The sequence below is a fragment of the Leifsonia poae genome, assembly GCF_050632195.1.
Lineage (GTDB): Bacteria > Actinomycetota > Actinomycetes > Actinomycetales > Microbacteriaceae > Leifsonia > Leifsonia poae_C.
Window position 1 is genome coordinate 673,230 of record NZ_CP192580.1, and the last position, 110,914, is coordinate 784,143.

Below are 110,914 nucleotides of genomic sequence, written 5' to 3' on the forward strand. Positions count from 1 at the left end.
TCTCGGTGCCCCGGCTCACCGCGGTGTGCAGCGTCCGCACGAGAACGTCCCCGTCGCCGAGCGGCTGAAGGGGCTGTGAGCGGAGAGCGCCGACGCCCGGCTCCTCGGTCCAGAATGCAGTGGCTTCGAGCACATCCCCTCCCTCTTGTGAACTATTGGTACACGTTCGGCGTGTTAACGAATAGCCGCCGCAAACAGAAACACGAGACGCATGTGAAAAGAGTTCAACTCGTAGCCGTCGGATGGGCCTTCGCGGGTCTCGCACTCGTGCTGCTCATCGGAGTGCTCGCCATTCAGTGGCGGCTGGCCCTGCTACCGCTCTCCGGATGGCTGGCCGTGCTCGCCTACCTGCTCGTCTCGAACGCGCTCGTCATCCGAGGACTGCAGCGACGGCGCTCCGAACTCTTCGGCCCCGCGAACATCGTCACAGGGATGCGGTCGACCCTTGTCGGACTCATCACCGGCATGGTCGTGGCATCGTTCACCGACGAGATCTCGGTCGCGCTTCTCGTCGCCCTGGTCGTGCCGGCACTCGCGCTCGACGCGGTCGACGGCTGGGTCGCCCGCCGAACAGCCACTTCGAGCGAGTTGGGCGCCCGCTTCGACATGGAGGTGGATGCGTTCCTCCTGCTCGTGCTGAGCGTCTACGTCGCGCAGAGCCTGGGGATCTGGGTGCTCGCCCTCGGACTGATGCGCTACGCCTTCGTGATGATCGGCTGGGCGGTCCCGTGGTTCAACCGCAAACTCCCACCGCGCTACTGGCGCAAGGTGGTAACGGCCGTCGCCGGCATCGCACTCGCGCTCGCCGCATCCGGACTCCTCCCGGGTGTCGCCGTGGCGCTCGTCGCGTTCGCGCTCCTGCTACTCGTCGAGTCCTTCGGCCGCGACGTCATCTGGCTCGTGCGCCGACGCCACGCAGACGTGGAAGCACCTGTCGCGTGAACGGCTTTCAGTCAACGCCTTGCTGGAACGCGAATCGGTCCTGGGCGGAGAAACGGTACTCGTCGTCGCAGCGATAGCCCCGCAGCCACTGCTGGTTGTCGACGACGCGCAGATAGAAGCCCTTCGGGAAGTCCACGTCGTCACTCAGCGGCGCCGACGCCACTTTGAGTGCGCCGCTGGGCGACCGACCGGCCGACAGCACCGAGTCGGGTGCATTCGCCTGCGACGTCATCACGAGGCGGAGGTATGGGCCGGTGTCAGGAGGGCACAGCGCCAATCCATGCTCCCGAGCCGCAGCGAAGACCTCAGACAGTGTCGCGCCGTTGCTCAGATTGAAATCGCCGACAGCGCGCTCGACGATGTTGATCTCCTCACGGTCCCGCCGCTCGAAGGCGGCGTGATCGAGCAGCGTCTCGGCGTGCGCGTTGAGTTGGACGCCGCGCGAGTCCAGCGCAGACCGCAGTTCGCTGCGGGTAGAACCGCCGACCTGTAGGCGCAGGGCCCCGGTCACATGCCCGTCGGTCTGTTCCACAGAGCAAGGCTACGCTGATGCGGTGCTGGTCGCGTTGATCCTGTAGACAGTCGCTCGGCCACCGGATGGGTCGGATCGTTCTAAGTTCGGCGCATACTCGATCGCCCTCGAAAAGGTGGGCCACAGAGCGCTCCTCGTCAACGGGCAATACCTGCTGAATGTGGCGGACGGGGCACTCGCGCCTGCGGCGCGCTAGGACGGAGGCCCGAATGCCTGCCATAGGCTGATCGAACTAAACCGGGAGGTCAGCGATCGTTTTGATTCCTCCCATGCGCCGTGGCTGCACGCTAGGGTGTGGCCAAGGGGGGTGTGGGCTCATGAGCGCACTGATGGCAGGTCTCGAGCAGGACGAGCGCCGGCGTCGGCGTGTGGTGCTGTTGGTGGTGCTCAGTTGCGTGACCGGGCTCTGCACCTGGCTGGCCGCGCCGTTCGGCATCGTGCTCCTCACACGCGGCGAACCGACGGGATGGGCGCTCCTCGCCGGCGGAACGATCATGCTCGCCCTGACGGTTGTCGAGATCCTCGCGGCAAGGCGAGCTCACCACCCACCGGTAAGCGCAGCGGGCCGTCCCAATCCGCGCTTCGACGAGCCACAACCGTCGCCCGATCCGCACGGCGGTCTCAGCATGGCCGGCACACAGCTGGGGTCGTTTTAGGCGTCGTTCGTCTCGACGGGTCTGGAGGCGATGGCAGCCTCGGGCATAGTGTGGCGCCATGATCGGAACCCTGGAATCCCTCGTCATCGATTGCCCAGACCCGCGCGAGCTGGCCCGCTTCTACTCGAAACTCCTCGGACTGGAGATCGTCCAGTACGACGATGACTGGGCCGAGATCGTGGAGGCCACCGGCAACCGTCCCATCATCGCGTTCCAGCAAGTCGCGGCGTACAACCCGCCTCAGTGGCCGTCTCAGGATGTGCCGCAGCAGATGCATCTCGACGTCAAAGTCGACGACCTCGACGCGGGGAGGCGGCCGTGCTGGAGATCGGGGCGACCACGACCGGTGCGGGAACGGCCACGTTCCGGGTCTACCGCGACCCGGCCGGACATCCCTTCTGCCTCGTCAACCCCGCCGACTGAGCCGCGGGGAATCTGATGAAGGTTGTCGTCATCGGAGCCACCGGGCACGTCGGTGGCTACCTGGTTCCCCGCCTCGTCCGCGCCGGCCATGAGGTGGTTGCGATCAGTCGTGGGCAGTCAGCGCCCTACCGCGACGATCTTGCGTGGGAGCGGGTCGAACGCCTAGTGGTGGACAGGGATGCGGAAGACGCGGCCGGCACGTTCGGCGCGCGCATCGCATCCCTCGACGCAGACGTGGTGGTGGACATGATCTGCTTCACGGAGTGGTCAGCGCGCCAGCTGGTCGACGCCATCCGGGGCCGCTCGAGGCTCGTGATGTGCTCGACGATCTGGGTGTACGGCACTCTCACGGCCGTCCCGGCGACCGAAGATGAGGCCACCCACCCCGCCAGTCCGCCCTGGGGTTCGTACGGAACGAACAAGGCGGCGATCGAGGCGCTGCTGCGTGAGGAGGGGAGAAGGGATACGCCAGCCGCGTCCTGCGCCCCGGCCACATCAGCGGCCCGGGCTGGAATATCATCAACCCCCAGGCGAATCTGGACCTCGGCGTGTGGGAGACGCTCGCCCGCGGCGAGACCCTGCTGCTCCCGAACTTCGGCTTGGAGACCGTGCACCACGTTCACGCCGACGATGTCGCGCAGGCGTTCGCGCTCGCCGTCGAGGCGGAGTGGGCGGGACGGCACGGCAGACCGGGCCGACCGGAGCGCACCGAGTTCTACAACATCGTCTCCGAGCGGGCGCTCACGCTTCGCGGCTTCGCCGAGGCTGCAGCGGGGTGGTTCGGTCGCGACGCATCCCTCGAGTACCTTCCGTTCGACGACTTTCGCGAACGCGTGTCGGCGACGGATGCGGACACCACCTGGGAGCACGTGGCGCGCAGTCACTCGATGAGCATCCGGAAGGCCCGCGACGAGCTCGGCTACGCACCCGCGTACACGAGCCTGGAGGCTGTGCGCGAGGCCGTCGACTGGCTGCGCGCCGACGGCCAGCTCGACGTTCCTTAGCTCGCTGGCGTCTCGTCCTGGAGGCTCGACAGGTGCTCGGTGAGCACCTCGACAACCAGGTCGTGGTCGGCTTCATCCGTGAGGCCCGAGACACCGACGACTCCGACGAGTGCGCTGCGGACGCGCAGCGGGAACGCTCCGCCACTGAACGTGTGGCGGCTGTGGTCGAGGCCGAGCCGCGGCTCGACGACGTCGATGCCCTTCGCGCGGAACTGATCGCGGATGAGGAGGGAACTGGCGTTGAAGCGCCGAACGACCCCGACCTTGCGGTCGAGCCAGTCGTCGTTGTCCGCGGTCGACCCCGCCAGGCCGACGTGGAAGACGCGCTGATCGCCGAGGAAGATGGTCGCGGCGATGGGAGCGTTGCGCTCGGTGCCGAGTTCGACGATCCGGGACCCGACTGCCCAGGCGTCGGCATGGGTGAAATCGGGGAATCGCAGGAACTCTTCGTGCTCGGCCAGGCGGGCGAGAGTCGACGGGTCGACGGGTTCGGTCATGGGGGTCTCCTCGGGTGGGCTCGAGGCAATCTTGCCAGCCGAAGTGGGGACATCCGGAGCTTTGCACCATGAGTCAGATCGTGCAAGACTGCACTTCATGGAAGAAAGTGCAACGGGCACGCTCGAGCGCAGGATGGCGGACACCGCCGAGCGCATGAAGAGCACCGCCCGTCGCCTGACCGCCGAGCACGGTCTCACCGGCTTCACCGTGGACGAACTGTGCGCAGAAGTCGGAGTCTCGCGGCGCACCTTCTTCAACTACTTCGCGTCGAAGGAGAACGCCGTTCTCGGCCTGCCGGCGAGGCTCGACGTCTCCGGCCTGGTGGAGCAGTTCGTCGAGGCCGGAGAGCCGCACCGGGCTGGCCTTTCTCCCCGACTGCTGGACGATTTCGCCTCGCTGATCATCGCCCGGTGGGAGCTACTCGATCTGACGGCCGACGACGTGCCCCTGCTGATGGCGGCGGTCGACCGTGAGCCGCGGCTGCTCGCCCACCTGCTGGCGCTCTCGGAGCAGAGCGAGCGTGAGGACATCCTGCTCATCGAGCGACGCGAGAGACTCGACGCCGGCGACCTGCGCGCCGAGACGGTCGTGCAGCTTCTCGGCACGATCCTCCGCGGCAGCGCCGGCGAGTTCTTCCACCACGCCACGACCGACACCTTTCACGACATCTTCGTTCGCAGACTCGCCGCCGCCCGCGGCGTGTTCGCGAGCTGAGCATCCGTCACCCCGTCTGCCCGTCAGACCTCTGCCACCCCTTTTGCCACCCTCTGATCCTGGAGCCCCATGACCACGACCACCACCACCAGCGCGCCGCTGCTTCTGACGAAGCGCCGCATCTGGATCATCTTCAGCGCCCTCATCGCAGGGATGCTGCTCTCGAGCCTCGACCAGACGATCGTCTCGACCGCCATGCCCACGATCGTGGGCGACCTCGGGGGAGTCGAGAACCAGGTCTGGATCACCACCGCGTATCTGCTCGCCACCACCATCGTCATGCCGGTGTACGGCAAGTTCGGTGACGTGCTCGGGCGACGCAGGCTCTTCCTCATAGCGATCGCGCTGTTCACGCTGGCGTCGGTCGGCTGCGCGTTCGCCACCGACTTCTGGGGCTTCGTCGTGTTCCGCGCCCTCCAGGGCCTCGGCGGCGGTGGGCTCATGATCCTCTCGCAGGCGATCATTGCTGACATCGTGCCCGCCAACGAGCGCGGCAAGTATCTCGGCCCGCTCGGCGCCATCTTCGGGCTCTCGGCGGTCGGCGGCCCGCTCCTCGGCGGATTCTTCGTCGACCACCTCACCTGGCAGTGGGCGTTCTACATCAACATCCCTGTCGGCATCGTGGCGTTCGTCATCGCGCTGGTCGCACTCACCCTGCCCAACAAGAAGGCCACGCAACCGATCGACGTCCTGGGCGTGCTGTTCCTGTCGATCGCCACGACGTGCCTGATCTTCTTCACCGACTTCGGCGGGGACAAGGCGCACGGCTGGGGCGCGCTCGAGACCTGGGCGTGGGGTGTCGGCCTGCTGCTCGCGGCGGCCGCCTTCGTCTTCACGGAGTCGCGCGCGAAGGATCCGATCATCCCCCTGGCGCTGTTCCGCAACCCGATCTTCGTCAACGCGACCGCGATCGGCCTCACGCTCGGGCTCGGGATGTTCGCGGCGATCGGCTTCATCCCCACCTTCCTGCAGATGTCGTCGGGAACGTCGGCGGCGGCATCCGGACTCCTCATGCTGCCGATGATGGTCGGCCTGATCGGCACCTCGATCGTGTCGGGAATCCTGATCACGAAGACCGGCAAGTACAAGCTGTTCCCGATTCTCGGCACGCTCATCACGGGCGCGGCGATGGGCGCCATGACGACGCTCGCCGCCGACACCCCGATCTGGCTGATCTGCGTGTACCTGTTCGTGTTCGGCGCCGGGCTCGGCCTGATCATGCAGGTCGTCGTGCTCGTCGTGCAGAACGCGGTCCCCTCCGCGCAGATCGGAACCGCCACCAGCACGAACAACTACTTCCGCGAGGTCGGTGCGGCGCTCGGAACAGCAGTGTTCGGAACGATCTTCACGACGCGTCTCACGCAGAACCTCACGGACGTTTTCGCGGGTGCCGGGGCGAATGCTTCCGATGCTGCCAACGCCACGGCGACGATCAACCCGCAGACGATGGGCCAGCTGCCCGACGCGGTACGGGACGGAATTGTCACCGCCTACGCGGACGCGCTGGCGCCGGTGTTCTGGTACCTCATCCCGTTCATCGCGCTCGCCTTCGTGCTGTCGCTCTTCCTCAAGCAGATCCCGCTGTCGGATGTGGCCGGTCTGGTCGCCCGCGGTGAGGCGATCGGCGGCGACGAGGCCGAGCGCCTCGAGGCGGAGCGGCACGAGAGCGAGCGCGTCGGCGCAGGTGGCCCCGGTGCAGAGTCGAGCGGTGCCGAGAAGCGGGACGCTACTTCTTCGACTTCTCAGCCGTAAACGCGGCCGCGAACGCTCGTCGGGGGTGCCTCAGCGCACTCAGTGAGGTCACCTCCGGCAGCGAGAGCGCGTCCACGACCCACCCGCTCAAGACCCGGAACTTTCGATTCACCGTCGGGATGACCAGGCCGTGGTACGCGCGGTGCGCCAGCCACGCGGGCAGTCGCCTCAACCGCACGCCCAGGATGAGCGCCGCCCCGTCTCCGACGCCGTAGCTGGCGATGGTGCCGAGGGATGCGTGACGGTACTCTTCGAGATCCTCCCCGCGGATGTCGTGCACGATGTTCCGCGCCGCCACCGCGCCCTGACGCAACGCGTTCTGCGCGTTGGGCGTGTAATACGCGGGTTGTTGGGCAGCGGTCAGGTCGGGGACCTGCGCGTTGTCGCCGAGAGCCCACGCCCCGGGGATGACGGTGCCGTTGTCGTCGGTGACCTGCAGCCGCGTGTTGGCGATCACGTGTCCTTTGGGGCCGCGTGGCGCATCCGTCGCGTCGAGGGTCGGGCTGGGTCTGACCCCGGCGGTCCAGATGAGTGTCGCGGCGTCGAACGTCTCACCGGTGGAGAGCTCGATGTGGCCGTCGACGCATGATGCGATCGTCGTCTCGAGCCGCACGTCGATGTCGTGCCGGCCGAGTTCGCCGAGGGACCATTTCGAGAGCTCTGGTCCCACCTCGGGCGCTACTCGGTCGAGCGCTTCCACGAGCATCCAGTGCACATCTGATCTGTTGAGCGATGCGTAGCTGTCGACTGCCCGCATGCACACGTCACGGAGCTCACTGATGGCTTCGACACCGGTGTATCCGGCGCCGACGAAGACGAATGTGAGCAGCCTGCGGCGCTCGTCGGCGTCGGTGCTGGCGGCGGCTTTCGCCACGCAGTCCAGCACGTTGTCCCGCGCGAAAACGGCTTCTTCAACGGTTTTGAAGCCGACCCCGAACTCCTTGAGCCCGGGTGTCGGGAAGGTGCGGGTGACCGCGCCGAGTGTGAAGACGACGTGATCGAAATCGAGCGTCCGGATGCTGCCGTCGATGGATCTGATCGTCGCGGAATGCTCCGCGAGGCTCAGCGACTCGACGGTCGCGCAGACGACCCGCGACTTCTTGAGCGTGCGGTGAAGCGGAATCGTCACATCCTGAGGCGCAACGTGGCCGCCGGCCAGCTCGGGCAGCAGCGGCTGGTAGGTCATGTACGGGTTCTGGTCGACGACCGTGATCTGAATCGGCGTCGTCCCTCGATGCCTCTCCAGGCCGAGAGCCGTGTACAGGCCGGCGTATCCGCCGCCGAGGATCAACACGCGCTGCACGCCGTTGCCCGACATCAGGACCTCCCTCCGGCCCGCACGACGAGGGCCGTTGACGCGGATCGTACGCCGAAATCGGCTCAGGATGCGCGCCGCCGCCGGGTTCCGGATGCGCGACCGCCGCGGCGCCTACGCCCGGTACGCGAACGCCGAGCGGAAGATCGCCCGCCCGCGCGCTGCCGTGGCCGAGCGGTCTGCGGCGTCGGACTTCGAGAGCATCAGCGCGAGCATCGAGATGGCCAGCATCACGTCCTCCGCGTCCACCGTCGAGGCGATCCTGCCGACGGCCTTGTCGCGGGCAAGGATCGCCTCGATCACCGCGATCACGCGGGTCCCGAGGTGCACGGTACGGGGATCGTGCCGGTCGGAGATGAGCATGTCGACCAACGCCGTCGACCCCATCGCCTGGGCGGTGATGAGGTCGAAGAGGTCGCTCAGCGTGGAATCGTCGCGGTCGAGGATCGCCTCGAGTTCGGCGATGTTGTCGTCGAAGACGGCCACGGCCAGAGCAATGCGGTCGGGGAAGTGCCGGTAGAGGCTGCCCTGGCCGACGCCCGCTCGACGTGCGACAGCGCTGAGCGGCGCCTGAAACCCGCTCTCCTCGAAGACCTCGCGTGCGGCGACGATGAGCGCGCGCCGGTTCGCCGGGCCGGCAGTCGGCCCGAGATTCGCTTTCGCGTTCGTCGGCACCGGTGTAGCGTACTACCGGACAGTGTTGTCCGGTAGCCCTGACCGTTTCCCACAGCCAGAGCCGCTCAGAGACCCACAGATAAATCAGAGACGGCGCCGTGCAGGCGCAGCCGCAGTGAAAGGAACATGCAATGACAGACCCGAAGCCCCTGGCCGCCAACAGCACGATCGCCACCTGGCTGCAGCACCCGGAGGGCGGCCCGATGATCCGGCAACTGCTCGGCGGGTCGGGCATGGACGAGTCGGTGCTCGCACCCGTGCTCGGACTGCCGCTCCAGCAGCTCGTCGCGATGAGCCAGGGCGCGATGCCCCAGTCCGTCGTCGATGACCTGGTGCTGCGGGTCAACGGCGGCGTCGCGCCGGCCGAGGACTCCGAGCCGACCGGCTGGCGGGAGCGGATCACGCCGGGCCGGTTCGAGGGACGCACGGTGATCGTCACCGGCGCCGCATCCGGAATCGGTCGCGCTACCGCATCGCGAATCGCTCGCGAGGGCGGCCGCGTGATCGCCGTCGACATCTCGGGCGACAAGCTCAACGACCTCGCGGCTTCCGTCGCCGGTGGCACCGTCGTGCCCGTCGTCGGCGACATCACCAAGCAGGAGGACATCGACCGGATCGTCGCCGAGGCGGGAGACAGCATCCACGGACTCGCGAACGTCGCCGGCGTCAACGACGACTTCTCGCCCGCCCATGAGACGACGGATGCGGTCTGGGACCGCGTGATCGCGATCAACCTCACCGGCGGGTTCAAGCTCAGCCGTGCGGTGCTCCCTGCGATGCTCGCAGCCGGCAACGGCTCGATCGTGAACATCGCCTCGGAGGCGGGGCTCCGCGGCGACGCCTCGGGCAACGCGTACACGGTCTCCAAGCACGGCGTCATCGGTCTGACCCGCAGCGCCGCGTTCATGTACGGACCGCAGGGCGTACGCGTCAACGCGGTCGCTCCCGGCGGCGTCGCGACGGGCATCCCTATGCCCGCGCACGTGTCGGAGACCGGCAGCGCCCGCCTCGGCCCGTTCCAGGCCGCGATCCCGACACTCGCCACGGCCGAGCAGCTCGCCGCGTCGATCACGTTCTTGTTGAGCGACGACGGGGTCAACATCAACGGCGCCATCCTGCCGTCGGATGGGGGCTGGTCCGTCCAGTAGGACGTTCTGCGGCGCCGCTGTAGCGGCATTCCCGCGCCGGGTCTCCCGATGTTGTTGACGTCGGTCAACTAATTGTATATAGTTGACCGTCATCAACTATTCGGGAGACCCGTGACTACAGAGATCAGCGCGCCGCAACAGGCCGGCGCAGCCACCACGAGCAAGCGCCAGGTGCTGGTGCCGCTCTCCGGACTCCTGCTCGGGATGTTCGTCGCCCTCCTCGCGAGCACGGTCGTGTCGAGCTCGCTGCCGAAGATCATCGCCGACCTCGGCGGCAGCCAGTCCGGCTACACCTGGGTCGTCACCGCAACACTTCTGGCCACCACGGTCAGCACGCCCATCTGGGGCAAGCTGGCCGACCTCACGAACCGCAAGCTGCTCATCCAGCTCTCGCTCATCATCTTCGTGGTCGGCTCCGGACTCGCCGGACTCTCGCAGAGCACCGAGATGCTCATCTTCTTCCGCGTGCTGCAGGGCCTCGGCGCCGGTGGTCTGACGGCCCTCGTTCAGGTCGTCATGGCCGACATCATCCCGCCGCGCGAACGCGGGCGCTACATGGGCCTGCTCGGCGCGATCATGGCGGTCGCGACCGTGGGCGGCCCGCTGCTCGGTGGCGTCATCACGGACTCGGCCGGCTGGCGCTGGAACTTCTACATCGCGGTTCCGTTCGCGGTTGCGGCGATCATCGTGCTGCAGAAGACGCTCCACATCCCGACGCACAAGCGCAAGGTGACCATCGACTACCTCGGCGCTGTGCTGATCGCCGCAGGGGTCTCCCTTCTGCTCGTCTGGGTGTCGCTCGCGGGTAACAGCTTCGACTGGGGCTCCGTGCAAAGCATCCTGATGGTCGTCGGAGCGGTTCTGCTGCTCGCCGCCGCGGTGTTCGTCGAGTTCAAGGCGAAAGAGCCGATCATCCCGATGACGCTCTTCAAGAACCGCACCTTCTGGCTCGCGATCATCGCCAGCATCTCGGTGGGCGTCGCGATGTTCGGAACGTCGGTCTTCCTCAGCCAGTACATGCAGCTCGCCCGCGGCAAGACGCCGACGGAGTCGGGACTGCTCACGATCCCGATGATCGCCGGCGTGCTCGTCTCGTCGGTCGTCATCGGCCAGGTGATCAGCCGCACCGGCAAGTGGAAGCGGTACATGGTCATCGGCTCTGTGCTGCTGACCATCGGCCTCGCGCTCATGGGCACGATCCGCTACGACACGAGCTTCTGGCTGGTCTTCCTCTACATGTTCATCATGGGATCCGGGGTCGGCATGGTGATGCAGAACCTCGTGCTCATCGTGCAGAACGCGGTGAACCCGCGACAGATCGGAACTGCCAGCGCCTCGGTCGCCTTCTTCCGCAGCCTCGGCGGCACGATCGGCGTCTCGGTCATGGGTGCCGTTCTCGGCTCACGTATCACGACTCTGGTGACGGATGGGCTGACCAAGCTCGGCATCGATCCCTCGGCCACCGGCGGCAGCGGATCGATCCCCGACCTCAGCAAGCTGCCGCTCCCCATCCGGACCGTCATCGAGTCGGCATATGGTGAGGCCGTCGCCGACGTCTTCCTGCTGGCGGTGCCGCTCGCGATCATCTCGATCATCGCGATCTCCTTCCTCCCGAACCTCAAGCTCGGAACGAAGACCTCGGTCGAGCAGATCGCCGAGGAGTCGGCCGCCGGAACGCTCGTCTCCGCCAGCGCCGCAGAGATCGCCGGCGACCCGGCGGGCGAGGCGCTCCTGGAGGAGGAGGGTCGCGTCGATGACGAGGCCCGGCTCGCGCGTGAGGGTTCTGGAGGCGACCGTGGTCCGGGTGGTAGCGGGCACGGCGACCCGGTGGACAGTCCTCAGCGCGGCTGACGATGGGCGGGCTTACGCTGGTCTCCGTGGATCCGGATGCGCGTCGTGAGGCTGTCGAAACGATCGAGCAGGCCATCGGGCGGTTCATCAAGACGATCCGCACGAACCTGCACGAGAGCGCTGCGGCGTTCGCGCCCGACCTGCAGCCATCGGCGTACGCCGTCATGAACGTCGTGGCGGTGAAGCATCCAGTCGCTCCGGCGGTCATCATCGCGGTGACCGGGATGGACAAGAGCTCGGTCAGCCGCCAGCTGCGCATCCTGAAGGACTCCGGCTACGTCACGTCGGAGCCGGATTCGGAAGACCGGCGGGCCGACCTCTACTCGCCGACGCCCGAGGCAGGCGCGCGGTTCGAGGCCATCCGCGCCGCCAACCGCGTGCGCTTCGGCGAAGTCTTCACCGGGTGGGACGAGGATGAGGTCATCACCTTCGCCACGCTGCTGGACAAGTTCGCCGGGCCGGCCAAGGAGCGCTGAGGTCGAGCCCGGTCCGCGGGCGCGGTCCGCGGGCGCGGTCCGTGTGTTTCGGAGCATCGCGGGTTAGGGTCGCTGCGTGACGGACGAGGCGGGCGAACACGGCGCGGGCGAACACGGGGCGGGGGAGGCTCCCCGCCACGGTGAGTCGCGGCGCGTGCTCTCCCGGCGTGCCCTCATCGGAGGCGCGGCCGGGGTGCTCGTCATCGCCGCTGCCGGTATCGCGACCCCGTTCGTCGTCACCCAGCTCACCAAGTCGCACGGCAAACTCGTCAAGCCGCTGCTCGAGTCGGAACTGTTCACGGTGGCGCATCGCGGCGGCTCCAAGGACTGGCCCGAGATGTCCCTGTTCGCGTACCGCAACTCCGTCGACCGCGGCGTAGACGCCCTGGAGATCTCACTGGCGCGCACGAGCGACGGTGTGTGGTTCGGGCTGCACGATGCCACGCTCGACCGCACATCCGGAACCCAGGGCTTCGTCGTGGCCGATCACACCTGGGCCGAAGTCTCGGAGCACCGGATCACGGCGGCAGAGACCACCGACCCGAAGCAGCCGTCCCGGCCGTACCTGCGGTTCGAGACCCTCGTCGCCGAGTTCGGTTCGACGCACGCGATCTTCGTCGACCCGAAGGTCGTTCCGGCCACGTATTTTCCCGAGCTGCTCCGACTGATGGACCGGATGAAGAATCCCGGCCAGACCTTCATCGCGAAGGGATACTGCACGAGCAGGACCTGGGCACAGTTCGCGCGCGACAACGGCCTGAAATCCTGGGGCTACTACTACGGCTCGGAGCTGGATGCGTCGCCGACACTGCTCTCCTCGACGCAGGGATACTGGAACCTGCTCGGGATCGACTACGAGGCGTCGGATGCGGCGTGGGCGAGTATCCGGTCGCCGGGCAAGCCTGTGGTCGGCCACATCATCCCGACTCGCGCCGCCGCCGACATCGCCCGCTCCCACGGCGCCGCCGGCCTCGTCATCTCAGGCATCACCGAAGTCCTCGGCTAACCCCGCCCCCATCCCCCATCCCCACCCCTCCCCACTCCCACCCCCACCCCATCCCGTCGCTCGAAAGTGGAGTATTTACCGTTCTGAAACGCTTCAAACGGTAAATACTCCACACTCGACGCCAGGAAAGAGGAGGGGAGGGGAGGAGGGGAGGAGGGAGGGAGAAGAGGGCAGGGGCGGGTTAGAAGTCGTGGGGGCGGGCGAAGCCGGCGTCGATCGTGACCTCGTCGGGGTCCAGGTGCGAGCGGATGAGCGGAAGCGAGCGCTTCAGCGACGACTGGATGCGCCCCTCCAGGTCATCCGACACGATGCGGTAGTCCTCGAAGTCGCGTTCGCCCGCGAAGATGCCGAGCGGGAGCGTCAGCGACTGGAAGAAGCCGAACAGCGGCCGCATCTGGTGTTCCACCAGCAGCGCGTGCCGGTCGCTGCCGCCGGTCGCGGTCAGCACGATCGGCTTGCCCACCAGCGCGTACTGGCCGATGTGGTCGAAGAACAGCTTGAAGAGCCCGGTGTATGTGGCGCGGTACGCGGGCGATCCGACGACGACCACATCCGCCGCCTCAACCTTCTCGAGGGCCTCGACCGCGTTCGGCCCGAGCTGGCCGCGGAACGGCCCCGCGCCGAGTTCCCCCAGCAGCGGCGCGAGTTCGACCACCGTGGCCGTGCCGCCGAGCTCGGTAGCGAACGCCGATGTCACCTCTGCCACCAGCGCGGTGGTCCGCGACGGATGCGTCGGGCTGCCGCTGACCCCGACGACCGAGATGGTCTTCTGGTCGGTCATCAGAACGAGGCTGCGTTCGCCGTATCGAACCGGAGCGGCTCGACGGGGTTGTCGAGGTTCGCGCCGCCGCGGTAGCGCGCGCCGATGTGGCGGTCGGGGAGCCGGCTGTTGCCCGCGCCGAACAGCCGCTCGCGCAGGGTGTCCGACCGCTCGCTCTCGTCGGGCAGGCGGCCGCGCTTGCGCAGCTCCGGCACGACGAGCTCGGCGAAATCGCGCGCCGTGTCGAACGAGTGGTACTGACGCAGGTTGATGCCGTCGAGGCCGTCTTCGTCGAGCCACTTCTCGATCTCGTCAGCGACCGTCTTCGCGGTGCCGACCACGAGGAAGCGGTCGTCGCGGGAGCCGCCGACGAAGTCGAGCGCCTGGCCGACCGTGCGCTCCAGCGGCAGGAACGGCACCTTCGAGGGAGACACATCCGCACGGCGCAGGGCCTCGGCGACGGTGATGTCGCGCGGGAACGCGGTCAGATCCACGGGCAGGCTGCTGTGGGCCAGGATGCCGTCGAGACTCGAGTTCTCTCGGTACAGCTTCCACTTGTCTGCCGCTTCCTCCTCCGTGCGGCCGACGATGATCCCGGCCATCGCGATGAACTTGACGTCCTCGCGCTCGCGACCGTGCCGCACAGCAGCGTCGCGCATCCCGTCGGCGTTGCGTCGGAACTCCTCGGTCGTGCGGCCGCCCGTGAAGACCACCTCGGCGTGACGGCCGGCGAACTCGATGCCCGCTGGCGATCCTGTCGCCTGGAAGAGGACAGGTGTGCGCTGGCGCGACGGATGCACGATGTGCGGCCCCGAGACGCGGTGGCGCTCGCCGACGTGGTTGATGTACCGCACCTTGGACGGGTCGGTGAAGATCTTGTTCGCGCGATCGGCGACGACCGCGTCATCGTCCCACGAGCCCTCCCACAGCTTGTAGAGCACGTCGAGGTACTCGTCGGCGTACTGGTAGCGCAGGTCGTGCGGTACTTCGCCGTCGAGGCCGAAGTTGTGGGCCGCATTGGGGAGGTACGAGGTGACGACGTTCCAGCCGACGCGACCCTTGGTCAGGTGGTCGAGTGTCGACATCCGTCGCGCGAACGCGAAGGGTGGCTCATACGTGGTCGAGAAGGTGACCCCGAAGCCGAGGCGCTCGGTCACGGCGGCCATGGCCGGGATGACGAGGAGCGGGTCGATGTTCGGGCTCTGGAGACCTTCGCGCAGGGCCGTCTCGGGCCCTCCGCGGAAGACGTCGTACGCACCGATCACGTCGGCGAGGAAGATGCCGTCGAATCCGCCGTGTTCGAGGATCTGGGCCAGCTCGGTCCAGTAGTCGATGTCGGCGAAGCGCTCGCGATTGTTGCCCGGCAGCGGCCAGAGACCGTGGGTGATGTGGCTTGCCGTGGCCATCTCGAAGAGGTTGAGGAAGAGTTGCTTGCGTTCTGCCATGGTGCGGGTCAGTCCTTGTCGATGGGGGTGTCGGCGAACGAGGCCGGGTCGAACTCCGGAATCGACGCTATCAAGCTGCGGGTGTATGGATGCGTCGGGTGACGGAAGATGTCGTCGGGCCGGCCCTCCTCGACCACGACACCGTCTTTCATGACGAGTACGCGATCGCTGAGGTGACTGATGACACCGAGATCGTGCGAGATGAAGAGGTAGCTCACACCTGTCTCCCGCTGCAGGTCGACGAGCAGGTCGAGGATCTGCGCCTGGATGGTCACATCCAGTGCCGAGACGGCCTCATCGAGCACGATCACCGACGGGCGGGGCGCGAGTGCGCGCGCGATGGCGACGCGCTGGCGCTGGCCGCCCGAGAGCCGCAGCGGAAAACGGTTCAGGACCTCTGCGGGCAGCCCGACGAGGTCGAGGAGCTCGAGCACTCGCTCCTTGCGGGCAGCCGCCGACTTGAAGTGCTCCCCGCGCAGGGCGTCGTTCAGGATGCGCTCCACATTCCAGCGCGGATCGAACGAGCTGAGCGGGTCCTGGTAGACGACCGAGATGCGGGGACGCAAAGAGCGGCGCTTCCGTTCGGGCAGAACAGACCACGCTCGGCCGAGCAGCCGCACCTCGCCGCCGTCGAGCGATTCCAGTCCGAGTGCGAGCCGGGCGGTCGTGCTCTTGCCCGAGCCCGATTCGCCGACGATGCCGAGCGTCTCACCGGCCGCGAGGGTGAACGAGACTCCGTCGACCGCGCGGGTGATCGAGCCGTCGCGCGTGTGGAAGCGCTTGACGAGGCCGGTCGCCTCGAGAACCGGGCCGGTCGGGTCAGCCGCGCGGGGCGCATCCGGAACGGCAGGAGTCGCTTCAACACCCTCGCCCGTCGCCGGGCTCAGCGCTTTGCCGCGGGTGGCCTCGCTCGGTACCGCAGCGATCAGCGCCTTCGTGTACTCGTGCGTCGGCGACCCGAGCACCTGCGCGGCAGATCCCTGTTCCAGCACCGCGCCGCCCTGCATCACCAGGATCTGATCGGCGAGTTGTGCGACCACCGAGAGGTCGTGGCTGATCAGGATGATCGACGCCCCGCGCTTCTTCATCTCCTCCAGCTGCGCGAGAACCTGCGCCTGCACCGTCACATCCAGGGCGGTCGTCGGCTCGTCCGCGATCACGATGTCGGGGTCGAGCGCGATCGCGGAGGCGATCAGGGCACGTTGCCGCAGGCCGCCCGAGAGCTGATCGGGCCGCTGCCGTGCGCGCAGTTGCGGCAGGGGCACGCCGACCCGGGTCAGGAGGTCGAACACGCGCTGCTTGCGTGCGGCACGGTCTCCCCACTTGTGCAGGCGCAGGGCCTCCGCGATCTCGGCGCCCACCGGACGCAGTGGGTCGAGCGAGACCAGCGCATCCTGAAGCACGAAGCCGATGTCGCGGCCCCGGATGCGCCGCCACTGCCGCGGGGTGAACGAGCGCACGTCCTCGTGGTGGATCTCGAGTGCGTCCGCTTGCACGATCGCGTTCGCGCCTGCGAGACCGACGAGCGACCGGGCGGTGACGCTCTTGCCCGAGCCCGATTCGCCGACGATGGCGACGCACTCGCCCGGAAGAAGGTCGAACGAGACACCGGAGACGACCTCGCGCGGACGCCCGTCGATCAGGAAGCCGGTGCGCAGGTTCTCCACCCGCAGACGCGTGGCCGGCCAGTCGAGTTCGTCGACCAGTTTCTCCGTGGTTCCTTCTACGACGCTCGTGAGCGCTCACCCTTCTCCAGTGAGGTCTGCAGGTGGCGGCCGATGGTCGTCGCGGCCAGGGCCACGGCCACGATCACGAGTCCGGGGATCACGACGAGCCACCAGGCCTGCGTGATGTATGCGCGTCCCGCGTCGAGCAGGGCGCCCCACTCGGATGAGGGCGGAGCGACGCCGAGACCGAGGAACGACAGGCTCGACGCCCAGACGATCGACTGGCCGATCGAGAGGGCGAAGACGGCCACGAGCGGGCGCAGTGCATTGGGCAGGATGTGCGCGCGCACGATCCGCCACCGCGAATGTCCGAGGGCGGTCGCCGCCTCCACGTAGCCGGAGTTCTTCGCACCGAGGATCTGGCCGCGGACCATTCGCGCGTATCCCGGAGCCGTTCCCAGCCCGACCGCGAAGATCTCGGTCGTGGCCGACGGCCCCGCGATCGCGATCAGGAGCAGCGCGAGCAGCAGTGCAGGAAAAGCGAACATGACCTCGACGAACCGGTCGACGATCACCGCAGCGGGCTTGACCGCGAGTGCTGCGATCGAGCCCAGGATGAGGGCGGCGATGACGCCGACCGCTGCAGCGCCGAGCCCGATCATCAGGGATTCGCGTGCGCCCCAGACGACGCGGGTGTAGAGATCCCTGCCCGACTCGTCGGTGCCGAACCAGTGCGCGGTCGACGGAGGCTGCAGCGCGGCGCCGTAGTCGATGTCCGTCGGCGCGTGAACGGTGAGCACCTGCGGGGCGATCGCGGCGACCGCGAGTAGCACGGCGAAGGCGATCGCCGCGTACAGACCCCACGGGCGTCGGCCGAGGGATGCGCCGACGCCTTGTGAGCGCGGTGGTGCGGTGAGCGCGGTCATGAGACCTCCATCCGGGGATCGACGATGGTGTAGACGATGTCGACGAGCAGGTTGGCGACGACGTAGACGACCGCGACGAGCGTCACGATGCCGACCACTACCGGCAGATCCTGCGAGTTCACCGCGCCAACCAGCACCGAGCCGATTCCAGGTCGATTGAAGATGGACTCCACGATGACCGCACCCGAAAGCGTGGCGCCGAGGGCCCAGCCCGACAGCGTGACCGCGGGAATGATCGCGTGGCGAAGCACATGGCGGAGGCGGATGCCCCAGTCGCCCATGCCGCGCATCCGGGCCGAGAGCACGAACGGTTGATCCAGCGCCCGTTCGAATTCGGCTCGGGTGCTCTGGGACATGAAGCCCGCGAGCGGGATGGCCAGCGTGAGCGCCGGAAGGATCAGCCCGTTCACGCCGTTCCCGCTGAGCACCGGAAACCAGCGAAGGCCCAACCCGAACACCAGCAGCAGGATGATCCCGAGCCAGTAAGCGGGAAGCCCCGCGGCGAACACGTCGACCGTCGAGCCCACGCCGCCGATCCGTGGCCCGCGCCCGGCGGTGAGGGTGACCCACACCACCATCAGGATCCAGGCGAACAGGATCGCCGTGAGCGACAGGATGACCGTGGCGCCCAGCTGCTCGCCGATGATCGCGGTGACCGGGCGGAACTGCTGGTACGACGTGCCGAAGTCGCCGCGCACGAGGCCGCCGAGGTAGTCGAAGTACTGCACGATCAGCGGGCGCTGCAGCCCGTACTGCGCGTTGATCTGCGCGAGTTCCGCCGGTGTGCGCACCTGGGCCTGACCGGCGCGGATGTTCAGGATGACGGTCGCGCGGTCCCCCGGGAGCGCCGTCTGCGCGAAGAACGCGACCGTGGCCGCGCCCCAGAGCACGACGACCGCGGCGACGATCTTGCGGCCGATCTGCAGCAGAACCCGCCTGCTGACGGAGGGGCGCCGCGGAGCGGGAACCGTGTCCCGCTCCGCGACGGCCGCGCTACTTGACGAAGTACGCGTCATAGAACGTCGGTCCTCCCTGTGCGTGCTCCTGCCAGACGTCCTTGAGCTTCGGCGACACGGCCAGCGTGCTCAGCCGGTCGTAGACGCCGATCGAGAGGGCGTGCTCGGCGATGTAGTCCTGGGCCTTCTGGTATGCCGCGTTCTGCGCATCCAGGTCGGCCGCCGAGTTTCCTTCGAGGATGTAGCCCTCGAGCGTCGGGTCGTTGTAGAAGGCCGAGTTGGAGTAGTTCGGGTTGTCGGGCGTAGAGGGACGCCAGTTGATGTACAGGATGCCCGCGGTCACGGCTGTCCAGTAGCCGGCAGCCAGGTCGTACGACTGCGGGGTCGAGTACTTGCCGGAGAAGAACTCGGCCTGGGGAACCGGGACGAGCTTCACATCGAAGCCGACCTTGGAGGCTTGCTCCTTCACGCCCTGCAGGATGGCGGCGCCGTCGGCGTTGATGATCGAGCCTGCGCCGTACGGCAGCGTCACGGTCAGTGTCTTGCCATCCTTCTCGCGGATGCCCTTGTCGTTCTTCTCGGACCATCCGGCCGAGTCGAGCAGCTCGTTAGCCTTCGAGGTGTCGAGGCTGTACCAGGAAGCAGCCTTCTTGCTGTACCCGGGCGTCGCCTGGCTGACCCCGCCGTTCCCTTCGACCGGGATGACGCCGCGGCCGATGGTGTTGACGATCTCCTTGCGGTTCAGGCTGTACGCGAACGCCTGCCGTACCTTCTCATCGGTGAACGGGCCGACCTGCGTGTTGAACGAGATCTGCTGCGGACGCCCGGGCGTCACGTACTTGTCGAGGGTGTACCCGCCGCTCTTGAGCGTGTTCCACTGCACGGCAGGCACGTCATAGATCGCGTTGACCTGTCCGCTCTGCAGGGCAGCCACGCGCGTCGTGGGATCGGCGACGAACTTCCAATCCACCTCGTCGACGAGCGCCGGGCCCGTGTGCAGCGCGTTGGCGGGCCACGAGGTGTAGTTCTTGTTCCGCTTCAGGATGATGTCCTGGCCGCGGTTCCACTTGTCGACCACGAAGGCGCCCGAGCCGATCGGAGCCTCGCAGTTCTGTTCTTTGGTGCGGTTCTCGAGCGCCTTCTGCGACTGGATGCCGAAGTAGCCCTGGGTGAGGTTGTCGGCGAGCCGCGGGTACGGCTTCGACAGGTTCACCTGCAGCGTCTGCGCGTCGACGGCCTCGGCCGACTTGTAGTAACCGCCGAGCCAGACCTTCGCCGTGCTGTTTCCGCCGTTCACCCAGTAGTCGAAGTTGTACGCGACGGCCGCTGCGTCGACGGGCGATCCGTCGGTGAACTTCACGCCCTTCTTGAGGGTGAAGGTCCAGGTCAAGCCGTCGTCGGACTGCTTCCAGGCGGTCGCGAGCCAGGGGACGACCTTGTGGTTCTCATCCAGCGACACGAGGCTGTCGAGCACCTGGTACGAGAGGTAAGCCTGCTCGATCCAGCCGCCGAACACGCAGGCGGGCTCCTGCTGATGGGCGTACACGATCGTGCCGCCGGTGACTTTCTCGCCGGAGCCCGAGCCGGCAGCATCGGCGGAACCGCTCGCGCACGAGGTCAGAACCAGTGCGGCGGTCAGGGCGAGCGCTGTAGCGGCGGCGGCCGTACGAAGGGGGCGCAGAGGCATGCTGTGACTCCAGGATTCAGGGATTTTGGTGAGTGCCCAGAACCGTACGGGGGAGTCAGCAAGCGAGACCAGACCTGCGTGTCCGATAGAGAAACGGAACGTCACCTTGCGACATGTGCTTGTCGCGGTGCGTTCCGTCTGTTAAGAAATGCAGGCGGCGGCCGGAGGCACCGGACCGCCGCCCGCGGCTCACTCCCAGACCATGAAGGGCCGGATCTCCAACTGCCCGTTGCGGGCCATGGGGTGCTTCGAGGCGATGGCGATCGCCTCGTCGAGGTTCTCGCATTCGAGGATGTCGAACCCGGCGATCCACTCCTTGGTCTCCGCGAACGGGCCATCGGTGACGTGCAGCTTGCCGTCGCGCACGCGCACCACCGTGGACTTGGCGGGCGGTTCGAGCACCTCGCCGATGAGCCGCTTGCCGGACGAGTCGAGCTCGTCAACCCAGAGCTCGACATCGGAGTCGTCGGGGGTCGTGTCGGGCTCGAGATCGGTGACGACGAACATCATGTACTTCATCGTTCTTCCTTTCGGTCGTTGAACGCTTCACTGTGACGTCGAAGCAACGTGACGGTCTTCGACATTCTTGTGGAAAAAATCTTCGAAGGGCCGTGGCATGCCATGATCGGGGGTGTGACCGGGCGATTGATGCTCCTCGATACGGCTTCGTTGTACTTCCGCGCGTTCTATGGCGTTCCGGATACTGTGCGCAGCCCCGACGGAACCCCCGTCAACGCGGTGCGCGGCCTGCTCGACATCATCGCCCGCCTCGTCTCCGAGTTCGAGCCGACGGCGATCGTGGCGTGCTGGGACGACGCGTGGCGACCGCAGTGGCGGGTGGACCTCATCCCGAGCTACAAGGCCCACCGCGTCGCGCGGGAGGTTCCGGGAGGCACGGACGTCGAGGAGGTTCCGGAGAACCTCGTCGTGCAGATCCCGGTGATCCGGGAGGTTCTCGATGCGTTCGGGATCGCCATCGTCGGCGCCCCCGACCATGAGGCCGACGACGTGATCGGCACCCTGGCCACGAAGGCGAAGGGTCCGGTCGACGTCGTCACGGGGGATCGCGACCTGTTCCAGCTGGCGGACGACGCATCCGACGTGCGGGTGATCTATACCGCACGGGGGATGAGCAATCTCGAGATCGTCACCGACCGCATCCTGACCGCGAAGTACGGGATCGTGCCCGCTCAATACGCCGACTTCGCTGTGATGCGCGGAGACTCGTCCGACGGGCTCCCCGGCGTCGCCGGCATCGGCGAGAAGACGGCGGCCAATCTGCTGAACGAGTACGGCGACCTCGACCGGATCATCGCCGTCGCCGCCGACAAAGAGGAGCCGCTGTCGCCCACAGTGCGCAACCGTATCCTCGCCGCCGCGGACTACCTCCTCGTCGCGCCGAAAGTGGTCGAGGTGGTGCGGGATCTCGACCTCGGCGAAGTGGATGCGCGCATCCGCCCCTGACAGCAGAACAGCGAGCGGAGATCGACAGCCTCGCCGAACGCTGGGGGCTGGGCGGTTCGGCCGACCGTGCGCTCCGCGCGCTCGGCAACGAGTAGGTAGGAGCAGGCCATGACCCAACATCCGCTGCGCTGGGGGTTCCTCGTCACGCTTGGCGCGCTGGGTGCCCTCGCTCTCGGCGCCGCCATCTTCAACCTCAGCAGCATCGTGTTCTCGATCTTCCTGGCCGCCTTCATCACGGTCGGGCTCGACCCGCTCGTTCGCTGGTTCCAGCGGCACGGGATGAGCCGCACCTGGGCGATCGTCACGGTCATCCTGCTGATCGTCGCCCTGCTCGTCGGGATCATCTGGGTGGTCGTCCCGCTGATCGTGTCGCAGATCACGACGCTCGTGCAGGCGATCCCGCAAGAGGTGGCCACCATGCGGGAGCAGGGCTGGTTCGATGCCGGCAATGAGGCGAGCAACGGTGTGCTTGGCACAGTGGTCAACTGGATCGCCACGGAGATCAAGAAGCCCGAGGTGATCGCCACGATCGGCAGTGGCGCGGTCGGGTTCGGCATCTCGGTCGCGAACGCCATCACATCCGGATTCTTCATCGCGGTGCTGACGATCTATTTTGTCGGAACCTACGACGCCACCAAGGCCGCCGCATACCGACTGGTCAAGGCGTCGCACCGCGCGACATTCATCAACTACGCCGAGCGCATCCTGCAAAACGTCGGCAAGTACCTGAGCGGGATGGTGATCCTCGCGTTCATCAACTCCGTCTACAGCACGATCCTGCTGCTCGTGACAGGCGTTCCCGGGGCCTTCCTCATCGGTCTTCTGGCGTTCTTCATCACGCTCATCCCGCTGATCGGCACTATCTTGACCACTGTCGTGATGACGGTTCTTGCGTTCATCCACTCGCCGGTGTCCGGCTTGATCGTGCTCATCTTCATGCTCATCTACATGCAGGTGGAGGCGTACATCCTGACCCCGAGGGTCATGAGCAAGGCCGTGAAGATCCCCGGGTCGGTGGTGCTGATCTCGGCACTTGCCGGTGGCACCCTCTTCGGCCTGCCGGGCGCTCTCGTGGCGATCCCGATCTCGGCGGGCATCATGCTGATCATCACCGAGGTCGTCATGCCATCGAAAGAGCGGGTCTGACCTCGTAGCGGCACCGGGCTCGCGGCCGACGGAGGCGTTTGCTACCCTCGAACGGGTATGCAGCCCCAGTACCCGACCCCCACACACGGCCGCCGCTCCGCGGGCCGTCGGGTGACGGCACCTCCTCTGGTGGTTCGACGGTCGATCATCGACCGCGTCGGAGTGGGCGTGACGGCCTTGGCGCTCGTGGCCGGGCTGTCCATCTCGCCGGCCGGACCGGCCCAAGCCAGCCCCGCACAGGTGCTCGCGACTGCGCAACAGCAGCAGCAGCGCCCGGCCGGTCAGATCTACGTCGTCGACGCCGACGTGGTCGCCCCGGCGATCGTCCGCGACGGCATGGCGGCCAGCGACGGCGTGCAGACCCTCACGAACAACGGGACGAACGCCGACTGGGCACGCTTGGTGCTCATGGACGGCGCATGGCCCACCACCGACGAGAACATCACCGTTCTCCTGCGCTGGATGCGTCAGGAGAACGGACCCCCGGATTGGTGGAACCGCAACAATCCCCTGAACAACGGTTACGGCTCGGGCGGTGGCGCGGGCCTCGGCAGTTACGACAATCTGCAGGATGCGGCCCAGTACGCCGCCGCGAACCTGCACCGCGGCTATCCGGGGATCTCTGCGGCCCTCGCGGCCTCCTCGTCCGCCGACGTCACCGCGGCCGCGATCTGGGCATCTCCCTGGGCGACGAGCCACTATGCGAACGGCGCGCACTGGAGCACCGCTCCGGTGAAGATCGTCAAGGCGCCCGCCTCCGCCTGGGGCGGCTGAGCGCCCAAGCGGCCCGACTGATACCGTTCTTGCGTGGCCGTACGCATTGAAAAGGTGGATCTTCCGGGGATCGGCGTGCGCCATGACCTGCTGACCGACGCGGGACGCCGGCTGTCCGTCGTCTCTCACCGGAACGGCGACCGAGACCTCGCGCTCTTCAGCCTCGACGATCCCGACGCGAGCAGTGAGTCCATCCCGCTGAACGATGACGAAGCCGCGGCGCTGGCAGACCTGCTCGGAAGTTCCGTCACCCTCAGCCGGCTCACGAGCCTGACCGACGACACGGCCGGATTGTTCACCGAGCAGCTGCAGTTGCCGGTCGACTCGCCGTACCTGAACCGGCCCCTCGGCGACACCAAGGCGCGCACCCGCACCCGGGTCTCGATCGTGGCGCTCGTCCGCGGCAACGACGTGATCCCCTCCCCGACGCCCGCCGAGGTCATGCGCCCGGGCGATGTGCTCATCGCCGTCGGAACCCGCGAAGGCCTCGACACGCTCGGACGGCTCATCGCCGGCACCGGCTGAGAGTAGCGCGCCATGCCCGAGACCACGCTGATCTTGATCGAAGTCGGCGCGCTGCTGCTCGGGATGAGCCTGCTGGGTCGGCTGGCGATCAGGATCGGCATCTCGCCCATCCCCTTCTACCTCGTCGTCGGCCTCTTCTTCGGTGAGGGCGGTCTCGTGCCGTTCGACGCCAGTCAGAGCTTCTTCGAGCTCGGCGCCCAGATCGGCGTCATCCTGCTGCTCGCCCTGCTCGGCCTCGAGTACACGGCGAGCGAGCTGCTCGAGAACCTGCGCAAACGGCCGACCGCCGGGCTTCTGGATGTGCTGCTCAACGCCCTGCCCGGAGCCATCCTGGCCCTGCTCCTCGGCTGGGGCCCGATCGCAGCGGTCGCGCTGGCTGGTATCACCTGGGTGTCGTCGTCCGGTGTGGTCGCCAAGATGCTGCGGGATCTCGGCCGCCTCGGAAACCGGGAGACTCCGATCGTGCTCGCCATCCTCGTGATGGAGGATCTGGCGATGGCCTTCTACCTGCCGGTGCTCGCCGCGCTCGTCGTCGGGGTGAGTCTCCTGCAAGGGGCGGTCACGGTGGCGATCGCGGTCGGCGTCGTGTCCCTCATCCTCTTCGTGGCGCTGCGCTACGGCGCGCTCGTCTCGCGGATCTTCACGCCCGAGCATCCTGAACCTTTGCTCCTCGGCGTTCTCGGTCTGACCATGCTCGTCGCCGGTCTCGCGGCGCAGGTCAACGTGTCGTCGGCGGTCGGCGCCTTCCTCGTCGGCATCGCCCTCTCGGGTCGGGTCGCGCAGCAGGCCAGCCAAGTGCTCACGCCGCTGAGGGATCTCTTTGCCGCCGTGTTCTTCGTGTTCTTCGGGCTGGCGACGGATGCGAGCGAGCTGCTGGTCATGCTGCTCCCCGCCGTCGTGCTTGCGGTCGTGACCCTCGGCACAAAGGTCGCCACGGGATACCTCGCGGCGCGCAATGCGGGCATCGGGATCCCGGGTCGCTGGCGCGCCGGTCTGGCGCTCACTCCGCGTGGCGAGTTCTCCATCGTGATCGCAGGGCTCGCGGTGACCGCGGGCATCGAGCCGCGGCTGGCGCCGCTCGCCACGGCCTATGTGCTCATCACTGTGGTCGCCGGGCCGCTGCTGGCGCGCATCCCCGACTCCGCCTGGTTCAAGACGGCGACCAGGAGGCGCAAACCGGCCGCTGCGTGACTACACTGACACGCACACGAGGAGGCCGAAGATGGTCGACGTATCGCCCCAGGACGGTCGATCCGGGGACCCGCGCTACGATCGCCCGCTGGGCACGACCGCCGAGCGAAACCTGAACGCCGACGAGGTGCGAGCGCTCTGGAACTTCATCCACGGCGACATCATGGAGGTGCGCACCCGCAACCGGCTGCGCGAGCATTGGGGGATGTGCACCAGGCACGCCTGGGCGTACGCCGTCGTCGAGATCGAGCTCTGGGAGGCGGGCGCCGGGCGACGCGGCGGCCATCAGCCGTTCGACGTCAGCATCCTGTACCAGGATCTGCTGGCGACCATGCGCGACGGGCTCGGCCGGGTTCGGGGTCGCCGTTTCACGCGCACACTGCTGCCTCGGGGCGGCTGCGTCATCTGCGACAAGCTGCGTACGCCGGCTCCCGGCGGCATCGTCAGCACGCACGCCGGCTTCGCGCTCGCGCCGCTGGTCGGGGAGGCGAACGAGATGATCCACACCCGTGTCTGGCTGGACGAGACCCTGCTCGAATGGCAGGGGAGCGTCTGCCCCGAGTGCAGCGACGAGCTCGGGATCCCCGCGCGCGAGGGCATCCTGCCGTGCCGAAGTCACCTCGCCGCGGCGGGCAGTCTGAGCGATGCGGGGGTCGAGCTCACCCGCACCACGCTCGCGGAGCTGCAGCGCGACATCCGCGAGCTCACCGACTCGATGACGCAGAACGGTGCGCCGAGCACACGCCGGATCGACGCATCCTGGGTGCGCACGCTCGGCTGGTTCCACGGCTGGCGGTTCCCGCTCGAGCTGCGGATGGGCTGAAGCAGGGTCGCGGTGCGCCGTTGGGCCAGTCACCGCCTCTTTGTCGTGCACTAACGATCCTCTGGCCGCCGAAGTTGATCAGGCGTACAGTCCTGACATGGGCGACAGTGCTGATTTTGCCCGGGCGCGACGAGGCGTCGGGTGGGGTGTCACGCTTGCTGTGTTCGCATTCGTGGCGACGGTCGCGGTCGCCGTGGCGATTCCGACGCAGGGCGAGAATCCGCGGGCCTGGGGCGTCGTCGGATGCGGTCTCGTGACGGTCTGGTTGTGCGCGCAACTGGCCAGACGCAACTGGATGCGCATCCGTCACTACCGCGGAGACGATCTCCCGAGAGTCCGCTGAATGAAAAATACTGAACGTCCGGTTGTGTTAGCATCCATCTCGCGAGGCGCCGGCACAGGCTCGCTGTCACCACGGGGGTTGTGACCGCCCGTCGGCGCCTCGTCACTCTCTTCGCGCGTGCCTGATCGCGCATGCCTCGTGCCGCCTCGTCTTCAGTTGACATTGAACGTCGCTTTGAAGCGCTGAGAACGACGGGAACCGTCAACTCGCCGGGGGTGCCGTGGGCGGCCGGGGTCAGGTTAACGATTTGTGAACACTCGTTTCACGATCAAGATTTCTATGAACGGAACGTTCATAGCCGCATAAGCTGCACTCGTGAACGAAGCACGTGCCCCGAAGAAGCCCCTCCTGGTCCTCGATTTCGACGGGACCGTCTGCGTGGGGGATGCGCCCGTCTGGGCGTACGCGGAGGCCGTGATCGCGGGGATCCTCGACGACGCTTCCAGCGCATCCGTCGACCTCGACGCGCAGCTGCGGGCACGCCTGGGCGCCTTCCTCGACGGGGAGCCGTGGTCGCCCTCGTACATCGACGGGTACGCCGCGGTCGCCGCGCTCGCCGCCGGGCACGCCAGCGAGGAGCTTCTGCAGCGTGCGTATCAGACCAGTCGGCGGGAGCTCGCCGGGGGAACCATCGCCGTCTCGGCGCCGGACGGGCTCGCCGAGTTCCTCGGCTCGCTGGGGGAGCGGGTCGAGCGCGTGCTCGTCACCAACGCGCCGCTCGACGGGGTGCGGGAGACGCTGTCGGCGATCGGCCTCGCCGGCGTCGTCGACCGCATCGTGACGGATGCGGGCAAGCCCGCCGGCTGGTCCGCTCTCCTCCCCGAGTTGCTCGACGGACGCGAACCGGCCGAGCTCCTCTCGGTCGGGGACATCTGGGGCAACGATCTCGAGCGGCCCCTCGAGGCCGGCTGCGTCGTCGCGCTGATCGACCGGTTCGGGCATCGGGCGGGACCGGCGCATCTGACGGCTCCCGAGTTCCCGGGACTGTACGACGGGATCCGCACTTGGGCGGCGTCACCGGCGGCCTTCGCCGAGGGCTCTCGCGTCGTCGTCGCCCACGCCGCCATCTCCGGCGCCGTCGCCTCCTCCCCCGTCACGACCTGACCCGACTTATCCACCGAACCGCACCACCACCTCGCACGCAATCCAACGCCGCACAGAATGGGAATGTCATGAAACTCAGAAAGATCGCCGTCGCGGGGGCTTCCGGCCTCGCGCTCCTCACCGCGCTCGCGCTGAGCGGTTGCGGTGTGCAGCAGCAGACCGCCGCTGGCGCCACCAACTCTGCCGGTTCGTCCGATATCTGCACGGGCACCGCCGACGACTCGGCGAAAGACCCGACCCAGCTCACGCTCGCGCTCGTTCCGTCGGGCGACGCGAACAAGCTGGTCGAGACGGTCAAACCCCTCGAAGAGGCGCTGACAAAGAGCCTCGGCATCCCGGTCAAGGGCGTCATCACGCAGGACTACCAGGCGGCCGTCGAGGCCATCGGCAGCAACCAGGCGCAGATCGGCATGCTGCCCAGCCTGCAGATGAGCCAGGCCTGCGACAAGTACGGCGCCGTTCCGGCTCTGCAGACGCAGCGCGCGGGCAAGAACTCGTACGCCGCGCAGTTCTTCACGAACAACCCTGACAAGTACTGCGCCGACACCCCGGTGAAGGGCGCCAACGGCATGCTGTACTGCAACGGCACGGAGAAGGGCACCGGCCCCGCCGGGCTCGACAGCATCAAGAAGATCAAGGGCGCGACGGTCTCGCTGCTGCAGGCCGCATCCCCGGCCGGATACATCTTCCCGGTCGCAGCGCTGAAGAAGGCCGGAATCTCGGCAGACACCGACATCAAGACCGTGCAGGTCACGGCCAACGACGCCAGCGTGCTCGCCGTCTACAACGGCGATGCCGAGGTCGGCACCAGTTACTGGGATGCACGCAGCGTCGTGCAGGCAGACACCCCCGACGTGGGCCAGAAGGTCGTCGTGTTCGCGCTGACCGACGAGATCCCGAACGACGGCGCCTCGATCAGCAGCAAGCTCAGCAAGAAGTGGCAGACCAAGATCGCCGACGCGATGAAGGAGTACGCAGGCACCCCGGAGGGCGTCAAGGCGCTCACCGCGATCTACCAGATCACCGGTCTGGTCGACGCCGACCCCGCGAGCCTCAAGAAGACCCAGGAGGCGGCAGCCTCCATCGGCCTGGGTTGATCCCGGTCCTGCCAGAACGGCACCGGCGGTCCGCGGCTTTCGTCGCGGACCGCCTCCGGGCATCCTGTGCCGGCATGCCACAGAGCAGGCAGTGTGCGGGGGCGTGCGGCGGACGAACAGAGACACACGGAATGAGGATGCGATGAGCGAGACGACGATACAGCGGGCGGGAGCGGGCATCCGCTTCGACGACGTCAGCGTGACCTACCCGAACGGCTTCACCGGCCTCCGTAACGTAAGCCTCACGATCGAGCCGGGCGAGATGGTCGCGGTCGTCGGGCTCTCGGGCGCGGGCAAATCCACGCTTATCCGCACGATCAACGGTCTCGTCCCGATCACCTCGGGGGAGATCACGGTTGGCGATTACGGGCTTTCGGGACTCCGCGGGCGGCGACTACGCACCCTGCGCAGCGAGGTCGGGATGGTGTTCCAGAGCTTCAACCTCGCCAAGCGCACCACGGTCATCAACAACGTGCTGATGGGCCGGTTGCATCACACGTCGGCCTGGCGAACCCTGTTGTCGGCGTGGTCGAAAGACGATGTCGAACTCGCGATGCAGGCGCTGGAGCGCGTCGAAATCGTGTCGAAGGCGTACTCGAGTGCATCCGAGCTCTCGGGCGGCCAGCAGCAGCGCGTCGCCATCGCGCGCACGCTCGCGCAGCAGCCGAAGGTGATCCTCGCCGACGAGCCCGTCGCATCCCTCGACCCGCCGACGTCGCACGTGGTGATGCGCGACCTGCAGCGCATCAACACCGAACTCGGCATCACCGTCGTCGTCAACCTGCACTTCCTCGACCTGGCTCGGCGCTACGGCTCCCGGCTGATCGGGCTCCGCAACGGCGAGGTCGTCTACGACGGTCTCGGAGCGGATGCCGACGAAGCAGTCTTCGAGTCGATCTACGGCCGCTCCCTCACCGCGGAAGACGTGCTCGATGCTCCGGCGGTGCTGCCGTGAGCAGCCTGAGCACCGGATCCGCCGGCCCACGGTCGCTCGGCGCACCGCCGCTCGGCGTACGGCCTGTCAAACCACGCAACGGCTGGAAGATCGCGGTCGTGCTGACCGTCGTGATCGCCATCACCGTCTGGTCAGCGATTGCCGTGCAGGTGGATGTGGGGGCGCTCTTCGCGAACGCGCAGAACGCATCCAACACCCTGATCCAGCTCTTCCAGCCCGACTACAGCTTCTTCCCGCAGACCCTCCCCGCGCTGCTGCAGACCGTCCAGATGGCGGTCATCGCGACCGCCGTGAGCGTGATCGTCTCGCTGCCGATCTCGTTCCTCGCGTCACGGGCGACGAACCCGAACAACCCCGTGCTCCTCGGCGTGCGGTTCGTGATGAACATCGTGCGCAGCGTGCCCGACCTGCTCTACGCGTCCATCTTCGTGACGGTGGTCGGCACGGGCGCACTGTCGGGCATCCTGGCGCTCGTGCTCTTCAATGTCGGCATCCTGGTGAAGCTGGTCTCCGAGGCGCTCGACGGGCTCGACCGGGGCGGGCAAGAGGCGGCACTCGCGGCCGGGGCGACATGGTTCCGAGCGAATCGGTCGGCGATGGTGCCCGAAGTGGCGCCCACCTACCTGTCGCAGACGATCTATGTGCTCGAGCTGAACATCCGGGCCTCGACGGTCATCGGTCTCGTCGGCGCCGGCGGTCTCGGGATGCTCATCGACAAGGTGCGCACCTTCTACCAGTACCACTACCTCAGCATGATCATCTTCGAGATCCTGGTGCTCGTCGTGCTGCTCGAACTGCTCAGTTCGTACACCCGGAGGAGGTTGCTGCGATGAGCGCGACGATCGTCAGCGAGACGCGCGCCGATACGGGGGTCGGCAACCGTATCCCCTCGCAGGAGCGCCCGCGCAAGCCGATTCGGGTGGTGCGTGCCGTCGTCTGGGTCGTCGTCACCGTGATCGTGGTCGCAGCGTTCTGGGGTGTCGACATCTCGTGGGATGCGCTCTGGCAGCTGCCTCAGAAGCTCGCCCGCTACCTCGGCCTGATGTTCCTCCCGCCCGCCTGGGAGAAGTTTCCGGATGCGCTCGCCGCCACCATGCTGTCCGTCGCGATGGCCTGGTTCGGCACGGTGCTCGGCGTGATCGTGTCCTTCCCGCTGAGCCTGCTGGCGACGCGCGGGCTCACCCCCGGCATCGTGCGCTGGCCGCTGCGAGCGGTGTTCGCCGTGCTGCGTGCAGTGCCCGAGGTTGTGATCGCCGTGCTGATGCTCTCCGTCACCGGACTGGCGGCATACACCGGCGCGCTGGCCATCGCGATCGGCTCGATCGGAACCCTCGGCAAGTGGGGGTACGAGAGTTTCGAATCGGTCGACCGGGGTGCGATCGAAGCGACGACGGCGGCAGGCGCATCCCGGGTGCAGATCATGCGCTGGGGAGTGTGGCCGAACGCCAAACCGGATGTGCTCGCCTTCTGGCTCTACCGGTTCGAGATCAACGTGCGCGCATCCGCGATCCTCGGACTGATCGGGGCCGGCGGCATCGGCAAGATGCTGATCGACAACATCCAGTTCCGCATCTGGGACGTCGTCGGGATGCTCATGATCGTCGTGGTCGTCGTCACGATGATCATCGATCAGCTCTCCGGCATGGTGCGGCACCGCATCATCTCCGGGCAGTGGGAGCTTCCGATTGTGTCCGCCGTGCGGCGGCGATCGGCTCGCCGCGCGCGTGCCGAGAGCATCGAGTTGAAGGCGAGCGAATAGGCTGAACGAGTGACCGACCCGACGCCGTCCACCCACCGTGGTCTGCGCATCCTGCACCTCTCCGACACCCACCTTTTCGGCGACGGGACGCTGCACTACGGGATGGTCGACACGCTTGCCGCGCTCGACCGGGTGCTGACGCGTGCGAACGAGCTCGGGCACGTGGATGTCGTTGTCGCCTCAGGCGATCTCTCGGACGACGGCAGTTCCGAGTCATACCGGTTGCTCGCGGCCCGGATCGGACCGTGGGCCGACGAGCACGGAGCCACGGTCGTCTACGCCATGGGCAACCACGACCTGCGCGACGGATTCGAGCAGGTGCTCGGCGCGCGCGAAGGCGTCACCGAGGTGAACGGCTTCCGCATCCTCGCGATCGACAGTTCTGTGCCCGGAGCCGGATACGGCAACATCGACGCCGGCCAGCTCGACACCGTGCACGGAGTGCTCGACGAACCGGCACCGCACGGCTCTGTCGTCGTGCTGCATCACCCGCCGGTCCCCGCGTCCAGCGCTCTGCTGGCGGCGCTCGAACTGCAGAACCCCGACGAACTGCTCGACGTGTGCGCATCCGGAGACGTGCGACTCGTGCTCGCCGGTCACTACCATCACGCGCTCGTCGCCGAGGCGCACGGGATCCCGGTGGTCGTTGCTCCGGGAGTGGCGAACACCGCAGACGCGATCGCCCCGGCCGGTACCGAGCGCGCCACCGTCGGGTCGGGTTTCGCCGTCATCGACCTGCCGGTGCAGGGCGAGCCGCGCGTCGCTTTCATCTCCGCGCCCGGCTCCGACGACGGCACGGAGATCTTCGACCTCGACGCCGCCGAGGTGCAGCGAATCGCCGCAGCGGCCGGGCCGAGCGCATGACCGACCGGCGTCCCGGTGAGGTCATCGCGACCATCCGCTCCCTCCTTCCCTCCCTGCTCCCCACGGAGCAGGCAGTCGCCGCCGTGCTCCTCGAACGATCAAGCGAGATCGTCGAGCTGAGCTCACAGCAGGTGGCCGAGCTGGCCGGCGCATCCCGCGCCACCGTCGTCAGGACGTGCCAGAGCCTCGGTTTCACCGGATACCAGCAGCTTCGGGTGCTGCTGGCACGCGATGCCGGGTACCGCCCCGCCGAGCAGGCGCCTGCTCCGGACGGGGCGGCCGGCATCGTCGCGCAGACCTTCACCCAGCTGGCCGACAGGACGGGCGACATGCTCGCGCTGCTCGACTCGGGCGCGGTCGACCGGGCGGTCGAGGCCCTCGCGGTCGCGCGCCGCGTCGTCGCGATCGGCAACGGCCTCTCCGCACCCCTCGCGCTCGACGCCGCGGCCCGTCTCACCAGCGTCGGCCGCGCATCCGAAGCCCCGCTCGACGTCATCGGCCAGCAGATCACCGCGCGTCTGCTTTCGCCTCAGGATGCGGTGCTCGTCATCAGCGGCAGCGGCTCGAACGCCTCCACCCTCCGCACAGTCGACGCCGCGACCGCCGCGGGCGCCACGGTCATCGCCGTCACCGCCTTCGCACGGAGCCCGATCGCGCAGGCCGCCGGAATCAGTCTCGTGGTAACGATGCCCGACCTGACTTTCCGCGACGAGATCACCCTCGCATCGCGACTCCCGCAGGCGATCCTCATCGAGGGACTCGTCGCTGCGGTCACCCACCGCCTCGGCGACGCCGCCACCCGCGCGAAAACCCTCGCCCTCGACGCCATCAGCAACAACCTCGCCGAGTAGCGCGCCCACCTTCCGTCGAGAGTGGAGTTTCTACCGTTTTGAGACGGTTCAAACGGTAAAAACTCCACTCTCGGCGGGAGGCCCTCAGGCGGGCTGCGGCGAGCGGGTGAAGGAGCGGCGGTAGCGCGTCGGGGCCACGCCGACCTCCTGGTCGAAGTGGTGGCGGAAGAGCGTCGCGCTCCCGAAGCCGCAGCGCACCGCGATCTCGTCGATCGTGAGGTCCGTTGTCTCGAGCAGCAACCGCGCGTGCAGGATGCGCTGCCGCGTGAGCCACTGCATCGGCGAGATCCCGGTCTCCGCGACAAAGCGGCGGGAGAAGCTGCGCGTCGACATGTGCACCCGGGATGCAAGCCCCGACACCGTGTGCGCCTCATCCAGGTGCTCACTCAGATCGTCGAGCAGTTCGCTCAGCATGTCGTCTGTGCAGTCGCTGACCGGCCGTTCGATGTACTGGCGCTGGCCGCCATCGCGCTGGGGAGGCACGACCATGTTCCGCGCGATCGTGTTGGCGAAATCGCTGCCGAGCTCGCGGCGTACCAGGTGCAGACTCGCGTCGATTCCGGCTGAGGTTCCGGCGCTGGTGATGAGGTTGCCATCGTCGACGAAGAGCACGTCAGGGTTGACTCGCGCCTGGGGAAACCTCCTGGCCAGCGCATCCGCGTACCGCCAGTGCGTCGTGACATCGCGCCCGTCGAGCAGTCCCGCGGCACCGAGCACGAACGCACCCGAGCACACGCTCAAGAGCAGCGCGCCCCGTGCATCCGCTCGCCGCAGCGCTTCGAGCAACTCTTCCGGGTACTCGTCACGGATGCGCGCAGCCGGCACCGCGATGAGGTCCGCGTCTTCCATCGCCTCGAGCCCGAATGGTGCGATGATCGACGCTCCCGTGGGGTTGGCCAATGGCGTACCGGGTTCGATGGCGCAGACGCGGAAGTCGAACGGGGCGAGCCCGGCGTAGCTGCGATCGAGTCCGAAGACCTCGCACACCACCCCGAACTCGAACATGGCGAAGTCGTCGATGAGGGGTACCGCTACCGAGTGCAGCATGAACATCAGTGTACTGGCCGAATGTTTACGAAGATAGACCCAAGGCCATCTCGTGGCCGAATCTTTTCCTTCGTAACGTATAAGACATGGCAAACACGACATGGGTACAGGGAATGGAACACGGGTGGGTAGCCCGCGCGGAACGCAGCGGTGTCACGATCGCCGAGCGCATGCCGCGCCGTCGCCGCTTCACCCTGAGCGACTGGCTGCCGTCGGCCGTCCAGGCACGGGGCGGTCGCGTGACCCGCGAAAGCGAACGTGCGTACAGCGACCTGCAGGCGGTTCAGGATGCGCGGGGCACCGTCCGCTAACCGACCCGCCTAGCCGGACGGTCTTACAACAACCGGCCGCGGAGCAACCCGGCTGCTACCGTACGGTTCGTGCATCTCTTCATCCTGTGGGTCGGCTTCGTGGGCGCCTGGTTGCTGTTCGCCGGGCCGCTCTACCAGGCCGCCATTGAGCTTCAGGATGAGCAGCTCGACCGCGAGCGTTTCGATGCGGCGATGCACGACGTCGGCGAACCGGAGCGTGTCTCGAACTGGTGGTGGCTGCTGCCGCCGGTCGCGTACTGGAAGCAGCGCAAGGTTCAGACCGAGTACCGCATGCGGGTCTTCGAAGCTCTCGGCTCGGAGGAACTGCACAAGACGGTCCGGTTCCTGGACAAGGCCAAGGGCTGGATGATCGTCGCCGGCGGTGCATTCTTCATCGGTGTGAAGGAGACCTGGGAGCTGGTCGAGGCGTCCGAATGGCCGATCTGGGTGTTCTGGGTTCTGGTGGTGCTCATGCCGCTGATCGGGATCATCTACACGGTTGCGAACGTGTCGCGGAGCAACGGCGTGGTCAAGAAGGCCGAGGAACGCGAAGCGGAGCGCGCCCAAAGCGCCCCCGACGACTCCGGCAGCGCCGCCGACCCCTCCGCCTAGAAGACGAAGATCTGCCCGAGCACGATCACGAGGATCAGGAAGATCACGACGATCGAGCCCACGACGGCGAGCGTCCGCGACGAGAGCTTGGCGATCCCGAAGCCGACGAGGAACGGCAGTGCGAGGCAGCCGAGGGCAAGGATCCACCAGAAAGCCTGGAATCCCGCCTGCGACGCCGACTCGAGCCGTCCGCCGAAGAGCCGCTGGGTCGCCGGATGCGTGGCGAACGCGACACACGCCGCCAACGGATACGCGATCAGAACGGCGACGATGAGTCCGGCGAGGACTCCCCAGTGGCTTCTTCCGACCCGCTTCCCGCTGTCCAGGTCCAACGTGGTCTCACGATGCGGTCCCTGCCTGCTCTTCGTGCTCATGGCCACAGCATAGAGGCGAACACGCGCTGACCAGCAGAAAGAATATGCAGTCGGCGCGAAACCCTGGACTAATCGCGGCTGGGGCAACAGAATTTCAGACATGAGCACTGCTCATACCATTCGCACGCCAGACCAGCGGCTGCGGATCTTCGTCAGCTCCACTCTCAAAGAACTCGCCCCCGAACGCCGGACGACGCGAGCCGCTATCGAGCGCCTGCATCTCGCCCCGGTCATGTTCGAGCTGGGTGCCCGTCCGCATCCGCCGCGCGAGCTGTATCGCGCCTACCTCGACCAGAGCGATGTCTTCCTCGGCCTCTACTGGGAGCGGTACGGCTGGGTCGCACCCGATGAGACGGTGTCCGGACTCGAAGACGAGTACAACCTGTGCCCGCCGGAGCTGCCGCGCCTGCTGTACATCAAGAGCCCCGCCGACAATCGGGAGCCCCGTCTCACCGAGTTGCTGGACCGCATCCGCGACGACGACCGGGCGGCTTTCAAATACTTCGAGCAGGCGGATGAACTGGGGCACCTCGTCGAGGCCGACCTGGCAACCCTGCTGGCCGAGCGTTTCGACCAGAGCCGCGTGCACCGGCAGGCACCGACGCCGCCGACCGTCGAGCCGATGGCCGATCCTGTCGTCGAGGCGGTTCGGCTTCCTGTGCCTCTCACCGAACTGATCGGGCGCGAACAGGACATCGCGACGATCGACCGGATGCTCGACACCGGCACAAGGCTCGTCACCCTCACGGGCCCTGGCGGCATCGGCAAGAGCCGCCTGGCCATCGCGGCGGCGCGCGCGAGCGCGGCGAAGTTCGTCGACGGCACCGTCTTCGTCGATCTCTCAGCCGTTCACGACCCGACCCGAGTGCCTAACGCGATCGCCCACGCACTGGGCGTGCGCGACATGGGCGAGGCGCCGATAGTCGACAACGTGATTACGGCGTTGGGCGCTCGTCGCATCCTGTTGGTGCTCGACAACTTCGAGCAGGTGCTGCCGGCGGCCCCGCTGCTGACGACGTTGCTGTCGTCGGCACCCGGCCTGGCGGTCATCGTCACGAGCCGGTCCCTTCTCCGCGTCGGCGCCGAGCAGAGCTTCGAGGTGAGGCCGCTGGCGGGAGCTGCATCCGTCGCCCTGTTCGTCGAGCGGGCCCACGCCGTGAAGCCCGATTTCGAGATCACGCCGGAGAATGCCGCCACTGTCAGCGCCGTGTGCGCGGCGGTGGATGGGGTCCCGCTAGCGATCGAGCTCGCGGCGGCACGCATCCGGGTGCTGTCGCCCGCTGATCTGCTCGAACGACTCGACCGGCGTCTCAGCCTGCTCGTGGGCGGATCCCGAGATCTGCCCCAGCGGCAGCAGACCCTGCGCAGCACCATCGAGTGGAGCACGCAATTGCTCGACGACCGCGAGAAGCGGCTGCTCGCCCGGCTGGGCGTCTTCGAGGGCGGGTTCACCCTCGAGGCGGCCGAGTTCGTCGGCGCCGACCGCGATCAAACGGACGGCGATGCCGGGGGAGACATCATCAGCGACCTCGCCGTTCTCGTCGACAACAGTCTCGTCAGCCAGCACGACAACGCCGAGCGTCCTCGCTTCTCGATGCTCTCGGTAGTTCGGGAGTATGCCATCGAACAACTCGAGTCAGCCGGAGAGCTGACGCGAATTCGGGATGCCCACGCCGACTTCTTCGTACGCCTCGGCGACCGCGTCGAGTTCGAGCTCGAACAGGAGCGTCAGCGCGAGTGGGTGCTGCGGCTAGGCGATGAGCGCGACAATCTGCGCGCCGCCGAGCGCTACCTGCTCGACACCCGCGACTGGGAGCGCGCTGCGCACATGTCGTGGGCCTTCTACATCTACTGGTGGATCGACGGCCTGCTCGGCGAGGTGCGCGACTGGATGGAGAAGCCGCTGCGCTCGGGCGACGACCTCAGCGATCTCGCCCGCGCCACAGCGCTCTACTTCACCTGCGCGATCACGTTCTGGAAGGATCCGGACGGCCAAGTTGCTGCGGGCCTGAGCGAGAGCGCGGAGCTGTTCCATCGCGCGGGGGAGCGCTCGGGAGAAGCGCTCGCTCTGATCTCGCTCGCGCTCACTCTGCTGGCCGCGCCCGAGCCCGACACCGAACGGGCCGATGACGCGATGGAGACCAGTCTCGCGTTGTTCCGGGAGAACGACGACGACTGGGGCGAATCGATGGCGTTGGTGATGCTCGGCCGGGTCGCACTCCTGCGCCAGAAGGTGGGAGCCGCTCTGGAGCGCTTCGAGGAGAGCCTCACACTGGCGCGCCGCGGGGGCGACACCCTGAGCGCGACGATCGCGGTCCACCATCTCGGATGGGCCCAGTTGCTGCTGGGAAACGTGTCTGCGGCCACCGCCGACTTCGTTCAGGCCGTGACGCTGTCGGCCAGTATCGGCCACGTCGAGGGTGTCGCATACGGGCTCGAGGGGCTGGTCGCCGTGGCCGCCGTGAACGGGGATGTCGAGCGCGCCGGTCGGCTCACGGGCGCATCCCGCGCACTGCGCGAACGCACGGGGTTGCACAACGCCCAGGCCTTCACATTCCACCAAGGGTATGTCGACCAACTCGGCGCCTCGGGGGCAGCGGCGGCACTGGATGCGGCGATCGCCCAAGGCCGCGAGCTCTCCGTCGACGAGGCGGTCGCCGAAGCGCTCGCGACGAGTCGGACGGGCGAGCCCGCATGAACGGCAGCGACCGCATCCTCCCGTACACCCGCTGGGTCGGCGCGATCATCATCCCGTTCCTGGTGGCGGCGTTCATCATCCTGTACCTCTTCCCCACACACACCGACGCGCTCTTCGCGTGGACGATCAACCCGCCGATCACCGCGATGTTCTTAGCCTCGGCGTATGCGGGCGGCATCTGGTTCTTCGTCCAGGTCGTGCGCCCGAATCGCTGGCATGCTGTGCGTTACGGCTTTCCAGCGGTGTTCGTCTTCGCCACCCTCCTCGCCATCTCGACCTTCCTCCACTGGGAGAAATTCCACTTCGGGCATATCTCCTTCATCGTGTGGGTCACCCTCTACATCGCGACGCCGTTCCTCGTGTTCGCGGCGATGATCGCCAACGCGCCGGCCGACCCGCGGGCGCCGGATGATCGGGATGCGCGCATCCCTTGGCCGGTGCGCATCCTGCTCGCGCTGGTCGGCCTGTGCGCTCTCGCCACCGGAATCTTCCTGTTCGTCGTGCCGCAGGTCGCCATCGACGTCTGGGCGTGGCAGCTCACTCCGCTGACCGCGCGCGTCTGCGGCGCCATCCTGACGCTGCCCGGGCTCGTGAACGTCTGGATGCTCGGCGACGCCCGCTGGAGCGCGTTCCGTCAGATCTTCCAGGCCCAGCTGGCCAGCCTCGTCTTCATCGGCGGCGCCCTGGCCATCCGGAGCGGCGACCTGGACTGGTCGCGACCATCGACGCCGATGTTCGTGTGCGGGATCGTCGCCTCGTTCGTCGTCTACGCGGCACTGTATCTCTGGGGTGAAGCCTCGATGCGTCGGAGCGCACCCGTGGTGCGCGCCGCACCGCAAGACTAGGCTCGGCACGACAGCGTCCGTCGAAGGAGGCCCGAAATGGCTCTCGGCACAACCCTGCATCACTCGCACGGCCCGTTCATCGACGGGTTCTTCCACAATCAGGACTTCGACTACGAACTGAGGGTGGTCCTGGGTCACGCGTTCTCCGGCGCCTCCGACGTCGGCGAGGTGCTCGCGGCGATCGAGTCGGTAGGGGAGCACGACCACGAAGGGTGGTTCACTGCCTGGTCCGACCTCGGCACCCGCATCCGCGACGAGGCGGTCGAGCAGGCGGCCGCGGGTCACGACATCAGCGCGGCCCGGTCGTACCTGCGCGCGGCGACCTACCTCGGGGTCGCCTTGAACGCCGTCGCCTCCCTGCCGACTCCGGATGCGCTGCTCCCGACCTTCCGCGCCCACCGCGCCGCCTGGGACGGCTTCGTCGACACCACGCCGGTCTCGATCGCGCGCGTCAGCATCCCGTACGAAGGCGGCGATCTGCCGGGCTACTTCTTCCGCCCGTGGGGCGGCGCGCAGGCCGGCCGTACGCTCATCATGAACAACGGCAGCGACGGCCCGATCAGCTCGCTCTGGGCGTTCGGGGGCAACGCGGCGATCGTGCGCGGCTACAACGTGCTCTTCTTCGACGGCCCGGGGCAGCAGTCGATGTTGTTCGAGCGCGGCATCCCGTTCCGCCACGACTGGGAAGCCGTGATCACCCCGGTGGTCGACTACCTGCTCGGCCGTGACGACGTCGACCGGGACAAGATCGCGCTCTACGGGGTCAGTCAGGCCGGGTACTGGGTGCCGCGTGCTCTCGCGTTCGAGCATCGCATCGCCGCTGCTGTCGTCGACCCCGGGGTGGTGGATGTGTCCACATCCTGGACCAGTCATCTGCCCAAGAGCATGATGAAGTCCCTCGCCGACGGGGAGCGCGAGAAGTTCGACCGCGACATGGAGCTCGCGCTCAAGTTCTCTCCCGACCTCGCGCGCACCTGGAGCTTTCGCGCCCGTCCGTACAAGACGGAGGGCTACTACGACACGATCAAGGCCGTGCTCAACTACCGCCTCGACAACGTCGCTTCGTCCATCAAGACACGGCTGCTGATCACCGATCCGGAGGGGGAGCAGTTCTGGCCGGGCCAGTCCCGCAAGCTCGCCGAGCTGACCGCATCCGTCTCCACCCTCGTTCCCTTCACTGCGGCCGAGGGGGCGAACCTGCACTGCGAGCCGATGGCGCGCGCGCTCGTCGATCAGCGCGTCTTCGACTGGCTGGAGGACCACGTCACCTGAGTCGCGTCAGCTCACCCGGCCGGCCGCATCCAGCCCGCGGAACCATGCGGTCTTCGACGCGACCCGCAGCGCTCCAGCGGGCAGGTTCGTCAGCCGGAGCTCGACTCCTCGACCCGCGAGCTCACGGTCGAGGTCGGCGAGCGTGTCGAGCACGGTCACCGAGGTCTCCTGGATGACTGACATGTTCAGCACGAGAACTCGCAGGCCGTCGATGCTCTCGGCGTAGGTCAGGATTGCCTGCTCGGTCGAGAGCACGTTGGCCGTGTAGAGCGGACCCAACAGGTTCACAGTGAGCACCCCGTCCACCGGATCGCTCACGCCTACCCGGGGCTTGTTCAACGCTGAGAGCAGCAGGATGAGCGTCAGCACGACACCGGCAGCGACTGCCGCGAGCAGCCCGGCCGTCAACCCGATCGCCATAGTGACCGCGGCTACCCAGAAGTCCCGCTTGCTGATCCGCCAGAGGAGCACGATCGCACGCACATCGATCAGGCCGAACACTGCGACGAAGACGAGCGAGGCGAGGGTCGCCTGGGGGAGCAAGCTCAACACGGGTCCTAGGAAGAGCCCGGTCAGCAGAGCGAGGGCCACGGTCACCAGACCCGCGACCTGGGATCTCGCTCCTGCGGCTTTATTCACCGCGCTCTGCGAGAAGCCGCCGGCCGCGGGCAGCGTCTGGTAGAACCCGCCGACAATGTTGGCCGCCGCCGTGGCCAGAAGCTCCTGATTACTGTCGATCGCGCGTTCTCCGGGCTCCCGGATGCCACGGGCCACCGCCGTTGACTCCAGAAACGCCATTACCGCGATCGCGAACGCGCCCGGCAGCAGCCCGAGCACGTTGTCGAAACTCGGCAGCACCGGGATCGGAAAGGTCTGCGGCACCGGAGGGATCAGTCTCAGCCCCGTCCCCTCGAACACCCCGACGGCCACCAGAATGATCCCGGCCGCGACCACGATCAGCGGCCCAGGAATTCGCGGCAGAAATCGCTTGAACAGGAACAGCGCAGCGACCGAGCACACCGACAGGATCACGGTCGGCAGGTTCGCGCTCGGCACGGCGTGGACGACCGCCACCAGCGACCGGATGAACCCGCCGCCCGTCGGATTCTCCGACTCGCCGAGGAGTTTCGGCAGCTGTCCGACCGCGACGGTCGCGCCGACGCCGACCTGGATTCCGAGGAGCGTCGGCCGGTTGATGATCTCGACCAGCGAGCCAAGCCGCAGGAAGCGCGCGAACAACAGGATCAGCCCCACGAGCAGTGTCAGCGTGATCAGGTCGCGTGGGATGTCGTCGGAACTCGCCGCCACCCCGACCGACACGAGGGTGGTCGCCGTCAGCGTGGCGATCGTCGAGGTGGTCGACACGCTCATCGCCCGCGATCCGCCGAGCAGTGCGTACACCACCATCGGCACCACGCAGGTGTACAGACCGGCCTGCACTGGAAGGTTCGCTATGGTCGCATAGGCCATCGCCTGCGGGATGACCACGGCTCCAGCCGAGACGCCGGCCAGGATGTCTCGACCCAGCCACGATCGTTTGTAGCCGACCATGGTCGGCACCAGCCAGCCGCGTCGCCGCGGCGGGGTCGCCGTCGTCACGCGGGTGCCGCATCCTGAACAGCCGCGACACCAGCCGTCGGGTCGATCATCGCTACTGCCTCGTCATCGCGATCTGCAGCTTGTGCGCCGGATCGACGAGGTGGTCGTGGGTGTCGTCGCCGAGATCGATCCGGACGTATCGGATGGTGCCGGTGAAGGCGTTTTCCCCCGCGCCATAGTCAGTGGACACCGGGGAGGCGATGTCCTGGCCGATGTCGACGGACTCGTCGACGGAGATGGTCATCGGCATGGTGCTTTGGACGCGCCCCGAGCCGATCTGCTCGTTGCCGTCGAACAGGGTGACGTCGCCCCCTTTGGCCAGACCTCCGCCGTCGTAGGCGAAGCGCACAGAGACGGTGTGGTCGCCTGGAGTCAGCGGCCCGTCGGCCCGGACGGTGTCCGTATGCAGCCCGAGGAGGTTGTAGGCGAAGCAGAGCGCGCCGTTCTTCACGTACATCGCCCAGCCTCCGAACGCCCCACCCTGCGAGATGACCACTCCTCCCCTACCCGTGTCGGGAAGGGCGAGGTCGGCGGTCACCGTGAAGGACTTGTTCTTGATGCTGATCACGGAGTTCTCGGTGAGGCGCTTCATCCCCGGGTAGAACGTTTGGCTGCTCCCGGTGATGAGGGTCGGTCGCCCGGCGAGGTCGGGGTTGAAGCGTTCTATGCTGCGCACATCCATCGGGAGCACGTTGAAGCGGGCCGCCTGGATGAGGAAGAGGCGCTGCAGCTCGGCCAGCTTCGCGGGCTGCTCTGATGCGAGGTCGTGCGACTGCGTCCAGTCGGTCTCGACGTCGTAGAGCTCCCAGACGTCGTCGTCCAACGGGTGGTCGGAGCCGAGCCACGGGAACTTGTGCCGCGCGACCGCAGTCCACCCTTTGTGGAAGATCGCCCGGTTGCCGAACATCTCGAAATACTGGGTCTCGTGGTATTCGGGCGCCTTCTCGTCGGCGAAGGTGGCGTTCATCGGCCGTCCTTCGTACGGCCGCTGCGTGATCCCGTTGACCGTGGAAGGCTCGGGGATGCCCGCAGCCTCCAGGATGCTCGGCGCGACATCGATGACGTGGGCGAACTGGTTGCGGACCTCGCCGCGTGCCTCGATGCCGTTCGGCCAGGAGACGATCGTGCCGTTGCGGGTGCCGCCCCAGTGCGAGGCGATCTGCTTGGTCCACTGGTACGGAGTGTCCATCGCGTGAGCCCACGCAATCGCGTAGTGATTGTACGAGCGCGGGGTGCCCAGGTCGTCCGCGTGCTCAATCAGAAACTCGTCAGTCTCCAGCGCGGTCATCCCGTTGAGGGTGAACGACTCGTTGGTCGTGCCTTTCATGGTGCCCTCGGCGGAGGCGCCGTTGTCGCCGACGATCAGGTAGATCAACGTGTCATCGAGCGCCCCCACCTCCTCGAGCGCGTCGAGGTACTGCCCGACGTAGTGGTCGGCGTACGCCATATATCCGGCATAGACTTCCATCTCCCGGGCCAGCACCGGCTTCAGTTCGTCGCTCATGTCCTCCCAGGCCGGGATGCATTCATTGCGGACGGTGAGCACCGCATCCTGCGGGATGACCCCCGACTTCTTTTGCCGCTCGAAAGTCTCCTCGCGGAGCGCGTCCCACCCTTGGTCGAACTTGCCCTTGTACTTGTCGGCCCACTCCTCGGGCACATGGTGCGGGGCGTGAGTAGCACCGGGCGCGAAGTAGACGAAGAACGGCTTGTCGGGTGCGAGCGCTTTCTGCTGCTTCGTCCACTGGATGGCCTTGTCCGTCATGTCCGCCATGAAGTGGTACCCCTGCTCCGGCGTCCCCCACGGCTCGACGGGTGTGGTGCCCTCGTAGAGCGCCGGGTACCACTGGTTCGTCTCCCCGCCGATGAAGCCGTAGAAGTGCTCGAATCCTCCACCCGGCGTCGGCCAATGATCGAAGGGTCCGACGGGGCTGGTCTCCCAGACCGGCACCTCATGGCACTTGCCGAACTGGGCCGTGTTGTAGCCGTTCAGCCGCAGCGTCTCCGCGAGCGGCGCGCAGTTGTTCGGGCGCAATGAGTTGTATCCGGGAGCGCTGGTCGCGATCTCAGTGATACCTCCCATCCCGACCGTATGGTGGTTACGTCCGCTGAGCAGCGCGGCCCGCGTCGGAGAGCAGAGGGCTGTCGTGTGGAAGCGCGTGTACTTCAGCCCACGCGCGGCGACCCGCTCGAAGTTCGGCGTCTCGATCGGGCCACCGAACGCGCTCGACGACCCGTACCCCGCATCGTCGATTAGGATGATCACGACGTTCGGCGCGCCCGACGGCGGCATCAAACGCTCGATCGGGGGGTAATGCGTGTCCGGGTCGGTCGCGTCGTACATCACGGTTCCCGTATATGCGAGGTCCGGAATGGGCAACACCGATCGCTGAATCTCATGCTGCTCGCTAGCCATCTCGCCGACCCCTCCGTCGTTCGCTCAACTACCTGCTCGCTGTGCTGCCGACCCTAACTCAGGGGACACCGTCTGCAACAGGGTGTAGACGACACCGTCCCGGGGACGATACATTCAGCCCACGGCCCGGGCTCATCCGCGAGCCTGGACGAGGAGGGGTATTCGTATCATGAGCAACTTCTGGGACATCATCTGGCTCTTCTTCTGGAGCTTCGCGTTCATCGCGTATCTCTTCGCACTGTTCGCGATCATCGGAGACCTCTTCCGCGATCACAAGCTGAACGGGTGGTGGAAGGCTGTATGGATCCTGTTCCTGATCTTCGTTCCGTTCCTGACGGCGTTGATCTACCTGATCGCCCGCGGACCTGGGATGGCCGAACGCAGTCAGAAGCAGGCCAGGCAGGTTCAGGAGGCCACAGACACCTACATCCGTCAGGTCGCCTCATCCAGCCCCGCCGATGAGATCGCCAAGGCCAAGGGTCTGCTCGACAGCGGCGCCATCACGCCGGAGGAGTTCGCGCACCTCAAGTCTCACGCGCTCGGGACGAACGCCGCCGCGGCGCCGAGCGCACCCGCATCGCCCAGCGCTCCAACAGCACCCACCGCCTGATCGCTCACGTCGGTGACGTGAGTTGACGGCTCAGTCCGCCGGACCTCCGGCGCCGCCCACCGGGGCGGCGCCGGAGCGGCGTGACCGGATGCGGCCGCTAGCCGGGTTGAACCGGCACAACGTCGGCCGCGAAGTACTCGCCGGCGTCACCCTGCTGGCGATCGCTGTTCCCCTGAACATCGGCTACGCCCAGATCGCCGGCCTGCCCGCGACAGCCGGCCTTTATGCGTTGGTCGTTCCAGCCGTGCTCTACGCGCTCACGGTGTCGTCGCGTCAACTCGTCGCGTCTCCGGATGCCGCGGCTGCCGCGCTCGTGGCGTCGTCGCTCGGCGGCCTCGCGGTAGCCGGCGGCCAGGACTACATCACCCTCGCCCTCGCGCAGGCGATCATCGGCGGCATTCTCTTCCTGTTGTGCTCGGTCTTCAGACTCGGATTCTTGGCCAACTTCCTGTCGAAGCCCATCCTGATCGGCTTCGTCGGGGGTCTCGCGCTCGACATCCTGATCAGCCAGATCGCCAAGATGCTGGGTGTCAAGATCGACAGCGGAGGCGAGTTCGTCGACAAGCTCACCGGGCTGTTCACCGGTCTCGGCACGACCAACGTGTGGTCGTTGCTCATCGCGGTTGGTTCCCTCGTGGTCCTGTTGGTCGGCCGCCGGGTCCTCGCGGCCGTGCCGTGGGCATTGATCGTGCTGATCGCCGCGACTCTGATCGTCGTCTTCACCGGCGCCGAGAAAGCCGGTGTCGATGTGCTGGGCAAGGTCGATGCCGGGCCCCGCGGCTCACATGGCCGACGATCGATTGGACGACCTGGCTCACTCTCATCCCGTCGGCCATCGCGCTGACCCTCGTCACCATGGGTGAGGGCCTGCTCGTCTCCCGCTCGTACGGTGAGAGGCGGGGCTATCGCACGAGTCCGAACCGCGACCTCTTCGCGTTCGGCCTCGGCAACTTGGGAGCCGGCGTCACGGGGGGCTTCACCGTCGGATCCTCGACGTCGCGCACGGCGGCGATGGACCAATCGGGCTCGCGCACGCAGCTGCCCACCCTCATCACGGCCGTCGGCACCCTAGCGCTGCTGATCTTCGGCACAGGGCTGCTCGAGCACATCCCGTCGCCCGCCATCGGCGCGATCGTGGCCGTCGCGGTGTGGCCGCTCCTCGGAATCCCCGACCTGATCTGGCTGTGGCGGCAGGACCGCTTCGAGTTCGTCATCGCGGCGGTCTGCTTCCTCGGTGCGCTGTTGCTCGGTCCGATCGCGGGCATCGTCATCGCCTTCGTGCTCTCGGTCATCAATGTGACGCGTCGCGCAGCGAACCCCGCCATCGACACGCTCGAGGCCGACGGCGACCCGAACGACTCCCTGCTCGATGCGGCAGACCCGGGTGAGCCGACAGCGCCGGGTGTGGTCATCATCCGGCACGCGGCACCTCTCTTCTTCGCCAACAGTGCCGTCTTCGAGCAGGCGGTCAAGCGAGCGGTGCGCGCTACGGGCGCTCACCATGTCGTGCTCGATATGGAAGCCGTGACCGACATCGACGTCACCGGCGCCGAAGCATTCCGGTCGGTGCGTGCCTGGCTGACCGACCACAAGGCAGACCTCGCGCTGAGCCGGCTGCGGCCGGGCCTCCACGACCTGATGGAGCACTTCGAGCTCCTCGACGGGGTCACCGTCTTCGACACGAACCGTGCGGCCCTCGCCGAGCTCGCACCTCCCCAGACACCCTGACTCGTTAGCCTGGAGCCATGATCGTCGTCGTGGGTTCAGGGGTGGCGGGAGCGAGCACGGCGTTCGCGTTGGCGAGACGCGGCGTCGAGGTCGGGCTCGTGGATGCGCACCTCGCCGGGCGGGCGACCGCTGCGGGAGCAGGCATCATCCAACCGTGGAGCACGGGGGCGGAGGGGGAGTTCTACGACCTCTACGCCGCCGGCGCCGCGTTCTATCCCGAGCTGATCGAACAGCTGGCAGAGGTCGACGTCACCGACATCGGCTACCGGCGCAGCGGCGGCCTTGTGGTGAACGAGGATCCCGGCGTGCTTGCAACGGTCGAGCAGCGAGTGCGCGGCCGGTTGGGCTCGGGGGTCTCGCGTCTCTCGAATGCCGACGCGCGTGAGCTCTTTCCGCCGCTCGCGGAGAACCTCGACGGGCTGTTCATCGAGGCCGGAGCGCGAGTCGACGGTCGCACTCTGCGCGACGGGCTTCTCGCTGGCGCCGCGCGACTGGGCGCGCGAACCCTTGGGGACGCAGTCGAGGTCCGCGAGGGTGGGTCCCGCGGCTGGCGGCTCTTCATCGACGATGTGGAGACGGGAGCCGACGCGGTCGTGTTGGCGACCGGGGCCTGGACCAACCGCATCCTGAGCCCGCTCGGTCGTCGGATTCCGGTCGAGCCGCAGCGTGGCCAGATCACGCACCTGCGTCTCGAGGGGGTAGAGACCGGGGGCTGGCCGTCCGTGCATCCGGTCGCCGACCACTATCTCGTCGCTTTCGACCGCGGAAGGATCGCAGCGGGCGCGACCCGCGAGACGGGCAGCGGATTCGACGCCCGGGTCACGGCTGCGGGGCAGAAGCACGTGCTCGATCGTGCGCTGGCGCTCGCGCCGGGTCTAGCCGACGCCACCTTCATCGAGACGCGAGTGGGCTTGCGTCCGCTGCCCGACCGCGACCTGCCGACGGTCGGCCCGCTCGACGGCCTCGACGGGCTCTTCGTGAACGCGGGATTCGGTGCGGGCGGACTCACGATGGGCCCGCTGGTGGGTCACCGTCTGGCCGCGACGGTCATCGGCGAGCGAGACGGCTGACAGCAGCCGGGGTCAGCGCGCCGTCCACCCGCCGTCGATAGCGAGCGTCTGGCCGGTGATCAGCGAGGCAGCGGGGGAGCACAGGAAGGCGACCGCGCCGGACACTTCGGACGGCACCCCGATGCGATGGAGGGCGGCGATACGCTCGATCGTGTCCGCCTTGAACGCCTCGTCGGAGAGCGCCTCGCTGGTGCCGTCCGTCTCGATGAACGTCGGGGCGACCGCGTTGACCCGGATGCCGTACTCGCCCCACTCGACGGCGTGGCAGCGGGTCATGTGCACGACCGCCGCCTTGCTGATGCTGTACGAGGCCTCCCCGGGAAGGGCGACGAGCCCGGCCTGCGAGGCGACGTTCACGATCGATCCGCCACCGGATGCGCGCATCAGTCGTGCGGCGTACTGCGACAGGAAGAACGTTGACCGGGTGTTGAGCGCCCAGACGGCATCGAAGTTCTCTTCGCTGACGTCGATCGCGGGTTCGCTGATGCCGCCGCCGGCGTTGTTGACAAGGATGTCGAGCCGGCCGAAGTGGGCGGCCGCCTCCTCAATTGCGGCGTGACTTGCGCGGAGGTCGAGCACATCCAAACGCAGGGGAAGGGCGTGAACACCGAACTGCTCGATCTCGGCGACGAGGCCGCCGTCGTTGCCCGGGTCGCGCATCCCGAGCGCCACGTCGGCTCCCGAGCGCGCGAGCTCTATGGCGATCGCGCGACCGAGGCCCCGCGTGGCGCCGGTGACGAGTGCGGTCGAGCCGGCGAGGCTGAACGGCGATCCCGCAGAAGCGCTGTCGCCGCTCATGGCTTGGGCTGGGAGGGAGCGTCGGCCGCGGGGCTCTCCGCGGACTCGGGGGCGGGGTTCGCCGCGCCGGTGGCCTGTGCGGTCCGCTCCTCGGTGGTGAGGAACGTGACCTTGTCTCCGATGGCAGCGATGCGCTCGAACCCGAGGCGTCGCGCAAGTGCCATCGACGACTCGTTGTCGACATCGATGACCGCGGTCACCCAGAGCGCTCCGACCTTACGGAACGCGAAGTCGAGCAGGGCCTCGGCCGCCTCGGTCGCGTAGCCCTTGCCGCGGTAGTCGGGCAGCTGCAACCAGCCGACCTCGACCGATCTGCCCTCGGGGAGCACGGTGCGCAGGTGCATCGAGACGTCGCCGATGAGCGCGCCGTCGAGCTCGACAGCGAGGGCGAGAAAGTCGTCGGCCTGGTAGAGCGAGGTCTTGCGGGTGCGATCCCGAAGGTGCGAGCGCACCTCGGCCTCGGAACGCTTCGGCCAGTGCAGGTAGTTCTGGATGGCCGGGTCGTTCTCGATACGGGTCCAGGCTTCGAGGTTCTCCATCCGGTGCGGGCGCAGAACGAGTCGCTGCGTGCGCAGCACGGGCGCGTCGACCTGTGACGGAAGGTGCGCACCGCGCAGGAATCGTGGTCTGCGGGGTCGGGGCAGAGGCATCGAGACGTGACCTGCTTTCGGGAGGAAGGTACGTACCAGTCTGCATCATCCCGCTCGCCGATGCCTGATCTGTGCACACCCCCTGGCTTCGCCTCGCCGCCGAGAGTGGAGTTTCTACCGTTTTCGGGCCCCGAAAACGGTAGAAACTCCACACTCGACGCCCGGGTAGGGGAGGGGGAGGGAGGAGGGGGCGGGGGCGGCTTGTGGTGCATATTCCGCCACTGATATGTTGAGCCAGCTGAACGCGGATGCGGCGCTTTTTCGACCGGGTTACGCGTTCCCGGCACTCGGCACTCGGCACCAGCTTCCCTGATCCGCTGGCAGGTGTCCCGCTCGGTAGGAGACCCAAATGAGAGTGTCGAGCCACAGACTCCCGAGGCCCCCTGGGCGGCTCGGTGCAGTTGCGATCGTGCTCGCGATCGCATTCCTGACGCCGCTTACGTTTTCACTGCCGGCGGAAGCGGCAGATTCGTCGATGACGCTCAGTGGACACGTGACCCTCGGCGACGGGGCCACACCTGCCGGCGCCGGCGGCGTTCGAATCGACCTCTACTGCTTCGCGTGCGGTCCGGTCGTCATAGCGAGCACCACTACTGACGCTTTCGGGGACTACGAGTTTACTCAGCCCACGATCGGAACCGCGACCTATGTCGTCGACATGGTCGATACCGCCTCGGACGGCTTCCTCAACGCGTGGTGGACTCCCGACGCTGGCACCACTGGCTCGTACGCGCGGCTGCGAACCCAGGCCGAAGTCATCGACCTCACAGCAGGCGGATCGTTCACCGCCGACATGATCATGCCCAAACCTGCGAGCATCAGCGGCAGGGTAATCACGGCGGCTGGTCAGATTCCCCGGGTCAGAGTCGACGTGAGCGCGGTCCGAACTGACAACTTCACGAATCCTTGGAGCTGGCTCTACCCCGAAAGCGGCTACCCCGTAGTAGACGCGACCACGGTTCCGCTGGCCTCCGACGGCACGTACACGATTCCCGGTCTCATGCCCGGAAAGTACATAATCACGTTCGCGCCGAATTACTTCGTCGGTGACTCGAACCTGACAGGCTCCTATGCGGGGTCGACATTGCAGACTCCCTTGGCCAAATCACTCCTTGTGGCTCGCAGCGGGCAGGCGGTGGCGGGAGCGGACGGCGTTCTCTTCAACGGGGCGACCGACAACGTCAGTGTCACCTGCCCCGGCTGTGGCCCCACCGGTTACACGATGCTGACGCGTTCGCACCAGGCTCCTGGCGGTGGCTGGATCGTGGACTTTTCGTCGCACGTCGAGGCAAACGCATCGAACGATGTGCGCACCGTCATCGCGGGACTTCTGCCCGGAACCTACCGCCTGCTCGCGTACAGGGCGGATGACCCGCAATTGGGCTACGGCGTAACGACGGTCACGGTCGCCGAAGGTGAGGTCACGAACACGGGTCTGACGATCGAACGACCGTCGACGAGCCGAGTGTCCGGCGCGGACCGGTTCGCGGTCGGCGCCGCTGTCTCCAATTCCACCCTGGCGGGGAGTGCTGGGTTCGCTTCCGGTGTTCCCGTCGTCTATATCGCCAACGGACTGAACTTTCCCGACGCACTCTCGGCCGGCCCCGCGGCCGCGGAAGGCCACGGACCGGTGCTTCTCGTAACCCCGTCGAGTATTCCGCCGGCTGTCGACACCGAACTCCGACGACTGGCGCCACGGCGGATCGTCGTCGTGGGTGGGAGCGCCTCGGTTTCAGACTCCGTTGTCGCCGCTTTGGCCGGCTACGTCCCTGATCCCCATGATGTGGTCAGGGTGTCAGGCGCCGACCGCTATTCCGCGTCGCGCGCAGTCGCCATGGCGGCATTCGGACGTGGCGGGGCTTCGACCGCCTACCTCGCCACAGGTGCCAACTATCCAGATGCTCTTGCGGCGGGCGCGCCTGCAGCCGAAGCGAAGGCGCCCGTCATACTCGTGAACGGCAATTCGCCCACTGCTGACGCCGAAACGCTCGCAACGCTCAAAAGTCTCGGGGTCACGACCATCAAGGTCGTGGGTGGTGAGGCATCTGTTTCGGCTGGATACTTCGCCTCGCTTCAGAGGATTCCCGGCACCAAGGTGACCCGTCTGGGCGGCAGCGACCGCTACGCGGCATCCGTCGCCGTGAATTCGGATGCTTTCCCCCGGGTCCTGAATCTCTCGTACCTCGACTACGTGGGCAGCACCACCGCGCCGCCGGACTATGCATTCTTGGCATTGGGCACCAACTATCCGGACGCCTTGTCAGGCGTTCCCCGCGCGGCCGCCCTTGGCGCGCCCCTGTTCATCGTGCCGGGATCCTGCATCCCGACGGCCGTGCTCGAGGAACTACGGGATCTCCAGATCACGCACCTGGTCCTCCTGGGTGGGACCGGTTCGCTCACAACGGCGGTCGCCGCCTATGTAGCGTGCCCGAGCTAACCGAGGGCGTTAACGACAAAACCCCCGCCGAGGCGGGAGCCGTGTCTACTGTCTCAACCAGTGTGCGCCCGGAGGGATTCGAACCCCCAACCTTCTGATCCGTAGTCAGATGCTCTATCCGTTGAGCTACGGGCGCGTCGGTCCTGAGCTATTCGCTCCCGGACCGGGTTAGAGCCTACATGATGCCGTCTAGGACCGCCAATTGGCGCTTCAGGGCGACCTGGCGGTACGAGGTCTCGATCAGTTCGGCGATCTCCTGCCAGTCCGTGGCGGCCGCTGCAGCGTCGCCGGCGGGTTCCAGTGAGAGGTCGATGGCGAGCCATCCTGAAGGCCCCCAGTACGGCGGGATGAAGATACGAGCGTCCTGACGAAGCGCAAGCGACTCGTCGGGGTCGGGTTTGAAGACGAGGCTGTTCGAGCGGTCCATACTGCTGCCGACGAAGGCGAACACCTTCTTCCCGGCGAAAAACGTCGGCCGGCCGTGGGAGAGCGCTTCGACCGACTCCGGGAGCCGTAGACAGAGGGCTCGCACGCGGTCGACGAGAGGGTCGCCCGGTTCGAACAGGCGCGGATGCTCCATGCCGGGAGGCTACCGCGCCGAGCCTCGCAGGACCAGACTGTCAGGCACGACAGCGAACGGTTCGGCGCCGAATCCGGGAGGTTGACGATGAGTGTGTTCGTGGACATGACGATGTCGCTCGACGGGGTGACGGCCGGCCCCGAGGTGGGTCGCGCGCATCCGCTCGGGCTGGGCGGTGGGCGTCTGCACCGGTGGATCGGGATGGGCGGCGACCAGGACATCCCGAACCCGCCGCCGCGTGCGGGGAGCCGGAGATTGCCGACGAATCAGCCGCCGCGGGGATGCTCGCCACCGCCGGTGCGGTCGTGCTCGGGCGCACGATGTTCGACGTCGGCATCGACCTGTGGGGACCCGATGGGGCGTTCGAGGTTCCGTCTTTCGTCGTGACGCACCGCTCGGAGCCGGTGCTCGTGCGGGGCGCGACCACGTTCACCTTCGTGACCGAGGGGGTGGAGACGGCGGTGAAGTGGGCCAGGGATGCGGCGGGTGACCGCGACGTCGCCATCGTCGGCGGGGCGCAGGTCGTCGACGAGGCGCTCCGCGCGGGCCTGGTGGACGAACTGGTCGTGCACATCGTGCCGGTCATCTTCGGGGAGGGGACGCGCCTCTTCGAGGACGGTCCGCATCCGCGCGTCGAGCTGGAGCCGCTCTCAGTTGTGCAGACGCCTTCCGCGACACACCTCCGCTACCGCGTGCTCCTTTGACGCAGCGTCAGGCGAACACCTCGTCGAGGAAGCACACCAGCGCCCGCCAGCCGCGCGCATCGGCGACCGGACGGTAGCGCTCGCCGCCTGGGATCGTGAACGCGTGCGGCGCTCCCGAATACGTGGTCACCTGCCAGTCGACGTGCGGGGCCGCGCGCAACTCGTTCTCGAACGCGGCCACGGCTTCGTCGGGCACGACCGGGTCGTCCCCGCCCGTCAGCACCAGCAGGGATGCGGCGATCGCGTTCGCATCGCTCGGCTCGTGGGTGATCAGCCCGCCGTGGAACGACACCACTCCACGGGCAGGAGCACCCGTGCGTGCGAACTCGAGCGCAGCAGTTCCGCCGAAGCAGTACCCGATGACCGCGAGGCGGGCGGGATCGACGGCAGGATGCTGGCGCAGCCAGCTGAACCCGGCGGCCACCCGTGCCCGCAGCAGCGGCAGGTCGCGATAGTACTTGCCGGCCTCCGCTGAGGCGGCATCGCCCTCGGGTCGCACATCGGCGCCGTAGAGGTCGGCTGCGAAGGCGACGTACCCGAGGCGTGCGAGCATCTGGGCCCGCATCTTCACGTTGTCGCCGACGCCGTGCCAGTCGTGCAGGATGAGCACGCCCGGCTTGCGCTCGTCAGCCTGCACATCCCGGGCCAGGTAGCCCTCGAGCGCCAGACCTTCGTGCTCGTACGACTCGGTCTCCGCCTCGATCACCGAGTGGGGGCCGATGGGCACATGCCCGAGCAGGGCCTCGTGGGCGGGCGACAGGGCAGACGGGGAAACGACGGTCACAACAGCTCCAGTGTCTCGGTTCGCGGGCGACGGTCGTCGCCGCGGGCTGGCCTGCTGTGGCTCTCGCGGATGCGGTACGCGCGGAGTCCCGTCGGGTGCGGGTCGGGATCCCACGCCTTCACACTACCTCGGCTTGCTTTCGCACGCGATGAACGGCGGCGGCTACGGCCCGGGCAGACCCATCGCGCTGGACGTCCCGGACGGACGTACCATGGGCCCATGGCTACGGAGTTCAGCAATGAGACGGATGCGCAGCGGTACGCGATGCACATCGACGGCGAGCTCGCAGGTGTGCTCGACTACAGCATCCTGGGCGGCGCCATCTCGCTCACCCGGGCGTTCACGGTACCGGCACGTCGAGGTCACGGCCTCGCGGCTCAGCTCGTGGAGTTCGCCGTGAACGACATCGAGGCGAACACCTCGCTGAAGGTCGTTCCGATGTGTTGGTACGTCGCCGATTGGTTCGAGCTGCACCCGGAGCGCGCGGGTCTGCTGCACAAGCGCGCGGGCTGACCGCGGATGGCGCACCCGCGAATGGCCGACCCGTGGACGGCACAGCGGACGCAGGCGATCGTCACAGGTTTCGGCGAGGCGGAGCGCATCGCCCTGGCGGATTCGCCCGTTCCCCGACCCCGCAAACGCGATGTGCTCGTGCGCGTGACCCACGCATCCGTCGGCAGCACTGATGTGCTCGCTCGCCGCGGCGGCTACCTGCTGCAGCCGATGGTGGGCTTCACACCCGGGTACGACTTCGTCGGTGTGCTCGAGACGGTCACGGGGTCGGCAGAGCTGCTCGGTCTGCGAGTCGGCAGCCGGGTGGTGGGCTGCCTGCCGCGCATGGGATCCCACACGACGCACCTCGTTCTCGACCCGTCCTTTCTCATCAGGGTTCCGGATGCGCTCGACTCGGCCGTCGCCGCCACGTCGCCACTCGATCTCGTGACGGCCGCGCTCGCGCTACGGATGGCGATGATCCCGGCGGGCGGGAGCGTGCTCATCCAGGGCGTGACCGGAGCCGTCGGAGCGTTCGCCGCGCAACACGGGGTGCAGGCGGGGCTTTCGGTGTTCGGTACGGCATCCGTTCGGTCGCGCCCGGAGGCTGAGCGGCTGGGCGCGACCTTCGTCGATTACGCCGACCCCGCCTGGCCCATCCGGGTTCGGGATGCGTCGGGCGGCGGGGTCGACGGAGCGATCGACCACACGGGCTCACCCCTCGTCAGGAAGGCGGTCTCGCCTCACGGCACCCTCGTGCACACGGCGTTCGTCGGCACCCCGGGGCGGGAGCGTCGCGACACGGCAACGGGAGGCATCACCTCTGGGGTGCGCCGCTGGTCCCGTCCGCGCGAGCGCGTCTGCTCCGTTCCCCTGTTCGTCGAGACCCAGCGCAAGGCGTATCGGGAGATGCTCACCGGCGAGCTGGAGCTTCTCGCTTCCGGTGTGCTCACCGCGCCGAAGGTGGTCGCCGTGCCGTTCGGGGAGGTGTGGGATGCGCAGAGGCTCGCGGAGCATCCTGAACCCCGCACGAAGGTCGTGCTGGAGATGCCGAGCGCGGACTGAGCGCTCAGCTACCGCGCGATATCGGCAACGCTGGGCGCTTGCTCGATCCGGTACTCATTCGGGTCGAACCGGTGAGTGGTCCGCCGGAACGATGCCGCCCGCAGCGGCCAGAGTGCCGTGTTGCGGCCGCTCGCGTCGAGGTAGAAGCTCGTGCAGCCGCCGCGGCTCCAGACTCCCCGTGCGAGGGAGCGGTCGAGCCACCGGTTGTACCGGGTCGCAGCTGCCGGTCGTGCGTCCACGACCGCGCCAAACCCGGTTTGCTCCAGGGCGTCGATCGCATAGTGGATCTGCGCCTCGATCATGAAGACGACGCTGTTGTGCGCGAGCGCGGTGTTCGGCCCGGTCAGGATGTAGAGGTTCGGGAACCCGGGAACAGTCGAGCCGCGGAGAGCGAACATCCCACCCGACCACACGTCTGCAAGCACGCGCCCGCCGTCGCCGACGATGCGCTCGGCGATCCGGGGACGCGTCGCCGTGAAGCCTGTGGCGCACACGATCACGTCGACCGGTCGCCGCACACCGTCGCGAGTGACGATGGCGTCAGCCTCGATGCGCTCGATGGCGTCGGTGACCAACTCGACATTCGGGCGCTGGATGGCCGGATAGAAGTCGTCCGACACGAGAACCCGCTTGCAGCCGATCCGGTATTCGGGATGCAGGCGGGCGCGCAACGCAGGATCGGAGACCTGCTTCGCGAGGTGCCGGGACGCGACCCGTTCGACGATGGCGCCGATGCGCGGTCGCGTGAACCCGAACCAGCGAGCGTCGTTGAGGGTGAAGACGACGGCCCGGCGCGCACGCTGCAGGATCGGAAGCGTCGCGAAGACCCGCCTCCGGATGCGACTCGTCGGGCGATCATGACGCGCGATGATCCAGGGCGGTGTCCGCTGGTAGACGGTGAGCCGCTCGACCTGGGCTTGCAGTGCAGGCACGATCTGGATCGCTGACGCACCCGTGCCGATGACGGCGACCCGTTTGCCGGTGAGATCGAGTGTGTGATCCCACCGCGAGGAGTGAAAGAGGTGGCCCGTGAACGACTCGAGTCCGGGTATCGCCGGCCACTGGGGGTCGATGAGTGGCCCGTGGCCGGAGAGCAGCACGCGCGCGGAGAGCGTGCCCTGCGAGGTGAGGAGCGTCCATCGACCGGCCTCGGCATCCCAGGTCGCCCGCTCGAGTTCGACGCCGAACCGGATGTGCTCGCGAATGCCGCGCCGGCGCGAGACCCCGATCAGGTACTCCAGGATCTCCGGCTGGCGACCGTACGTCCACCGCCACCCGGGGTTCGGTGCGAAGGAGAACGAGTACAGGTCGCTCTTGATGTCGCAGGCCGCGCCCGGGTACGAGTTGTCCCGCCAGGTGCCGCCGACCTCGTCACCGCGCTCGACGACGACGAAGTCCGTGAGGCCGTGCTCGATCAGCTGCCAGGCTGCGCCGATTCCAGCGAAGCCGGCGCCGATGACCGCGATGTCGCACCGCTCCTCCACAGGTCACACAGTATGCCTCGTCAGCCCGTGGATGGTTCGGGAACGGGATCTGCCAGACTCGACGGATGGGGAACAGGGTTGCTCTCATCACGGGCGTCGGCAGGCGCGAAGGCATCGGCCGGGCTATCGCGTCACGGCTGGCGAACGACGGGTGGGACATCGCGTTCAGCTTCTGGCGTCCGTACGACCAGCGACTGTCGCCCGCGGCGCTCGATTCCGGCCCCGAGAGCATCGAAGCCGAGCTGAATGCGACGGGTCGGCGCATCCTGGCGGTCGAAGCAGACCTCGAGAACCCGCAGACTCCGGATGCGCTGCTCGCTCAAGTGAACCGCGAGCTCGGTCCCGTGACCGCCCTCGTGCTCTCGCACGCGGAGTCGGTGGATTCGAGCATCCTGGACACCTCGATCGAGAGCTTCGACCGGCACTTCGCCGTCAACACGCGTGCGGCCTGGCTGCTCATCGCCGCCTTCGCCCGTCAGGTGCCCGAGACGGGAGGAGCGATAGTCGCGCTCACGAGCGATCACGTCGCGCACAACCTGCCTTACGGAGCGAGCAAGGGTGCGCTCGATCGGATCGTGAACGCGGCAGCGATCGAGCTCGGCCCGCTGGGGATCCGCGCCAACTCGCTCAACCCGGGCCCGATCGACACGGGCTGGATGACGGACGACGTGCGCGAGGCACTCACGGCCGGGCAGCCCTCGGGCGCGCTCGGTACGCCCGAAGACACTGCGGATATCGTCTCGTTTCTCGTCTCCGATCAGGGTCGGTGGGTCTCGGGTCAGTTACTGAAGAGCGACGGCGGATTCTCGGCCTAGCTCGCAGAACCGCAACCGCGGCAGAAAACGACCCCCGCACGCCGAAGCATGCGGGGGTCGTCTCGTACCCAGGCGCTAACTCAGTGCGCCGATGGCGAAGCTCACGGAACCACTCGCGTCCACCTGGGCGTCGAGGATCTTGTCATCGAGCGCGACGGCGGCTCCGGGCTCCAGGAAGAGCCGGGCTCCCGACACCTCGACGACCTGGTCGGCCGGCTCCGGTTCTGGGGCGACGGCCGCGGCGAACGAGGTGTTCTGCGGGTTGCTGCTGCTGATTCGCAGTCCAGCGTCCTCCTCCGGGGTCTGCCCGGTCAGAGTCTTGACGATCGTGCTGGCGTTCTCGGTCAGGGTGAGCATGTGCTCTCCTTCCAATTGCGTTTCCCAAGAACCATCCACGCTTCCGCGATCACGGCCGAGCCTCAAGGCTTTGCACGCCATTGCCAGGAAACGCCCACCCAGCACAGAATGAGGGATGACTGGAGCATCCTCCGCATCGTCGCAGCCGCTTCCGCTCTGGGCGCCGCACTACGGCGCGACCTTCGGCGAGGCGGTCAAGCGCTTCTTCAAGAAGTACGCGCGGTTCGACGGACGAGCGAGCAGAAGCGAGTACTGGTGGTGGCAGGCGCTCCAGGCGGTGGTGCTGTTCGTGCTGTACATGATCACCTTCATTGGCGGTGCGATCGGGTCGGGTGGCCGCGACGCGCAGGCCGTTCCAGGCGTGGGGATCTTCATCGGCGTCGCGCTGCTGATCGTCTGGGGGCTGGGCACGCTCATCCCGAACCTCGCGCTGCTCGCGCGACGGCTGCACGACGTGAACCTCAGCGGCTGGATGATGTTGATCGGGCTGGTGCCATACCTCGGCGAAATCGCGCTGATCGTGCTCACGATTCTGCAGCCGAACCCGTACGGGGCACGATTCGATCGCGCCGACGATGAGGTGCCGGGGTATGTGCCCGTCGTGCCGGTCTCCCCTACGTACCATGCCGCGGGGCCGGTAGGGCCGGCCGGACCGCCGCCGCCGCCGCAGTTCCCGTCGGCGCCGTACCCGGGGCGGCCATTCCCGCGGAGCCCGTATCCCGGCGAGCCGCTGCCGGGGTCGGGGCAGGTGTACCCGCCGAGTGTCCCGCCTCAGGTGCCGCCCGGCCCGCCCGCGCCTCCCGGGCGGCCTGCACCGCCGGGGCCGACTCCTCCTCCGGCGCCGCCCGGACCCCCTCCTGCGCCACCCGCTCCTCCTGCGCCGACGCCCCCACAGGCACCTCCGCCCGCGAAAGAATGAACGTATGACCTCGATTCCCAACGTCGCGCTCAATGACGGCCGTAGCATCCCCCAACTCGGTTTCGGCGTTTACAAGATCCCCGAAGCCGAGACGGCGGATGCGGTGATCGCCGCCCTCGACGCCGGATACCGGCACATCGACACGGCCGCTTTCTACGAGAACGAGCGAGGCGTGGGCGAGGGGATCAGGCGAAGCGGCCTCGACCGCGACGACGTCTTCGTGACGACCAAGGTCTGGTGGGACCAGAACGGGTACGACACGACGCTCCGCTCGTTCGACGCCAGCCTCGAACGGCTCGGCTTCGACACGGTCGACCTGTTCATGATCCACTGGCCGGCGCCGAAGCACGACAGGTACGTCGAGACCTGGCGCGCGCTCGAACGGGTTCGGGATGAGGGACGCGCGCACTCCATCGGAGTCGCGAACTTCCACATCCACCACCTCGAGCGGCTGGCGCGGGAGACAGAGACCGTGCCCGCCGTGAATCAGGTGGAACTGCATCCGTGGCTGCCGCAGGACGAGGTGCGTGCGTACGGTGCGGAGCACGGAATCGTGACCGAGGCCTGGTCGCCGCTCGCCCGCGGTCGCATCCTGGGCGACCCGACGCTCGACGCTCTTGCCGCGAAGCATGGCGTCTCTCCTGCGCAGGTCGTGATCCGGTGGCAACTGCAGCTCGGCAACGTCGTGATCCCGAAGTCGGTCTCGCCCGAGCGCATCCGTCAGAACCTCGACGTCTTCTCGTTCACCCTCGACGACGCCGACCTAGCCGCAATCGCCACCCTCGCCTCCGGCGCCCGCACCGGCCGCGACCCCGACGACCTCGGCTGACGCTGCGCCGCGCTCCGCTCCGCGCCGCGCTCCGCGCTCGCGCCAAACGCAATCGACTCCGGGAGAAGTCCCCCTGAAAGCCTGCCGAAACGGGACTTTGCCCGGACTCGATTGCGTTACCCCTGCCACGCAAAGCCGCGCGCCGTAACGCAATCGAGTCCGGGAGAATTCCCGGTAAATCCCGCTCATGAGGGGATTTTGGCCGGACTCGATTGCGTTATGCGAGCGAGCGAGCGAGCGCAGCGCGGCTCGGCGAGCGTGCGAGCGCGGCCGGCGCGCAAGCAGCCAAGCGCGCTACTCGCCGGTGGGGTGCGCTCCGACGGCGTCGATCAGCCAGGCGTACGAGAACGCGCGCTCGCGCCAGGCCGAGTAGCGGCCCGAGACGCCGCCGTGTCCGGCCGCCATCTCGACCTTGAGCAGCGCATCCGCCCCGACCTCGCGCAGCTTGGCCACCCACTTCGCCGGCTCGACGTACAGCACGCGCGTGTCGTTGAGGCTCGTGACGGCCAGGATGCGCGGATAGTGCGTCTCGTGCACGTTCTCGAGCGGCGAGTACGACTTCATGTACGCGTACACCTCGGGGTCGTGCAGCGGGTCGCCCCACTCGTCCCACTCGATCACGGTCAGCGGCAGCGACGGGTCCAGGATGCTCGTGAGCGGGTCGACGAACGGCACCTCGGCGAGGATCCCCGAGAAGTACCGCGGCGCGAGGTTGGCCACGGCGCCCATCAGCAGCCCGCCAGCGCTTCCGCCCTGTGCGGCGAGCCGATCGGGGAGGTCCAGCCCGTGTCGATCAGGGTGCCGGGCGCTCTCGACGAAGTCGGTGAACGTGTTCTTCTTGTGCAGCTTCTTGCCGTGCTCGTACCAGAGCCTCCCAAGCTCCCCGCCGCCGCGAACGTGCGCGATCGCGAAGACGATCCCGCGGTCGAGGAGGCTGAGCCTCGGGATGCCGAACGACGGGTCCATGCTCGCTTCGTACGACCCATAGCCGTACAGCACGAGCGGCGCGGGTTCTCCCGGCGTCACGAGGTCGCGGCGGTAGACGAGCGAGATCGGGATGCGCGTGCCGTCCTTGGCCGTAGCCCACTCCCGCCGCTGCTCGAACAACTCGGGATCGAACTCGCCGAGCACGGCCTGCTGCTTGCGGATCTTCAGTTCGCGCGTTCGCACGTCGTAGTCGAAGACCGTCGAGGGCGTGACGAAGCTTCCGTAGCCGAGCCGCAGCGTCGGCTGGGTCCATTCCGGATTGCCGCCCACGCCCACCGTGAAGATCGGCTCGTCGAACTGCAACTCGTGCAGCGTGTCGTCATCCGAGCCGTTCTTCTCGGGCACGCACGCGACAGCCACCCGGGTGAGCCCGTCGCGACGATATTCGACCGAGACGAAGTCGCGGAACGCATCCACGCCCTCGATGCGCACCTGCGGGTTGTGGGGGAGCAGGATGCGCCGGTGTCCCTGCGGGTCGCTCGCCGCGACGCTGACCAGCTCGAAGTTGATCGCGCCGTCGTTGTGGACGATCAGCAGACGATCGGTTCCCCCACGACGACGTGGTCGATGTCGTACTCGACGCCCTCTTTGCGCGGCCAGACGACCCTGAACTCGCCGGTCGGATCGTCCGAGTCCAGCAGCCAGGCCTCGCTCGTGATGCTCGAACCCGCCTCGACGACAAGGAACCGCCGACTGCGGGTGAGACCGACTCCCACCCAGTAGCGCTCATCCGGTTCGTGGAAGACCTGCTCATCGGTGCGCGTCCCGTCGGCCGTGGTCGCCGGGCCCTCGCCGACAGGATGCCGCCAAACGGTATCCGGACGCCATGCGTCGTCGACGGTCGTGTAAAAGACGAACCGCCCGGTCTGGTCGAACAGTGCACCACCGGCGGTGTCCGCGATCTCGTCGGGGAACTCGACGCCGTCGTCGACGAGCGACCGGATGCGGATCGTGTACCGCTCATCGCCCTCGGTGTCGACCGCCCAGAGCAGGCGCGTGCCGTCAGCGCTCACGTCGAAGCTGCCCAGCGAGTAGAACTCGTGCCCCTCGGCCTCGACATTGTCGTCTAGCAGAATCTGCTCGCCCGGCAGGCCGTTCCGCTGCGCCTCCTCGTCGAGCGCGGGCGGCTCCCAGTCGTTCGAACCCGCAATCGGCGCGCGGCAGTGGATGCCGTACTGCTGACCCTCGACCGTGCGCGTGTAGTACCACCAGTCGCCCTCGCGCGTCGGCACGCTCAGGTCGGTCTCGCGAGTGCGGCCCTTGATCTCCTCGAAGATCTGCTCGCGCAGCATGGACAGGTGTTCGGTGCGGGCGCCCGTGTACGCGTTCTCTTCGGCCAAGTGAGCGAGCACGGCGGGGTCGTCCTTCTCACGCAGCCACTCGTACTCGTCGATGTACACGTCACCGTGCTGCACACGCTCCGTCGGTTTCTTCGCTGTCTGCGGCGCCTCGATCATTCGTTCAGGCTACCGGCTGGCACGCCGCGCGGCGGGTCCAGCTCCTCGACGAGGGCGGTGACGGCGGCGAGGATGCGGTCGAAGTCGGCCGGCGCCGCGAGGCTTCGCCGCGCATCCCCGATCGCCTCGCGCAGCCGCGAGCGCGCCTGCTCGCGAGCCCCGCCGTCGCCGTCGCGGCTCACCGCCAGCCGGGCGTCCACAGCGTCGGGCAGCCGGAGCGCAACCTCGATGCAGTCGAACGCGCGGGTCCGTCGTCTCCGCCGACGGGGGCCGCCGAGCATCCTGTGCGCTCGATGGGCAGGCGAGAGTTGATCGAGCCGGCCGACGGATGCGCGCAGCGCGGCCACCCGCTCAGCCCGGCTCGGTCCCGGGTCGGCGCTCGGCGGTGCGAACACGCCCGTCACGGCGAGAAGTACTTCGGACAGCCGCTTGCGGAAAACATCCGAGCTCCGTACCGGGAGCACGAACCAGCTCGCCGCGATCCCGATCAGCGCACCGAGGACGATGGCCGCCATCCGTTCGAGCAGAAGGGAAGCCCCTGCTCCCGGCCCCGGGACCGGCGCGACACCGAGTACCCCCTGCAGCATGGTGAGTACCAGGGTGATCGTCAGAGCCCAGAATGCGTAGCTGAGCTGGCGGAGCCATGTCCCGACGAACAGCGCGGCGAAGATCACGACGACCGCGCCGAAACCGGTGGGCTCGACCACATACGACAGCCCCACCGCGCCGACCGTTCCGACCAAGGCTCCCGCGACACGAAGGGAGCTCTTGTAGACGACATCCCCGCGCCCGCGGTTGCCCGAGCACACGATGAACGCGGTCAGCACGGCCCAGATCGCATGCCCAGGGAACACCAACCACCCGACCGCGAACGCCACCGAGAGGGCGACCGCCATCTGAAGGGCCATCCTCGTGCTCGCCGCGAGGCGCGCACCGTTCGCCCGGGTCGCATCGCCTCGAGTGGTCCCGACTCGCCGTGCGCGCCTATCGTCCCGCGGCAAGTCGGGACCACTCGATCGGGAGCCACCAGGGATGAGCGCACCCACTTCCCGCGCGCTCCAGACCCACAGAATCGCAACGAACGACGCGAGCACCAGCATCCCGAGGTCAGCCCACCACATCCCTGTCTGCGGTGGAGCGGCCGGCGCGATCAGGATGGCGCTGAACGGCAGCGTGATCAGGGTGCCGAGCCGCGCCGCGCGCTCCCCGTATCGCCGCATCCAGATCGGCACCGACATCCCCGCCACGAACGCGATCGCTCCCACGACAGGGACCGCGACCAGCAGCCAGCCGACGCCCGCAGCGACGAGGCCGACGATCGGCAGCACAGCAGACGATCGGACGAACTCCGCACGCGAGGCGAAGGTGCGGCGCGACAGGGTCAGCGCAATCACCGTCGAGAGGAGCGCCGTCGTGTATCCCGCACCGATACCGACGGCGACCCACCACATGGTCGCGCAGGCGCCGATCGCAGCCCCGACGCTGAACGCCGCATCGATGCCGGCGCGGCCGAGAGCTGAGATGCTACGCATAGGGCTACCGTTTCTGAATCGTTCAGCGAAGAATAGGCATTAATAGTACGTGTTAGCGTAGTAATTATGGAAGAGGATCTGCTCGAGACGGCCGCGGTCATCCGTCGCGGCACCAGCGGCCTGTACCGACTGCTCCGCGCCAAACGGTCTTCGAGTCTCAGCCTCAACAAGTTGAGCGTGCTCGGCCACCTCTACCGCGACGGGCCTCTGGCGATGGGGGCGCTCGCGGCGGCCGACGGGGTGCAGCCGCAGTCCCTCACCCGGGTCGCGGCGCAGCTCGAAGCAGACGGCCTCGTCTCGCGGGCTGCGGACCCAAGTGACCGCAGACGCTCGCTGCTCGAACTCACCGAACAGGGGGTCGAAGCCCTCGCCGTCTCGATGCGTCCTCGCGATGAGTGGCTCGCCGAGCGTCTTGCACAGCTCTCACCCACCGAGCGTGACGTTCTGCGAATCGCGGCGACGCTGATGGACGACCTCGCCAAGGCCTGACTCGATAGTCTGAGGCGATGAGCGAGAAGTGGTGGCACTCGGCGGTCGTCTACCAGATCTACCCGCGCAGCTTCGCGGACGCGAACGGCGACGGGATCGGTGACCTGCGGGGGATCATCGAGCATCTCGACCATTTGGAGAACCTCGGCATCGACGTGCTCTGGCTGTCGCCGATCTACGCATCCCCGCACGACGACAACGGATATGACATCAGTGACTACCGGGCGATCGACCCGCTGTTCGGCACTTTCGACGACTTCGACGAGCTCCTCGCCGGACTTCACGCCCGCGGTATCAAGCTCGTGATGGACCTGGTCGTCAATCACACCTCCGACGAGCATCCGTGGTTCATCGAATCGGCGAGCAGCCTGCAGAGCCCCAAGCGCGACTGGTACTGGTGGCGACAGCCTCGCGAAGGCATGTCGCCGGGCGAGCACGGCGCCGAGCCGAACAACTGGGGATCCTTCTTCTCCGGCCCCGCCTGGAAGCTCGACCCGGCCTCCGGCGAGTACTACCTGCATCTGTTCTCACCCAAGCAGCCTGACCTCAACTGGGAGAACCCCGAGGTTCGGGATGCGGTCTACGAGATGATGAACTGGTGGCTCGACCGCGGCGTCGACGGCTTCCGGATGGACGTCATCAACTTCATCTCCAAGGTCCCGTCCCTGCCCGACGGCGAGGTCGTTCCCGGGCACCTCTTCGGCAACGGCTACCCGTTCTTCGGACAGGGACCGCGCATCCACGAGTTCCTCCACGAGATGCATGAGCGGGTGTTCGCCGGCCGTGACGACCGGTACCTGACGGTCGGCGAGATGCCCGGAGTGACAGTTCAGGATGCGCAGCTCTTCACCGACCAGAACCGAGCCGAACTCGACATGGTCTTCCAGTTCGAGCACGTGGACCTCGACCACGGGCCCGGCGGCAAATGGGATCACCGGAACGCCAGCGTGCTCGACCTGAAGCGGTCGTTCGGCAAGTGGCAAGTCGGGCTGGCCGCCGCCGGTTGGAACAGCCTCTACTGGAACAACCACGATCAGCCCCGCGTCGTGAGCCGCTTCGGTGACGACGGCCACGCCCGCCACCAGTCGGCCACCGCTTTGGCGACCGTTCTGCACCTCCAGCGCGGAACGCCGTACATCTACCAGGGCGAAGAGCTCGGGATGACCAACGTCCCGTTCCGTGGGATCGAGGACTTCCGCGACATCGAGTCGCTCAATTACTACGCCGAGGCCGTGAATGTGCTCGGCGCGGCTCCCGCAGACGTGCTCGCCGCGCTACGTCGCACCAGCCGCGACAACGCCAGAACCCCCGTGCAGTGGTCGTCGGATGCGCACGCCGGCTTCACGACGGCGACGCCGTGGATCGAGGCGAACCCCAACTACACCGAGATCAACGCTGCCGCCCAGCGCGACGACCCCTCGTCGGTGCTGGCCTACTATCGCGCGTTGATCGACCTGCGTCACCGTGAGCCGGCCATCTCGGAGGGGTCGTTCGAGATGGTGCTCCCCGAGCATCCCCAGATCTTCGCTTACACCCGCACGCTCGGCGATCGACGTCTTCTCGTCCTCGTGAATCTCACCGGAGAACCGGCCGAGTACGGGCTTCCGGATGCGGCCGAATGGGCGGACGCGCGGCTCGTGCTCACCAACCTTCCGGGCGCTCCCGCGATCGGTGACGGCCACCTGGCCCCCTGGCAGGCTCTCGTCGTCTCCCACTGACCCACGGAACTGCCCATTGTGTGGCAGGCGCGATGGGTGTGTGATGGGGCGCAAGGCGAGGGCGAGGAGGCGCGATCATGGGCAGCTACGTTGCGCGCGCGGAGGTGGACGTCGCCGCGCCCCGCGAGGCGGTGTGGCGAGTGCTCGCGACCAACGGCTCGCATCCGGAGATCCTGTTCGGTGCTGAGATCGAGTCGAATTGGCGCCTCGGTAGCCGGATCGTGTGGCGGGGAACCTACGAAGGCAAGGACTTCGAAGACCACGGGGTCGTGATCGAGTTGGACGAGCCGTCGCGCATCGTGCTGACGCACTTCAGTCCGCTCAGCGGCCAGCCCGACGTGCCCGAGAACTATCACACGCTTCGGTTCGAGCTCGATGAGACGCGGAACGGCACGCACATCACGCTCGATCAGGACAACAATCCGACGGCCGAAGCCGCGCAGCACTCACGCTCGGTCTGGGTCGCGATGCTCGAGGGCGTTCGTACGGTCGCCGAACGCCGCTGAGCCGCAGGTCGCCTAACGGACGCGGACCTCTGGTCTGTCAGTCTCCGAAGGTCTCGCGCAGGAACGCGCCGAGGAACACATCGAAGGCCGCGACCGTCTTGTCTGAGTCACCGGTGAGCAGGAATCCGAAGTGCAGGCCCGCGGCGCTGTCGACGAGCCAATGCGACAGGATGCTCGCGCGGGTCGTGTCGATGCCTCGCGCCGCCAGCCATGCCTCGACGAGTTCGCGCCATTCGGTGAAGGATGCGGTGATCCGCTCTCCGATGTCCGGATCGATGGGCTCCAGAACGCCCGCCTCGAACTGGAGTCTCAGCCCGGTGCGGTTGGCTTCGCGGAGGGAGTGGCGGAACGACTCCCGGTACCAGGCGTCGAACTGCTCACGGTCGAAAGCGGTGATATCGACACCGGACAGGCTCTCACGCTGAAGTCTGACGCCCTCTTCGAGGATTGCGTCGATCATCTCCTGGCGCGAGCCGAAGTGGTAGACGAACGAATAGGTGCTCACTCCGAGGGCATTCGCGAGGCTGCGGAACGTCATTCGGGAGAGCGGCTCGGTCGCCACATGATCCATGATGCGGCCGAGGAGTTCGGGCTTGCGAGTTGGGTCTGGTGTGCGTCCCACGAGACAACAATAGGTGAGAACCCGCGGCGTATGCCTGTATTCCTGGGGATTTGAAACCGGATATCGGCATACGATCCACGTCGCCGAACGGGGCTGTCAGCGGCCTCAGCCGTTCCCTCCGTTGCCGCCCCCACCGCCGCCACCGCGGCCATTGCCGCCACCATTGCCTGGGTTGCCGGCGCCACCGACACCCGGTGTGGGAGCGACGGGCTGCCCCGGAGTCGGGGTGGGCGTCGGCGCGGGCGGGGCCTTCGTGTACTTGCTCGCCGGGGCGGTGAACGCGCTCCCGCCGTAGGCGCGGTTCAGCGCTTGGACGATCGGTTTGACGATGGCGAACTTCACGTTGCCGCCCCCGACCCCGTTGAAGGACTGCCGCCGCAGCGGGACAGCGCCCTGGATGTTGCCCACCCATGTTGCCTGCGCGGTCTTGGTGGTCGACGTGACGAGCCAGTTCTCCAGCGAGGCGTCGGTCGTTCCGGTCTTGCCGAAGATCGGGATACCGTCGCCCGGGTTCGCCGAGGCCGCGGTGCCGCCGCCACGAAGCACACCCTGGAGTGCATAGATCGCTCCCGCGGCCACGGCCGGATCGATGGGCGTCTTGGAGCATTCGCTCTTGGGGACCGCATGCTCTGTGCCGTCGGAATTGAGCACCTTGTCGATCGCAATCGCGCTGCAGGCGACGCCGTTGTTGGCGATTCCGGCGTATGCCGTGGCCATGGTCAGGGGTGCGATGTAGTTGGTGCCGAGCACCGCGGAGGGGTTCGCCCGGTAGGGGTTCTGCGCCTCGTCGGCGCCGTGCACCAGAAGGTCTTGAGCGCGCTGCTTGATGCCGCAGAGATCGAGCTTGGTCGCCATCATGGCGAACACCGAGTTGATCGACGCTGCGGTGGCGTTCATGACCGTCGTGTTTCCCGCGGTCTCGCCCTCGTCGTTCGCGACCGGCCACGGTGCCCCGCCGATGTCGTTGCACGGCTCGCTCGAGTGGAACATCGTCTGCGGGAACAGGTGCTTCGATCCGTCGACCGATTCGTAGAGCGAGTGTCCCTCATTCAACCATTCGAGCAGATCGAAGGCCTTGTACGACGACCCCGTCTGGAATCCTTCCGACCCGCCGTAGTTGTAGTCGGTGTTGTAGTTCACCGCCGTGGTTCCCGGCGGCGGCGCGGCCGTGTTGTCGTACGCCCTGTTCTGCACCATCGTGATCACCCTGCCCGTGCCCACCTCGACCGAGACATTCGAGGCGCCGAGGTCGAGCCTCGGACTGGTGGGCGGAATGTAGGCGCTCAGCGCCTGCTGGGCCGTGTTCTGCAGGTCGAGGTTGAGCGTGGTGTAGATCTTCAAGCCACCCCGGCTGAGGAAGGTGGTGCGGTCGTCCGCGGTCGCGCCGAAGATCGCATTCTGCTCGATGGTGCGCTCGACGAAGTCGCAGAAGAACGCCGCGTGGTACTGCTGGGCTGTCATGCAGCCGTTGTCCTTCGGCGTGATCTTGGGCTCGATCTTGGTGGCGACGGCGTCGTCGCGCTCTTTCGTGGTGATCTTGCCTGCCGCGAGCATCCGGTCGAGCACGTAGTTGCGACGCTCGAGGGTCGCCGCGTATCCGTTTGCTGCGCCGTTCGTCTTGTCGTTCGGCTTGTCGATCCGCAGATTGTCCGGATTGTTCAGGATGGCGATGAGCGTTGCGGACTGGGCGAGAGTCACCCCGCTGGCCGGCACTCCGAAGTAGTACGACGCCGCCGACTGAACCCCGTAGACCCGGCCACCGAACAGGGCGATGTTCAGATAGCTCTGCAGGATCTGGTTCTTCGTGTACTCCTTCTCGAGACCGATCGCGTATCGCATTTCTTTGAGCTTGCGAACCGGATCGACTTTGGTGGCGTCGTTGTAGCAAGCAGAATACGTCGCCAGCTGCTTCTTCTGCACCGCTGCCGTCGCCGTGATGTCGGGCTGCTTGCTCTCGCACCGCTGCACGAGGATGTTCTTCACGTACTGCTGCGTGATCGAGGAGCCGCCCTGAACGTCTCTGTGCAGGGCCGTCAGCACTGCGCCGCGCAGGGTTCCCGTGACGTCGACACCGCCGTGCTCGTAGAACCGGGGATCCTCGGTGGCGACGGCCGCATCTTTCAGCGTTTGCGCGATGTCGTTCCAGCCGACCTCGATACGGTTCTGCGAATAGAACGTGGCGATCGGCACGGATTGGCCGCCGGACGTGGCGTACATCGTCGAGGCCTGGGCGAGCGGCTCGACCTTGATGTATTCGGGCAGGCCGTCGAACACCCCGATGGTGGAGTCCGCCGCCGAACCGGTGAGTGCGACCGCCGGCGTGACCGCGGCCGCAGCCAGGACGCCGGCGACAGCACTGAGCGCGACGAACCCCAGCAGCGATGGTGCCCATAGCCAGCGGCGGCTCCCCGAAGCTTTCATGGCGTCATGATACGCGGCGAAGGTGAGCGGCCGACTCCGCGGAGATCAAATTGTGAAGAACCGAATCCTGTGCAGACATCCGGTCTCAGGATGCGCCGCGCAGCTTGTCGCAGAGCTCCGCAAGCCGTTCGAGCTCCTCGGGGTCGAGCTTGCCGCCGACGCGCTCGTTGATCGTCTTCATGTGCTCGACCGCTACCCGGCGGAACATGTCGTACCCCTCGTCGGTGAGTCGGATGACCGTTCCGCGCGCATCGGACGGCTCGGGGCACTTGGCCACGAGACCACGGGCGACGAGGCGGTCGATCAGGCGGCTGACACTCGGCTGGGTGAGCAGCACATGCTTGTTGAGGTCGCGCATCCGGAGCTCGCGATTGGGCTGACGCGACAGGTTGAACAACACGTCGTACTCGTTGAACGAGATGTCTCTGGTCGGGAACTCCGCTGCCAACGTTCGCATCACGGCTACTTGGGCGCGGAACAACGACTCCCAGGCTCCCACCGCGGTGGTTCGTGCCTTCACTCGCTGCTGCGTAGGCATTCCGGCCTCCTCATGCTCTGACCAGCTCTTCGGGTCTCGCATGCGCTGACGACACATGCATTCGCATCATCTCACCAGCGGCCGACACGGGCATCAGTGCCACCACGGTTAAACAGATTGAGGGTCGGTCGCAGAGGCTAGCGACCGACCCTCTCCCTTGCACCAAGAGTGTCCTGCAATCACATTCCGCGTTGGCTGCCACAGCAAACAACTAACGCTCTTTGACTATATAACGAAGAGGTAACGGCCGCTAGTTACCTGTTCGTTATTTTTGCTGCGAGTTTTCTATGCGCCTATGTGTACGGACTCTGGCGCCTCGCATTGCGCCAACTGGGCGGCGCGCCTGGCGCCAGCGGTCGGTCGCTTTCCTCGTACGGCTGGCCACTGTTGTACTCCAGCTCGCGCCGTCGAACCTCGGCGAGCACGGCCTTGAGCACGAAGTCCGACCAGCTGATGTCGTGCTCGTCGCCCGAGGTCGCGCGGAATGCCGTGCGGGCGCGATTCCGCAGAGCGCTGTCGAGGTACACCGTGACCGACGCCTTCTCCTGGCGTGCGATTGTCTTGTCCATCATCTCCTCCTCCAGGGTGGTTCCCTGAGAGACCGACTCCGTCGGGCGAGACAACGCAGCGACCAGTAACACTCGGCTGACACTCAGGCTGGACAGATCACTCGAAAGCGAATACTCTGAGTCAAGTATTTGGAGGTGAGTATGTCGAAGCGACCGGTGTCCAACCCTTTGGCCCTGGCTGTGCTGTCGTGTCTGTGGGAGCGCCCCATGTATCCCTACGAGATGACGACTTCTATGCGCGAACGGGGCAAGGAAGACAGCATCCGGCTGAACTTCGGGTCGCTCTACTCCGTCATCAAGTCGCTCGAGAAGAACGGGCTGATCGCCGTCGCACAGACAGAGCGCGAGGGCAATCGTCCTGAGCGGATCGTCTACGAGATCACCGATGCGGGTCGCGTCGAGGCCGACGAGTGGTTGCGCGAGCTGATCGACACTCCCGTGAAGGAATACCCCGCGATCGAAACGGGGCTCTCGCTCATGGCCATGCTCCTGCCCGAGACGGTCGTCGAGCTGCTCGACAAGCGGGTCGAGCGGCTCGACGCCGAGATCGCGGCGCGCGACGCCGAGCTGATGGGCGTGGCCGCCGGGGTCCCCGAGCTCTTCATGGTCGAGTTCCACTACAAGACGGCCATGCTCACAGCCGAGCGCGCCTATCTCGCGCAGCTGGCCACGCGCATCGGGAACCGAACGCTCGACGGCGTCGGGATGTGGGAGCAGCTGCACGCGCTGCTCGCCCAGGGTCTCAGCATGGCCGACATCAACAGCAAGGTGTCGAAAGGCGACTTCGGGCAGGAGGTGGCCGACCTGCTGGGACAGTAACGAACAAAATGATGGCCGGAGAGCGGCAACTCTCCGGCCATCGAAACCCCAGTCGTTCCGTGAGGAACCTGCGTCAACAGTCACCGAGGGTCCCTTCAATGGTACCGCGCAGGCCCCCACGAACGGCATCCTCGACAATCTGAAAGGAAGCCACCGTGGCTACTTCGTATCCGGGGAGTCGGCGCTCGCCGCCGAGAACCTCGTCAAGACATACAAGGCGGGCAGGGGCAAGACACCCGTGCGCGCCGTCGACGGCCTCACCTTCGCCGCCGAGACCGGAACCGTCTTCGGTCTGCTCGGGCCCAACGGCGCCGGCAAATCCACCACCATCAAGATCCTCTCGACCCTGGCACGCGCCGACTCCGGTACGGCCTTCGTCGCCGGGATCGACGTCGCCAGGCATCCCGCCCGCGTTCGGCGCTCGATCGGGTTCGTCGCGCAAAAGTCCGTCGCGGACCCGATGGACACCGGGGTCGAGAATCTCGTCCTCGCGGGCCGGCTGCAGGGCCTGAGTGCTCGGGATGCGCACGCCCGCGCTGCCGACTTGCTCGACCGTTTCAGCCTCACCGAGCATGGCACACGACTGGTGAAGACGTACTCGGGCGGAATGGCCCGCAAGCTCGACGTGGCCATCGGGCTGATGCACCGGCCGACGGTGCTGTTCCTCGACGAGCCGACCACAGGGCTCGATCCCGAAGCCCGAGCGGAACTGTGGGCCGAGATCGAGCGGATGACCGCCGCCGAGAACATGACGGTGCTGCTCACGACCCACTACCTCGAGGAGGCAGACCGGCTCGCCAAGCGGCTTGCGATCGTCGACCACGGGACCGTCGTGGCCGGTGGGACACCCGAAGAGCTCAAGAACGACCTCCGCGGTGATGCTGTGATCGTCGAGCTCACCGCCGACGGAGACCCGTTCGCCGCGCTCGAAGCGCTGAGCCGAGTGGATGCGCTGCGCGAGATCGGCGGTGACGGCCACACCCTGCGCGCTCGTGCAGACAACGGCGCCGCCACGCTCCCGGCGGCGCTCGCCGCCCTCGACGCCGCGGCGATCAGCGTCGCCTCGGCCACCGTCGCCCGGCCCAGCCTCGACGACGTGTACCTGCGGCACACGGGCCGCACTATCGGCAAGGCCCAGGAGAACTACGCATTGGAGAACGCATCATGACCGCCATCGCGACGACGGGTCTTCGCGCCCGCACAGTGGGGCCCACCTTCCTCACGCACACGGCCATCCTCACCGGGCGGCAGTTGCGCGCCGCCTGGCGGATGCCGGCTTTTCTGGTGATGAACCTCATCCAGCCGATCATCTGGCTGCTGCTGTTCGGGCAACTGTTCAAGGCGATCGTCGAGATCCCCGGATTCGGCAACGGCCAGAGTTACCTCGAGTTCCTGACGCCGGGGATCGTGATGATGATGGCGCTGTTCGGCAGCGCCTGGTCGGGCACCGTGTACATCCAGGACATGCAGCGCGGGGTGATGGATCGCTTCCTCACCTCGCCGACGAACCGCGGCGCCCTGATCGTGTCGACGCTCGTGTACCAGTCGATCCTCGCGATCTGCCAGTCGTTGGTCGTGGTCGGGATCGCGTTCTGGGCGGGCGCGCGCTTCGAGGGCGGGCTTACGGGCATCCTGTTGCTGCTCCTCGGAGTGGTGCTGCTGACGGCTGTGTTCTGCTCGCTGTCGAATGCGGTGGCGCTGCTCGCACGGGATCAGACGGCGCTGATCGGGATCTCGCAGATCCTCACGCTGCCGCTCATGTTCCTCAGCTCGGCGATCATGGACACGAAGCTCTCGCCCCAGTGGGTGCAGAACGTCGCTGCATACAACCCGTTCGAGTGGGCGGTGATCGTCGGGCGTGAGGCGCTCAGCGCGACACCGGACTGGGCGTCCCTCTGGGCCCACGTCGGACTCCTCGCGGCCCTGACCGTCGTCATGGCCACCCTCGCGACGAGCGCCTTCCGCGCCTACCAGCGCTCCGCTTAGCGCCGCTTTCGCTGCGCTCCGCGCTCACGCTCGCCGCGCTCTCGCTCGCCGCGCTCTGGCTCGCTCCGCTCGCGCTCGCCGCGCTGTGGCTCGCTCCGCTCGCGCGCAGCTCGCAAACGCAATCGAGTCCGGACAAAATCCCGCTAAACCGATGGTTTTAGGGGGATTTTGGCCGGACTCGATTGCGTTGAGGCGCGGAGCGCGAGAGCGCAGCGGAGCGCGGAGCGCAGCGGAGCGGGTTAGAAGAGGTCGGGGGAGGGGGCGCTGGCGTGGCGGATGGAGACGTCGGCGTGACGGTCGAAGCGGTAGCCGACGCCGCGGACGGTGCGCACGATGTCCTCGTAGCGGCCGAGCTTCGCGCGCAGGCGGCGAACGTGCACGTCGATCGTGCGCTCGTTCGGCGCCTCGTCGTCGGCGGCGCCCCACAGCGAGCTGATCAGCTCCGCGCGCTCGATGGTGCGACCCTCGCGCAGCACGAGGTACTGCAGCAGCTCGAACTCCTTATAGGTGAGCGCTGCGGTCTGGTTGTCGAGCAGCAGACGCTTGCGCGAGATGTCGACGACGACGCCACCCGATGCGCGGTCCTCGTCCTCGTCGACGGCGCCGGCGTGGCGGTGCTTGGCGATGGCGGCCGGGTCCTGCAGGGCGAGGCGCACCACATCCACGTCGCGTCCACCGACACCCTCGGGGGCGAGGGCGACGGCGGCGTAGGTTTCGGCCGAGGGGGCGATCTCGGCGGTGAGGCGCTTGAGCGCCTCAACGATACGGCCGAGGTCGGTGCCTGCCGCGGCGGCCTTCGCCTCGTCGATGCCGACGTAGAGCACGAAGCCGCGGGCTTCGGTGCCGTTCGGAACGGCGCGGATCTGGGCGGGCGCCGCAGGAGCGGAGACGGGAGCGGCCTGCGCCGCGGCCGGGGCCGGGGCGGCGGAGAGGCGGCGGGTCGGGGCGAAGTCGGTGTCGAGAGTGGCGAGAGACATGGGATGAAGTCCTTTGTGATGATGCTGGAATCCACTGCCGCCGATGTCGGCTTTCCCGAGAGCTGTCGGAGTGTCCGACCGATGAGGCGCCGGGAAGGCGGGGATTCGCGTGTTCTGTGTTGGGCCTTCAGAAAGCGGCCGGTAAACGGATGCGTGAGTGTGGCGCATCCGGGGAACCAATGGCCTGGCTCGACTCAGTAGGTCGGCGGCCGGCTGGTTCGGCGAAGGGTCGTCAGATTAGCGACACATTCGGCAACACATGACCGAAGCGCTGCCGGGCATCATCATGCCGGCATCCCCAGGGGCCTCGAAGGAGGTCAGGGTGCGCGAGTTGTCAGTCATACCCGCAAGTAAAGCGAACCGTGACGCGCCGTGTCAAATCATTACGTAATGTTGCGGCGCGCGTCGAAGGGTCAGACCGTGCCGTAGAGGCGGTCTCCGGCGTCGCCGAGACCCGGCACGATGTAGCCGTTCTCGTTGAGTCGTTCGTCCAGCGCACCGAGCACGATGGTGACGTCGCGACCCTCCGTGGCCTTCTCGAGAGCGGCGAGTCCTTCGGGGGCGGCCAGGATGCAGATCGCCGTCACGTCGACGGCGCCGCGCTTGAAGAGGAACTCGATCGCTGTGCCGAGGGAACCGCCGGTCGCGAGCATCGGGTCGAGCACGAAGCACTGACGGTCGGAGAGGTCGTCGGGCAGGCGCTCGGCGTATGTGGTCGGCTCGAGGGTCTCCTCGTTGCGGACCATCCCGAGAAAGCCGACCTCTGCGGTCGGCATGAGCTTGACCATGCCCTCGAGCATCCCGAGGCCGGCGCGCAGGATGGGCACGACCAGCGGGCGCGGTTCGCTCAGCTTGACGCCGACCGTCGTGGTGACCGGGGTCTCGATCTGCTGCGGCTCGACGCGCACCCCACGGGTCGCCTCATACGCGAGAAGGGTGACGAGCTCTTCCGTGAGGGCGCGGAACACGGGAGACGGTGTCTCTTTGTTGCGCAGAACCGTCAGCTTGTGGGTGATGAGAGGGTGGTCGGCCACGTGAACGCGCATAGGCTCAAGGGTACCGAAGATATCCGTCAGGAGTTCCCGCTTGTCTCTGCCCGTACCTCCCTCGTACGCCGAGTGGATGCGCCTCGCCATCGCAGACGCCCGTCTTGCGTTCGGCACGGGTGACGTGCCCGTCGCGGCCCTGGTGCTCGACGAGAACGGCGACGTGATCGGAACCGGCCGCAACGAGCGGGAGCTACGAAACGATCCGACGGCACACGCCGAGGTGCTCGCTTTGCGGGAGGCGGCAGCATCCCGTGACGACTGGCATCTCGAGGGATGCACCCTCGTCGTCACCCTCGAGCCCTGCGTCATGTGCGCGGGCGCCGTGCTGGCGGCTCGCGTGCCGACCGTCGTCTTCGGCGCGTGGGATGAGAAGGCCGGCGCCGGAGGATCGGTGTACGACGTGCTGCGCGACCGGCGGCTGAACCACCGGGTGGAGGTCTACGCGGGGGTGCTCGCCGAGGACTGCGCCGAGCTGCTGCTCGACTTCTTCCGCGCCAAGCGCTGAGCGACAAGCGCTGAGCGCTCGCGGGACGCGCGATCAGGTCCAGACGACCGCGACGCCGACGTTCGCGATCGCGAGCCAGCCCGCCGTCAGCAGGAACGGTCGCGCGCCGCCCATCCTGCGTCGCTGACGCACCATGCCGATCACGACGGCCGCGAGCACCAGCAGAGCGACCGCCAGTTTCACGGCCATCTTGAGGTCGTCGACGGGGAGGCCCTCGAAGCGCCGTGCTCCGATCAGAAGTCCGCCGCTGACGACCTGCACGATCGACCCGACGAGCATCGTCGCGAACGACAGGTCGGTACGCGCGCGCAGTTGGAAGATGAACGGACCGATCACGGCGGCGAGCCCTACGAAGTGCGTGATCAGGAGCACCAGCCGCGTCACCTCCCAGCCGCTCATGACGCCACCGACACGATCGTGCGGATGCTCGCCGGGTTCTCGATCAGGTCGACCACCGCATCCGCCAGATCGCCGCGACTGATGCTGAGGCCGCCCGTGACGTTCTTCTGCTCGCGTGACCGGTAGTGCCCGGAGCGCGGTTTGTCCGTGAGTCTCGGCGGCCGCACGATGGTCCAAGCGCTCTCGCTATTCGTGAGCACCAGCTCAGCGGCACGGAGGTCGCGGAACGGTTCGCGCAGCACTCGCTGCACGATCGGCTTGAGCACGAATCGGGTGAACGGGTCGTCCCCGGCGGTGCTGATTCCGCTGGCACTGACAGCGATGACGCGGGCACCGGGCACTCCGGCCTCGCGAGCGGCTTCCACTGTGTTCCGGATGCCCATCTCTCGCAGCGTCGTCGGTGCCGACGTGCTCGCGGGGCCGACCGCGAAGACGACGGCGTCGCATCCCTGAAGGGCCGAAACGAGCGATCCGCGGTCGGTGACGTCGGCCTGCGCGATCGTCAGGGGAGTGGTGGTGAGGCCGTCCAGCTTCTCGGGGCTCCGCACGACGGCTATCACGTCGTGGCCGCGCGCGGCGGCTCGTTCGACGACCTGGATGCCGGTCCCGCCGTTCGCGCCGATGATGGCGATGCGCATTACGTCCTCTTTCGGTGAGGTTAGTGAGTGCTTACTAACCTCCACTGTAGGGTGAGTGAGTACTTACTTGTCAAGGAGTTCGATGACCGCGCGTGAAAAGATCCTGGATGCCGCCTTCACCGTCATGCACGAGAAGGGGCTGGCGGCCGCGACGACCAAGGAAATAGCAAAAGCCGCCGGATACTCGGAGGCGACTCTCTACAAGTACTTCGACGACAAGCAGGACATCTTCATCCGGGTGCTGTCCGAGAAGATGCCGCTGTTCTCAGAACCGGAATCACTCGTGGGCACGGGTACGGTGCGCGGCAACCTCGAAGACATCACCGAGACGCTCCTGCGCTTCTACGTCCGCAGCTTTCCGATCGCGGCGTCCATCTTCAGTGCCCCGCCCCTGCTCCTGGCGATCCGGGAGGGAACGCGCGCAAGGAACGCCGGGCCGCGCACTCCCATCGACTCGCTCGCGCGATACCTGGAGGGGGAGCGGGCGGCCGGACGACTGCCTGCGGAGTTCGACAGCGCATCCTGTGCCCAATTGCTGGCCGGTGCGGCCATGCAGCAAGCTTTCCTGGCCACGTTCGACGGGTTGGATGAAGTGCCGCGGGTGAAGAAGCTGGCTCAGGCGCTCGTCGCGGCGGCGCTGCCGACCGGGAGCTGAGCCAGCCACTCGGAGAAGGCCCGGCTCGACGCATCCTGCATCGCCGCGGAATAGCGAGCACGATCTTGACGCAACGCATCGGGGTCCAGCGCGTTCTCGTCGAGCTCGTTGTAGCCGTCGGCGACCCACTGCTCGTGCATCTCGTCGGTGACCTCAGGATGGAACTGCACCGCGAGGGCGAAGTCGCCGATCGCGAAGGCCTCGTTCGAATAGTCGGATGAGGATGCGAGCAAGGTGGCGCTCGCCGGCAGCTCGAAGGTGTCGCCGTGCCACTCGACGACGGGGACGCCGTCGAAGTGCCGGATCGGCGACTCGGCGCCCGCCGAGGTCGGCTCGATGCGTCGGAAGCCGATCTGCGTGGTGTCTCCCTTGTAGACGCGCTCGCCAAGTGCTCCGGCCATCAGCTGTGCGCCGAGGCACACGCCGAGCGTCGGGCGTTCGGCCTCGATCCGCTGCCGCAGCAGGACGAGTTCGTCGGCGAGGAAGGAGTATTCGTCGGTCTGGTACACGCCCATCTCGCCGCCGAGTACGACGACGAGGTCGGCCTCGGCAGGATCGATAGCCGCGACATCCTCGACCGCCACGTCGATCACACGAACGTCGTAGCCGGCGTCGAGGAGAACCGGGCCGATGTTGCCGAGGTGGATGCTCGGGTCGTGCTGCAGGACCAGTGCTGTTCGGGTGGGGGCGGTCGTGTCTGCGGTGTCGGTGGGGGCGGTCGTGCCGCTCAGCGCATCCGTCGTCACTCGAGTCCCTTGATCACGATGGTGTCGGTGGCCGGGTGCTTCTCGTTCGGGTCGATCCAGACATCCGGTTCGATGTAGATCACGCGAGCGATCGGAACGGCGGCACGGATGCGGCGCTCGACCGAGTCGATCGCGGCCGCGACATCCGCCAACCGGTGCTCGCCCGAGAAGGCCAGCTTGGCGCCGACGAGAAGCTCGTCCGGGCCGAGGTAGAGGGTCTTCATGTGGATGATCCGCTCGACCTCGGTGCCGTCGAGCACCGCCTTCTCGATGGCGTCGACGTCGACGTCGCTTGCGCCCTCGCCGACGAGGAGGCTCTTCGTCTCCATGCCCAGGATGATTGCGACAACGATGAGCAGGGCGCCGATCAGGAGCGTGCCGATCGCGTCGAAGACGCCGTTGCCCGTCAGTGCGGTGAGGCCGACGCCGAGGAAGGCGAACACCAGACCGGTGAGCGCCGCGACATCCTCGAGCAATACGACGGGAAGCTCGGGTGCCTTGGCGCGACGGATGAACTGCGGCCACGACATCCCGACCTTGTGCGGGCGCGACTCGCCGATCGCGGTGCGGAGGGAGAACGACTCGAGGCCGATCGCGATCAGCAGCACCAGGATGGGCAACCACCAGTTCTCCAGCGGATGCGGGTGCGTGATCTTCTCGAAGCCCTCGTAGAGCGAGAAGACGCCGCCGACGGAGAACAGGATGATCGAAACGACGAAAGCGTAGACGTAGCGCTCACGGCCGTAGCCGAAGGGATGCTCGCTGTCGGCCTTCTTCTTGGCCTGGCGTCCGCCGAGGAGCAGGAGAAGCTGGTTGCCGGAGTCAGCGAGGGAGTGCACACCCTCGGCGAGCATCGAAGACGAGCCGGAGAAGAACCAAGCGATGAACTTGGTGACGGCGATCCCCAGGTTGGCGGCAAACGCCGCGACAATGGCCCTGGTTCCACCTGATGCGCTCATGGACTCCATCCTAGGATGGCCGCATGACCGACACGAAGAACGTCACACTGCCGACGATCGCGCTTCTCGGCGCCGGATCGATGGGTCGCGCGATCCTCACCGGACTCGTGGCGCCAGGCGTGACCGTGCAGGGGGAATCCGTGTCACGAACCGGTCCCTGGCGCGCGCGGCTGAGCTCACGGAGCTGCCCCACGTCACGGCGTACGCCACGGAGCGGCAGGCCGACGCGAACCGGCTCGCGGTCGACGGAGCGACGATCGTGATCGTGGCCGTGAAGCCAGCGATGGTGCGCGACCTGCTTCGGGAGATCTCCGCATCCCTTCTCCCCGGAACGATCGTCGTCAGCGTTGCCGCCGGTGTGACGATCGCCACGATGGAAGCAGCGCTCGCGCCCGATGTCGCGGTCGTGCGCGCCATGCCGAACACTCCGGCGATCGTGGGCAAGGCGGTCACCGGGGTCAGCGGCGGCCCGCGGACGAGGACGGAGGACCGCGCGCTCGTTCGGGCGGTGTTCGAAACCGTCGGTGAGGTGGTCGAGGTGCCCGAATCGCAGCTGGATGCGCTCAGCACGATCTCCGGATCGGGTCCGGCTTACGTGTTCTACCTGATCGAGCAGCTCACCGCCGCGGCGATAGCCAAGGGTTTCACGCCGGAGCAGGCAGCCACGCTCGTCAACGGGACGTTCCTCGGCTCGGCCGAGCTTCTCGTGACGTCGAAGGAGGACCCGGCCGAGCTCCGCCGCCGGGTCACCAGCCCCGGCGGCACCACGGAGCGCGCCGTGCAGGTTCTCGAGTCGGCCCACCTCAACGACCTCTTCGCCCGCGCGACCGACGCCGCGCTCGCCCGCGCCCGCGAACTGGCGGCGGACTAGCTCGGGGTCGCTGCGCTCGCTTGCGCTCCTCTCGCGTGCGCTCTGCTCGCGCTGCTCGCGCCGCTTGCGCCGCTTGCGCTGCTCGCTCCGCTCGCGCGCATCCTGAACCATCGACTCCGGGAGAAATCCCGCTAACGGCCCGCTCATATCGGGGTTTCTCCCGGAGTCGATTGCAGTAGCGCGCGGCGGGTTCGGAGCGCGGCGTGGTGGAGGTCGTCGGCGGCGGTGACGAGGATCACTGACCACGCGCGGTCGACGAGGAGCTCGCGTCTGTGAATGTCGTTCCGATACGTTTCGCGGTCGGTGCGGTGGTGGTCGCCCAAGTATTCGACGGCGACTTTGTGCAGCGGATAGGCGAGGTCGATCATCGCAATGGTCGTCCCGTCCTCTTCGATCCGGTAGTTGAGCTCAGGCTCCGGTAGCCCGGCATCGACGAGCGCCAAACGCAGGCGCGACTCCTGGGGTGACAGCGAACCGTATCGCACGCGTTCCAGCGCGAGGCGAAGGGACTGAACGCCTCGCCGACGACCGTGACGACGAACGGCGGCCTCGAGGCGTTCGCGATCAGTGGGCGGCGGATGCCCGGTGTACGGCTCCGAGCCCGTCACAAGAAAGTCGCCGAGCACGACCAAATCCCCCACGGGGAGAAGTCTGCTGAGTTGCGCCCACGTGTCTGCGGCGCCGATGACCGGGAGGCCTTCGACGGTGGCGATCTGCTGCCCGCTCCAAGTGAGTTGATGTGCGTCGACGCCGACGATCTCGGGAGGGCGCGACGGGTCGAAGACGCTGACCTCGGGATGAAGCGGGAGGGCACGGAGCGGCACCGGGAGGCCATGGAGGACTGCCGCCGAACGGTGGCTGAAGAAGGTTCCAGGTGGAAGAACCGTCGCGGCTGCGCGGCAGAGCTGGATGTGGTCGGCGAGATCGACACCGGATGTCCGCATCCCGAAGAACGGGCTCTGCAGGTCTGCGGCGTAGAGCCGTTTGCGCGGGACTCCGGCCGCTCGCGCATCCGCGACCGTGAACCCCGCTGATGCCAACCCCTCGGGCAGCCGTTCTGGTTTCCGCATCCCACATGATCGCGAATCGCGGTGATCTTCGCAGAAGTTATCCACACCCACGATCGAGTCCGGGAGAAGTCCCGAAAAGGGCGGGGTGAAAGCGGGATTTCTCCCGGAGTCGATTGCGTTTGCGCGAGCGCGGAGCGCGGCGGAGCAGCGCGGCGGAGCAGCGCAGCGCAGAGCGGCTACGAGTCGATCGCTGCGAAGCGTTCTATGTCGAGGGCGGTGCCGGCGACGATGACGAGGTCGTGGTTGGAGACGACGGTCTCGGCCGTGGCGTAGGTGAAGGGCTTGCCGGGGGACTTCACGCCGACGACGGTGACGCGATACTTCGACCGCACGCCCGATTCGCCGAGCTTGGTGCCACGGATGAGCTTGGGCGGGTACATCTTGACGAGCGCGAAGTCGTCGTCGAACTCGATGAAGTCGAGCATCCGTCCCGACACGAGGTGGGCTACGCGTTCACCGGCCTCGGCCTCGGGGTAGATCACGTGGTTGGCGCCGATCCGTTCGAGGATCTTGCCGTGCGACTGCGAGATGGCTTTCGCCCAGATCTGCGGGATCTTCAGGTCGACGAGGTTGGCTGTGATCAGCACGCTCGCCTCGATCGACGAGCCGACGGCCACGACCGCCACCGAGAAGTCCTCGGCCCCGATCTGGCGCAAGGTCTCGATCGAGCGCGCATCCGCTTGCACGGTGTGGGTGACGCGGTCCGCCCATTTCTGGACGAGTGCGGCGTCGGTGTCGATGGCGAGCACTTCGCGGTCGAGGCGGTCGAGCTCGCCTGACGTCGCGGCCCCGAACCGTCCGAGACCGATCACGAGCACGGGAGCGTTGTGCTTGATCCTGTCAACCAACGAGCGGCCTCTCCTCAGGGTTCTGGAACAGCTGCTTGCGCTGGCTCGCCGCCAGCGCCGCAGCGAGTGTCACTGTACCAACGCGCCCGCAGAACATCGTGGCAGCCATGATGTAGACGCCAGCATCCGGCAGCTTCTCGGTGAGGCCGGTCGTGAGACCGCACGTCGCGAATCCTGAGATCACATCGAACAGAACGTGGTCGAGCGGTGCCTTGGTGATCTGCAGGATCAGGATGGTCGCCACCGCCACGATCGTCGCACCCCACAGCGCCACCGCAACCGACAGCCGAAGCACATCGGTCGGGATGCGGCGGCGGAACGTGTCCATCGTCTCCACACCGCGCGCCTCCGCAAACGCGGCCAGGAACAGCACCGCGAGCGTCGTCACCTTGATGCCGCCGGCCGTGGATGCGGACCCGCCGCCGATGAACATCAGCATGTCGGTCACGAGCAGGCTGGAGCCGTTGAGGTCGTCGATGGGGATCGTCGAGAATCCGCCCGACCTGGCCATCGTCGAGAGGAACAGGGACTGGAAGATCGTGTGCCCGGCATCCAGATGCCCGAAGGTCTTGGGGTTGTTGTATTCGAGGACGATGTAGAGCACAGCGCCGGTGACGAGCAGGATCACCGAGGTCCACACGGTGAGCTTCACGTGGATGGACCATTTGCGCCGCTTCTTGCGCAGGTTGGTCGCGATCGCGAGGATCACGGGGAACCCGATCGCGCCGAGGAAGACGCCGATCATCAGCGCCCCGAGAAACCAGAAGTCCTCGGCGAACGGGGTCAGTCCTTCGGCATTGGGGGCGAACCCGGTGTTGGTGAAGGCCATCGCCGAGTAGTACAGGCTCTCCCAGGCGGCGGTGCCGACGCTGATGCCCGCGATCAGCATTCGGGGGAACAGCAGCAGGGCGACAGCGCCCTCGATCACGACCATGCTGAGCGCGACTGTGGTGAGCAGCTTGCCGACGTCGCCGAGCCGAACGGCCTGCCCCTCGGCGACCGGGCCCGCGTGGATCCGGAGCGGGTTGCTATCGCTCGCGGCCATCAGCTTGGCGCGAAGTCCGAGCCGTCGCGACACGATCAGGCCCAGGATGCTCGCCATCGTCAGCACGCCGACGGCGCCAATCTGCACACCGGTGTAGACGAGGATGTGCCCGAAGACCGACCAGTGGGTCGCCATGTCGACCGTCGAGAGACCGGTGACGCAGATCACCGAGACCGCGGTGAACAGAGCGTCGGCCAGCGGAGTCCTCGAGCCTTCCACCGTCGCGATCGGCAACGAGAAGAGAAGCGTGAACACGAGGATGAGCGCCGTGAACACCAGGATCGCGAAGCGCGAGGGGCTGCGGTTGGCGAAGTCGGTGAACACCTCGCGGATGCGCCCGGTGGAAGGCATCACCGGACGCTTGACTGTCGATGTTGCTCGCATGGTCCGTTCCTCCTTGCGACAGCTTGACATGGTACTCGGCTGGGCGAATGACTAGCCTGGGGGATGGCCGACATCTTTGACGTGATTGCCGACGCTACAAGGCGCGACATCCTGGGGGTGCTCAAAGATCGTCACGCCGAAGAGGGGCACTCATCGGGTGAGATCAGCGTCTCCGAGATCGTCTCCACCCTCGAGCTGAGCCAGCCGACGGTCTCCAAGCATCTGAAGGTGCTTCGGGATGCGGGGCTCGTCTCGGTGCGTGAGGAGGGCCAGCACCGCTACTACCGGCTCGACTCCGAGCCGCTCGAGGCCGTCGAGGACTGGATCATCCCGTTCGTCGCGAGCGACCTCGGCACGGAGGGTTTCGGCGTGGACCTGGCCGACGAGACCCGCGAATTCGCCAGCTCGGTCGGCAAGGTGTTCGCAGACACGAGCCACCGCGTCACAACCGCCGTGGAGCGCGTGACACCGCGCAAGTGGCGCCGGGACTGACCGTTCTCTTCCCCGCTGAACCACGGGCATCCGGATGCGAGCTACGCCGCTCTTTACGCCGGGGTCGCCGAGGCCCTAGAGTTTCGATTCACGACCCGTCGACGCGGGTACGATGAGGGTGGACCCGATCCGTCGGGCCCCGGACAAGAGGACCCAGCAGACATGGCACGCGATCTTTCGGAAGTGCGCTTTCTGACGGTTGCCGAGGTGGCCGACATGATGCGCGTCTCCCGCATGACCGTGTACCGGCTCGTGCACTCCGGCGAGCTGCCGGCCATCCGTTTCGGACGCTCTTTCCGGGTACCGGAATCGGCCGTGAGCCAGGCTCTGGACAACCACGTCGCTGACACCGCCTGACGTCGGGTAGACTTGTGCTTTGTGTCGCCGCGCATCCCGCGGCCTACCCCCTATTTTTGTGAGGTCTACGTGGGTTCCGTTATCAAGAAGCGTCGCAAGCGTATGGCGAAGAAGAAGCACCGCAAGCTGCTTCGCAAGACTCGTCACCAGCGTCGCAACAAGAAGTAGACCTCGTCGTCTGCAGCTCGAGCGTCGGCACCTCCGGGAGTCGGCGCTTTTTGCTGTGCCCGGATGCGCGCATCCGTCGGCCCGACGCGTCGTTAGGCTGATCGGGTGACGAACGTCGAACTCACCCTCATCGGCAAGCCCGGCTGCCATCTCTGCGACGATGCTCGCGATGTGATCCGCTCGGTCATCGCCGAGCTGCCCGCGGGCGCTCCGGCCGTGACGATCGGTGAGCGCAACATCCTGGAAGACGCCGAGCTGCACGACCGCTACGTGGAGGAGATCCCCGTGGTGCTCATCGACGGTCGGGTACACACGTACTGGCGGGTCGATCCGGCCCGCCTCAGAACCGCACTGCTGGGGGCCGAATGACCATCCGCCACGTCGTCTCGTGGAAGCTCGCCACGACGGACCCCGCCGCACGCGCCGAACAGGCTGCCACGATCAAGCGCGGGCTGGAGGGCCTCCCGGCCACGATCCCCGAGATCCTCGCGCTCGAGGTCGGCATCAACGTGTTGAATCCCGAGGCGAACTTCGATGTGGTGCTGATCAGCGACTTCGAGGATCAGGATGCGATCGCGCGGTATGTCGCGCATCCCGACCACGAAAAGGCGGCCGCATACATCAAGTCCGTGGTCGGCGGCCGCTCAGCCGTCGATTTCGAGGTCTGAGCGGCCGCCTTCCAACCGGTCGAACGGTGCGTCTGCGCGCCTAGACGATCGGGCTGGCGTCGATCTCGGCGTCGCTGCGGCGGTACTCGTCGAAGAACTGTCGACGCGCGGGCTCGTACAGCTCATGGATGAGCTCGCCGACCTTGTCGCCGTCGTGAGCCTTCGCTGCGGCAGCGATGTCCGCGATCTTGCCGGGGATGTCGTCGGTGTCGAAGGGCAGCTGCCAGACGCTCACGTAGCGCAGCAGTTGCGGGCTGAGGCCCTCACTCACGGTGACGAGCACCGTGTTGTCGGTCGAGCGCTCGAACTCCAGGAAGAACTCGTTGAGCGAGCGTCCCAGCGCGGGCAGGTCCTTGGTCTTCGCGTGCTTCTTGATCTCCTTAGCGACCTTCTCGAGACGGCCGATCGTGGCGGCGTTCAGCGAGGGAGTGGATTCGCGGGCAGCGTGCTCGTGCAGGATGCCGGTCGTGTAGATGGCTTCGTCGATCGCGCGCAGGTCGATCGGGGCGACGCGCGTGTAGCGGTTCGGAGCCATCTCGACGAGGCCGATGTCCGCCAGCTTCATGAGCGCCTCGCGCACCGGGGTGCGGGAGACCCCGAGCCATGCCGTGAGCTTCTCGTCGAGGAGGGTCTCGCCGGGCTCGAGCGTGCCGTCGATGATGCCCTCGTAGAGGCGCTGGTAGACCACGTCGCGAAGGAGCCGTCGCTCGACGGGCTGAGTGTCTTTCACGGGAAGCGGCATCAGTTCTCCTTGCTCGCAGTCGCGGCGTACTGGTCGACGAGCTGCACCAGTGCGGTGTTCCAGTAGTCGGACACTCCGTCGGCGGCCTTCTTGGCGTCGCCGGCGACCGACGCCTCGATCGTGGCGCGCAGGAAGGGGATGCCGGCCTCGAAGGATGCGGTGCTCGGCGATGCATTGAGGGCCCGGCGGATCTCGGGGAGGTGACGCGTGGCGAGCCGCGCGATCGTCTTGTTGTCGAGTCGACGCACGTACACGTTCATGAAGGTCTCGGTCACTGCTCGGTCCTTGATCAGGTGAGCCAGGTCTTCGCCGCTGTTGACCCGGGCGAGGAAGGCCTCGAGCGCGATCTTGTCGCCCTCTGTGAGCAGGGGTGTCGCGTCGCGCACAACGCTCCGGAACACCGTTCCGAGGGTGTCGATCAGGCCGCGCAGGCGGTCGGGATCGATCGGGGTGACCCGGGTGCGCTTCTGGGGCAGGATCTCGACCAGTCCCATCGCGGCTAGCTGGTTGAGGGCCTCGCGAACCGGTGTGCGCGATACGCCGACCCACTTCTCGATCTCCGCGTCGTAGAGCTGTTCGCCCGGCAGGAGGTCGCCGTCGACGATGGCATCGAGCAGGCGAAGGAAGACTTCGTCTCGGATGAGTCGCCGGGGGTTCACGGCTTCAGTTACGGGAACAGGCATACATGAATATTACATCCATCTGGGCGATACCCGAGATTCACAAGCATTCTGTCAGCGCGTGTCCGCCGAATACAAGTGAACGCCTCAGCATGGCGCGCGTGCACCCTGCAATCAAAACGGCGGCGCCGCCGGTCGGTGACACAGGTCGGCGTTAGGCTGACGCCATGCTGCCGCAGATTCGCCCGTATCTCTGGCGCGAACGCGGAGCGGGCGCACGCGCGGGGTTCGTGGTGGCCCTGATCGTCGGGGCGCCGGTCATGCTCGCGATCGGCCTCGTGCTACTGGCGCTCGCCGTCGTGGTCTGGGTCGTCGCTGTGGTCGGTTGGCTGCTCGGCGCGGTTGCCGTATGGGTGTGGTTTGCAGTCCAGCGGATGCGGCGCATCCCGTACCCGTTCCGTCTGCGCCCGCCGCTCGGCCGCTCCGCCCGCACAGTGGCGTTCAGCTCGCTGTACCTCACGTCGGCGCCGAGGATCGTCGGCGCGGTTGCGCGCCTCGCGGGTTTCCTACTGGCTCCCGTCGCCCTGCTCGTGAGTCTGGTCGGGATCGTCGCACCGCGGTGGCGCGCCCGGCCGTACCTCGCGGTGTTCACGCTGTCGGGCATCCTGAGCAAAGCCGTCGGGCTGGGGGAGCGCCGAGAGCTGCTTCGAGACGGGCACGGCGTGCGCACGCTGCGCTATGACGACTATCTGGGCCAGGCGTTTCCCCACATCCGCGACTTTCTGACGTGGTGGCGCGACCCCGCCGCCCCGCACGACTACACGCCGTCGCCCAAGATCGTGGACGTTCCCGCCGAGCTGCTCGGTCTCGACCTGGAACCGTATCCCGATCCGCTCGGCTACCCCGGTCTCGCCGCGGGTGCGCTCCGACGTCGCCAGATCACCGGGTTGCGCGATCTCTTCGTCAGTCAGCGCGAGATCGACGACCTCTGCGATCCCGACCTCGACGATCGGGCCGACGTCGCCACCATCAGAGTGAGCTCGCGGCGGGATGCGACGGGCCTGCGGCACTGGATCGTGCAGCTCCCCAGCACCAAGTCATGGCATCCGCGGGCGGGGGCGGCGCCGAACGACCTCACGGCGGACCTCGTCATCGGAGCGGGGAGGAGGCGACCGCTACCCGGGCGGCCCTCCAGACGATGCGCGAGGCCGGTATCCGAACGGATGAGCCGGTACTGCTCGCAGGCTTCAGCCTCGGCGGCATGGTCGCGGCGCAGGTTGCCGAGCGGGCGACAGCCGAGGGCTTCACCGTCACGCACCTCGTGGTCGGCGGGGCGCCGCTCGGCCGCGTGACGATCCCGGCGGGCACCCGGGTGCTCGCGTTGGAGCACGTGCTCGACATCGTGCCCCGCATCGACGGGCGTGAGAACCCGGTGGCTCAGGATGCGCAGCCACTGGTCACGGGAACGGCCGACTTCGTCACGGTGAAGGCCGGCCCTCCGCTGCCGGTCGGTTTCCGGTTGGGCGTGCTGCACCAGTCCACCGCATACGCCGACACGGCCGCACTGATCGAGAGCGATCCGCCCGACGCGCGGGTGTCGGCGATCCTGACCCAGCTGCGGATCTTCTTCGGGCCCGGTCAGCGGCTCGTCGATCACGCTGCCCTCCGCACGTCGACCTCGGTGTCGCGTCCGTCCGTGCCCTTCTACCTGCACAGCACGGTGCAGGAGGGCATCACCCGGGGCACGCTGCGGCAGACCCTTCGCCGGATTCCAGGTGTGATCGCGGTCGACGTGTACCAGTCGCGTGCGGGGTTCGCCACGACCATCCTGTGGAACGCCGACGTGCTCGTTCGCACCCTGCGTCCGTGGTTCACCCTGGTCGAACGGATGACGGTCTACCGAGGCCTGCTGTCGCTGCTGAAGCGGCGCCGTGCGGTCGGCATCCACTTCCGCCTGCAGGCGAAGGAGACTCCGGGGGTCACCTGGGAGGCGACGGTGCAGCGGATGGCCGACGGTCGCTGGCGGGAGACCATCGACCTCGTCTTCGAGGACGCAGAGGCGGAAGCGGAGTTCGGCTCGCTGCTCCTGCCCGAGGGCGCCGGGACGACCGTCGCGTATTACCCGCCGGATGCGTTCGAACCGGTGATGGACCAGACCCGAGCGGGATAGCAGGGGCTCCCCGGCGGGGTATCACAAGACGTGGACCCACGCTATACGCGATCGCTACGGTGGCGCACAGTCGCACGCAATTCTACGAGAGTTCGTCATTTGCGGGTGGCTACCGGGCGCGCTCGATCCTTAACGGCGCCGCCCAACTTGGCTCGGTAGGCAATCAGGGAAGATCACTGTCAACCTTGCGGCGATCTAGTCGAAAGCCGAATCGATCTGATCGCTCGAGGGTCACCCCGAGTAGGTGATCCCCTGCCACAGATTCCCGATCCCAATCAAAAATATCCCGCAACCCACGATGGCCGTCCAACTGGGCGTGGATTTTGCAGCGATGGGCTCGCCCAGCTTCCGGGGCACGGAGGCAAAGACTCGGTTATACCAACCAGAGACTCGACGACGCCACAGCACCAAGACAGCCCCCAAGCAGCTAGCCACGACACCGGAAATGAACATCATCGCCTGCGGTGTGTCCACGTTACGCCCCTACCGCGAGTATATGAGCGCTGCCGAGCACCCGGTCAGCCCCCGACGCGACGCCAACAGATCCAGAGCTACCTCCGGAGAAGTCGCGGGTACATTCACGATACGCCCCGACGGGTCCGGCTGCGATCTGGCAGCCGACCTGAGTTACCCACTCCATCGTGTCGCCGCTGGACGCGCCACCCCAGACCTGCCGTGTTCCAACGAGAAGGCAACCGGTATCGCATCCGGATGCGCGACCGTACTATGAACACAACTCGCCGATGAGGAGGCACCATGGGCCGCGAAAGCTTCTGGACGACCGAACCGGAGGAGTTTCTCCGGGTGGGGGAGGACTTCGTGCTGGCGGACCAGCCGACCCATGCCAAGTACGGCTTCAACGAAGGGAAGTCGGAGGGTAAGGATGCGCTTGCCGAGGGCGCGGGGATCCTCGGCGAACTGCAGGAGCAGTTGTATGCGGCGGGTACGGTCGGCGAGCGACGTCGTGTGCTGCTCGTGCTGCAGGCGATGGACACCGCGGGCAAAGGTGGGATCGTCTCGCACGTGGTGGGCGCCGTGAACCCGGCCGGCATCAGCTACAAGGCGTTCAAGAAGCCCACCAAGGAGGAGCTCGCCCACGACTTCCTCTGGCGTGTTGCGAAGGAGGCGCCGGAGGCCGGCCAGATCGGCGTGTTCGATCGCTCGCATTACGAGGACGTGCTGATCGGCCGGGTGCGCCAGCTCGCGCCGCCCGAGGAGATCGAACGGCGGTATGAGGCGATCAACCAGTTCGAGAAGGAGCTCGCCTTCGGCGGGACCACCATCGTCAAGGTGATGCTGCACATCAGCAAGCAGGAGCAGGGTGCTCGGCTGGCCGATCGACTCGAACGACCGGAGAAGCACTGGAAGTACAACCCCGCCGACATAGACGAGCGGATGCGGTGGGACGACTACCAGGATGCGTATCAGGTCGTCTTCGACCGCACGTCGACCGAGTACGCGCCCTGGTACGTCGTGCCCGCCGACCGCAAGTGGTACGCGCGACTGGCTGTTCAGCACCTGCTCGTGCGGGCGCTCGAGAATCTCGACCTCGGCTGGCCGGAGGCGACGTTCGACGTGGAGGCTGAGAAGGCGCGGCTCGCTGCATCCTGAAACCGGGAGTGAGCCGGAGGGGTCAGCCGAAGGCTTCGACGATCGGGCGGAATTTCATGGTCGTCTCCGCGAGCTCGCGCTCGGGATCCGAGTCGGCCACGATGCCGCAGCCCGCGTACGCCGTGAGGTCTCCGGACTCGGCGATCTGTGCCGAGCGGAGGGCGATCGCCCACTCACCGTCTCCGTCGGCACCCACCCAGCCGACCGGTCCGGCGTAGCGCCCGCGGTCGAAGGGCTCGAGCGCCCGGATGAGCGCGACCGCATCCGCCGTCGGCGCACCCGCGACGGCGGCCGTCGGGTGCAGGGCATCGATCAGATCGAGCGAGGTGGATCCGTCGCTGAGCGTGCCTGCGACGTCGGTCGCGAGGTGCCAGAGGTTCGGAAGCTTGAGCGTGAAGGGGATGTCGCTGGCCGCGAGCCCAGAGCTGTGCGGCGCGAGGGCGGCGATGACGCTCTCCACCGCGTAGCGGTGCTCGTCCTGGTCTTTCGTGCTGGTGGCGAGCGAGACGGCGGCGTCGTGGTCGCTGGCGGCGTCTGTTCCACGCGAGATGGTGCCGGCCAGCACGCGGGCGCTGACGGAGCCGTGGTCGACTCGCACCAAGGTCTCTGGCGACGAACCGACGAGGCCGTCGACGGCGAAGGTCCAGCACTCGGGGTAGCCGAGCGCGAGCTCGACGAGTGCGCGCCGCACGTCGGATTCGAGGGGGAGGTGACCCACGAGGTCACGGGCGAGGACGACCTTGCTCAGGTCATGCTCGCGGATGCGCTCGACCGCCGCGGCCACGGCATCCTTGTACCCGTCCTTCTTGAGTTTGCCGGGGAGCAGCGAGAGCCGGTACTCGTCACCGAACGGCGTCGGCTGCGGGTTCGCGCGGCGCGGGGTCGCCGACTCGGGGATGTCGTCGGTCTCGGTGAGACGGATGTGCGTGATCCAGCTGCGTCCGTCGCGCCGGCCGATCACGACCTCGGGAACGATGAGCACGCTGGGAAGGGCGCTGTCGTCGGCGAAGGTGAAGGTTCCGAAAGCGACCAGACCGGTGCCCGGCTTCGCGATCGGATCGATCACTGCCGAGCGGGACACGACCTCGGCCCAGGCTGTCGCCGCTGCGCGCATCCGGTCGGCGCCGGAGAACTCGAGTCGCAGGGCGGTGCCGATGCCGGCGAGTCCCTCCCCTTGCGGCTCCAGAGCAGCGGGTGCCGCGCATCGAGGAACGGGATGAGTTGCCGGACGTCGTCGAGGGGGATGGTCTCGATCGCGAGCGCCGTGGCGCTCGACGCCCGCGGCGTGGTCGCTGTGGATGTCACCGGATCAGCCTACGCCCGCGACACTGGGCGACGGATGCACGCCGGCTGGGGGCCCGCCGGGTGTTCGGCCCCGGGAAAATGCGCGCCACCCGGCCGCCGCCTAAGCTAGTGGGGTGAGTAAGGCCGACCTGAGCAAGCAGCCCGAGCAGGTCGCCGCCATGTTCGACGAGGTGTCGACCCACTACGACCGGACCAATACCGTCCTGTCGATGGGGAACGCCACGCTCTGGCGTGTGGCGACGACCCGTGCGGTGGACCCGCGAGCCGGGGAGCGCATCCTCGATGTGGCGGCCGGTACCGGAACCTCGAGCGCATCCCTCGCGAAGAACGGCGCCCGCGTCGTCGCCGCGGACTTCTCTGCCGGGATGATCGAGGTCGGGCGCGAACGGCAGGCGGGCAATCCGTTCATCGAGTTCGTGCAGGCGGATGCCACGGCGCTTCCCTTCGCCGACGGCGAGTTCGATGCCGTCACCATCTCGTTCGGCCTGCGCAACATCGTCGACCCCAAGAAGGCGCTCGCCGAGTTCTTCCGCGTGACGAAGCCGGGCGGACGCGTCGTGATCTGCGAGTTCTCGCAGCCGCCGGTGCCCCTCATCCGCTCCGGATACGCCGCTTATCTCCGCTACGGGATGCCCGTGCTCGCACGACTTGCAAGCTCGAACCCCGCGGCCTACGAATACCTGATGGACTCCATCGAAGCCTGGCCCAGCCAGCCCGTGCTCGCGGACTGGCTCCGCGAGGCGGGTTACGTCGATGTGGCCTACCGCAACCTCACCGCCGGGATCGTCGCGTTGCACCGCGGCCGCAAGCCGTCGGAACCGACCGTTCCACCCGAGCCAACCGTCCCACCCAAGGGGAGTAGTGCCTGCAAGCGTTCCGGCCGTACGGCGACCAGCGTCGCTGTCGAGCCAGATCGGCCTGAGTGAGAAGATCTTCGCCTCCGGGGAGGACAAGGAACTCGCCGCGGCCGTCGACGCCGGACTCGCCCTCGTCGAGGACGGTCTGCACTCCGAGATGCGGTTCGCCGACAACCTCGCCGACGTCACCGCCCGTTACCTGCTCGAGGCGGGCGGCAAGCGCGTTCGCCCCATGCTCACTCTTCTGACCGCGCAGCTCGGGCGGGGCAACACCCCTGAGGTGCTCTCCTCCGCCGAGGCGATCGAGATCACGCACCTCGCCTCGCTCTACCATGACGACGTCATGGACGAGGCCCAGATGCGCCGTGGAGTGCCGAGTGCGCAGACTGTCTGGGGCAACTCGGTAGCGGTGCTCACCGGCGACCTTCTGTTCGCCCGGGCCAGCAAGATGGTCGCCGCTCTCGGCGAGCGAGCGATCAAGCTGCAGGCCGACACCTTCGAGCGGCTCTGCCTCGGCCAACTGCACGAGACCATCGGGCCCCAGAACGGCGAAGACCCGATCGAGCACTACATCCAGGTGCTCGCCGACAAGACCGGCTCCCTGATCGCCGCCGCGGCTCAGATGGGCGTGGTCTTCTCGAAGGCTCCCGCCGAGTACGAGCAGGCGGTCGTGACGTTCGGTGAGAAGGTGGGCGTCGCCTTCCAGCTCATCGACGACGTGATCGACCTCTCCGCCAAGGGTGTGAAAGAGACGGGCAAGACGCCCGGAAACGACTTGCGCGCCGGCGTCGCGACCCTTCCGCTCCTGCGGCTGCGCCAGCGAGGCCGAGACGGATGCGGATGCTCGCGCCCTCCTCGAGCGGCTCGAACGCGACGTTATCGGCACGGTCGACGACGGCGCCATCACGCCCGAGGCGAACGCGGCCATCGCCGCGCTGCGCGATCACGACGTCACCAAGCAGACTCTGGAAGAAGCGCACCAATGGGCACGTGAGGCGGTCGAGGCCATCGCGCCCCTGCCGAAGGGTCCGGTCAAGAAGGCTCTGACCCGGTTCGCGGACACCATCGTGGAACGTTCGAGCTGAGCGAGAGAGAAAACAACGAATGACCAAATTGCGACTGGCCATCGTCGGCGCCGGCCCCGCCGGTATCTACGCAGCGGACATCCTGCTCAAAGCTGAGCGCAGCTTCGACGTCTCGATCGACCTCTTCGAGCAGCTTCCGGCACCGTACGGTCTCGTGCGGTACGGCGTCGCGCCCGACCACCCACGGATCAAAGGGATCATCACCGCGCTCCGTGAGGTGCTCGACAGCGGCGACATCCGTCTCTTCGGCAACGTGAAGTACGGCGAGGACATCACGCTCGACGACCTCAAGAAGCACTACAACGCGGTGATCTTCTCGACCGGTGCGATCCACGACGCCGACCTGGAGATTCCTGGTGTCGAGTTGAACGGCTCGTATGGGGCCGCCGACTTCGTGAGCTGGTTCGACGGGCATCCGGATGTGCCCCGCACCTGGCCGCTCGAGGCCCAGTCGGTCGCGGTGATCGGCAACGGCAACGTGGCTCTGGATGTGTCGCGCATCCTGGCCAAACACGCTGACGATCTGCTGCCCACCGAGATCCCCGACAACGTCTACGAGGTGCTCAAGTCGTCGCCCGTCACCGACGTGCACGTTTTCGGACGTCGCGGCCCGGCCCAGGTGAAGTTCACGCCGCTGGAGCTGCGCGAGCTCGGAGAACTGAACGACGTCGACATGATCCTCTACGACGAGGACTTCGACTACGACGAGGCCTCGAAGGCGGCCATCGCCAGCAACAAGCAGGTCATGGTGATCGATCGAGTGCTCCAGAAGTGGCGCGAGCGGGAGGTCGGGGCGGCGTCCCGCCGCCTGCACCTGCACTTCTACGCGAAGCCGCTCGAGGTCGTCTCCGACGGCGAGGGCAACGTCGCCGCGCTCCGGTACGAGCGTACGGAGCCCGATGGCGAAGGCGGCGTTCGCGGCACGGGCGAGGTCCGCGACGTCCCCGTGCAGGCCCTCTACCGCGCGGTCGGCTACTTCGGATCGCCGCTCGACGGCATCCCGTTCGACCGCAAGCACGGCGTCATCCCGAACCACGAGGGTCAGGTGCTGCGCAAGGGCGACAACGAGCGGATGTACGGCGTCTACGCGACCGGGTGGATCAAGCGCGGGCCGGTCGGCCTGATCGGCCACACCAAGTCGGACGCGATGGAGACCATCAAGCACGTGATCAACGATCAGGGCAATTGGTGGTCACCGACGGACCCCTCCGAGGAGGCGATCGTCACCCTCCTCGAGTCGCGCTCGGTGGAGTACACGAACCTCGACGGCTGGCACAACCTGGATGAGCACGAGCTGGCGCTCGGCGCCGACCGCGGCCGCACCCGCGTGAAGGTGGTGCCCCGAGACGAGATGGTCCGCGTCTCGAACGGCAAACCATAGTGTCATGACGCGAGAGGCGAAGTGGCAGCCGGACGTGCTGGGGGAGCCGTTCGAACAGCTGACGCTGCCGCTCGCACCCGATGCCGAGGGCGACGTCGTCGCCACTCTCGTGCGCTACGTTCCCGGGCCTCGGCTCTCCGACCTGCACTTCGGCCGCGAGGAGGCCGAGAACACCGATGTGCTGTACGTGCACGGATGGTCGGACTACTTCTTCCAGAGAGAGCTCGCCGAGTTCTGGCACACCATCGGGGCGCGGTTCTTCGCGCTGGATCTGCGCAAGTACGGCCGAAGCCTGCGGCCCTGGCAGACGCCGGGCTACATCGAAGACCTCGCCGCGTACGACGAGGAGATCGAAGCCGCGCTTGGCGAGATGGGCCACGGGGCCGACGCCCATGCTGAGCATGGCGGCCACGGCGAGCACGGGCGTGCTGGTCGGGAGGGCCGGCGGCGCCTGATACTGCTCGGTCACTCCACCGGCGGTCTCACGCTGAGCCTGTGGGCGAACCGCCATCGCGGGCGTGCGGATGCGGTGATCCTGAACAGTCCCTGGCTCGAGTTCCAAGGACATTCCGTGGGGCGGGCCGCGATCGCCCCGCTCGTCGGCCTTCGAGCCCGGGTGGACCCCCTCGGGGCCGTTGTGAATGTCGACCTCGGTTTCTATTCGAGATCGGTGTCGGCGACCATGGACGGCGAGTGGGACTACGACCTCGCGTGGCGTCCGGCGAGAGGGTTCGCCCTGCATCCGGGGTGGCTCAACGCTGTGCTGGCCGGTCACGCTCAGGTCGCTGCAGGACTCGCGATCGATGCTCCGGTGCTGACGATGCTGTCGGCCCGCTCGACGCTTTCGCCGCGGTGGACCCCGGAGATGATGAGCTCCGACATCGTGCTCGTGGTCGACGACATCGCCCAACGCGCGATCCGGCTGGCGCCGACGGTCACCGTCACTCGGCTGGACGGCGCGCTCCACGACATCTTCCTGTCGAGAGCGCCGGTGCGCCAGGAGGCGGAGAAGAGGATGGCGCGGTGGCTTCGTGCCTACCTGAGGTGAAGCCGCCTGCTGCTACCGGAAGTTGACGAACTGCAGGGCGACGTCGAGATCGGCGTTCTTCAGGAGCGCCATCGTCGCCTGGAGGTCGTCGCGGCTCTTCGAGCTGACGCGCAGCTCATCGCCCTGGATCTGGGCCTTGACGCTCTTGGGGCCCTCGTCGCGGATCAGCTTGGTGATCTTCTTGGCAGCGTCCTGCTCGATGCCGTTCTTCAGGCTGGACTCGATGCGGAACTCCTTGCCGGAGGCGTACGGCTCACCGGTGTCGAGCGAACGAAGGGAGATGCCACGCTTGATGAGCTTCGCCTCGAAGACCTCGAGAACGGCCTTCACGCGCTCCTCGGTGTTGGCCTTCATCAGCACCTTCTCGCCGCTCCACTCGATCGAGGCGCCGACGTTCTTGAAGTCGTAGCGCTGCTCGACCTCCTTGCGGGCCTGGTTGAGGGCGTTGTCGGCCTCCATCTTGTCGACCTTGCTGACAACATCGAACGTTGAATCTGCCACGGTGTGCTCGCCTTCCTCTCGACCCCGCCGGATGTGTGCGCGGCGCTGTTCCAGCACCCAGTCTAGGCAGAGGCGGCCCCGTCACGGCTGGCGTTCGGAAGGCTGGACGGCCAATACAGTTGACTCATGTTCACCGACATCGCCGAATCCGAACTCCGCGACTATGCCGGAAGCCAGGTCGATCCCGACGACTTCGACGAGTTCTGGGCGGACACCCTGAGCGAGTCGCGGGCCCTTCCGCTCGATGTCGTCGTCGAGCCGGTCGCGAGCCCGCTCAGCACGGTCGATGTCTTCGACGTGACGTTCTTCGGATACCGTGGCCAGCCGGTCAAGGCGTGGCTCCGTCTCCCGGCGGCAGCGGAGGCACCGCTTCCGGCGCTCGTGCAGTTCGTCGGCTACGGCGGAGGCCGTGGGCACGCTCTCGAGAACCTGCTCTGGGCTTCAGCGGGGTTCGCTCACTTCCAGATGGACACCCGCGGGCAGGGCTCGTCGTGGAGTTCCGGCGACACCCCCGACCCCGAGGGCTCGGCGCCGGCGTTCCCCGGTTTCATGACGCGCGGTATCGAGAGTCGCGAAACCTACTACTACCGTCGCGTCATCGTTGACGCGGTGCGCGCGGTCGAGGCCGCCCGGTCCCTGCCCGCGATCGACGCATCCCGAGTGTCCGTGCTGGGATTCAGCCAGGGCGGCGGTCTCGCGCTTGCGGTGGCCGGGCTCATCCCGGATCTGCGCGCAGCGTTCCCGTTCGTGCCGTTCCTCTGCGACTTCCCTCGAGCGACCACGATCACGGACAACGATCCGTATCACGAGATCGTTCGCTACCTCGCGATCCACCGAGGTAAGACCGCGGCGGCGCTGGAGACCCTCCAGTACTTCGACGGGGTCAACTTCGCCAAGCGGGCGTCCAGCCCGGGCTACTTCTCCACCGCTCTGATGGACCCGACCTGCCCGCCGTCGACCGTGTTCGCGGCCTACAACTCCTATGCCGCGGCCAAGGAGATCACCGTGTGGCCGTACAACGCGCACGAAGGCGGCGCGCTGCAGGATGAGCTCAAAGCGCTCGAGGTCCTGCTCGAACGCTAAGCGGTCTGCTGCAGCTCAGCCAGGTAGGTGACGTGGCATCCGTCGCCGGCGCACTCGATGCACAGCAGCACTTCTTCATCGCGCTGGACCGGGTCGGCGCCGGTACCGTCACACCGTTCGCAAATCAACACTGTCCTCATGCCGACGATTCTGCGCCGCACCCCCGACAGTGTCGTCAGGCTTGCCGGGGTGTCGCGGATTGCCGCGCATCCTGAATCGAGTCGACGCGCAGTGATATCACCCTGCGGTAGGGGGTCCATCCGTACCGGCGGGTGACGCGCTCGCGGGCGCCCTCTTTCTAGCCTCGAGGAGGCGGAGCACTTCCGTCCCCGAGACAGAGAGGAGGCGCCCGTGGATGCCGTCAACGAGTTCATCGCGCAAGCTGCCTCATCGCCCTGGATCTACCTCATCGTGCTGGCTGTCGTCTTCGTCGACGCCTTCTTTCCACCCGTGCCGAGCGAATCCGTCGTCATCGGCGCAGCCGCGGCGAGCGTCGCGGTGGGACAGCCGAACATCGGCCTCGTGATCGTCTTCGCGGCGCTCGGCGCGATCCTCGGTGACAACCTCACGTTCGCGATCGGGCGTGCGGTGGGCCTCGACCGGTTCCGGTGGATGCGGCGGCCCCGGATGCGTTCCGCGCTCGGCTGGGCTCGACGCGGTATCGAGCGGCGACCGGCCGCGCTCCTATTGACGGCACGCTATGTGCCTGTCGGTCGGGTGGCCGTGAATCTTGTCGCCGGCGCATCCGGCTTCTCGCGCCCGCGGTTCTTCGGGCTCTCTATCGTCGCCGGGATCACCTGGTCGGTGTACTCGGTCGCGATCGGCTTGCTCGCGGGGCACTGGCTGCACGGCAACCCGGTGCTCGGGATGCTCGTCGGCATCGCGATGGGGTTGGCCACCGGCGTTCTGGTCGACGCCGGCATCAGGATGGCCGCCAAACGCCGCGCAAGCGGCCTCGTTTCAGGTCAGGTGAGGGAACAATGAGTCAGATGACAGCCACGACGAACCCGGTGCAGCAGCGGTTGGATCCCGCGCGAGTGCTGATGTGGGGCGTCGGCGGAACGGCGGCGGTCGCTCTGTTCGCCGTGAGCGCCGCGCTCGGTTCGACGATCTACGGCATCCACGTCGTGTTCGCCCTGCTGCTCGGGCTTGTTCAGGCGGGCGCGATCGTGCTCGCGATCGTGCTCCCGCGAACGGCGATGACGCTCTCGGTCGCCGCGCTTCTCGTCTCTGCGCTCCTGTCTGTTCAGGATGGGCAGAGCCCGTGGCCGGTGGCGGTCACGTCGATCGTGGCGCAGTCGATCGTCATCTTCTTCGCGACGATCCGATCGACCTGGCGCACCGGCCTCATCGGCTGGGGCGCGGGCGTCGTCGGTGCCGCCGTCATCGCCCTCACTGCACTCCACGCGCCGACCACGGGCGGCAGCGCTCTTGCCGATGTCATCGTCTTCGCGTCGGTCAGTGCGGCGTTGCTGGTCGCGGCTCTGCTCGTCTCGCAGTGGCAGGCGGTTCGCCGTCAGCTCGTGCGGGAGAAGCAGGTCTCGGCCTCGGAGCTGGCCCGGCGCGAGATCGCCGAGGAGCGCACCCGGATCGCTCGGGAACTCCACGATGTGGTCGCTCACGGGATGTCCTCGATCCAGGTGCAGGCGGCCTCGGCCCGGTACCGCATCCCGTCGCTGAGCGATGAGGCGGCCGCGGAGTTCGACGACCTCGCGGCGACCGCTCGCAGCGCGATGGGTGAGATGCGACGCCTGCTCGGGGTGCTCCGCAGCGAGGACACGACCGTCGACCTGGCTCCGCAACCCGGGGTTCCGGATGTGGCTGCTCTCGTCGAGCAGGTCGCGCGGGCGGGAGGCGTCGTACGCCTCGAGAACCGCATCCCGGAGGCCGAGGCTGCATCGCTCGATCCCACGCTCTCGCTCACGGTCTTCCGGATCGTGCAGGAGTCGCTGAGCAATGTCGCCCGCCACGCCACCGGGGCGGAGACGCTCGTGCTGATCGAGCGAGCAGACCGGGCGATCGACGTCGAGGTGCGCAACGGCGCTGCGCCGGGGCGCCCCGCTTCTGCACCGGCGCCCGACACGGGCGGCCACGGGATCCGCGGCATGCGTGAGCGGGCGGTCCTCCTCGGCGGCACACTGGACGCGGGGCGAACCGACGATGGTGGTTACGTCGTGCGCGCATCCCTGCCCCTGAAGTCCCCGAGAAGAACCGCATGACCATCACGGTGCTCATCGCCGACGACCAGGCCATGGTGCGGGCGGGCTTCGCCGCGATTCTCGATGCGCAGGACGACATCAGCGTGGTCGGGCAGGCGGCCGACGGAGCCGAAGCGGTCGAACTCGCCCGCAAGCTGCGGCCCGACCTGGTGCTGATGGATGTGCGGATGCCGGTCATGAACGGCATCGACGCCACCCGCGAGCTGGTGCACCCGAGCCGCGGCGAACCGCATCAGCCGCTCGTGTTGGTGCTGACCACGTTCGACGCTGACGACTACGTTCACGATGCGCTGAACGCCGGTGCGAGCGGGTTCCTGTTGAAGGATGCGCTGCCCGAAGACCTCGTTCAGGCCGTGCGGATCGTCGCAGCCGGTGATGCGCTGCTCGCGCCGCGCATCACCAAACGGCTCCTCGAGCGCTTCGCATCGCAACGGCCCGCGAACACCAGGCACGCCCTGGCGCTCTCCGACCTGACGGAGCGGGAGCGCGAGATCCTCGTGCTGATGGGGCGCGGATACTCGAACGGCGAGATCGCCGCCGAACTCTTCATCGCCGAGCAGACCGTCAAGACGCACGTGAGCCGCATCTTCACCAAGCTCGGCCTGCGGGACCGGGTGCACGCGGTCATCCTTGCCTTCGACGCCGGGTTGGTCGAGCCCGCGCCCTGAGCGCCTTGTCTTCACGCGCCGTCGATCGGGCCCCCTGCTGCTACCGCGGTAGGGGGTCCGATTGGTTCCGGGGAGCGATGTCCCGCCCGAAGGCCCGCTGAGACGCTGCTTGCGACGGCCAACCGTGGCCGACGGAAGGAGTGCCGACCATGCCCGTCACATACGCACCGACTCTGCCTGTCGCAGCCGCGCGCATCCCTGTCTCCGCCCCTGCAACCGGGAAGCCCGCCAGGGACGCCACCGTCGATATCGCGCGGGCCTGGTGTCTGACGGTCGTCGTCGCGCTGCACGCGCTCATGGTCGGCGTCAGCGTGTCGGCCCAAGGCCCGGTGCTCGCCAACGCCCTCGAGAGCTGGTCGTGGTTCCCGGCGTTCAGCTGGCTGCTGCAGATCATGCCGCTCTTCTTCGTGCTGGGCGGGTTCTCGAGCTACCTGCAGTGGTCCCGAATGCGCACCCACGGCGTTCGCCCGTCGGAGTACGTCGCCGGCCGGATGCGCCGTCTGCTCTGCCCGGCCGTTGTCGCCGTGACCGCTGTAGTCGTCGTGCTGGCAGCGCTCGCGGCATTCGGTGTCCCCCGCAGATCGTCGCGACCGCGGGGTTCCGGATCAGTCAGCCGCTCTGGTTCCTCGGCGTCTACATCCTGTGCACCGCGTTCGTGCCCCTTCTCGTAGCCGCGCATCGTCGGGCACCCGTTCTGACCATCCTGACGCTGGCCGGGGTTGTCGTCGCGGTGGATGTCGTTCGGCTGTCCACCGGCGTGACCGTCATCGGGTTCGCGAACCTGCTCTTCGTCTGGCTGCTCATCCAGCAGTTCGGCTTCTGGCTGGCCGAAGGACGACTCGACGGACGTCATCCCCGGATGCTCGGGGCGCTCGCCGTGGCGCCTTTGCTGGCGCTGCTCGTGCTCTGCCTGACCGGCGTGTACTCCTTCGACATGCTCGTGAATCTCAACCCGCCGACCTTCGCCCTCGTGCTGCTCGGCGTGGCACAGCTCGCGCTCTTCGAACTCGCGCGTCCGACTCTGCGCCGGTGGCAGCGCATCCGGCCGCTGGCGATCGTCGTCGACGCGATCAACGCGCGGGCGATGACGGTGTACCTCTGGCACATGCTGGTGCTGATCGGTCTGGCCGGGGCGCTGCTGGTCAGCGGCGTGAACCTCCCGGCTCCGCTGAGCGCCGACTGGTGGCTGACTCGGCCCGTCTGGCTGATGGCCGTTGGCTTCTTCGTCGCTGTTCTGGTTGCGCTGACCGGCCGCGCCGAGCTCGCGGGTCGCAGGGTTCGGGATGCGGCCGCGCCCGCTCCTGCCGCGGCTTACGCGAGCGTGCTGCTCGGTGCCGGCGGAGTGCTCGTGCTCCTCCTCACCGGCTTCTCCCTGGTCGGCGGGATTCTCGGCACAGCGCTCATCGCGGGTGGCGAGCGAGCCAGCCGGGGGAATGCCCGCCCTCTGATGCGGATTCTGCCCAGCGCATAACCGGGGAGACGGGGCAGCCGGATCCAGACGAACGCGCCTAGGCTGGCGCACACACCGACCGTGAGGAGGGGCCATGCTGTTGCGACACGCGATCGGTGCGGTGCTCAGACGGATGCGCCTGGAGCGCGGCAAGACCCTCCGGGAGCTCTCGGAGTCGTCCCGGATCTCGCTTCCGTACCTCTCCGAGGTGGAGCGCGGACGCAAGGAGGCATCCTCTGAGATCCTCGCGACGCTCTGCCGCGTGCTCGACGTGAGCGAGCGGGAGCTCCTCGCGCGGGTGTCCGCCGAATACGCCGCGGTCGGGGCCGCGGTACTGGAGTTCCCTCGCTCGGTCGGCGCTGGATTCGGGGCGTCGGGCGACGGGGTGCACGCGCGTTCTGTGGCGCCCGCGCATCCCGAAACCCACACCGCTCAACTGCTCGCCGCCTGAGCGCCCGCTGATTTCGTTTACCGCCGTTCGATGAGTATTCTTGTCGAGCGCCTTCGGTCAGCAGAGAACTGGTGGTTGGAGCGCCACGGCGAGTTACCCAAGCGGCCAAAGGGATCTGACTGTAAATCAGCCGGCGTAGCCTTCGGGGGTTCGAATCCCTCACTCGCCACACTCCGTCAAAAGGACTCAGCATGACTGCTGGGTCCTTTTGTGGTTCGAGGGGCCTGTCGTCTGCGAGGCTGGGGGCATGCCATCGAATGCGGAGCTGCTCGCCATCGCCCTGAACGTCGCGCGTCGCGCGGGAGAGGTCGCACGGCAGCGCCGTGCGGACGGGGTCGAGGTGGCGGCGACCAAGTCGTCGCTCGTCGATATCGTGACGCAGGCCGACCGGGAAGCGGAGAACCTGATCCGCAGCGCGATCTCGGCCGCTCGACCGAACGACGGGTTCCTCGGAGAGGAATCCGGGGGCGGCGAGGGGACGAGCGGGCTCACCTGGGTCGTCGACCCGATCGACGGAACGGTCAACTACTTCTACGGCATCCCTTCGTACGCGGTGAGCGTGGCGGTCGTGGAGGGCGATCCGGATCCGCTCACCTGGCGCACGCTGGCCGGGGCCGTGGTGAACCCGGTGAACGGCGAGATCTACACCGCGTCGGCAGGCGGCGGGGCGCACCTCAACGGAGAGCGCCTGCGGGTCAAGGAGTCGACGGACCTCGAGCTCGCGCTGGTCGGTACGGGGTTCGGCTATGACGCTCAGGTCCGCGAGAAGCAGGCGCGCATCCTGGTCGAGCTGATCGGCAAGGTTCGGGATGTGCGACGCATCGGTGCCGCATCCCTCGACCTCTGCAATGTGGCGGCCGGGCGACTCGATGCGTATTACGAGCGGGGGCTCAATCCCTGGGATCACGCAGCGGGAGCGCTCATCGCGCGAGAGGCGGGTGCGACCGTCGGCGGGTTGGGGGATGCGCCCGCGAGCGCAGCGCTGATCGTCGCTGCGCAGCCGGGGCTGTACGCCCAGCTCGACCCGCTCATCCAGGCCGCCTTCGCCGACTGGGTGCTGTGACGCACTGACCGCGCTTCGTGGCCCGACCTATACGTAAGCATGGACACGTCGCCCACGAGTTGGTTAGTGTTTATGAATTCGTTACATTGGAGATGCGCCCGCTTCCCAGCAGGCGCATCTTCGTGAACACCGCCCCCGAGATCGAAAGCCGACCCGACCGTTGACTCCCGACCGCCAGGAAAGCGACGCCCCAGAGCGCGCGGTTCCTGGACCGTCGGACCCGTCGGAGGCCCAGCCGCTCACGCGCCGGGAGCTTCGCGAGCGCGAGCGTGCGGCTGCAGCGGCGATCGAAGTGGAGGAAGCTGCGGAAGCGGCCGAAGCGGCGGAAGCGGCGGAGCCTCCGGTCGACGCTCCGGCTAGCATCTGGCGCAGTGAGCATCGGGTGCCCCCGCTCCGCGCATCCGGAAGCAGCGTTGTTCCTCCCACGTCGACGCGTCGGCGAGCCGCTCTCGGCAAGGGGTTCAGCGTGCTCGCGATGGCGTTCGCCGCGACGATCGCAGTCGCTACCTCGGTACCGGCGATGGCGCTTCTCACCGAGGACGATGTGCGCACGCAGGCGCAGCTCGCCCTCGTCGCTCCGGCCCAGAAGGGCGTGCCGCAGCAGCTGATCTCCGAGGCGGACGGCACGGTCGCCGCGATCACCCGCGACGGGGCAGCCGTCACGCCGGCCGAACAGGTGGCTGCTCTCAGTCACATGCGGATCGCCAACACGTTCACGAACGATCCGCGCGGCGTCATCCAGTGGCCGTTCCCCGTCGGCGTTCCGATCTCCGACTATTACGGCGCCCGCTCGGCACCGACAGAGGGCGCTTCGACGAACCACTTGGGCATCGACTTTGCTCCCGGTTCGGGGGTGCCCATCCAGATCATCGCGGACGGCGTCGTTCGGGAGGTCGTGCCCACCGATCAGGGCGGATGCGGCGTCAACGTGACCATCGACCATGTGATCGACGGCGAACTCGTCTCGAGCAAGTACTGTCACATGCTCGCCGGCTCGGTGCGGGTCACGGTCGGTCAGCAGGTCAAGGTCGCCGACATCGTCGGCCAGGTCGGCAGCACCGGCGTCTCGACCGGCGCCCACCTGCACTTCGAGATCCTGCTGGGCGGCACCGAGCACACCGACCCCCTCGCCTGGCTCAAAGCCCACACCGCCTAGCCAACGCAATCGAGTCCGGACAAAATCCCCTGCGAACGCGAAATAGGGGGATTTTGGCCGGACTCGGTGCGTTGTGGGTACGCGCGGCGCAAGCGAAATGCGGAGTTGGCGTCAGCGTTATGCGGTGGCGACCCAGACGGTCACGTCCTGGGGGATTACGCCGCCGTCCAGCGGGGCGCTCGACACCAGCACATCGCCCGCCGGAACGGGGATCGGGGTCTCGCCGAGGTTCGCGATGACCGTCACATTCCCGTTGCGGAATGCGAGGACCTTCTCGCCCAGGTCGAACCAGTCGAGCGTGCCGAACGCAAGGTCGTGTGCGGCTCGCGCCGCCAGCGCATCCTGATACATGGTCAGGGTCGAACCCGCGACACCCTGCTGCGACTCGCGGGCGTACTCAGCCCACGACGAGGGCTGGGGCAGCCAGCTCTCCGGGCTCGGGCCGAAGCCGAACGACGGGCTCGCCGACTCCCACGGGATCGGGACGCGACAGCCGTCGCGACCGTAGCGCTCGCCGTTGGTGCGGAACCAGGTCGGGTCCTGACGGGCCGAGTCGGGGAGGTCGATCGCCTCGGGGAGGCCGAGCTCCTCGCCCTGGTACAGGTACGACGATCCCGGGAGCGCGAGCATCAGAGCGGTCGCTGCGCGAGCACGGTGCAGCGCGAACTCGGGATCGGGGAGACCCTTGGTCGCCGGGCCGATGCCGTGCCCCTGCAGGTTCTCGCCCGTCAGGGCGAGGCGGGTGGCGTGGCGCACGACGTCGTGGTTGGAGAGCACCCAGGTGCTGGGCGCGCCCACGCTGGCGAAGACGGAGATCGAGCGGTCGATCACGTGGCGGAGCGCCGGCGCATCCCACGGTGTCTCGAGGTAGCCGAAGTTGAACGTCTGCTGCATCTCGTCGGGGCGCACCCAGCGGGCCAGCTTCTCGAGCGGCTCGACCCAGGCCTCGCCGCAGAGCACGCGGTCGCCCTCGTACGCTTCGAGCACCTTGTGCCAGTCGCGGTAGATGGCGTGCACCCCATCCTGAGCCCAGTACGGCGGAGTGGGGGGCTCGACGGATGCGTGACCGCCGATCTCGGGTTCGAGCGCGACGGCCCCGCCCATGCTTCCCGCGTTGGCCGGCGGGGTGTAGTCGGGGAGGCCGGGAGCCTTGACCATGCCGTGCGCCACGTCCACCCGGAAGCCGTCGACGCCGCGGTCGAGCCAGAAGCGGAGAATGCCGCGGAACTGCTCCCACACCCACGGGTTGTCCCAGTTCAGGTCGGGCTGCGAGCTGTCGAAGAGGTGGAGATACCACTGGCCGGGCGTGCCGTCGGGCTCGGTGACCCGGTTCCAGGCCGCACCGCCGAAGATGGACTCCCAGTTGTTGGGCGGCAGAGAGCCGTCTTCGCCCTTGCCGTCGCGGAACATGTAACGGTCGCGCTCAGGGCTTCCGGGGCCCGCGGCGAGTGCCTGCTGGAACCAGACGTGGTCGCTCGACGTGTGGTTCGGCACCAGGTCGATGATGACGCGCAGCCCGAGGGAGTGCGCGGCCGCGAGCATGGCGTCGAAGTCGGCGAGCGTGCCGAAGAGCGGGTCGACGTCTTCGTAGTCGGCGACGTCGTATCCGGCGTCCCGCTGCGGGGACGTCTGGAACGGGGAGAGCCAGACGGCGTCGACGCCGAGGCTCTTGAGGGCTGGGAGGCGGCTCGTGATGCCCGGCAGGTCGCCGATGCCGTCGCCGTCGGCGTCGGCGAACGACCGCGGGTACACCTGGTAGATGACGGCGGAGCGCCACCACTCCCGGCCTGGGCGGCTCTCGGAGAGAGCGGGGGCGACAGCGGTCTGGTCTGTTGAGGGCACGAAAATCCTCACGTCGGTGAAAGAGGGGAAGGCCTGAACGATCACTGGTCGGACCGGTTGGTATCGTACAGGCCCCGTGCTTGGCGTTCCCTGGCCATTACGGGCGGTGACGGGGTGTCTGTCGACCGTCCGTCCGTCAGTCGGTCCAGTGCGAAGGGCGATTCAGGATACGCGGCAGCAGCGTGCGCGCATCCCCCCGCGCCGCGTTCACCTGCGTCTGGGTGAGGTAGATCGCGGTGCGGAGGTCGGCGCCAGCGAGATTCGCGTCGCGCAGGTCGGCGCCGATGAGCTCCGTGCCGGACAGGTCGGCGTCGTGCAGGTCGGCCGCGATGAGGAGCGCACCCCTCAGCTCGGCTCCGCGGAGGTCGAGGCCGGACAGGTTCGTGCCGAGCAGGTCGGCTCCGGGGCCGATCTTCCGAGCCTGGCCGGCGGGAACCGGGCGTCTCGCTCGGTGGCCGCTTCGTGCATCCTTGCTCGACGCCTTGCGCAGCACGTCTTCGCGTGTGAGCCGACTCGCCTCGCGGAGGAGTTCGGCGACCGGCCCGCGCACCTCGTCCAGATCGGTGTCCAGGATGTTCGTAGCCGAGTCCTCGGTGATGGCGGTGACGAGGGCCGTTGCGCGATCGAGTTCTGCGCGCAGGCCGGCCGCTGCGGGCATCCGGATCGCCTCGTCGAGATACCAGAGGAGTTCGTGAAGTTGGCGCATCAGAGGGAGCACCGCGAACATATCCGCGCGGACCTCAGGCGTGGTGAGCCAGCTCCGGCCTGCGAAGGTCTGTTGGGACACCTTCTGCCCCGCGCCGAAGCAGTCGAAGACGGTGCAGCCCTTGAAGCCGCTCTCGCGAAGGTGGGGATGGATCGTGCAACGGAAGCCTCCGTCGAGGTTCTCGCACGGCTCGCCGACGGCCTTGTCGAAGCCGAAGTCAGCGGACTTGGCGAATGCGAGCGCAACGCAGCACAGGCCGAAGCAGTTGGCGCAGTCGGCCAGCAGGTCGGGACGGGCCTCTCGATCGATCGTCTCCACCGTCCCAGAGTATGCGGTGAAAGTTCTTGCAGAAGGGGGAATGATCGGCCCGGGTCGGGTGGTTGGCCTTGGAGTCGCACGAAGAACGTTCGAACAGCCACGAAGGAGACAAGCATGACCGCATCCCGTCGCACTATCGGAGACTCCGACCTGTCGGTCTTCCCGCTCTCACTGGGCGGAAACGTCTTCGGCTGGACCGCCGATCGCGAGACCTCCTTCGCCGTGCTCGACGGGTACGTCGCCGGTGGGGGCAACTTCATCGACACGGCCGACGGATACTCCGCATGGGTGCCGGGAAACACCGGCGGCGACTCGGAGCGCATCCTGGGGGAGTGGTTCGAGGCCCGCGGCAACCGCGACGACATCGTGATCGCGACGAAGGTGAGTCAGCACCCGGACTTCAAGGGGCTCGCAGGCGACAACATCCTGAAGGCGGCGGATGCGTCGCTCGAGCGACTGCGCACCGACCGGATCGACCTCTACTACGCCCACTTCGACGACCAGACCGTGCCGCTGGAGGAGACCGTCACCGCGCTCTCGAGCCTGGTGGACGCCGGCAAGGTGCGCTATATCGGCATCTCGAACTACACGCCCGAGCGCATCGAGGAGTGGTTCCGCATCACGGAGGAGAAGGGGCTGCACCGCCCCGTCGCGCTGCAGCCGCACTACAACCTGGTCGAGCGCGGGTTCGAGGATGCGTACCTCGCCATCGCCGAGCGCGAGAACCTCGGCGTCGTTCCCTACTTCGCACTCGCGGCGGGCTTCCTGACCGGTAAGTACCGTGATGGCGTGCAGGTCGACAGTGCGCGGGCTGCCGGGGCTTCGAAGTACCTCGACGACCGCGGTCGGGCGGTGCTGGCGGCGCTCGACGACGTGGCCGCTGCTCATGACGCGTCGGTCGCATCCGTCGCCCTCGCCTGGCTCGCGGCGCAGCCGAGCGTAGTCGCGCCGATCGCGAGTGCCCGCACTCGCGACCAGCTGCCCGACCTGCTCGCGTCGGTGAGCCTGGAGCTCACGGCCGACGAGCTCGATGCTCTGTCGGATGCGTCGGAGCAGGACGAAGCCGCGTAGTCCTTGGGCCCCGTTCGGTGGTACGAAGCAGGGCCGCGCGGATGGTATCCTCGTACGGTTGCCAAAAACGCGAATCGCCAGTCGAACGCAAGGCCAACGCCCCCTTAGCTCATTGGTAGAGCACTTCCTTGGTAAGGAAGAGGTAGTGGGTCCGATTCCCACAGGGGGCTCCGTCCTCCCGGTGCAAGGCACCGAGCAGGCCGCGGCGGGGTAGCTCAGGTGGTTAGAGCACACGGCTCATAATCGTGGTGTCGCGGGTTCAAGTCCCGCTCCCGCTACAAGCCCCGGAAACTCGCCTTTCCGGGGCTTTCTTCTTGCCCTCTCGGCTCCCGATTCGGCCGGCAGTCGTGTGGGCCGATTCGATCGAGGCGGTCGGGTACTGTTGTCCCGCCGCCCGTACCGTGGTGAGACCGAGCTCGTGGAGCGGATGACGATGACCGATGCTGTGAATGGCGCGCCCCTCCTTCTGGGCCGCTATCGCCCGCACCGTCTCATCGCCCGCGGAGGCTCATCCCTGGTCTTTCGCGCACGGGACGAGAATCTCGGCCGCGATGTCGCCGTGAAATTGTTCGGATCCGGCGCAGAGGATGATCGGGCGCGGTTTCGGGACGAGGTTCGAGTCCTGGCCGACCTCAGCCATCACGGCGTCGTCTCGATCCTGGACGCAGGGGTCGATTCGTCGGCAGCAGACGACCCTCGCCCGTTCCTGGTGATGGAGCTCGTCGAAGGTGAGACGCTGCGTGCCATTCTCGATCGCGAAGACCTCACACCGCGGCGGATCGGTGAAATCGGGTTCGAGACCGCTGAGGCTCTCGAATATGTCCACGCACGAGGCGTCATCCACCGAGACATCACACCGTCGAACATCATGCTGGTCGACTACCGAACTCGATTCTCGCGGCCACGCGCACGTCTCACCGATTTCGGCATCGCGATCGAAACCTCCAGGCGACAACGACTGGACGGCGCGACGATCGGCACAGCGGCATATCTGAGTCCGGAACAGGCCCGCAACGACACCCTCACCCCACTATCGGACGTCTACTCGCTCGGACTCGTTCTCCTCGAATCGTTCACCCGAACGATTGCGTTCCCAGGCGACGCCGTCACCTCCGCCCTAATGCGGCTGGAGATCGATCCGCCGATCGCTCAAGAGGTGCCAGAGCGCTGGCGTGAGTTGATCCGCTGGATGACAGAGCGCGACGCTTCCCGACGGCCGTCCGCCGGCGATGTGGCGACCGCAGCTCGGGAAGCGCTTCGCGCAGACGGATTCGACGAGGCGGATTGACCTACGCTGGACAGCTCGAGCTATGCGTCGAACTCGTCGTGCGAATCACGATCGGTTCCTTCGTCGAGGGTGCCGGTTCCATCCGGGTAGCCCGCGTTGTCGGGGTACTCGAATGGCTGGGGCGTTGCGTCTGTCTCTCTCGGGTCGGACATGTCATTCCCTTCGGTTGAAACGGTGTGCCGTGGTGGCCGGGTGTCAGGACGCCGACCACCACGACGTCGTGCGGGCGGTGGGCGCTTCATCCACGAGCGCGGCCCACGTTTTCGCCCGCATCAGCTATGACCGGACGGAGCGCCCGGTCGTGACACAGCCGACCGCAGGACGTGATGGTGAGCAGTCAGATCTGGCATTCCGCCTGGACCGTTCGCTACGGACGACGGAAGCGCGCCGACTTCCGGTGGCACTCCGCGGGGGTTGCGGATGCCGATCGCCGACACGATCGCGCCGACCACCATCGCCACGGCCGCGGCGACAACCAACTGGTGGAAGCTCGCGACGTCGATCACCGCAGAGCCGGCAAGCGACCCGGCGAGGGCGACAGCGACGAGGCCGGCCACGCGAGAGATGGCGTTGTTGATCGCCGAGGCGATACCCGACCGCGAGGAGTCGACCGCACCGAGAATGGTCGCGGTCAGCGGCGCCACTGTCACCGCCATGCCGAGTCCGAAGGCCACGACGCCAGGAAGTACCTCGGTGAGATAGTCCGCTTGGTCGCCGATCCGCGCCATCAGCGCGAATCCGACGCCGGCGATGAGCGGGCCGACAGTCATCATCAGACGAGGCCCCACCCGCGCACTGAGCTTGCCGAAGAATGCGGACAATGCGATCAGCACAACGCTGGACGGGATGACCGCGAACCCGGCGAAGGTTGCCGAATAGCCGGCGCCTTGCTGAAGGAAGACGGCTAGCGCGAATGTTCCCACCGCCAGTCCGCCGTATATGAACAAAGTGGCGACGTTGCCGAGCGAGAAGTTGCGCG

At 67.3% G+C, this 110,914-nt stretch carries 111 protein-coding genes, 4 tRNA genes and 6 pseudogenes (1 of these 121 running past the window's edge); 76 read left to right on the forward strand and 45 right to left on the reverse strand.

The features are described 5' to 3' along the window. Positions 1–213 precede the first annotated feature (213 nt). A complete protein-coding gene (locus tag ACQ86A_RS03490; RefSeq protein WP_431279238.1) occupies positions 214–942 on the forward strand; it encodes a CDP-alcohol phosphatidyltransferase family protein in 729 nt (242 codons plus the stop codon). 7 nt (positions 943–949) lie between these two features. On the opposite strand, the gene ACQ86A_RS03495 is transcribed toward ACQ86A_RS03490, so the two are convergent. Beyond that, positions 950–1,474 carry a hypothetical protein gene (locus tag ACQ86A_RS03495; RefSeq protein WP_431279239.1) on the reverse strand — a complete coding sequence of 175 codons (525 nt, stop codon included), beginning with the start codon at positions 1,472–1,474 and terminating at the stop codon, positions 950–952. A gap of 317 nt (positions 1,475–1,791) precedes the next feature. Between ACQ86A_RS03495 and ACQ86A_RS03500 the strand changes: the two genes are divergently transcribed. The 4 genes and pseudogenes from ACQ86A_RS03500 to ACQ86A_RS03515 all read left to right on the forward strand — a co-directional run bounded on the left by ACQ86A_RS03500 (position 1,792) and on the right by ACQ86A_RS03515 (position 3,557). Then, positions 1,792–2,130, forward strand: coding sequence for a hypothetical protein (locus ACQ86A_RS03500; protein ID WP_431279240.1), 339 nt, complete (start codon positions 1,792–1,794; stop codon positions 2,128–2,130). A gap of 58 nt (positions 2,131–2,188) precedes the next feature. Beyond that, positions 2,189–2,569: a VOC family protein gene (locus tag ACQ86A_RS03505; protein ID WP_431279241.1), complete on the forward strand. Its 381-nt coding sequence runs from the start codon at positions 2,189–2,191 to the stop codon at positions 2,567–2,569. Beyond that, a pseudogene (locus tag ACQ86A_RS03510) lies at positions 2,569–2,952 on the forward strand (NAD-dependent epimerase/dehydratase family protein); the annotation flags it as partial. The gene ACQ86A_RS03505 and the pseudogene ACQ86A_RS03510, both read left to right, overlap by 1 nt. 149 nt (positions 2,953–3,101) lie before the next feature. Beyond that, positions 3,102–3,557: an NAD-dependent epimerase/dehydratase family protein gene (locus tag ACQ86A_RS03515; RefSeq protein ID WP_431280521.1), complete on the forward strand. Its 456-nt coding sequence runs from the start codon at positions 3,102–3,104 to the stop codon at positions 3,555–3,557. On the opposite strand, the gene ACQ86A_RS03520 is transcribed toward ACQ86A_RS03515, so the two are convergent. After that, positions 3,554–4,054, reverse strand: coding sequence for a heme-degrading domain-containing protein (locus ACQ86A_RS03520; RefSeq protein WP_431279242.1), 501 nt, complete (start codon positions 4,052–4,054; stop codon positions 3,554–3,556). The two genes, ACQ86A_RS03515 and ACQ86A_RS03520, sit on opposite strands and share 4 nt — an antisense overlap. A gap of 97 nt (positions 4,055–4,151) precedes the next feature. Between ACQ86A_RS03520 and ACQ86A_RS03525 the strand changes: the two genes are divergently transcribed. Together ACQ86A_RS03525 and ACQ86A_RS03530 are read left to right on the forward strand one after the other, a co-directional pair. Continuing rightward, complete coding sequence (locus ACQ86A_RS03525; RefSeq protein WP_431279243.1) at positions 4,152–4,769, forward strand: TetR/AcrR family transcriptional regulator; 618 nt, start codon at positions 4,152–4,154, stop codon at positions 4,767–4,769. 69 nt (positions 4,770–4,838) lie between these two features. Next, positions 4,839–6,521, forward strand: coding sequence for an MDR family MFS transporter (locus tag ACQ86A_RS03530; protein ID WP_431279244.1), 1,683 nt, complete (start codon positions 4,839–4,841; stop codon positions 6,519–6,521). Here ACQ86A_RS03530 and ACQ86A_RS03535 read toward each other — a convergent pair. Together ACQ86A_RS03535 and ACQ86A_RS03540 are read right to left on the reverse strand one after the other, a co-directional pair. Continuing rightward, positions 6,496–7,839 (reverse strand): NAD(P)/FAD-dependent oxidoreductase, encoded by a 1,344-nt coding sequence (locus ACQ86A_RS03535; protein WP_431279245.1) that lies wholly within the window; start codon positions 7,837–7,839, stop codon positions 6,496–6,498. The two genes, ACQ86A_RS03530 and ACQ86A_RS03535, sit on opposite strands and share 26 nt — an antisense overlap. Positions 7,840–7,950: 111 nt before the next feature. After that, on the reverse strand, positions 7,951–8,511 hold the full coding sequence (locus tag ACQ86A_RS03540) for a TetR family transcriptional regulator (protein ID WP_431279246.1): 561 nt from the start codon (positions 8,509–8,511) through the stop codon (positions 7,951–7,953). Between the two features lie 131 nt (positions 8,512–8,642). Here ACQ86A_RS03540 and ACQ86A_RS03545 point away from each other — a divergent pair, with 131 nt between their 5' ends. The 4 genes from ACQ86A_RS03545 (at position 8,643) to ACQ86A_RS03560 (ending at position 12,992) form a co-directional block, all read left to right on the forward strand. Beyond that, positions 8,643–9,659 carry an SDR family NAD(P)-dependent oxidoreductase gene (locus tag ACQ86A_RS03545; RefSeq protein ID WP_431279247.1) on the forward strand — a complete coding sequence of 339 codons (1,017 nt, stop codon included), beginning with the start codon at positions 8,643–8,645 and terminating at the stop codon, positions 9,657–9,659. Between the two features lie 204 nt (positions 9,660–9,863). After that, positions 9,864–11,510, forward strand: coding sequence for an MDR family MFS transporter (locus ACQ86A_RS03550; protein WP_431280358.1), 1,647 nt, complete (start codon positions 9,864–9,866; stop codon positions 11,508–11,510). 26 nt (positions 11,511–11,536) lie between these two features. Then, entirely contained in the window at positions 11,537–11,986 is a 450-nt protein-coding gene (locus tag ACQ86A_RS03555; protein ID WP_431279248.1) for a MarR family winged helix-turn-helix transcriptional regulator, read from the forward strand. Positions 11,987–12,062: 76 nt separating this feature from the next. Beyond that, positions 12,063–12,992, forward strand: a complete 930-nt coding sequence (locus ACQ86A_RS03560; RefSeq protein WP_431279249.1) for a glycerophosphodiester phosphodiesterase — start codon at positions 12,063–12,065, stop codon at positions 12,990–12,992. A gap of 181 nt (positions 12,993–13,173) precedes the next feature. On the opposite strand, the gene msuE is transcribed toward ACQ86A_RS03560, so the two are convergent. The 7 genes from msuE to ACQ86A_RS03595 form a co-directional block, all read right to left on the reverse strand. Next, positions 13,174–13,773, reverse strand: a complete 600-nt coding sequence (gene msuE / locus ACQ86A_RS03565; protein ID WP_431279250.1) for an FMN reductase — start codon at positions 13,771–13,773, stop codon at positions 13,174–13,176. After that, on the reverse strand, positions 13,773–15,197 hold the full coding sequence (locus tag ACQ86A_RS03570; RefSeq protein ID WP_431279251.1) for an NtaA/DmoA family FMN-dependent monooxygenase: 1,425 nt from the start codon (positions 15,195–15,197) through the stop codon (positions 13,773–13,775). Before ACQ86A_RS03570 ends, msuE begins: the two co-directional genes overlap by 1 nt. A gap of 8 nt (positions 15,198–15,205) precedes the next feature. Then, on the reverse strand, positions 15,206–16,864 hold the full coding sequence (locus ACQ86A_RS03575; protein WP_431279252.1) for a dipeptide ABC transporter ATP-binding protein: 1,659 nt from the start codon (positions 16,862–16,864) through the stop codon (positions 15,206–15,208). 56 nt (positions 16,865–16,920) lie between these two features. Further along, the gene (locus tag ACQ86A_RS03580) at positions 16,921–17,790 is read right to left on the reverse strand and encodes an ABC transporter permease (RefSeq protein ID WP_431279253.1); all 870 of its coding nucleotides are present in this window, start codon (positions 17,788–17,790) and stop codon (positions 16,921–16,923) included. Beyond that, complete coding sequence (locus tag ACQ86A_RS03585; RefSeq protein ID WP_431279254.1) at positions 17,787–18,806, reverse strand: ABC transporter permease; 1,020 nt, start codon at positions 18,804–18,806, stop codon at positions 17,787–17,789. The genes ACQ86A_RS03580 and ACQ86A_RS03585 overlap by 4 nt, the downstream gene beginning before the upstream one ends. Then, positions 18,784–20,433 carry an ABC transporter substrate-binding protein gene (locus ACQ86A_RS03590; RefSeq protein WP_431279255.1) on the reverse strand — a complete coding sequence of 550 codons (1,650 nt, stop codon included), beginning with the start codon at positions 20,431–20,433 and terminating at the stop codon, positions 18,784–18,786. The genes ACQ86A_RS03585 and ACQ86A_RS03590 overlap by 23 nt, the downstream gene beginning before the upstream one ends. A 189-nt stretch (positions 20,434–20,622) precedes the next feature. After that, positions 20,623–20,952 carry a YciI family protein gene (locus ACQ86A_RS03595; RefSeq protein WP_431279256.1) on the reverse strand — a complete coding sequence of 110 codons (330 nt, stop codon included), beginning with the start codon at positions 20,950–20,952 and terminating at the stop codon, positions 20,623–20,625. A gap of 129 nt (positions 20,953–21,081) precedes the next feature. On the opposite strand from ACQ86A_RS03595, the pseudogene ACQ86A_RS03600 reads away from it, so the two are divergent. From ACQ86A_RS03600 to ACQ86A_RS03665, 14 genes and pseudogenes are all read left to right on the forward strand, one after another. After that, positions 21,082–21,992, forward strand: a pseudogene (locus ACQ86A_RS03600) (5'-3' exonuclease). Positions 21,993–22,005: 13 nt separating this feature from the next. Beyond that, on the forward strand, positions 22,006–23,043 hold the full coding sequence (locus ACQ86A_RS03605; RefSeq protein ID WP_431279257.1) for an AI-2E family transporter: 1,038 nt from the start codon (positions 22,006–22,008) through the stop codon (positions 23,041–23,043). Between the two features lie 57 nt (positions 23,044–23,100). After that, positions 23,101–23,817: a hypothetical protein gene (locus ACQ86A_RS03610; protein ID WP_431279258.1), complete on the forward strand. Its 717-nt coding sequence runs from the start codon at positions 23,101–23,103 to the stop codon at positions 23,815–23,817. Between the two features lie 33 nt (positions 23,818–23,850). Continuing rightward, a complete protein-coding gene (locus tag ACQ86A_RS03615) occupies positions 23,851–24,342 on the forward strand; it encodes a cation:proton antiporter regulatory subunit (RefSeq protein ID WP_431279259.1) in 492 nt (163 codons plus the stop codon). Between the two features lie 12 nt (positions 24,343–24,354). After that, positions 24,355–25,533: a cation:proton antiporter gene (locus ACQ86A_RS03620; protein ID WP_431279260.1), complete on the forward strand. Its 1,179-nt coding sequence runs from the start codon at positions 24,355–24,357 to the stop codon at positions 25,531–25,533. 31 nt (positions 25,534–25,564) lie between these two features. Beyond that, positions 25,565–26,356: a hypothetical protein gene (locus tag ACQ86A_RS03625; RefSeq protein WP_431279261.1), complete on the forward strand. Its 792-nt coding sequence runs from the start codon at positions 25,565–25,567 to the stop codon at positions 26,354–26,356. 97 nt (positions 26,357–26,453) lie between these two features. After that, positions 26,454–26,699, forward strand: a complete 246-nt coding sequence (locus ACQ86A_RS03630) for a hypothetical protein (RefSeq protein WP_431279262.1) — start codon at positions 26,454–26,456, stop codon at positions 26,697–26,699. Between the two features lie 315 nt (positions 26,700–27,014). Then, the gene (locus ACQ86A_RS03635) at positions 27,015–27,803 is read left to right on the forward strand and encodes an HAD family hydrolase (RefSeq protein ID WP_431279263.1); all 789 of its coding nucleotides are present in this window, start codon (positions 27,015–27,017) and stop codon (positions 27,801–27,803) included. Positions 27,804–27,871: 68 nt separating this feature from the next. Next, positions 27,872–28,900, forward strand: coding sequence for a phosphate/phosphite/phosphonate ABC transporter substrate-binding protein (locus tag ACQ86A_RS03640; protein WP_431279264.1), 1,029 nt, complete (start codon positions 27,872–27,874; stop codon positions 28,898–28,900). 142 nt (positions 28,901–29,042) lie between these two features. After that, positions 29,043–29,855, forward strand: coding sequence for a phosphonate ABC transporter ATP-binding protein (gene phnC / locus ACQ86A_RS03645; protein ID WP_431279265.1), 813 nt, complete (start codon positions 29,043–29,045; stop codon positions 29,853–29,855). After that, entirely contained in the window at positions 29,852–30,688 is an 837-nt protein-coding gene (gene phnE, locus ACQ86A_RS03650) for a phosphonate ABC transporter, permease protein PhnE (RefSeq protein ID WP_431279266.1), read from the forward strand. Before phnC ends, phnE (ACQ86A_RS03650) begins: the two co-directional genes overlap by 4 nt. After that, entirely contained in the window at positions 30,685–31,614 is a 930-nt protein-coding gene (gene phnE / locus ACQ86A_RS03655) for a phosphonate ABC transporter, permease protein PhnE (RefSeq protein WP_431279267.1), read from the forward strand. Before phnE (ACQ86A_RS03650) ends, phnE (ACQ86A_RS03655) begins: the two co-directional genes overlap by 4 nt. 9 nt (positions 31,615–31,623) lie before the next feature. Beyond that, positions 31,624–32,478, forward strand: coding sequence for a metallophosphoesterase (locus ACQ86A_RS03660; protein ID WP_431279268.1), 855 nt, complete (start codon positions 31,624–31,626; stop codon positions 32,476–32,478). Beyond that, on the forward strand, positions 32,475–33,329 hold the full coding sequence (locus ACQ86A_RS03665) for a MurR/RpiR family transcriptional regulator (RefSeq protein ID WP_431279269.1): 855 nt from the start codon (positions 32,475–32,477) through the stop codon (positions 33,327–33,329). The genes ACQ86A_RS03660 and ACQ86A_RS03665 overlap by 4 nt, the downstream gene beginning before the upstream one ends. Before the next feature lie 84 nt (positions 33,330–33,413). On the opposite strand, the gene ACQ86A_RS03670 is transcribed toward ACQ86A_RS03665, so the two are convergent. Further along, positions 33,414–34,376 carry a helix-turn-helix domain-containing protein gene (locus tag ACQ86A_RS03670; protein ID WP_431279270.1) on the reverse strand — a complete coding sequence of 321 codons (963 nt, stop codon included), beginning with the start codon at positions 34,374–34,376 and terminating at the stop codon, positions 33,414–33,416. A gap of 86 nt (positions 34,377–34,462) precedes the next feature. On the opposite strand from ACQ86A_RS03670, the gene ACQ86A_RS03675 reads away from it, so the two are divergent. Beyond that, positions 34,463–34,687: a hypothetical protein gene (locus tag ACQ86A_RS03675; RefSeq protein WP_431279271.1), complete on the forward strand. Its 225-nt coding sequence runs from the start codon at positions 34,463–34,465 to the stop codon at positions 34,685–34,687. A gap of 69 nt (positions 34,688–34,756) precedes the next feature. Beyond that, on the forward strand, positions 34,757–35,299 hold the full coding sequence (locus ACQ86A_RS03680) for a hypothetical protein (RefSeq protein WP_431279272.1): 543 nt from the start codon (positions 34,757–34,759) through the stop codon (positions 35,297–35,299). On the opposite strand, the gene ACQ86A_RS03685 is transcribed toward ACQ86A_RS03680, so the two are convergent. Further along, complete coding sequence (locus tag ACQ86A_RS03685; RefSeq protein WP_431279273.1) at positions 35,296–35,673, reverse strand: hypothetical protein; 378 nt, start codon at positions 35,671–35,673, stop codon at positions 35,296–35,298. The two genes, ACQ86A_RS03680 and ACQ86A_RS03685, sit on opposite strands and share 4 nt — an antisense overlap. Positions 35,674–35,773: 100 nt before the next feature. On the opposite strand from ACQ86A_RS03685, the gene ACQ86A_RS03690 reads away from it, so the two are divergent. The 3 genes from ACQ86A_RS03690 to ACQ86A_RS03700 are packed head-to-tail and all read left to right on the forward strand — an operon-like array spanning position 35,774 to position 40,488. Continuing rightward, positions 35,774–38,371: a DUF4062 domain-containing protein gene (locus tag ACQ86A_RS03690; RefSeq protein ID WP_431279274.1), complete on the forward strand. Its 2,598-nt coding sequence runs from the start codon at positions 35,774–35,776 to the stop codon at positions 38,369–38,371. Beyond that, a complete protein-coding gene (locus tag ACQ86A_RS03695) occupies positions 38,368–39,216 on the forward strand; it encodes a hypothetical protein (RefSeq protein ID WP_431279275.1) in 849 nt (282 codons plus the stop codon). Before ACQ86A_RS03690 ends, ACQ86A_RS03695 begins: the two co-directional genes overlap by 4 nt. Before the next feature lie 36 nt (positions 39,217–39,252). Next, positions 39,253–40,488: an alpha/beta hydrolase family protein gene (locus ACQ86A_RS03700; protein ID WP_431279276.1), complete on the forward strand. Its 1,236-nt coding sequence runs from the start codon at positions 39,253–39,255 to the stop codon at positions 40,486–40,488. Between the two features lie 6 nt (positions 40,489–40,494). Here the strand turns inward: ACQ86A_RS03700 and ACQ86A_RS03705 are convergent, their stop codons facing one another. Continuing rightward, positions 40,495–42,087, reverse strand: coding sequence for a SulP family inorganic anion transporter (locus tag ACQ86A_RS03705; RefSeq protein WP_431279277.1), 1,593 nt, complete (start codon positions 42,085–42,087; stop codon positions 40,495–40,497). A 52-nt stretch (positions 42,088–42,139) separates the two neighbouring features. Then, the gene (locus tag ACQ86A_RS03710; RefSeq protein ID WP_431279278.1) at positions 42,140–44,503 is read right to left on the reverse strand and encodes an arylsulfatase; all 2,364 of its coding nucleotides are present in this window, start codon (positions 44,501–44,503) and stop codon (positions 42,140–42,142) included. 169 nt (positions 44,504–44,672) lie between these two features. Here ACQ86A_RS03710 and ACQ86A_RS03715 point away from each other — a divergent pair, with 169 nt between their 5' ends. From ACQ86A_RS03715 to ACQ86A_RS03730, 4 genes are all read left to right on the forward strand, one after another. Further along, positions 44,673–45,113, forward strand: a complete 441-nt coding sequence (locus tag ACQ86A_RS03715) for an SHOCT domain-containing protein (RefSeq protein ID WP_431279279.1) — start codon at positions 44,673–44,675, stop codon at positions 45,111–45,113. A gap of 88 nt (positions 45,114–45,201) precedes the next feature. Further along, entirely contained in the window at positions 45,202–45,957 is a 756-nt protein-coding gene (locus ACQ86A_RS03720) for a SulP family inorganic anion transporter (protein ID WP_431279280.1), read from the forward strand. Further along, positions 45,948–46,841, forward strand: coding sequence for a SulP family inorganic anion transporter (locus ACQ86A_RS03725; protein ID WP_431280359.1), 894 nt, complete (start codon positions 45,948–45,950; stop codon positions 46,839–46,841). Before ACQ86A_RS03720 ends, ACQ86A_RS03725 begins: the two co-directional genes overlap by 10 nt. 17 nt (positions 46,842–46,858) lie before the next feature. Next, a complete protein-coding gene (locus ACQ86A_RS03730; RefSeq protein WP_431279281.1) occupies positions 46,859–47,911 on the forward strand; it encodes an NAD(P)/FAD-dependent oxidoreductase in 1,053 nt (350 codons plus the stop codon). A gap of 12 nt (positions 47,912–47,923) precedes the next feature. On the opposite strand, the gene ACQ86A_RS03735 is transcribed toward ACQ86A_RS03730, so the two are convergent. Both ACQ86A_RS03735 and ACQ86A_RS03740 read right to left on the reverse strand, forming a co-directional pair. After that, entirely contained in the window at positions 47,924–48,709 is a 786-nt protein-coding gene (locus ACQ86A_RS03735) for an SDR family NAD(P)-dependent oxidoreductase (RefSeq protein ID WP_431279282.1), read from the reverse strand. Beyond that, positions 48,706–49,359, reverse strand: coding sequence for a GNAT family N-acetyltransferase (locus ACQ86A_RS03740; protein ID WP_431279283.1), 654 nt, complete (start codon positions 49,357–49,359; stop codon positions 48,706–48,708). Before ACQ86A_RS03740 ends, ACQ86A_RS03735 begins: the two co-directional genes overlap by 4 nt. 475 nt (positions 49,360–49,834) lie before the next feature. Here ACQ86A_RS03740 and ACQ86A_RS03745 point away from each other — a divergent pair, with 475 nt between their 5' ends. Then, positions 49,835–51,796, forward strand: a complete 1,962-nt coding sequence (locus ACQ86A_RS03745) for a cell wall-binding repeat-containing protein (protein ID WP_431279284.1) — start codon at positions 49,835–49,837, stop codon at positions 51,794–51,796. A gap of 63 nt (positions 51,797–51,859) precedes the next feature. On the opposite strand, the gene ACQ86A_RS03750 is transcribed toward ACQ86A_RS03745, so the two are convergent. After that, positions 51,860–51,932: transfer RNA gene (locus ACQ86A_RS03750), tRNA-Arg, on the reverse strand. 39 nt (positions 51,933–51,971) lie between these two features. After that, a complete protein-coding gene (locus tag ACQ86A_RS03755; protein WP_431279285.1) occupies positions 51,972–52,376 on the reverse strand; it encodes an MmcQ/YjbR family DNA-binding protein in 405 nt (134 codons plus the stop codon). Between the two features lie 281 nt (positions 52,377–52,657). Between ACQ86A_RS03755 and ACQ86A_RS03760 the strand changes: the two genes are divergently transcribed. Then, positions 52,658–53,080, forward strand: a complete 423-nt coding sequence (locus tag ACQ86A_RS03760; RefSeq protein WP_431279286.1) for a dihydrofolate reductase family protein — start codon at positions 52,658–52,660, stop codon at positions 53,078–53,080. Positions 53,081–53,087: 7 nt separating this feature from the next. On the opposite strand, the gene ACQ86A_RS03765 is transcribed toward ACQ86A_RS03760, so the two are convergent. After that, the gene (locus ACQ86A_RS03765; protein ID WP_431279287.1) at positions 53,088–53,864 is read right to left on the reverse strand and encodes a dienelactone hydrolase family protein; all 777 of its coding nucleotides are present in this window, start codon (positions 53,862–53,864) and stop codon (positions 53,088–53,090) included. Positions 53,865–54,083: 219 nt separating this feature from the next. On the opposite strand from ACQ86A_RS03765, the gene ACQ86A_RS03770 reads away from it, so the two are divergent. Both ACQ86A_RS03770 and ACQ86A_RS03775 read left to right on the forward strand, forming a co-directional pair. Continuing rightward, entirely contained in the window at positions 54,084–54,377 is a 294-nt protein-coding gene (locus ACQ86A_RS03770) for a GNAT family N-acetyltransferase (RefSeq protein WP_431279288.1), read from the forward strand. Between the two features lie 21 nt (positions 54,378–54,398). After that, the gene (locus ACQ86A_RS03775) at positions 54,399–55,421 is read left to right on the forward strand and encodes an alcohol dehydrogenase catalytic domain-containing protein (protein WP_431279289.1); all 1,023 of its coding nucleotides are present in this window, start codon (positions 54,399–54,401) and stop codon (positions 55,419–55,421) included. An 8-nt stretch (positions 55,422–55,429) separates the two neighbouring features. On the opposite strand, the gene ACQ86A_RS03780 is transcribed toward ACQ86A_RS03775, so the two are convergent. Continuing rightward, a complete protein-coding gene (locus ACQ86A_RS03780) occupies positions 55,430–56,905 on the reverse strand; it encodes a flavin-containing monooxygenase (RefSeq protein ID WP_431279290.1) in 1,476 nt (491 codons plus the stop codon). 65 nt (positions 56,906–56,970) lie between these two features. Between ACQ86A_RS03780 and ACQ86A_RS03785 the strand changes: the two genes are divergently transcribed. After that, positions 56,971–57,720: an SDR family oxidoreductase gene (locus ACQ86A_RS03785; RefSeq protein ID WP_431279291.1), complete on the forward strand. Its 750-nt coding sequence runs from the start codon at positions 56,971–56,973 to the stop codon at positions 57,718–57,720. A gap of 75 nt (positions 57,721–57,795) precedes the next feature. Here the strand turns inward: ACQ86A_RS03785 and ACQ86A_RS03790 are convergent, their stop codons facing one another. Next, complete coding sequence (locus tag ACQ86A_RS03790; RefSeq protein WP_431279292.1) at positions 57,796–58,077, reverse strand: Fe-S cluster assembly protein HesB; 282 nt, start codon at positions 58,075–58,077, stop codon at positions 57,796–57,798. Between the two features lie 115 nt (positions 58,078–58,192). On the opposite strand from ACQ86A_RS03790, the gene ACQ86A_RS03795 reads away from it, so the two are divergent. Both ACQ86A_RS03795 and ACQ86A_RS03800 read left to right on the forward strand, forming a co-directional pair. Next, complete coding sequence (locus ACQ86A_RS03795) at positions 58,193–58,996, forward strand: DUF805 domain-containing protein (RefSeq protein WP_431279293.1); 804 nt, start codon at positions 58,193–58,195, stop codon at positions 58,994–58,996. A 4-nt stretch (positions 58,997–59,000) separates the two neighbouring features. Then, a complete protein-coding gene (locus tag ACQ86A_RS03800) occupies positions 59,001–59,825 on the forward strand; it encodes an aldo/keto reductase (protein ID WP_431279294.1) in 825 nt (274 codons plus the stop codon). Between the two features lie 294 nt (positions 59,826–60,119). On the opposite strand, the pseudogene ACQ86A_RS03805 reads toward ACQ86A_RS03800, so the two are convergent. Together ACQ86A_RS03805 and ACQ86A_RS03810 are read right to left on the reverse strand one after the other, a co-directional pair. Next, positions 60,120–62,269 (reverse strand): annotated as a pseudogene (locus ACQ86A_RS03805) (S9 family peptidase). After that, positions 62,266–63,801, reverse strand: coding sequence for an FUSC family protein (locus ACQ86A_RS03810; protein ID WP_431279295.1), 1,536 nt, complete (start codon positions 63,799–63,801; stop codon positions 62,266–62,268). Before ACQ86A_RS03810 ends, ACQ86A_RS03805 begins: the two are co-directional and overlap by 4 nt. Before the next feature lie 66 nt (positions 63,802–63,867). Between ACQ86A_RS03810 and ACQ86A_RS03815 the strand changes: the two genes are divergently transcribed. From ACQ86A_RS03815 to ACQ86A_RS03825, 3 genes are all read left to right on the forward strand, one after another. Further along, on the forward strand, positions 63,868–64,290 hold the full coding sequence (locus tag ACQ86A_RS03815; RefSeq protein WP_431279296.1) for a MarR family winged helix-turn-helix transcriptional regulator: 423 nt from the start codon (positions 63,868–63,870) through the stop codon (positions 64,288–64,290). 17 nt (positions 64,291–64,307) lie between these two features. Further along, complete coding sequence (locus tag ACQ86A_RS03820; protein WP_431279297.1) at positions 64,308–66,008, forward strand: glycoside hydrolase family 13 protein; 1,701 nt, start codon at positions 64,308–64,310, stop codon at positions 66,006–66,008. Positions 66,009–66,085: 77 nt separating this feature from the next. Next, positions 66,086–66,514, forward strand: coding sequence for an SRPBCC family protein (locus ACQ86A_RS03825; RefSeq protein ID WP_431279298.1), 429 nt, complete (start codon positions 66,086–66,088; stop codon positions 66,512–66,514). 37 nt (positions 66,515–66,551) lie between these two features. Here ACQ86A_RS03825 and ACQ86A_RS03830 read toward each other — a convergent pair whose 3' ends face one another. From ACQ86A_RS03830 to ACQ86A_RS03845, 4 genes are all read right to left on the reverse strand, one after another. Further along, a complete protein-coding gene (locus ACQ86A_RS03830; RefSeq protein WP_431279299.1) occupies positions 66,552–67,136 on the reverse strand; it encodes a TetR/AcrR family transcriptional regulator in 585 nt (194 codons plus the stop codon). Positions 67,137–67,241: 105 nt separating this feature from the next. Then, positions 67,242–69,557, reverse strand: a complete 2,316-nt coding sequence (locus ACQ86A_RS03835) for a transglycosylase domain-containing protein (protein ID WP_431279300.1) — start codon at positions 69,555–69,557, stop codon at positions 67,242–67,244. Positions 69,558–69,642: 85 nt separating this feature from the next. Further along, entirely contained in the window at positions 69,643–70,095 is a 453-nt protein-coding gene (locus ACQ86A_RS03840; protein WP_431279301.1) for a MarR family winged helix-turn-helix transcriptional regulator, read from the reverse strand. Positions 70,096–70,388: 293 nt separating this feature from the next. After that, positions 70,389–70,664, reverse strand: a complete 276-nt coding sequence (locus tag ACQ86A_RS03845; protein ID WP_431279302.1) for a ParB family protein — start codon at positions 70,662–70,664, stop codon at positions 70,389–70,391. A gap of 207 nt (positions 70,665–70,871) precedes the next feature. Here ACQ86A_RS03845 and ACQ86A_RS03850 point away from each other — a divergent pair, with 207 nt between their 5' ends. The 3 genes from ACQ86A_RS03850 (at position 70,872) to ACQ86A_RS03860 (ending at position 73,469) form a co-directional block, all read left to right on the forward strand. Next, positions 70,872–71,483: a PadR family transcriptional regulator gene (locus tag ACQ86A_RS03850; protein WP_431279303.1), complete on the forward strand. Its 612-nt coding sequence runs from the start codon at positions 70,872–70,874 to the stop codon at positions 71,481–71,483. Positions 71,484–71,721: 238 nt separating this feature from the next. Further along, positions 71,722–72,651, forward strand: a complete 930-nt coding sequence (locus ACQ86A_RS03855; protein ID WP_431279304.1) for an ATP-binding cassette domain-containing protein — start codon at positions 71,722–71,724, stop codon at positions 72,649–72,651. Beyond that, positions 72,648–73,469, forward strand: coding sequence for an ABC transporter permease (locus tag ACQ86A_RS03860; protein WP_431279305.1), 822 nt, complete (start codon positions 72,648–72,650; stop codon positions 73,467–73,469). The genes ACQ86A_RS03855 and ACQ86A_RS03860 overlap by 4 nt, the downstream gene beginning before the upstream one ends. A gap of 239 nt (positions 73,470–73,708) precedes the next feature. Here ACQ86A_RS03860 and ACQ86A_RS03865 read toward each other — a convergent pair whose 3' ends face one another. Both ACQ86A_RS03865 and upp read right to left on the reverse strand, forming a co-directional pair. Beyond that, positions 73,709–74,446, reverse strand: a complete 738-nt coding sequence (locus ACQ86A_RS03865; RefSeq protein WP_431279306.1) for a winged helix-turn-helix domain-containing protein — start codon at positions 74,444–74,446, stop codon at positions 73,709–73,711. A gap of 413 nt (positions 74,447–74,859) precedes the next feature. Continuing rightward, a complete protein-coding gene (upp, locus tag ACQ86A_RS03870; protein WP_431279307.1) occupies positions 74,860–75,492 on the reverse strand; it encodes a uracil phosphoribosyltransferase in 633 nt (210 codons plus the stop codon). A 40-nt stretch (positions 75,493–75,532) separates the two neighbouring features. Here upp and tadA point away from each other — a divergent pair, with 40 nt between their 5' ends. Continuing rightward, entirely contained in the window at positions 75,533–76,000 is a 468-nt protein-coding gene (gene tadA, locus ACQ86A_RS03875) for a tRNA adenosine(34) deaminase TadA (RefSeq protein WP_431279308.1), read from the forward strand. Between the two features lie 33 nt (positions 76,001–76,033). Here tadA and ACQ86A_RS03880 read toward each other — a convergent pair whose 3' ends face one another. Beyond that, positions 76,034–76,399, reverse strand: a complete 366-nt coding sequence (locus ACQ86A_RS03880) for a hypothetical protein (protein WP_431279309.1) — start codon at positions 76,397–76,399, stop codon at positions 76,034–76,036. Continuing rightward, a complete protein-coding gene (locus tag ACQ86A_RS03885) occupies positions 76,396–77,037 on the reverse strand; it encodes an NAD(P)-dependent oxidoreductase (protein ID WP_431279310.1) in 642 nt (213 codons plus the stop codon). The genes ACQ86A_RS03880 and ACQ86A_RS03885 overlap by 4 nt, the downstream gene beginning before the upstream one ends. A gap of 82 nt (positions 77,038–77,119) precedes the next feature. Here ACQ86A_RS03885 and ACQ86A_RS03890 point away from each other — a divergent pair, with 82 nt between their 5' ends. Beyond that, positions 77,120–77,692, forward strand: a complete 573-nt coding sequence (locus tag ACQ86A_RS03890) for a TetR/AcrR family transcriptional regulator (RefSeq protein ID WP_431279311.1) — start codon at positions 77,120–77,122, stop codon at positions 77,690–77,692. Here ACQ86A_RS03890 and ACQ86A_RS03895 read toward each other — a convergent pair. Together ACQ86A_RS03895 and ACQ86A_RS03900 are read right to left on the reverse strand one after the other, a co-directional pair. Further along, entirely contained in the window at positions 77,653–78,438 is a 786-nt protein-coding gene (locus ACQ86A_RS03895; protein ID WP_431279312.1) for a glutamine amidotransferase, read from the reverse strand. The genes ACQ86A_RS03890 and ACQ86A_RS03895 overlap by 40 nt on opposite strands. Continuing rightward, on the reverse strand, positions 78,435–79,397 hold the full coding sequence (locus ACQ86A_RS03900) for a cation diffusion facilitator family transporter (protein ID WP_431279313.1): 963 nt from the start codon (positions 79,395–79,397) through the stop codon (positions 78,435–78,437). The genes ACQ86A_RS03895 and ACQ86A_RS03900 overlap by 4 nt, the downstream gene beginning before the upstream one ends. A 23-nt stretch (positions 79,398–79,420) precedes the next feature. Between ACQ86A_RS03900 and proC the strand changes: the two are divergent. Beyond that, a pseudogene (gene proC, locus ACQ86A_RS03905) lies at positions 79,421–80,268 on the forward strand (pyrroline-5-carboxylate reductase). A gap of 143 nt (positions 80,269–80,411) precedes the next feature. Here proC and ACQ86A_RS03910 read toward each other — a convergent pair. The 3 genes from ACQ86A_RS03910 to ACQ86A_RS03920 form a co-directional block, all read right to left on the reverse strand. Further along, a complete protein-coding gene (locus ACQ86A_RS03910; protein WP_431279314.1) occupies positions 80,412–81,338 on the reverse strand; it encodes a hypothetical protein in 927 nt (308 codons plus the stop codon). A 176-nt stretch (positions 81,339–81,514) separates the two neighbouring features. Then, a complete protein-coding gene (locus tag ACQ86A_RS03915) occupies positions 81,515–82,186 on the reverse strand; it encodes a potassium channel family protein (protein WP_431279315.1) in 672 nt (223 codons plus the stop codon). Beyond that, positions 82,179–83,582, reverse strand: coding sequence for a TrkH family potassium uptake protein (locus tag ACQ86A_RS03920; RefSeq protein ID WP_431279316.1), 1,404 nt, complete (start codon positions 83,580–83,582; stop codon positions 82,179–82,181). The genes ACQ86A_RS03915 and ACQ86A_RS03920 overlap by 8 nt, the downstream gene beginning before the upstream one ends. 96 nt (positions 83,583–83,678) lie before the next feature. Here ACQ86A_RS03920 and ACQ86A_RS03925 point away from each other — a divergent pair, with 96 nt between their 5' ends. The 5 genes from ACQ86A_RS03925 to ACQ86A_RS03945 all read left to right on the forward strand — a co-directional run bounded on the left by ACQ86A_RS03925 (position 83,679) and on the right by ACQ86A_RS03945 (position 85,300). Beyond that, positions 83,679–84,107, forward strand: coding sequence for an ArsR/SmtB family transcription factor (locus ACQ86A_RS03925; RefSeq protein WP_431279317.1), 429 nt, complete (start codon positions 83,679–83,681; stop codon positions 84,105–84,107). A gap of 162 nt (positions 84,108–84,269) precedes the next feature. Next, the gene (locus ACQ86A_RS03930) at positions 84,270–84,464 is read left to right on the forward strand and encodes a helix-turn-helix domain-containing protein (protein ID WP_431279318.1); all 195 of its coding nucleotides are present in this window, start codon (positions 84,270–84,272) and stop codon (positions 84,462–84,464) included. Between the two features lie 69 nt (positions 84,465–84,533). Beyond that, positions 84,534–84,632, forward strand: coding sequence for a 30S ribosomal protein bS22 (locus tag ACQ86A_RS03935; protein ID WP_003792170.1), 99 nt, complete (start codon positions 84,534–84,536; stop codon positions 84,630–84,632). A 105-nt stretch (positions 84,633–84,737) separates the two neighbouring features. Beyond that, the gene (locus ACQ86A_RS03940) at positions 84,738–85,001 is read left to right on the forward strand and encodes a glutaredoxin family protein (protein ID WP_431279319.1); all 264 of its coding nucleotides are present in this window, start codon (positions 84,738–84,740) and stop codon (positions 84,999–85,001) included. After that, a complete protein-coding gene (locus tag ACQ86A_RS03945; RefSeq protein WP_431279320.1) occupies positions 84,998–85,300 on the forward strand; it encodes a Dabb family protein in 303 nt (100 codons plus the stop codon). Before ACQ86A_RS03940 ends, ACQ86A_RS03945 begins: the two co-directional genes overlap by 4 nt. 40 nt (positions 85,301–85,340) lie before the next feature. On the opposite strand, the gene ACQ86A_RS03950 is transcribed toward ACQ86A_RS03945, so the two are convergent. Both ACQ86A_RS03950 and ACQ86A_RS03955 read right to left on the reverse strand, forming a co-directional pair. Next, entirely contained in the window at positions 85,341–86,042 is a 702-nt protein-coding gene (locus ACQ86A_RS03950) for a GntR family transcriptional regulator (protein WP_431279321.1), read from the reverse strand. Next, positions 86,042–86,725 (reverse strand): GntR family transcriptional regulator, encoded by a 684-nt coding sequence (locus tag ACQ86A_RS03955; RefSeq protein ID WP_431279322.1) that lies wholly within the window; start codon positions 86,723–86,725, stop codon positions 86,042–86,044. Before ACQ86A_RS03955 ends, ACQ86A_RS03950 begins: the two co-directional genes overlap by 1 nt. 164 nt (positions 86,726–86,889) lie before the next feature. On the opposite strand from ACQ86A_RS03955, the gene ACQ86A_RS03960 reads away from it, so the two are divergent. From ACQ86A_RS03960 to ACQ86A_RS03970, 3 genes are all read left to right on the forward strand, one after another. Then, a complete protein-coding gene (locus tag ACQ86A_RS03960) occupies positions 86,890–88,014 on the forward strand; it encodes a hypothetical protein (protein WP_431279323.1) in 1,125 nt (374 codons plus the stop codon). Beyond that, positions 87,924–88,832, forward strand: coding sequence for a hypothetical protein (locus ACQ86A_RS03965; protein WP_431279324.1), 909 nt, complete (start codon positions 87,924–87,926; stop codon positions 88,830–88,832). The genes ACQ86A_RS03960 and ACQ86A_RS03965 overlap by 91 nt, the downstream gene beginning before the upstream one ends. 756 nt (positions 88,833–89,588) lie before the next feature. Beyond that, positions 89,589–90,443 (forward strand): PPK2 family polyphosphate kinase, encoded by an 855-nt coding sequence (locus ACQ86A_RS03970; protein WP_431279325.1) that lies wholly within the window; start codon positions 89,589–89,591, stop codon positions 90,441–90,443. A gap of 22 nt (positions 90,444–90,465) precedes the next feature. Here the strand turns inward: ACQ86A_RS03970 and ACQ86A_RS03975 are convergent. Then, positions 90,466–91,748: pseudogene (locus tag ACQ86A_RS03975) on the reverse strand (isochorismate synthase). 113 nt (positions 91,749–91,861) lie between these two features. On the opposite strand from ACQ86A_RS03975, the gene ACQ86A_RS03980 reads away from it, so the two are divergent. From ACQ86A_RS03980 to ACQ86A_RS03995, 4 genes and pseudogenes are all read left to right on the forward strand, one after another. After that, a complete protein-coding gene (locus ACQ86A_RS03980) occupies positions 91,862–92,674 on the forward strand; it encodes a class I SAM-dependent methyltransferase (RefSeq protein ID WP_431279326.1) in 813 nt (270 codons plus the stop codon). After that, a pseudogene (locus ACQ86A_RS03985) lies at positions 92,610–93,690 on the forward strand (polyprenyl synthetase family protein). Before ACQ86A_RS03980 ends, ACQ86A_RS03985 begins: the two are co-directional and overlap by 65 nt. Before the next feature lie 19 nt (positions 93,691–93,709). Further along, positions 93,710–95,071 (forward strand): FAD-dependent oxidoreductase, encoded by a 1,362-nt coding sequence (locus ACQ86A_RS03990; protein ID WP_431279327.1) that lies wholly within the window; start codon positions 93,710–93,712, stop codon positions 95,069–95,071. Between the two features lie 4 nt (positions 95,072–95,075). Further along, complete coding sequence (locus ACQ86A_RS03995) at positions 95,076–96,119, forward strand: alpha/beta hydrolase (protein ID WP_431279328.1); 1,044 nt, start codon at positions 95,076–95,078, stop codon at positions 96,117–96,119. A 12-nt stretch (positions 96,120–96,131) separates the two neighbouring features. Here ACQ86A_RS03995 and ACQ86A_RS04000 read toward each other — a convergent pair whose 3' ends face one another. Next, a complete protein-coding gene (locus ACQ86A_RS04000; RefSeq protein WP_431279329.1) occupies positions 96,132–96,620 on the reverse strand; it encodes a YajQ family cyclic di-GMP-binding protein in 489 nt (162 codons plus the stop codon). Between the two features lie 126 nt (positions 96,621–96,746). Here ACQ86A_RS04000 and ACQ86A_RS04005 point away from each other — a divergent pair, with 126 nt between their 5' ends. The 10 genes from ACQ86A_RS04005 (at position 96,747) to ACQ86A_RS04050 (ending at position 104,710) form a co-directional block, all read left to right on the forward strand. Beyond that, positions 96,747–97,703: an acetylxylan esterase gene (locus ACQ86A_RS04005; RefSeq protein WP_431279330.1), complete on the forward strand. Its 957-nt coding sequence runs from the start codon at positions 96,747–96,749 to the stop codon at positions 97,701–97,703. A gap of 351 nt (positions 97,704–98,054) precedes the next feature. Then, entirely contained in the window at positions 98,055–98,687 is a 633-nt protein-coding gene (locus tag ACQ86A_RS04010; protein ID WP_431279331.1) for a DedA family protein, read from the forward strand. Positions 98,688–98,692: 5 nt separating this feature from the next. Next, entirely contained in the window at positions 98,693–99,922 is a 1,230-nt protein-coding gene (locus ACQ86A_RS04015; protein ID WP_431279332.1) for a sensor histidine kinase, read from the forward strand. Continuing rightward, positions 99,919–100,590: a response regulator gene (locus ACQ86A_RS04020; RefSeq protein WP_431279333.1), complete on the forward strand. Its 672-nt coding sequence runs from the start codon at positions 99,919–99,921 to the stop codon at positions 100,588–100,590. Before ACQ86A_RS04015 ends, ACQ86A_RS04020 begins: the two co-directional genes overlap by 4 nt. 149 nt (positions 100,591–100,739) lie before the next feature. Beyond that, positions 100,740–101,261, forward strand: coding sequence for an acyltransferase family protein (locus tag ACQ86A_RS04025; RefSeq protein ID WP_431279334.1), 522 nt, complete (start codon positions 100,740–100,742; stop codon positions 101,259–101,261). Beyond that, positions 101,246–102,061, forward strand: coding sequence for an acyltransferase family protein (locus tag ACQ86A_RS04030; protein WP_431279335.1), 816 nt, complete (start codon positions 101,246–101,248; stop codon positions 102,059–102,061). The genes ACQ86A_RS04025 and ACQ86A_RS04030 overlap by 16 nt, the downstream gene beginning before the upstream one ends. A gap of 73 nt (positions 102,062–102,134) precedes the next feature. Further along, complete coding sequence (locus ACQ86A_RS04035) at positions 102,135–102,491, forward strand: helix-turn-helix domain-containing protein (protein WP_431279336.1); 357 nt, start codon at positions 102,135–102,137, stop codon at positions 102,489–102,491. 87 nt (positions 102,492–102,578) lie between these two features. Further along, a tRNA-Tyr gene (locus ACQ86A_RS04040) sits at positions 102,579–102,660 on the forward strand. A 78-nt stretch (positions 102,661–102,738) separates the two neighbouring features. Continuing rightward, positions 102,739–103,554 carry an inositol monophosphatase family protein gene (locus ACQ86A_RS04045; protein ID WP_431279337.1) on the forward strand — a complete coding sequence of 272 codons (816 nt, stop codon included), beginning with the start codon at positions 102,739–102,741 and terminating at the stop codon, positions 103,552–103,554. Positions 103,555–103,714: 160 nt separating this feature from the next. Continuing rightward, complete coding sequence (locus tag ACQ86A_RS04050; protein WP_431279338.1) at positions 103,715–104,710, forward strand: M23 family metallopeptidase; 996 nt, start codon at positions 103,715–103,717, stop codon at positions 104,708–104,710. A 117-nt stretch (positions 104,711–104,827) separates the two neighbouring features. On the opposite strand, the gene ACQ86A_RS04055 is transcribed toward ACQ86A_RS04050, so the two are convergent. Continuing rightward, positions 104,828–106,552 (reverse strand): glycoside hydrolase family 13 protein, encoded by a 1,725-nt coding sequence (locus tag ACQ86A_RS04055; protein WP_431279339.1) that lies wholly within the window; start codon positions 106,550–106,552, stop codon positions 104,828–104,830. A 136-nt stretch (positions 106,553–106,688) separates the two neighbouring features. Then, entirely contained in the window at positions 106,689–107,576 is an 888-nt protein-coding gene (locus ACQ86A_RS04060) for a pentapeptide repeat-containing protein (protein WP_431279340.1), read from the reverse strand. A gap of 114 nt (positions 107,577–107,690) precedes the next feature. Here ACQ86A_RS04060 and ACQ86A_RS04065 point away from each other — a divergent pair, with 114 nt between their 5' ends. From ACQ86A_RS04065 to ACQ86A_RS04080, 4 genes are all read left to right on the forward strand, one after another. Then, complete coding sequence (locus ACQ86A_RS04065) at positions 107,691–108,647, forward strand: aldo/keto reductase (RefSeq protein WP_431279341.1); 957 nt, start codon at positions 107,691–107,693, stop codon at positions 108,645–108,647. Between the two features lie 98 nt (positions 108,648–108,745). After that, positions 108,746–108,817, forward strand: a tRNA-Thr gene (locus ACQ86A_RS04070). Positions 108,818–108,851: 34 nt separating this feature from the next. Next, positions 108,852–108,925: transfer RNA gene (locus ACQ86A_RS04075), tRNA-Met, on the forward strand. 155 nt (positions 108,926–109,080) lie between these two features. After that, positions 109,081–109,935, forward strand: a complete 855-nt coding sequence (locus ACQ86A_RS04080; RefSeq protein ID WP_431279342.1) for a serine/threonine-protein kinase — start codon at positions 109,081–109,083, stop codon at positions 109,933–109,935. 20 nt (positions 109,936–109,955) lie between these two features. Here the strand turns inward: ACQ86A_RS04080 and ACQ86A_RS04085 are convergent, their stop codons facing one another. Together ACQ86A_RS04085 and ACQ86A_RS04090 are read right to left on the reverse strand one after the other, a co-directional pair. Further along, complete coding sequence (locus tag ACQ86A_RS04085; protein ID WP_431279343.1) at positions 109,956–110,087, reverse strand: hypothetical protein; 132 nt, start codon at positions 110,085–110,087, stop codon at positions 109,956–109,958. A 120-nt stretch (positions 110,088–110,207) separates the two neighbouring features. Beyond that, on the reverse strand, positions 110,208–110,914 hold the 3' portion of the coding sequence (locus tag ACQ86A_RS04090) for a DHA2 family efflux MFS transporter permease subunit (protein WP_431279344.1). The gene runs 784 nt beyond the window's last position; only the last 707 of its 1,491 coding nucleotides appear in the window; the start codon falls outside the window, past its right edge; it ends in the stop codon at positions 110,208–110,210.

Bases quoted from the DNA above. Each gene is read 5' to 3' on its own strand.
- ACQ86A_RS03960 (WP_431279323.1), top strand. From the start codon at position 86,890: ATGCTGCCGCAGATTCGCCCGTATCTCTGGCGCGAACGCGGAGCGGGC.
- ACQ86A_RS03730 (WP_431279281.1), top strand. From the start codon at position 46,859: ATGATCGTCGTCGTGGGTTCAGGGGTGGCGGGAGCGAGCACGGCGTTC.
- ACQ86A_RS04035 (WP_431279336.1), top strand. From the start codon at position 102,135: ATGCTGTTGCGACACGCGATCGGTGCGGTGCTCAGACGGATGCGCCTG.
- ACQ86A_RS03535 (WP_431279245.1), bottom strand. From the start codon at position 7,839: ATGTCGGGCAACGGCGTGCAGCGCGTGTTGATCCTCGGCGGCGGATAC.
- ACQ86A_RS03665 (WP_431279269.1), top strand. From the start codon at position 32,475: ATGACCGACCGGCGTCCCGGTGAGGTCATCGCGACCATCCGCTCCCTC.
- ACQ86A_RS03545 (WP_431279247.1), top strand. From the start codon at position 8,643: ATGACAGACCCGAAGCCCCTGGCCGCCAACAGCACGATCGCCACCTGG.
- ACQ86A_RS03910 (WP_431279314.1), bottom strand. From the start codon at position 81,338: ATGCGGAAACCAGAACGGCTGCCCGAGGGGTTGGCATCAGCGGGGTTC.
- ACQ86A_RS04025 (WP_431279334.1), top strand. From the start codon at position 100,740: ATGCCCGTCACATACGCACCGACTCTGCCTGTCGCAGCCGCGCGCATC.
- ACQ86A_RS03920 (WP_431279316.1), bottom strand. From the start codon at position 83,582: ATGCCTTCCACCGGGCGCATCCGCGAGGTGTTCACCGACTTCGCCAAC.
- ACQ86A_RS03715 (WP_431279279.1), top strand. From the start codon at position 44,673: ATGAGCAACTTCTGGGACATCATCTGGCTCTTCTTCTGGAGCTTCGCG.
- ACQ86A_RS03685 (WP_431279273.1), bottom strand. From the start codon at position 35,673: ATGAGCACGAAGAGCAGGCAGGGACCGCATCGTGAGACCACGTTGGAC.
- ACQ86A_RS03740 (WP_431279283.1), bottom strand. From the start codon at position 49,359: ATGCCTCTGCCCCGACCCCGCAGACCACGATTCCTGCGCGGTGCGCAC.
- ACQ86A_RS03770 (WP_431279288.1), top strand. From the start codon at position 54,084: ATGGCTACGGAGTTCAGCAATGAGACGGATGCGCAGCGGTACGCGATG.
- ACQ86A_RS03950 (WP_431279321.1), bottom strand. From the start codon at position 86,042: ATGCCGCTTCCCGTGAAAGACACTCAGCCCGTCGAGCGACGGCTCCTT.
- phnE (WP_431279267.1), top strand. From the start codon at position 30,685: ATGAGCGCGACGATCGTCAGCGAGACGCGCGCCGATACGGGGGTCGGC.
- ACQ86A_RS03955 (WP_431279322.1), bottom strand. From the start codon at position 86,725: ATGCCTGTTCCCGTAACTGAAGCCGTGAACCCCCGGCGACTCATCCGA.
- ACQ86A_RS03775 (WP_431279289.1), top strand. From the start codon at position 54,399: ATGGCCGACCCGTGGACGGCACAGCGGACGCAGGCGATCGTCACAGGT.
- ACQ86A_RS03815 (WP_431279296.1), top strand. From the start codon at position 63,868: ATGGAAGAGGATCTGCTCGAGACGGCCGCGGTCATCCGTCGCGGCACC.
- ACQ86A_RS03675 (WP_431279271.1), top strand. From the start codon at position 34,463: ATGGCAAACACGACATGGGTACAGGGAATGGAACACGGGTGGGTAGCC.
- ACQ86A_RS03880 (WP_431279309.1), bottom strand. From the start codon at position 76,399: ATGAGCGGCTGGGAGGTGACGCGGCTGGTGCTCCTGATCACGCACTTC.
- ACQ86A_RS03690 (WP_431279274.1), top strand. From the start codon at position 35,774: ATGAGCACTGCTCATACCATTCGCACGCCAGACCAGCGGCTGCGGATC.
- ACQ86A_RS03860 (WP_431279305.1), top strand. From the start codon at position 72,648: ATGACCGCCATCGCGACGACGGGTCTTCGCGCCCGCACAGTGGGGCCC.
- ACQ86A_RS03570 (WP_431279251.1), bottom strand. From the start codon at position 15,197: ATGGCAGAACGCAAGCAACTCTTCCTCAACCTCTTCGAGATGGCCACG.
- ACQ86A_RS03720 (WP_431279280.1), top strand. From the start codon at position 45,202: ATGCGGCCGCTAGCCGGGTTGAACCGGCACAACGTCGGCCGCGAAGTA.
- ACQ86A_RS03820 (WP_431279297.1), top strand. From the start codon at position 64,308: ATGAGCGAGAAGTGGTGGCACTCGGCGGTCGTCTACCAGATCTACCCG.
- ACQ86A_RS03900 (WP_431279313.1), bottom strand. From the start codon at position 79,397: ATGAGCGCATCAGGTGGAACCAGGGCCATTGTCGCGGCGTTTGCCGCC.
- ACQ86A_RS03640 (WP_431279264.1), top strand. From the start codon at position 27,872: ATGAAACTCAGAAAGATCGCCGTCGCGGGGGCTTCCGGCCTCGCGCTC.
- ACQ86A_RS03790 (WP_431279292.1), bottom strand. From the start codon at position 58,077: ATGCTCACCCTGACCGAGAACGCCAGCACGATCGTCAAGACTCTGACC.
- ACQ86A_RS03625 (WP_431279261.1), top strand. From the start codon at position 25,565: ATGGTCGACGTATCGCCCCAGGACGGTCGATCCGGGGACCCGCGCTAC.
- ACQ86A_RS03845 (WP_431279302.1), bottom strand. From the start codon at position 70,664: ATGGACAAGACAATCGCACGCCAGGAGAAGGCGTCGGTCACGGTGTAC.
- ACQ86A_RS04015 (WP_431279332.1), top strand. From the start codon at position 98,693: ATGACAGCCACGACGAACCCGGTGCAGCAGCGGTTGGATCCCGCGCGA.
- ACQ86A_RS03965 (WP_431279324.1), top strand. From the start codon at position 87,924: ATGGTCGCGGCGCAGGTTGCCGAGCGGGCGACAGCCGAGGGCTTCACC.
- ACQ86A_RS03925 (WP_431279317.1), top strand. From the start codon at position 83,679: ATGGCCGACATCTTTGACGTGATTGCCGACGCTACAAGGCGCGACATC.
- ACQ86A_RS03835 (WP_431279300.1), bottom strand. From the start codon at position 69,557: ATGAAAGCTTCGGGGAGCCGCCGCTGGCTATGGGCACCATCGCTGCTG.
- ACQ86A_RS03605 (WP_431279257.1), top strand. From the start codon at position 22,006: ATGACCCAACATCCGCTGCGCTGGGGGTTCCTCGTCACGCTTGGCGCG.
- ACQ86A_RS03595 (WP_431279256.1), bottom strand. From the start codon at position 20,952: ATGAAGTACATGATGTTCGTCGTCACCGATCTCGAGCCCGACACGACC.
- ACQ86A_RS03530 (WP_431279244.1), top strand. From the start codon at position 4,839: ATGACCACGACCACCACCACCAGCGCGCCGCTGCTTCTGACGAAGCGC.
- ACQ86A_RS03850 (WP_431279303.1), top strand. From the start codon at position 70,872: ATGTATCCCTACGAGATGACGACTTCTATGCGCGAACGGGGCAAGGAA.
- ACQ86A_RS03785 (WP_431279291.1), top strand. From the start codon at position 56,971: ATGGGGAACAGGGTTGCTCTCATCACGGGCGTCGGCAGGCGCGAAGGC.
- ACQ86A_RS03795 (WP_431279293.1), top strand. From the start codon at position 58,193: ATGACTGGAGCATCCTCCGCATCGTCGCAGCCGCTTCCGCTCTGGGCG.
- ACQ86A_RS03930 (WP_431279318.1), top strand. From the start codon at position 84,270: ATGGCACGCGATCTTTCGGAAGTGCGCTTTCTGACGGTTGCCGAGGTG.
- ACQ86A_RS03610 (WP_431279258.1), top strand. From the start codon at position 23,101: ATGCAGCCCCAGTACCCGACCCCCACACACGGCCGCCGCTCCGCGGGC.
- ACQ86A_RS03620 (WP_431279260.1), top strand. From the start codon at position 24,355: ATGCCCGAGACCACGCTGATCTTGATCGAAGTCGGCGCGCTGCTGCTC.
- ACQ86A_RS03520 (WP_431279242.1), bottom strand. From the start codon at position 4,054: ATGACCGAACCCGTCGACCCGTCGACTCTCGCCCGCCTGGCCGAGCAC.
- ACQ86A_RS03525 (WP_431279243.1), top strand. From the start codon at position 4,152: ATGGAAGAAAGTGCAACGGGCACGCTCGAGCGCAGGATGGCGGACACC.
- ACQ86A_RS03585 (WP_431279254.1), bottom strand. From the start codon at position 18,806: ATGACGCGTACTTCGTCAAGTAGCGCGGCCGTCGCGGAGCGGGACACG.
- ACQ86A_RS03580 (WP_431279253.1), bottom strand. From the start codon at position 17,790: ATGACCGCGCTCACCGCACCACCGCGCTCACAAGGCGTCGGCGCATCC.
- ACQ86A_RS03695 (WP_431279275.1), top strand. From the start codon at position 38,368: ATGAACGGCAGCGACCGCATCCTCCCGTACACCCGCTGGGTCGGCGCG.
- ACQ86A_RS03760 (WP_431279286.1), top strand. From the start codon at position 52,658: ATGCTCGCCACCGCCGGTGCGGTCGTGCTCGGGCGCACGATGTTCGAC.
- phnC (WP_431279265.1), top strand. From the start codon at position 29,043: ATGAGCGAGACGACGATACAGCGGGCGGGAGCGGGCATCCGCTTCGAC.
- ACQ86A_RS03990 (WP_431279327.1), top strand. From the start codon at position 93,710: ATGACCAAATTGCGACTGGCCATCGTCGGCGCCGGCCCCGCCGGTATC.
- msuE (WP_431279250.1), bottom strand. From the start codon at position 13,773: ATGACCGACCAGAAGACCATCTCGGTCGTCGGGGTCAGCGGCAGCCCG.
- ACQ86A_RS04065 (WP_431279341.1), top strand. From the start codon at position 107,691: ATGACCGCATCCCGTCGCACTATCGGAGACTCCGACCTGTCGGTCTTC.
- ACQ86A_RS03810 (WP_431279295.1), bottom strand. From the start codon at position 63,801: ATGCGTAGCATCTCAGCTCTCGGCCGCGCCGGCATCGATGCGGCGTTC.
- ACQ86A_RS03710 (WP_431279278.1), bottom strand. From the start codon at position 44,503: ATGGCTAGCGAGCAGCATGAGATTCAGCGATCGGTGTTGCCCATTCCG.
- ACQ86A_RS03865 (WP_431279306.1), bottom strand. From the start codon at position 74,446: ATGTCTCTCGCCACTCTCGACACCGACTTCGCCCCGACCCGCCGCCTC.
- ACQ86A_RS03890 (WP_431279311.1), top strand. From the start codon at position 77,120: ATGACCGCGCGTGAAAAGATCCTGGATGCCGCCTTCACCGTCATGCAC.
- ACQ86A_RS03825 (WP_431279298.1), top strand. From the start codon at position 66,086: ATGGGCAGCTACGTTGCGCGCGCGGAGGTGGACGTCGCCGCGCCCCGC.
- ACQ86A_RS03755 (WP_431279285.1), bottom strand. From the start codon at position 52,376: ATGGAGCATCCGCGCCTGTTCGAACCGGGCGACCCTCTCGTCGACCGC.
- ACQ86A_RS04085 (WP_431279343.1), bottom strand. From the start codon at position 110,087: ATGTCCGACCCGAGAGAGACAGACGCAACGCCCCAGCCATTCGAGTAC.
- ACQ86A_RS03505 (WP_431279241.1), top strand. From the start codon at position 2,189: ATGATCGGAACCCTGGAATCCCTCGTCATCGATTGCCCAGACCCGCGC.
- ACQ86A_RS03885 (WP_431279310.1), bottom strand. From the start codon at position 77,037: ATGCGCATCGCCATCATCGGCGCGAACGGCGGGACCGGCATCCAGGTC.
- ACQ86A_RS03745 (WP_431279284.1), top strand. From the start codon at position 49,835: ATGACGCTCAGTGGACACGTGACCCTCGGCGACGGGGCCACACCTGCC.
- ACQ86A_RS03630 (WP_431279262.1), top strand. From the start codon at position 26,454: ATGGGCGACAGTGCTGATTTTGCCCGGGCGCGACGAGGCGTCGGGTGG.
- ACQ86A_RS04020 (WP_431279333.1), top strand. From the start codon at position 99,919: ATGACCATCACGGTGCTCATCGCCGACGACCAGGCCATGGTGCGGGCG.
- ACQ86A_RS03500 (WP_431279240.1), top strand. From the start codon at position 1,792: ATGAGCGCACTGATGGCAGGTCTCGAGCAGGACGAGCGCCGGCGTCGG.
- ACQ86A_RS03945 (WP_431279320.1), top strand. From the start codon at position 84,998: ATGACCATCCGCCACGTCGTCTCGTGGAAGCTCGCCACGACGGACCCC.
- ACQ86A_RS03840 (WP_431279301.1), bottom strand. From the start codon at position 70,095: ATGCCTACGCAGCAGCGAGTGAAGGCACGAACCACCGCGGTGGGAGCC.
- ACQ86A_RS03800 (WP_431279294.1), top strand. From the start codon at position 59,001: ATGACCTCGATTCCCAACGTCGCGCTCAATGACGGCCGTAGCATCCCC.
- ACQ86A_RS04045 (WP_431279337.1), top strand. From the start codon at position 102,739: ATGCCATCGAATGCGGAGCTGCTCGCCATCGCCCTGAACGTCGCGCGT.
- ACQ86A_RS04080 (WP_431279342.1), top strand. From the start codon at position 109,081: ATGACCGATGCTGTGAATGGCGCGCCCCTCCTTCTGGGCCGCTATCGC.
- ACQ86A_RS03590 (WP_431279255.1), bottom strand. From the start codon at position 20,433: ATGCCTCTGCGCCCCCTTCGTACGGCCGCCGCCGCTACAGCGCTCGCC.
- ACQ86A_RS03550 (WP_431280358.1), top strand. From the start codon at position 9,864: ATGTTCGTCGCCCTCCTCGCGAGCACGGTCGTGTCGAGCTCGCTGCCG.
- ACQ86A_RS03970 (WP_431279325.1), top strand. From the start codon at position 89,589: ATGGGCCGCGAAAGCTTCTGGACGACCGAACCGGAGGAGTTTCTCCGG.
- ACQ86A_RS03700 (WP_431279276.1), top strand. From the start codon at position 39,253: ATGGCTCTCGGCACAACCCTGCATCACTCGCACGGCCCGTTCATCGAC.
- ACQ86A_RS03995 (WP_431279328.1), top strand. From the start codon at position 95,076: ATGACGCGAGAGGCGAAGTGGCAGCCGGACGTGCTGGGGGAGCCGTTC.
- upp (WP_431279307.1), bottom strand. From the start codon at position 75,492: ATGCGCGTTCACGTGGCCGACCACCCTCTCATCACCCACAAGCTGACG.
- ACQ86A_RS03670 (WP_431279270.1), bottom strand. From the start codon at position 34,376: ATGCTGCACTCGGTAGCGGTACCCCTCATCGACGACTTCGCCATGTTC.
- ACQ86A_RS03735 (WP_431279282.1), bottom strand. From the start codon at position 48,709: ATGAGCGGCGACAGCGCTTCTGCGGGATCGCCGTTCAGCCTCGCCGGC.
- ACQ86A_RS04005 (WP_431279330.1), top strand. From the start codon at position 96,747: ATGTTCACCGACATCGCCGAATCCGAACTCCGCGACTATGCCGGAAGC.